Consider the following 112978-nt stretch of genomic DNA (forward strand, 5'->3'; position numbering starts at 1 on the left):
GTCGTTGTGGTCCGCGATCGCCACGTCGCCGCGGCGGAACCGCTTGCCGTGATCCTCCATCTCGCCCGACAGGATCAGCGTGGCTTCCTCGCCCTCATGGGTATGATGCCAGATCCCCGTGCCGGGCTTGACCCGCAGCAGGCTCACATGCTCGCCCTCGTAGCCGTCAAGCTCGAATTCGGACAGGCCGGGAATGCGGAACTTCCAGTTCAGGTCGCCCAGCCTTGTCCCCAGCGCGCGCCGCACCGGCATCGGCAGCGGCGTGCCGGGATCGGCGGGCAGCCGCGGCTCGGGCACACCCGCCTCGATCGCGGCCAGCGCCGCGTCGAGCGAGGGCGCCTTGATCCCCTGCGCGGCCTCCTGGTCCATCATCACCGCGGCACCCAGCGCCTCGAACCGGTCCACCTGCTTCCGGCAGGCCGGGCAATAGGTCAGGTGGGACGCGACAAGCAGGCTCATGCCCTCGCTCAGCGCGCCGCTCGCATAGGATGCGAGATGCTCTTTCGTCGGATGTCCCACCAGCATGACTTGCCTTCGTCCTGTGACTTGTGCACCTGATACGCGCGATCCGCCTGGCCGGATCACCGTGCAGCCCCCTTTATCGTGATGCGAAGGGTAATGTCGGCGCGTGGATTATCAAGCGTGGCAGGAGCAACTGTTGAGCACCCCGATATTCGTCTACGGCACCCTGCGCGACCCCGACGTCCTGGCCCTGGCCCTCGGCCCCCTGACCTGCCGCCTGGCGCCGGTTTCCGCCCATCTGCCCGACCACATCGCCCTTCGCGCGGCGGGCGGGCCGTTCCCGGCGCTCAGGCCGCGCAAGGGCGCGCGGGCCGAGGGGCTGCTGCTCGCGCCGATGGATGACGAAATCCGGGACGCGCTCGACGTCTTCGAAGGCGCGTTCGCCTTTTCTCTCGTGCCCATGCGGGTCGTCACCCATGATGGCCCTGTCGAGGCGCTGGTCTTCGAGCCCGCCGGAACCGTGGCAGACACCGGGCAGCCCTGGCTGCTCGAGGACTGGCAACGGGACGACAAGCCGCTGATGCTCGCCATGTCGCGCGAGGCGGTGCTCGGCGCGGGAATGCCGGGCGGCATGCTGCGCCGCGCCATCGCGCGCGTTAACGCCACCGCCGAAGGGCAGGGGCCGCGCCACCTGCGCAGCGATTTCGGGCCGGGCGCCATCGCCGATCACCGCGTCGCCCGCCTGTCCACCGGCTTCTTCGCCCTCGAGGAACATCACTTCCGCCACCGCCTCCATGCGGGCGGCCACAGCGAGTCGGTCCGGCGCGAGGTCTTTGTCACCGGCGATGCCGTCACCGTGCTGCCCTGGGACCCGAAGCGCGACCTGGTCCTGCTGATCGAACAGGTCCGGGCGGGGCTTCTCGGGCGGGGCGATCCGAACCCCTGGAACATCGAGGTGATCGCGGGCCTGATCGACACCCGCGAGACCCCCGAGGAAACCGCCCGCCGCGAGGCGATGGAAGAAGCCGGCCTCACGCTGGGCCGGATCGAGCGCATCGCCGGCTACTACGCCTCTCCCGGCGCGGTCAGCGAGTATCTCACCAGCTTCGTGGCCGAGGCGGATCTGGGTAGCCATGCCGCCGGCCTCCACGGTCTCGATGGCGAGCACGAGGATATCCGCACCCTGATCCTGCCCCGCGAAGAGGCGATGCAGGCCATCGCCTCGGGCGAGGCGCGCAACGCGCCGCTTCTTCTGTCGCTGATGGGGCTCGAACGTCTGCGCCCCACGCTTGGGCCGCGCTGGACCGGCGCGGTTGCAGGCGGCGCCTGCGCGGACTAGGAAGGAACAGGTTCAAACAGACGCCGGAGCGCTGCGATGCCCGTCACCCCCGATCTTGCCTCAGCCATCGGCAACACGCCCCTGATCCGGCTCAACAAGGTCTCGGACGAGACCGGCTGCGAGATCCTCGGCAAGGCGGAGTTCATGAACCCCGGCCAGTCGGTCAAGGACCGCGCGGCCCTGGGCATCATCCGCGCCGCCATGGAAGACGGCTCGCTCAAGCCCGGCGGCACCATCGTCGAGGGGACGGCCGGCAATACCGGCATCGGCCTTGCGCTGGTCGGCGCCTCGCTCGGCTTTCGCTCGGTCATCGTGATCCCCGAAACCCAGAGCCAGGAAAAGAAGGACATGATCCGCATCGCCGGCGCCCAGCTGGTGGAAGTGCCGGCCGTGCCCTACCGCGATCCCAACAACTATGTCCGCTATTCCGGCCGGCTGGCAAAGGCCATCGCCGCGGCCGACCCCAGGGGCGCGATCTGGGCCAACCAGTTCGACAACACCGCCAATCGCGACGCCCATGTCGCCACCACCGGCCCCGAGATCTGGGACCAGACCGGCGGCGCCGTGGACGGCTTCGTCTGCGCCGTGGGCTCGGGCGGCACGCTGGCGGGCGTGGCGCAGGCCCTGCGCGCGCGAAAGCCCGGCATCCGCATCGGCCTTGCCGACCCGATGGGCTCTGCGCTCTATCACTACTACGCCCATGGCGAGCTGAAGTCCGAGGGGAGTTCCCTGACCGAGGGGATCGGCCAGGGTCGCATCACCGCCAATCTCGAGGGGCTGGCGGTGGACGCGCCCTACCAGATCCCCGACGACGAGGCGCTGACCCATATCTACGACCTGCTCGCCGACGAGGGGCTCTGCCTCGGCGGCTCTTCCGGCGTGAACATCGCCGGCGCCGTGCGCATGGCCCGCGACATGGGGCCGGGCCATACCATCGTGACCATCCTGTGCGACTACGGCACCCGCTACCAGGCCAAGCTCTACAACCGCGCCTTCCTGACCGAAAAGGGCCTGCCGTTGCCGCGCTTCCTGTCGCGCGACGCGCGCGACCTGCCCGACGTGGCCGAGGGCTGAGCCATGAGTGCGACGATGCCGCTTTTCCGCGCCGATCCCTACCGGCGCGAGGCCGAGGCGACCGTGCTGTCGGCTTCGCCCGAGGGGATCGTGCTGGACGCAAGCCTCTTCTACCCCACCGGCGGCGGCCAGCAGGGCGACAGCGGCACGCTTTTCTGGGACGGCGGCGAGACCCCGATCGAGACGACGCGCAAGGATGGCGAGGCCATAGTTGCCATACCTTTGCCATACGCAAAGCTGCCACTTTCTGGCACCACCGTGCGGCAGGTCATCGACTGGGAAAACCGCCACCGGATGATGCGGATTCACACTGCGCTGCACCTCCTGTCGGTGGTGGTGCCGCTGCCCGTCACGGGGGGTCAGATCACCCCGGAAAAGGGCCGTCTAGACTTCGACATGCCCGACGCCCCCGAGGATCGCGACGCCATCGAGGCGCGGCTCAACGCGTTGATATTGCAGGACTACCCCGTGGCCGAGGACTGGATCACGGATGCCGAGCTCGAGGCGAACCCGGGGTTGGTCAAGACGATGTCCGTCAAGCCCCCCATGGGCAGCGGCCGCGTGCGCCTCGTGCGCATCGGCAGCGTGGATGCCCCCGTGGATCTCCAGCCCTGCGGCGGCACCCATGTCCGCTCCACCGCCGAGATCGGCCCTATCTCCTTGGGAAAGATAGAGAAAAAAGGCCGCCAGAACCGCCGCATCTCGCTCCACCTCGGCGCCGCCTGACCCGCCCGACCCCCCTTGCATCGCGCCCCCGCCTTCGTGTAGCAAGTCCCCGACGGAGAGGTGGCCGAGTGGTCGAAGGCGCACGCCTGGAAAGTGTGTATACGGGAGACCGTATCGAGGGTTCGAATCCCTCTCTCTCCGCCACTCGCCCCTGAGAAACCGTTCTCCCGATCCGGCTGTGGCCGGATTTTTCCGTGTTTTCAAAGGGATTTCCGGTGTGGGCTGAACACCGCCTTATCGGCATTTGCTCCAAAATCCGTTCTCTCGGCCGGTTTTTCTCCGGACCTGATGACTGCGCCGATTTAGTGAATTTCTCGCAATGCATTGTAAGTAATGGATTTTTCCGTAGGCCAGCCTAAACACCTCGACTGGAGTCGCGTTCGGCGAAATGGAACAGAAATCGAACGTTCGCCGGTCCGTATGTCTCGCGCAGTTTGCCAGTTGCTACCGTGCGGCACGCGCCAAAATTCTGCAGGATGGGCTGGAAGCGGTCGTTCAGTCGCATCGCGGTCCTAGGTCGCCAAGTGGACTGCGGCGCACGTGCCCTGAGGCAGCGGTTTCGGGAATGACGAAGCGGTCGTTGGCGGTGGCGGTCGCGTAGCCTTCGTCCCCGGTTTCATGGAGTGCTTGCTGGTAATCTCCGTCCCAGACGCCGGACAGGCGTTTGAAGAACAGCAGCGGGAAGATGTACTGCTTGTAGTCGCTGGCATCGATGAGACCGCGCAGCAGGGTTGCCGCGCCCCAGAGATAACTTTCGAGTTCGCGTTGGGTCAGCTCGCTCATTGCAGCCACCCCCCTTCGACCAGCACCTTGCGCAGGTGATCTTCGGCAGCGCGAGCGTCGGCCAGCGCTGTCTTAAACGCCTCGACGGCTTCGGGCAGCGGCGGGATGTCCTGGCCAATGGGCGGCAGGACGTAGCGCGAGATGTTCAGGGTCCAGCCTTCCTTCTTGATCTCGTCCAGCGTCGCCACCTTGGCGCGATCCTCGACATCCTCGAAGGCGCGGTACCAGTCGACGATCTGGTTGCTGTGCTCCTGATCGAGGAAGTTCTGCGCCCGGCCTTTGCGGAACAGGCTCGAGGCGCCGATGATCAGGACCTTGTTCTTGCGGGCCTCGGGCTTCTTGCGGCGCAGGATGACGACACACCCAGCCAGCTGCGTCCCGTAAAACAGGTTCGGCGCAAGGCCGATGACCGCCTCGACCATGTCCTTTTCCAGCAGGGCCTGCCGGATCGAGCCTTCGGCCGACTTCCGAAACAGCGCGCCCTGCGGCAGGACGACGGCCATGCGGCTGTTCCCGGTGGGCGCCATGGATGCGATCATGTGCTGGACAAAGGCATAGTCGCCGTAGCTTTCGGGCGGGATGCCGTACCGGGCGCGGCTCCAGGGGTCGGCCTCCCACAGGTCACGCCCCCATTCCTTGAGCGAGAATGGCGGGTTCGCGATCACGCAGTCGAAGGTGGCAAGACCGCCGGTGCTGGAATCCGTGAAGGCCGGGTTCCGCAAGGTGTCCTCACGGGCCACCTGGAAGTCCTCGATCCCGTGCAGGACAAGGTTCATCCGCGCGATCGCGGCCGTGGTCAGGTTCTTCTCCTGGCCGTAGATCTTGCCGTAGAAGGTGCGCGGATCGCCGCCCTTGCGCATCACATGCTCGATAGCCCCGAGCAGCATGCCACCCGTGCCGCAGGCGGGGTCATAGATGCTCTCGCCTTCCTGGGGATCGAGGATCATGCACGTTCTCGTCGCGGGGAAAATCGTTCACCAGCCGCCCCTGCGCACGGTCGTCACGCCTGCGCGACGGGGGTTTCTGACATTGTTGGCGTAGTGGCATGCGTTCCCGTCGTGGAATACAGTTGGGAGTTTCAGGCACGGGCAGCGGATGAATTGGCGCTGTTGCCAGATGGATCGGTGATAGTCGAGATGATGGGTGACTATGCTGTCATGCGGGACCAGACACGATTGTGTAACAATCCGCAGGCATTAATTTTCCGATGACCGCAGCATGCGGCGATTGTAGATCAGCCTGACATCTTTTTCTGATAGAAGCCGGATTTATTCGTTTCTTCACCCCAGGGCCTTCTCACAGCGTGAGACATCGCCGTTCATGATATCCACGGCGCGTTCGGTTGAAATTCAGGGGCAGTCAAGAACGATCTGGCCAGTCAGCGTCGCCCCCAGTCTTGCAACCTCGTCGATCAGGATATCCAGATCGGCGCGAGTCGTTCGATGGTTGTTGATGGCCGCGCGCAGACAATGTCGGCCGTGCACCGTCGTGTCCGACACGGCGGCGACGCCGGTCTCCTGCATCTTCACCATGATCTCCGTATTCAATGCCTTGAGCACCGGCTCCGGCAGCCCGCCCGGGTCGTATCGAAAGCAGACGATATTGATGGCAGTCGGAAAACAGATGTGGAGATCAGGGGTCGCCGAAATCCGCTCGGCCAGATAGCGGGCATGGGCGAGGTCCTGATCGATCAGTCGGCCGAACTTGGCGACGCCATGCTCCTCGATCGCCATCCAGACCTTGAGCGCGCGGAACCCGCGCGAGGTCTGCAGACCGAAATCGTGCAGCCACTCACCCGAGGCAATGCCGCGCGGCGCGGTCTTCAGATATTCCGGCGTCAGGGTAAAGCTGCCGAAATGCGACTCCGCATCCCGGACCAGGGCGCACCCCACCTCGAAGGGAGCATGCAGCCATTTGTGCGGGTCGAGCGCGATGGAATCGGCGCGCGCGATCCCGCGCACCAGCGCACCGCCTTCTGGCGCTATCGCCAGCAGCGCACCGATGCAGCCGTCCACGTGAAACCACAGACCCTCGGCGGCGCACACATCCGCGATCGCCTCCAGATCGTCGATGGCGCCGGTGTTCACCGTGCCGGCGGTTGCGATCACGCAGGCGGGCTGCAAATCTTCAGCCTTGTCGCGGGCGATCGCCGCGCGCAGGGCGGCCACGTCCATCCGGCAGGCCGCGTTCGATGCAACCCGGCACAGCGCCCGGTTGCCCAGCCCCATCGCCTCCACCGCGATCTGGTGGCACGAATGGATCTGGTCCGAACCGTAGAACCGCAGAGGTGCCTTCAGGGCGCCGACCCCCAGGTCGCGCAGGTCGATGCCGGACATCCGGTTGCGCGCCACAATCAGCGCGATCAGGTTGGCCATGGATCCGCCCGAGACCAGCGTGCCGCTGGCCGACGCGGGATAGCCCATCATCTCTTTCAGCCAGTTGACGACCTGCTTGTCGATTTCGGCAGCGGCATGGTCGCCGCCGCCGAGGTTCGAGCCAAGAACGGCGGCCAGAAAGTCGCCCAACGCCCCGGTGAAATTGCTCGTCCCCATGTACCACATCCAGAACCGCGGATGGATGTTGCCCATAGGGTAGGGCAGCATGTTGGTGACGAGATCGTCATAGACCTGTCCCAGCGGTCGTCCCTCTTGCGGCACCGGACTGCGGAACCGTGCGCGCACTTCCGGCGGCATGTCCTGCCAGAGTGGGCGTTCGCGAACGTCTCGGGTATAATCGATGGCGTTGTCGACAATGCGATGGGCGGCAGCGCGCACCCCCTCCCAATCCGCCGGGTCGAGGGTCTCGGTCCGGACGGCCTCTGCTTTCTCTATATTCGCGGTCATGGTTCGCGTTTCCGAAATGGGAGGTTTGTCATCAGGAACTGCAAGCAGGACGCGGCCTCAAGCCGCATTCGCGTTGCCTGACCGGCCCGAGAGCGAGCGGTCCTTTCCCCCCGATCGGACTAGGCGGCGGCGCCGCCGCAGATCACTGCGCCGGGTCTTGTGCCTCGATCGGCGCCATTACATGCCAGAGCGGCGTGTCGCCCCACATGACATAAGGGCCGCCCGCATAGGGATCGTGCGGCAGGTTTGCCACCATCTCCTTGGTCGGGAAAAGCAGCATGAGGTGAGGACCTTCCTCGATCCACATGCCGCCATCGTTCTGATCCGTCGCCATCGGATCGTCGTTATTGACCATCGCATCGCCGGCCAGCATGTAGGAAACCCCGATAACGTCGGTCGAAAATTCTCCGCCGGACGACATGGCTTTCATCCACTTCATCCAGACGGCGTCGTTGCACATGGGGTTGGTGTCGTCGGGGATCAGGGGGACCCCGGGGAAACAGACCCATCCATTCGTCCCTTCCCGCAGGACCGTCCCGTCGAGGTCGAGGAACGTCGCTTCTTCGGTAATATTGGTTGGCGCTGCCGTCTCCGCTCGCGCGATCTTTTCGGCGGCGGTGTCGGCATTGGCTGCTGAAGTTCCAAGAGCGACGATGGCGCCCAAGAGTGCGCCGGTCATGGCAAACTGACTTGTCTTACACATTGTCGATACTCCTTTTTGCGATGTGATCGATTGCTGTTTCACTCCGGGGCCAGTTGGTATCCAGGCGTGGACCGCGACAGCGCGGTTTCCTCCTCGGTCATGTCCTCGGGGATCGACGCGAACAGCGGCGTCGACATATACCGCTCGCCCGTGTCGGGCAGCATGCAGAGGATCACGGTCCCGGGCTCGGCCCGTTCGGCGATTTTCATGGCGACAGCGAAGGTCGATCCGCCCGAGACGCCTGTGAGGATGCCCTCCCGTTGCGCAAGTTTCTGGGCGCACGCGATGCCGTCGGCGCCGGCGACAGGCATCAACTCGTCATAGAGCCGGTCGTCGACCGCCTCCTGCAGCACATGGGGAATGAAATCAGGGGTCCAGCCCTGAATCGGGTGCGGTTCGAAGGCGGGGTGGCTTTCGGCGGGCGAGTGATCTGAATTGCGGGCCTGCACATGGCCACTGCCCAGAAGCTGCGCATTGGCCGGTTCCGACAGGACGATCTTCGTCTCCGGCCGCTCCCGGCGCAGAACCCGGCCCACGCCCGTCACCGTGCCGCCCGTGCCGTAGCCGGTGACCCAGTAATCCAGCCGTTTGCCGGCGAAATCGGCGAGGATCTCGCGCGCTGTCGTATTCTCGTGAATCCGGGCGTTGGCCTCGGTCTCGAACTGGCGCGCCAGGAACCAGCCATTCGCCTCGGCCAGTTCCACCGCCTTGCGATACATGCCAAGGCCCTTTTGATCGCGCGGCGTGAGCACCACCTTGGCGCCCATCATCCGCATCAGCTTGCGGCGCTCGACCGAAAAGCTGTCGGCCATCGTCACCACCAGCGGATAGCCCTTCGCCGCGCAAACCATGGCCAGCCCGATGCCGGTATTGCCCGACGTCGCCTCTACCACCGTCTGGCCCGGACTCAGGCTTCCGTCCTGCTCGGCCTCCTCGATGATGCTGAGCGCGAGGCGGTCCTTGACCGACCCGGCCGGGTTGAACGCCTCGACCTTCACGTAGATGTCTACCCCCGCCGGAGCGAGCGCATTGATCCTGATCGCGGGCGTGTCTCCGATTGTCTCGAGGACGCTGGCGAAAAGCCTGCCGCGTCCCTGCGTCGTGCGTCTCGTCATGGCGTCCATTGGTCTTCTCCATTCTGGTTGCGTCGAAAGTGGCGTTTCCCGCAGACGCATTCATGGTCTCAAGGTCGCTTAGGGCTCGCGCGCGCATAGGGTCTGTCATCCAGAGCACGGCGCTCTCGTCTCCGGTTATGTTGAACCGTCCGGACCCGGAAAGCTTGACGGACCTCTGAAGATTTCCTGTAGCGGTCATCTTTTTGCCCTATGCTGTGTCATGACATGGGCATTCGGAGATTTCCGGCTCGATCCGAAGCGCTTCCAGCTCAGCCGCGGCGTCGAACCGGTGCGGCTGGAGCCGCAGGTGCTGTCCATGTTGATCCATCTGGTCCGAAACCGCGATCGCCTGGTGACGAAAGACGAGATAGTGGCCGCCGTCTGGCAGGGGCATGATGTGTCGGACGCCAGCATTTCCAGCCGGATCCGCTCGGTACGTCAGGCGGTCGGCGACGACGGCGCGCGGCAGAGCGTCATCCGCACTGTTCATGGTCGGGGGTTCCGCTTCGTTGCCGAGGCGAACATCGTGCCGTCCGGGCATGCGGCTTCCGAGGGTGTTGCCCACCCGTCGCCCGATCACCCGGGCGGCCGCCCCTCCATCGCCGTGTTGCCGTTCCAGCCATTGGGCATCGCGCCCGAACTTGCGATCATGGGAGACGCGATTCCGCATGAGATCATCGAGGCGTTGTCGCGGCTGCGATGGCTAGCGGTGATCGCGCGCGGCTCATCCTTCCGCCTCCGGCAGGTCGCCACCGATCTCGATCTGGTGTCGACGGCGCTTACGGCGCGCTATGTCCTGTCCGGAATCATCGAAAGCCCCGGACGCAGCGTCGCCGTAACGCTGGAACTGGCGGATACCAGCTCACGAGAAATCATATGGGCCGACCGGCTCGTCGCCCCTGTCGATGACATCGCCGACCTGAGGGCGCGAATTGTGGCGCATGTGGTGACGGCGCTGGACACACACGTTCCACTCAATGAGGCGCGCCTCGCGCGATTTGACGACCCTGCCGACCTCGATGCCTGGGCGCACTATCACATCGGCTTGGGACATCTCTACCGCTTCACGGCGACCGACACCGCGCTTGCGCATGCCTGCTTCGAACGGGCGGTCAAGGCGGATCAGCAATTCGCGCGGGCGCATGCGGGGCTGTCTTTCACCAGCTTCCTCGACGCTTTCCTGCGCCTGACCCCTGATCCGGCGGTGGCGACCCGCAATGCACGATGCCACGCCGAGCGCGCTCTGGAACTGGACGCTCTCGACCCGTTTGCAAATTTCACCATGGGCCGTTCGTTCTGGCTGACCGATGAACCCGAAGTCGCGGCCGACTGGCTGACGCGCGCGACCACGCTGAACCCCAACTATGCGCAGGGTTTCTACGCCGCAGCCTTCACCGAGATGCTGACCGGAAATGCGTCCGCGACCTTCGAGGGTCTCGATACCTCGCTGCGTCTCAGTCCGCTGGACCCGCTGCTTTACGGCGTTCACGGCGTCCGTGCACAGATGCTGATCCAGCAGGAGGACGATCAGGGGGCCGCCCGCTGGGCAGACCGCGCCGCGACCACCGTCGGCGCACACTATCTCATCGCCATGATCGCGCTCGCTGCAAACGGGCTCGCCGGTCGACACGTTCAGGCTGCCCGCTGGCGCCAGAAGGTCCGTCAACTCAAGCCAGACGCCACGGCGGCGGATTATTTCGCCGCTTTTCCCACACGGGACGGGGCTTCCCGTACGCGCATCGCGGCGGAACTGCGGCGGCAAGGTTTCTGATCCCGATACTTCGTTGCTCTAGATCGCAGGAGCTACGGTTGCTTTCAATGAATTGGCCTCGGGTGATAAGCCAGATCAGTTCCGGCCCCCCGTTGTCAGGATAAGTCGGCTAGCATGCCTGCTGCCCGCTGCGCCCCATCCCGCGCAACTGGCAGGGCGATGCGCGGTGAGTTCAGTTCTTCCAGCATCGCCTGAAAGCCGGCGCCGTGCGGTCAACTGAGACTGGTTCGCATTGTTCCGGCCGCGCTCTCTGGGCTTCTAGCGGTTCGGCCCCCGCACCAGAAGCTCGAGTGCCTGATCGGCAAGGTTGCGGGTGAGGTCGCCTGCCGGCATCGCGCGACACAGCCCCGCGGACTGGCCCGACCAGAGCGACATGAAATCCTCTGATCCCCTGGGCTCGGAAGCCGATCGCAGCGGTGCGAGAGCGCCGCCCGCCAGCGGGAACTGCGGCGCGTCCGCGGCGATGGGGCCCACATCGCGCATGATGCGATTGACGATGCCGCGGGCCGGCCGTCCGGTGAAGACGTTCGTCATTGCCGTGTCGCGATCGGCGCCGGCAGCAAGGGCGCGGCGATGGGGCTCCGCGATGGTGGCCTCCGGCGTGAACAGGTAGGCCGTCCCGATCTGCACCGCAGAGGCGCCCAGCATGAAGGCCGCCGCGATCCCGCGCCCGTCGGCGATGCCGCCCGCCGCGATGACCGGCACGCGCACCGCGTCGACGATCTGTGGCACGAGCGAAAGCGTCCCTACCTGCGTCGCGATGTTCTCGGTGCGGAACATGCCGCGGTGCCCACCGGCCTCGGCACCCTGCGCGATGATTGCGTGGCATCCCTCCGCCTCCAGCCACCGCGCCTCGTCGACGGTGGTGGCCGAGGACAGGATCCTGGCGCCCGTCGCGCGTACCCGGTCCAGCAGGCGCTGCTCCGGCAGGCCGAAATGGAAGCTGACGACCTCCGGGCGCAGCTCCTCGACCAGCGCGCAGAACTCCTCGTCGAAAGGCGCGCGGTTCGACGCGGGAACCGGGGCGTTCGGGTCGAGACCGTACTCCCTGTAGTACGGCTCGAGCCTGTGCCGCCACTGCGCCTCGCGCGCGGCATCGGGCGTGGCCGGAAGGTGGCAGAAGAAATTCACGTTGATCGGTCGCGCGGTCCGCTGGCGAATGATGCCGAACTGGGTGCGCAACTGGTCCGGTCGGAGCAGCGCGCAAGGCAGCGAGCCGAGCCCCCCCGCCTCGGCCACCGCAACGGCCAGATCCGATAATCCGGCGCCCGCCATCGGCGCCTGGATGATTGGCAGCTCTATGCCGAACAGGTCCTGGATCCGTCGATCGGGCCACATGCCTTGTCCTCCCGTCAGTCCCTAGCGCCTGGCCAGAGTGGCCCACCGCGACCAGAAACAAAAGCACTGCCTGACGTGCCGATCCGTTCACCGTCGCCTGCACGACAAGGCGATGCCAGAAGCGTGCCGGAAAAGGCCGTTAATCTGTGCACAGGAAGCCGATGGCGTTCGCAGGCGAACTGCGCCTGGGGCGAGACGAGGAATTTGCAACCACCGTCCTGGCCTTTCGAGGAGGGGCTGCATATCCACGATCCCCTCGAAGTGCGGCTGGATCAGGCGCTTCTTCCGCTCGGCCTTAATCAAGATGGCCGACCGTTATGGATCTGTAACAGAAGCGTTGCTCAGGCTTCATGGACTCGACACCCGAATGTAGTCTCGTGCCCGTACGTCCGGATGTATTCGCCGACAACCGGAGATCCCAATGTTACAGCGTCTCAAGAATAGTCTTGCTGCAACCGCGCTATCACTTTGCATGGTGTTGCCCGCCTATGCGCAGGACAGCCGGCCCGACCTTACCGTGGCCGTCAATTCGTTGCCTGGATCCCTCGAGGGGATCGAGGAAATGGGCAACGTCGCTGTTCGGATTACCTATTCCGTCTTCGACAGCCTGATCCGTCGCGACTTTCTTGCCGATGGTTCGGGCACCGCGTCGAAGCTGGTGCCCGGCCTTGCCGAAAGCTGGACCCGCATCGACGACCGCACCCTGGAGCTCAAGCTGCGCGAGGGCGTCAAGTTCCACGATGGATCCGAGCTGACCTCGGACGACGTCGTCTTCAGCTTCAACGCCGGTCGCGGCCATGGTCACGACCCGCTGATCGGTGCCGCGAACCGCTTCATGCTGACGATCAGCCATATCGAGCCCGTGGACAAATACACCGTGCGCGTCGTTTCCAAGGAGCCCGACGTGCTGCTTGAACAGCGGCTGGCCGGATACGCCTTCTGGGTCGTCGAGAACCGGTCCTACATGCTGCAAGGCAAGGATGCCTTCGCGCGGAACCCCGTTGGTACCGGTCCGTTCAAGATGGCCGAATGGGTCGACGGCGAATACATCCGCCTCGAGGCGCATGACGACTATTTCGGCGGCCGTCCGACGGCGAAATCGGTCACCTTCGTCGAGGTTCCGGAGGTTTCGGCCCGGATCGCAGGCCTCGTGTCAGAGGAATACGACATCGCCGTGAACATCCCGCCGGACCAGGTGCCGACGATCGAATCCTACGAGGATCTCAAGGTCGAGCAGATCGTTCTCGACAACACCCACATGCTGGTCTTCTACACCGATGGCCCGACCGCGCTGAAGGAGGTCCGGCAGGCCCTGTCCCTGGCGATCGACCGCGACCTGCTGCGCGAGGCGCTTTGGGGCGGCAAGAACTATACCCCGAACGGCCACCAGCTGCCGTCCTACGAGATGTACATCGAGGACTACCCGGCCTTCGAATACAATCCCGAGAAGGCACGCGAGATCCTTGCCGCGTCGGATTACGCCGGCGAGGAGATCGTCTACAAGCTGCCGCTCAACTATTACCTGCTGAGCCTCGAGGCCGCGCAGGCCATGCAGCAGATGTGGCGGGACGTGGGGCTCAACGTGACGCTGCAGCCGGTCGAGAACTCGAGCCAGGTCAACGATCCGAACGGCACGGTGCATATCCGCGCCTGGTCGAACACTCACCGCATCCCCGATCCCCTGGGCAGCTTCGTGCCGCAATGGGGCATCGACAGCTGGGTACAGCGCAACCGCGATCTCGCGTCGCGCAGCTGGGACGCGCCGCAGGAATTCAACGACCTGTTGCAGACGATCGTCGCCTCGACCGATTGGGACGAGCGCCAGCAGGCCTATCGCGACGCGCTGGACATCTGGATGGACGAGGCGCCCGGGACGATGCTGTACAACCCGCTCGAGACCTATGCGATGCGGGCCGACATCGGCTGGAAGCCCTACGGTCTCTATTACATGGACCTGCGTCCCTACAACCTGACCTTCGGCCTGACCCAATAAGGCCCGCACCAGGCCCCGGCGCATGGCGCCGGGGCCGTTCCCCGATGATATTCGAGGACCCTGCGCCCATGTTGTTGAGCCTCAACGCCCTGAACGTCGTCATCGACCGCCCGCACAGGGATCCGGTCATTCCGGTGCGCGGCGTATCGCTGCACCTCGAGGCCGGCGAGACGCTGGCACTGGTCGGCGAGTCCGGCTGCGGCAAGTCGATGACCTGTCTCGCGATCGCCGGGCTCCTGCCGAAGCGCGGACGCGTTGCCGGCGGCGCCATCGTGCTGGATGGCAAGGACCTCTCCACCCTGTCGCCGCGCGAAGCCGGCCGCCACCGTCGTGCCATCCTGGCCAGCGTGTTCCAGGACGCGACCGGCGGGCTCAACCCGGTCCGCAGCATCGGCTGGCAGGTGGCCGAGGCCGTGCGCCTGCGTTCCGGCGCGACCCGGTCCGAGGCGCAGGCCGAGGCAGTCCGGCTGCTGGGGCGCGTTGGCCTGCCCAATCCCGAAAGGCGGGCGCGGGAATTCCCGCACCAGTTTTCCGGCGGGATGAACCAGCGCGCGATGATCGCGCTGGCTATCGCGGGGCAGCCCAGGCTTCTGATCGCCGACGAGGCGACCACCGCGCTCGATGTAACGCTGCAGGCACAAATCCTCGACCTCATCGCCGATCTGCGCACGAGCCTCGGAATGGGAGTGCTGTTCGTGACGCACGACCTCGGCCTCGTGGCTCAGCACGCGGACCGGGTCTGCGTGATGTATGCCGGCAGCATCGCGGAAACCGCCGCGACAGCGGCCCTGTTCTCGCACCCGCGGCACCCCTACACCAGGGGCTTGCTGGCGTCCTTGCCGGACCCGTCCGGCCGCCGCGCGCGGTTGCAGGGCATCGAGGGGACCGTGCCGCCCATCGACGCGCTGCCGCCGGGCTGCGCCTTTGCGCCGCGCTGCCCCCGCGCCTCGAATGTCTGTGCCGAGCTGGTGCCCGAGCCTTTCGACGGCCGTGCCTGCCATCACCCGCTGGTGTCCGAGGTCATCCGCCAGGAGGAACCCGCATGACCGCTCTGCTAAAGGCACGCGGCCTGCGCAAGACCTATGCCACGCGCCGGGGCGGGTTCATGCGCGCGCCAACCCGCTTTGCCGCGGTCGATGGTGTCGACGTTACGCTCCTGCGGGGGCGCACACTTGGAATTCTCGGTGAATCCGGTTGCGGCAAGTCCACGCTGGCACGGCTTGTGCTGGGGCTGGCAGAGCCCGACGCCGGCACGGTCAACCTGGGTGGCGCAGCGATGCCCAGACCCGATACGCCGGAGTGGCGCAAGCTGCGGACCCGGCTGCAACTCGTTCAGCAGGATGCGGCCGGCGCGCTGGACCCACGGCTCCCGATCCGGGCGCAGGTGGCCGAACCGCTGGCGATACACGGCCGGGACCAGGCTGCCGCCGATGCCGTCCTGTCCTCGGTGGGCCTGAATCGCGCCATGGGCGCGCGTTTCCCGCACGAGCTTTCGGGCGGCCAGCTTCAGCGCGTGGTGATCGCGCGGGCGCTGGCACTCGACCCGGAAATCCTCGTGCTGGACGAACCGGTCTCGGCGTTGGACGTGTCGATCCAGGCGCAGATCGTGAACCTGATCGCCGATCTTCAGGCTGCGCGCGGGCTTGCCTACCTGTTCGTCAGCCATGACGTGAACGTCGTGCGCCACGTCTCCGACCGGATCGCGGTGATGTATCTGGGCCGCGTGGTCGAGGAGGCCCCGGCCGCCGCCTTCGGCGAGCGGGCGCGCCATCCCTACACCCGGGCGCTGCTGTCATCCGTCCCGGTGCCGGACCCCGCCCACCGGCGCGCCGGCGTCCCGCGCATCGGCGACCCGCCCGACCCCTCGGCGCCTCCGGGTGGCTGTCGCTTCCACCCGCGCTGCCCCCATGCGACCGATCTCTGCCGCGCCGAGGTGCCGCCCTTGCGCAGCCTGTCGGCTGGCCACGCCGCCGCCTGCCACCGGATAGAGGAAATCACCAAATGCGCCTGATCGCCGTCAAGCTGCTGCGCGCCGCGCTGACCTTGTGGCTTGTCCTGACCTTTGTCTTCTTCGTCCTGCGGCTCTCGGGCGACCCGACGACGACGCTTCTGCCCGACGACATCGACGAGCAGACGCGCGACTTCTATCGCGCGCTTTGGGGGCTGGACCGCCCGGTGTTCGAGCAATACTGGCGCTATCTCGCGGGGCTCTTGCAGGGCGATTTCGGCATCAGCTTCCGCAACAACGTCGATGCGTTCGAGCTGGTCTGGGACCGCGTGCCCAAGACGGCGCTGCTGGGCGGCACGGCGCTGGGAATGGCGCTTGTGCTCGGCATGCCGCTTGGAGTGCTCGCGGCGCTCTACCGCGACAGCTGGCTCGACCGGGTGGTGATGAGCGTCGCGGTCTTCGGCTTCTCGATGCCGAACTTCTTCCTCGGGATCCTGCTGATCCTCGTCTTCGCCATGCAGTTGCGGGTGCTGCCCTCGTCGGGGTCGGACACGATCTGGCATCTGATCCTTCCGGCCGCCACGCTGGGAACCGGCTTCGCGGCGCAGATCGCGCGCTACACGCGTTCCTCGATGATCGACGTTCTGGGCAAGCCCTACATGCGGACGGCCCGTTCCAAGGGGGCAGGGCCGGGGCGGCGGGTCACGGCGCATGCGCTGCCCAACGCCGCGATCCCGGTGGTCACGATCCTGGGCTTCAAGGTCGGCGAGTTGCTGGGCTGGGCCGTCGTTACCGAGACCGTCTTTGCCTGGCCCGGTATCGGGCGGCTGCTGACCAGCGCCGTGGCATCGAGGGACCTGGCCGTGGTGCAGTGCATCATGATCCTGCTGGCGGTGACGATGATAGCTGCCAACATGATCGTCGACCTGATCTACGGTTGGCTCGACCCGCGCGTGCGGGTCGGCGCAAGGGCTGGGGCCAGGGCATGAGCGTCGCACAGGAGCCGCTGGTCACCGGGCGCCGCTGGCGCGTCCTGACCTTCCTTGCCCGCACCCCCACGGCCGTCACCCTTGCGCTGGCCTGGATGACCCTCATGGCCCTGGTCATGGTGTTTGCGCAGGTGATCCAGCCCTACGCCTTCGATCAGGTGAACCTGATGGCCCGCATGGCCCCGCCGCAGCCGCTGGAAGGCGCCACATGGGCGCATCCGCTGGGGACGGACACACTGGGTCGGGACCTGATGTCGCGGCTGCTGGTGGCGACGCAGACCTCGCTGCTGCTGGCGGCGCTGGGCACATGCCTCGGTGCGGTCATGGGCGTGGCTCTGGGCTTCTGGGCGGCGCACAGGGGCGGCATCTGGGACGAGATCGTGATGGGCGCGGTAGATTTCCAGGCCGCGATGCCGTGGTTCATCATCGCGCTCGCGATCCTCGCCTTCATGGGCAATTCGATGCCCGTGTTCCTGCTGATCATGGCGCTCTACGGCTGGGAGACATATGCCCGCATTACCCGGGGGCTGGTGCTGTCGGCACGCGAACAGGGCTATGCGCAGGCGGTCCGCGCGCTGGGCGCACCGCCGCGCTGGGTCTATGTCCGGCACATCCTGCCCAACATTGCCGGTCCGCTGCTGGTGCAGCTTACGATAAACTTCCCCTCGACCATCCTCTTCGAGACATCGCTGTCCTTCCTGGGGCTGGGCATCCGCCCGCCCATGACCTCGCTCGGCCAGTTGCTGGGCGAGGGGCGCGACTATCTCATCAGCGCCTGGTGGCTCGCCGTGGTGCCTGGGATGACGATCTTCTTCACCACCCTGTCCATGTCGATCCTCGGCGACTGGCTGCGCGCCCGGCTCGACCCATCACTGGAGACCTGACCATGCCCGACCGGATCATCGCCTGCGGCTTCAACACAGGCGCCGCCGAAGGCGACCTCGAACGCCTTGCGAAACGCCTTGCCCACATGGAGGCGATAGGCTGCACCGGTGCCGAAATCACCGCCGTGGGCCTCGACGCCGTGATCTCCTGCCGGATGCTGCCGGATCGCGTGGCCCGGATCCGCGAGATCATGGCACGTCACGATCTGGCCTATTCCATGCATGCGCCCATCGCGATCAACCTGATGGACGAGGCGCACGCCGACCTGATGCAGCGCGCAGCGATCGTGTCGATGGAACTTGCGGCCGAGATCGGGGCGCGCGTCGTCGTGCTGCATCCCGGGCGTTGCCACCCGAAGGACCATGTGGACCGGCTGGACATGCTGCAGGCCTTCGAGATGGCGCAGCTGGGTCCGGTTGCGGACCGCGCCGCCAGCCTCGGGGTGCAGATTGCCTATGAGAACATCTCGCCCAACCGCCGTGTCGTCGCCGGGGAAGAAACGTCCTATTCCCTCGACCCGCGCGCGCTGGCGAACTTCCTGTCGCGTCTTGACCATCCGGCCGTGATGGCCTGTCTCGACATCAGCCACGCGCAGCAGGGTGCGGGGCTGTGGGGCTTCGACATGCTAGGCGCCTGCGAGGCGCTCGCCCCCTGGATCGGCCATATCCATTTCAGCGACAGCACCGGGGTCGCGGCCACGTTCCCGTGGACCCATGATGGCGAGCGGCATTTCTTCGGCGTGGGCGACATGCACGCGCCGCAGGGCCTGGGCGCGGTGGACTTCGCGGCGCTGGGCCGTCGGCTGCGTGTCCGCCCCGGGACGCGCATCGCAATCGAGATCAAGCGCAACTTCCTTGCCCATGCCGAGCAGGAGACGCTGGTCGCGGCCCGGAACTTCGCGGAACGCGTCAACGCCCTGCCGAGCGAGGCAGCGGCATGACCGTGTCACGCGTCGTTCTGGTGGTCTTCGACGGGCTTCGGCCCGACATGATTGCAGGCCGGATGCCCGAACTCGAGCGTTTCGCGCACGAGGCCCTGGACTTCACGGCCGCACGCTCGGTCTTTCCGTCGCTGACGCGGGTCTGCACGACGTCGCTGGCCACCGGCTGCTGGCCCGGTGCGCATGGCATCGTCGGCAACGCATTCCACGCGCGCGCCGTCATGGCGGACCGGGCCTGCGACACATCGAATTTCGATCACCTGGTCAGGATGGAAAAGGCGCTCGGCCGCGTCATCACCAGCGACACCCTGGGCGCGGCCCTGGTGCGGCACGGCAAACGCATGGGCGCGGTGCATTGCGGCTCGGCCGGTGCGGCGTTCCTTCTCAATCCGCTGGTGGCGGACCAGCCGGGGCACTGGACCTTTTCAATCCACGGCGAACACAAGACGCGCACGCCCGAGGCGGTGCGCCGCGCGGTGGAGGCATGCGGCCCGCTGCCGGGCACGGAAATTCCCAAACTCGATGTGTGTCGCTACGCCGGACGGGTCGCCGGGGCGCTGGCGCTGGGGCCGGATGGGCCGGATGTCACCGTTGTGTGGCTGCCAGAACCCGACACGTCCTATCACTACCGAAAGATCGGCTCAGATGAGGCGTACCAGGCGATGCGCGTGGCCGATACGGTCTTCGGCGAGATCGTTCATGCCATAAGATCGGGCCCCATGGGAGACGAGACGGCAATTGTCGCCCTGTCCGATCACGGGCAGATCGCCACGGTCGCCGAGGTCGACATCGCGACATACCTGCGCGAAGCCGGGCTACCTGCGTCGACGGAACCGGGCGATGATACCGTGCTCGCGATGACGCGTGGCGCGGCGGGCGAATTGCGCACCCTCCGCGACGACGCCGGATTGCTGTCGGCCACCGTCGACGCGCTGAACGCGCATCCCGAGATCGGGGTCGTCTTCGCCAGGGACGATCTGCCCGGAACGCTGTCGATGGATCTTGTGCACCATGTCCACGACCGCCGCCCGGACCTGTTCTATGTCATGCGCTCCGACGACCTTCCGGATCCCGCCGGATTGCCGGGTCGCCGCGCCCATGGCGGCGGTGTCCCGCTTGGCGGCGGCATGCATGGCGGGCTTCAGGAACGCGAGATGCATGTCGTCAGTCTCTGGCAGGTACCCGGCGGGCGCACCGGAAAGGACGATGCGCCCACCGCGCTTGTCGACATCGCGCCGACGGTCGCCTCGTTGCTTGGACTGCCGTTCGAGGCGCAGGGCCGCGCCCTGCCGATCCTGGCGCCAGAGCCCGAGACGGCCGAGACCCTGCAAACCACCATTGGCCAGTCGATCCTCCTGCGCCGCCGGATCGGCGACAGGATCTATCTCGACCGATTGGCGACCTAGCGCCTCGTGCGGTGGCGAAACCCGCTAGGGTAGAACGCCAAAGGCGCAGTCGTGCTTGAAAGATGGCCAAGCTGCCGGCTGCCGTTTCGCGCTACGGCCTGAGCAGTGGTGACACAGCCTTGGCCGGTCGGACCAGACGCAGATTGGGGGCCGATGCGCCTGCGGCGGCGTTCACCCGATCCTGGGCCGGCCCGTCGCTGCGGCTTTCGGCAACGACCGGGATGCGGACAGACCGGCCCCGGACAACGGCCACGGCAGGAATGGACCCGGCTAGACGGTACAGTGCAGCGCAGCTTCAAGCCCGATGAATATGGCGGTCGCACTCGACAGTGCGACCGCAAGAAGGGGCCTGAGGTAAGGGTGCCAATCCGTTTCCCTGAACGATTTCACCGCCAGGATCATCGCCCAAACCAGAACGACGGCAATGATCGCCGAATTGGCCATTGTTCCGAAAACGCCCCCTATGCAGGCGCCATCCGAAAGAACGTCCTGGCCGGAGGAATAGACGGCGAAAACAGCGATCGCGTTTTGCAGAGCACCCACGCCAAGGGCAACTATCCAGCGCATCGGCCACTCGGTGGGTCTTGTCGGTTCATCCTTCACGGCGATGTTCCCCAACTGGCGATCTGCCGCTGGCACGCAACAAGACTGATCTTGCGTATTCCGAAAATCCTAGATGCCCGATGCGGCCACGTCCAGCGTAGTGAATGGCCATTTGCTGCGGGACGTAACGACGTCCGCTCCGACCGGGTGGCGCCAGCACCGCGTGGGCTGAAAGCCGGCACCCTGCGGCCATCCATACGCCGTGCAGGCAAGAAGGCTGCGAACCTAGGCGCGGATCCCTCGCACTCTCGCTGGCCGCGACCGAACAGGATGGCCCGCGCCATGCGCCATGCAAGACTTTGCTAAAATTGGAGGAGTTCCGGGCAAGGCTGCTAACTCGTTCTCAACATCTGGCATGAAATACAGCCCGCATACCCATTGCGCGGAGTGAACCATGCCCGACAAACACGCTGCGAAGCACGCTTCCCACTCTCCGGGAGGCTCACGCCAGGCTGTTACCGTGACTTTTGCCGAGGAGCAGACGGTGAAGTCGGCCGACGCTGCGCGCGCAGAGCTTCTGGCCGCGATCGGGGGCGATGGTCAGGTCAGGGTGGATCTGACCGATGCGACCGCGGCCGACACCGGGTTCCTGCAGGTCTTGATCGCGGCATGCCGTGCCGCCTGTCTTCGCGGTCGCCCATTGACGGTCGTGGGGATCGAAGGCGGCCCGGTCCCGGCGCTCATGGTCGGTCTCGGCCTGATCGCGTCTGAACAGCAGGCGCCCCGGTATTTCGAGGACTTGGCGACAGCGGAGAGAGCCGCATGAGCAAGGCCATCCTCTCGATCGACGACTCGCCTTCGATCCGCCAGATGATCACGCTGACACTGTCGGGGGCGGGGTATCGCGTCGACACCGCCTGCGACGGCGCAGAGGGGTACCACAAGGCCGTGGCAGGGCCCTACAGTGCGATCATCACCGACCAGAACATGCCGAACATGACCGGGATCGAGTTCATCCGGAAGTTCCGGGCACATCCCTCCAGTCGTGGCGTTCCGATCATTTTCCTGTCCACCGAATCCGACCCGGCCTCGAAGCAGGCCGCCAAGGAGGCCGGCGCGATCGGCTGGATCGTGAAACCCTTCAATCAGGACCAGTTGATCGCCGCGGTCAGGAAGGTGGCAGGCGCATGACACAGCCCGATCCCAAGGACATCTTTCGCCACGAGGCGGCCGAGGTGCTGGAAAACCTCGAGGTTTCCCTGCTCGATCTCGGCGACGCGCTCGATGACATGGAACTGGTCAACAGCGTGTTCCGCGCCCTGCATACGCTGAAGGGCTCCGGCGCGATGTTCGGCTTCACGGAAGTGGCGGATTTCGTCCACGAGTTCGAGACTGCCTTCGACAGGGTCCGCAGCAACGAGGTCGCGCCGACCCGGGCGCTGGTGCGCGTGGCGCTGGCCGCAAAGGACCATATCGCCAGGCTGATCGCCGAGCCGGAGATCCATGGCGACCATGGCGAGCCGTTGCTCGAACGTCTGCGCCAGACGGTGGGCGCGCCGGGTGCGGCGGCAGAGCCCATTGTGGACGCCGGGGCCGCAGACGCCGGATGGCGGGTGCGCTTCAGGCTGGCCGAGGACGCCCTCGTTCTTGGCGCGAACCCGGTCTTGATGCTGGACGAACTGCGGGCGCTCGGTCCCTGCGACGTGCGGGTCTCGCTTGCGGGGCTGCCCGCGCTGGAAGCGCTCGACCCCGCCATATGCCATCTTGCGTGGGACGTCGCGGTTCGGGCGGATTGCGAGCGCGGCGCGATCGAGGACGTGTTCATGTTCGTGCGCGACGGCATGGAGCTGGAGATCGCGCCGCTTGCCCCCCCCGAGGCTTCGGCGACCATCGGCGATGGCCCCGCACCGGAGATGATGGCGACCGGCCTTCCCCCGACGGACATCCCGCCCGAACGGCGGGAGCGTACCGGCACCGCGGCGGCGGGCGGCGGCTCGCTTCGGGTGCCCGCCGAGCGGCTGGACGAGTTGCTCGACCGGGTCGGCGAACTGGTGATCGCGCAGGCGCGCCTGTCGCAGATCGCCGGGCAGAGCGACGACGCTGCGCTCAAGAACGTTTCGGAAGAGATCGAGCGCCTCGCGACCGGTCTGCGCGACACCACGATGGGCATCCGCATGGTTCCCATCGGTTCGCTGTTCGGCCGGTTCCGGCGGCTGGTGCACGACCTCAAGGGGCAATTGGGCAAGGAGATGGAGTTCGTCACCTTCGGCGAGGAAACCGAACTCGACAAGACTGTGGTCGAGAAGCTGGCCGACCCGCTGGTGCATGTCATCCGCAACGCCATAGATCACGGCATCGAGACGCCGGAGCGCCGCAGCGCCGCCGGCAAGCCGCCCGTGGGCAGGATCCGCCTGTCGGCCGAGCACCAGGGCGCGGAAGTCGCCATCAGCCTCGTCGATGACGGCGCCGGGCTGAACACCGCCCGGATCCGGGCCAAGGCCGAGGAGGCCGGTCTGATCGCCCCCGGCTCGGTCCTGTCCGACAGCGAGATCCATCAGTTCATCTTTCATCCGGGCTTTTCGACCGCGCAGGAAATCAGTGCGCTGTCGGGCCGGGGCGTCGGGATGGACGTGGTCAAGCGCACCATGGAAGAGTTGCGCGGGCGCATCGAGGTGACATCGACCCCGGGCGCGGGCAGCCGTGTGACGCTGCGCCTGCCGCTTACGCTGGCCATCATCGACGGCATGCTGGTCCGGGTCGGGGGCAACCGCTATGCGATCCCCCTCTCGGCGGTCGAGGAATGCGTCGAGCTTCCGGCCGAGGTTGCGGGCGGCGGCAAGGGGCGCAATTTCCTGAACGTCCGCGATGCGCTGGTGCCGTTCCTGCGCCTGCGCGAGCTGTTCAGGACCAGCGCGCCGCCCGAGTTGCACCAGAAGTTGGTGATCGTCTCCACCGGCGAGCAGCGGGTGGGCCTCGTGGTCGACCAGATCCTCGGCAACACCCAGACGGTGATCAAGTCGCTTTCGCGGTTGCACAGCGGCATCGAGGAGTTCTCCGGCGCCACGATCATGGCCGACGGGTCGGTCGCGCTGATCCTCGACGTGGCCAACCTGGTGCGCAGCGGCCAGCGGCTGGATAGCCGCCTGCGCGAACAGCAGGACGGGAGGGCGGCATGAGCGGACCCCGCAACACCGCCGGCGCGTCGTCGATCATGAGCGCGCTGACGCTGGAACTGGGCGGCGAGATCTTTGCCATCGAGGCCAGCCGCGTCCGCGAGGTGCTTGATTGCGTGACGGTGACCGAGGTGCCGAACGCGCCGCCCTTCGTGGGCGGGCTCCTCAACGTGCGCGGCCGGGTGGTGCCACTCGCGGACCTGCGGGTGAAGTTCGCCATGAAGCAGACCCCACCCGACGAGAACACGCGCATCGTGGTGCTCGAGATCGACCTCGACGGCGCGCCGATGATCGTGGGCGTTGTGGCCGACCGGGTGCACAAGGTCGCCGACATCGATCTCTCCGACATGGAGGAGGCGCCCAGGGTCGGCATGCGCTGGCGGCCGGAATTCCTGCGTGGCGTCGCCCGGCACGAAGGACAATTCATCATCGTTCCCGACCTCGAACGGATCGTTTCGGAAACCCCATCGCAGGACGCCGCCCAGGCTCTCAAACAACTGGTGTGACATGACACTCAAACTGAAACTTGCCGCAATTTTCGCCCTGATCATCACCCTCGCCGGCGTCGGCGTGGGGATAGGCATCATGAACATGGGCACGCTCAAGTCCGACTTCGACGAGGTCGTGGAACGCAACGTCGCGCGGATCCAGATCATCGACGAGATCGTCGCCGACACCCTGCGCATCGCGCGCGACGAAAGGGCGCTGATTATCGCCCCCGATACCGAAAGCATGGACGAATTCGCAGCCGAGATGGATCGTCGTGCCGCACAGATCGACGAGGGGCTGGCAAGGCTGTATGAACTGAGCGGCCCCGAGGCGCAGGTCCAGATCGAACAGTTCGGCGCGGAATGGCAGGAATATCTGGCCGCCAACGCCGAGGCGCGCGAAGCCTCCCGGCTGCAATCGACGCTGAATGGACGCAGGCTCGTCCAGAATGAAGGCCACGACGCCATGGAAGTGGCGCTTGCCACCCTGGACGGCATGGAAGAGCGCCTGCTCACGACCGGCGGTACGGTCGGGGCGCCCGACAGCGATACGATGCGGCAATACGCCGTCCTCGCCGGGATCGAGGCGCTGATGCAGCGCGTGCGCATCAACGTGCTCAACGCCCTCGCATCGACGGACAATCCCGAGGCGGTGGAGCGCTATGTGGCCGAGACCGAGGAGCGTGTCGCGGCGTTGACGACTGCCCTCGATGAGGCCGAACGTCTGTTGCCCAACAGCTACCAGGGCGATCTCGCCCTTCTCGTCCGGCAGATCGACCCGTGGCTGGAAGTGATGCGCATGGCCAACGAGCGGGCCGTGGAGAACGGCGATCTGAGGGCTGCGCAGATCAGCTTCGGGCCGGCGACGGACGCCCGCCGCAAGGCCGATGAACGGCTCAACGACCTCATGGCGCGGATCAACGGCCAGATGGACGAGGCGACCGCAAGCGTCGCAAGCGTCTATGCGTCAAGCCGTCAACTGCTGACCGGTCTGCTGGTCGTGATGATCCTCGTCTCCATCGCGATGGCGATCTGGATCGTACGGGACATCAACCGGGGTCTTTCCAGCGCGCTCGATCTTGTCCGGGCGCTTGCGAAGGGCGACCTGACCGCCAGGTCAGCCGTCAATTCGCGGGACGAGATCGGCGAGGTCGTCAACGCGCTCAACGACATGGTCGCGCAGATCAAGATCGCCGTGACGGACGTCAACGATGCGTCGCGCAATGTGGCCAGCGGCAGCACCGAGATGTCGGCGACCGCCGAACAGCTGAGCCAGGGCGCTGTCGAACAGGCGTCCTCGACCGAGGAGACCTCGGCTTCGGTCGAGGAGATGGCGGCCAACATCAAGCAGAATGCCGACAACACCAACCAGGCCGAGACGATCGCCCGCAAGGTCGCCGTAGACGCCGAGGAAAGCGGCAAGTCCGTGGCCGAGGCGGTCAACGCGATGGAGACCATCGCCGCGAAAATCATGATCGTCCAGGAGATCGCGCGGCAGACCGATCTCCTGGCGCTCAATGCCGCGGTCGAGGCGGCGCGGGCGGGCGAACACGGGCGCGGTTTCGCGGTCGTGGCGTCGGAAGTGCGCAAGCTTGCCGAGCGTTCGCAGGATGCCGCGTCGGAAATCTCGGGCCTGTCCGGCGCGACGGTCAAGTCGGCGCAATCGGCGGGCGAGCGTCTGCAGGCGCTTGTCCCCGAGATCCAGCGCACCGCCGACCTGGTGTCCGAGATGTCGGCGGCGAACAACGAACTCAACGCGGGCGCCAGCCAGATCAGCGACGCCATCCAGCAGCTCGACACGGTGACGCAGCAGAACGCCTCGGCGGCCGAGCAGATGTCGTCGTCGGCGGCCAAGCTTTCGGCTCAGGCCGACCGGCTGATGCGGAGCATGAGCTTCTTCAGGCTCGATGAGGTCCGGGACGCCGGCGCGATGGACAGGTCAGCGCAGCCGCAGGCCCGCAGGACGACGTCCGCGGACAGCGCCCGTGCATCGACGCCCCGTTCGAAACCGGCCGCAACGATGAGACCCACGTCCCCCGCCGACCTGGGCTTCGCCTTCGACATGGAAGCGCGCGAGGACGAACTGGACGCCGCGTTCCGCCGGGCGGCGAACGGTTAGGGCGTGGGCCGCATGGCACAGATCAGCCAGTATGTGACCCTGAGCATCGCGGGCGAAGTGCTCGCGCTGCCCGTCGACCGGGTCCGCGAGATCCTCTCGCCCCAGCCGATTGCGCGCCTCCCCGGAGCCCCGTCGCGCTTTCTCGGCATGATCGAAGTGCGCGATCGGGGCGTGCCCGTGCTCGATCTGCGCCTGACGCTCGGTCTGGCGCCCGCAGAGATGGACGAGAACACCCGCATCGTGGTCGTCAACGCGACCATCGGCGACGGGGACGCGCCGGTCGGCCTGATGGTCGACCGCGTCTTCGAGGTGACGGCGCTGGACGGCGACGCGCTGGAACCGCCTCCCGAGGCGGCAGTGGGGTGGCGCGCCGAGATGATCGTCGGCCTCGGTCGGCGCAACGGCCGCTTCGTGACGGTTCTCGACTTCGACCGCCTGTTCGGGACCGGGGAACTCGGCCTGTTCGCGGCCTGACGCGGATGCTGTTCGGCCGGGGCTCGCTGGCACCATGACAATCCGGGATCCGGCAGTGCAACCGCCGGATCGCCTGCAGAGGAAATATCCGATTGGAGAGTTGCGTGAACATCGCCGGCAGAGCGCAGCTTCAAGATGGCGCCGATACCGCCGCAACCCATGCGGGCCGTCTGAGCGACAGGGATTTCTCTCGGATCTGCACCTTCATTCACGAGCGCACAGGCATCCGCCTCACACATTCGAAACGGCTCAGGATCGAGACCGGCCTGCGCCGGCGCGCGAGCGTGCTCAGGCTCAGCGGTGCCGAGGAATACTGCCGAATGGTCTTCGACGAGGGCGGGCTCGCCGAAGAAGTCGCGCATCTGATACATCTCGCGACCACCAACAAGACCGACTTCTTCCGCGAGCGCGCGCATTTCGACTTTCTCGAGACACGCATCCTGCCCGAGATTCTCGCGACGCGGCCGGCGGGCCGCATCCATCGGCTGAAAATGTGGAGCGCTGCGGCCTCGAATGGCGCCGAGGCCTATACCGCGGCGATGGTGCTTGCCGCCGCAGCGGCCCGCGGGCCACGCTTCGACTTCGCGGTGCTGGGCACCGACATCTCGGCCGAGATGGTCGCCGACGCGACCCGGGCGGTCTATCCCGCGTCCTGGATCGAGCCGGTGCCACCCGCGCTGCGCGAGCGATACTTCATGCGGTCGCAGGCGGGCGCCAGCGAACCCCTGGTCCGCATCGTGCCGGAACTCCGCCGCCACGTCCGTTTCGCACGAATGAACCTGGTCGGGGCGAGCTATCCGGTCGATCGGGACGTGGACGTCATCCTCGTGCGCAACGTTTTGATCTATTTCGACCCGCCGACACAGAAGGCGGTGGTTCAGCGGCTTGCAGGCCACCTGCGCCCCGGCGGCCATCTGATCCTCGGTCATACCGAAGCCGCCGTCGGCTCGGCCCTGGGATTGCGTCAGTGCGCGACCGGCATCTTCCGCATCGGATGAACCGGCAGCCCATCACATCCAGGACCGAAGCATGGAAAGGGACACTCCGATGAGCGACAGGATCAAGGTCATGATCGTGGACGATTCCGCTTCGGTGCGGCGCGCGATGTCCGACATCATCGCCAGCGCGCCCGACCTGGAGGTCATGGCGGTGGCCGGCGATCCCTACAAGGCCGCGGAACTCATGCGACGCGAACTTCCCGACGTCGTCTTCCTGGATATCGAGATGCCCCGCATGGACGGGCTGACCTTCCTGCGCAAGGTCATGGCGCAGCGACCGCTTCCGGTCGTGATCTGCTCAACCCTGACGCAAGAGCGATCGGCGGCCTTCCTGCAGGCGCTCGAGGCCGGCGCGGTCGAGGTCATCGCCAAGCCCAGGGTCGCGACCGCCGAGGCGCTTGCCGAGGCCCGGACACGCATCTGCGAAATCGCGCGCGCCGCGGCGCATTCCCGCATCGGCCACCGCAGGGCCCCGCTGCCGCCGGTTGCGATCGAGGACAAGCTGACCGCCGATGCCATCCTGCCGCCCGTGTCGCGCGCACGTCCTGTGCCCGCCACCGAGCCGATCGTCGTCATCGGGGCCTCCACGGGCGGGACCGAGGCGCTGGCCAGGGTGCTGGCAGCCCTGCCGGATCGCTGCCCGGGCGTCGCGATCGTGCAGCACATGCCCGAAGGCTTCACCGCCGCGTTTGCCCGGCGTCTGGACGGCATCAGCCGGATCGCCGTGCGCGAGGCGGCGCACGGCGACCCGATCCTTCCGGGACAGGCGCTGATCGCCCCGGGAAGCAGGCACATGCTGATCGAGCGGGTCGGCGGCAAGTACCGGGCGGTGATCCGGGACGGACCGCCGGTTTCGCGCCACCGGCCCTCGGTCGACGTCCTGTTCCGTTCCGCCGCGCAGGCCGCGGGCGGCAACGCGCTTGGTGTGATCATGACCGGCATGGGTGACGACGGTGCCCACGGTCTGCTGGAGATGCGGCGTTCCGGCGCGCGCACGCTCGCGCAGGACGAGGCGACCTGCGTCGTCTTCGGCATGCCCAAGGCGGCGATCTCCCTTGGCGCGGCGGAGAAAACCGTGAACTTGACCGGCATCGCGCGCGAAGTCTCTGCCTGGCAGGGGTTATCCGGGGGCACGAGCGCATGACGGCGCTGGCACATGCCCGTGACGCGAACCTCCCGGAGCGGCTGTCCGGACTTGGCTCGCGCCTCGAGCAGCCGCGCGCGACCATCGAGAAGGATTTTCTCGAAGTGGGAGAGCGGCTCATCGCCTGCGCGCAGCTCTTTTCCGAGATGTCCTCTGCCAGCGCGGCCATCCCCGGCGCCCTGGAGGGCGAGGAGTTTCAGGACCTGACAGGGTGGCTTGGAGAGATTTCGAGGAATGCCGAAAATGTCGTCACCGCCAATCGTGGCACGACAACCTTTCTGCAAGAGATGCTGGGCCCGATCCGGGATGCCCGCATGGCGGCGTCCGCGCTGCCGCATTTCGTTCGTCTGATCCGCTCGGTTACGTCCGTGGCGATGATCGTCTCTGCCGGCTTGCGAACAAGCGATGGCGATCTGGTCGGCTTCACGGGCGAGATGAAGATCTCGGTCGAAAAGATCGGAACGGTCGTGGGCAGCTTCATTTCGATTCTGTCGCGAACGCACGACACCATGGAAGACGCGGTGGCCCTGAACGCGCCGCTGGCAGAGCGCAACACGTTCCTGTTGACGCATATCAGAACCGAACTGGCCACGGCCCTCGAAGCCATGGAAAAGCAACGAAGCTGGGGCGCGGGTCAGGCATCGTCGCATGCGGCCCGCTCGACGCGGATCGGCGCGGGCATCGGCAATGCCGTCAGCGCGCTGCAGGTCGGCGACAGCACCCGTCAGCGGATCGAACATGTCGAGCAGACGATCCGCATGATCTGCCAGTCCGGGGATCGGCAAGCAATCCTGGCGGGGGCGCTGTTGTCGGCCGATCAGCTTCACGACGCGGTCGGCACCTTCGAGGCAGAGGTCGCGACCCTGGCGGGGTCGCTGGACGATCTCCTGCAAGAGGCCGTCACCATGCTCGAGGATGTGTCGCGCGATACGCAGGCGATCCTCGCGGCCGGGGGCACCGCTTTCGCCACGCTGCGGAACGGCATCGCCCGGATCCGTCAGGCCTTCGAGGATTACGAGCGGGAAAGCGCGGCCCTTGCAGGAGTGCTCGCCGATCTCGTGGCCTGCGTCCAGCAGATGCTGGGACAGCTGGGCGACCTGGAGGGTATCGGAAAGGAGGTCGAGCTGCTCAGCATCAACGCTGCCATCCAGAGCCGCATTCTCGGTGACGAGGGGCGCGCCTTCGGAAAGGTCGCCGAAGAGATGCGCAGCCTGACGAGCGGGCTGAAGCCCGTCGTCCAGCATGTGGCCAGCCGCATGAGCCGGGCGGGCGAATGTCTTCGCGACTTCCGGCAGGACGGCGCGGGATCGGGCACCCACAGGCGCGAGCCCCTGGACGCCGCCCTGCAGCGGCTCGAAGCGCTCGCGGCCCGCATCCAGGATCGCGCGTCCTCCGTCGTCGAAACCGGGCCGCGGGCGATCGCCCTTCTTGGGGAGGCCAAGGCGCGGCTTGCGGATGGCGCGGGCCATTCCGCGCCCTGGCGCGGCACAGCCGGGGAACTGGCTGCGATGGGGGCCACCCATGAAAGTGGCATCGACGTGGTGGACCCGACCGGGGCGATCTTTTCGCGGATCTTCGAGCTATACACCATGCAGGTGGAACGCGATGTCCACTGCCGCCTGTTTCCGGCGCCCCCGGGATGGACGGCCCCGCCAGCGCCGGAGCCATCGGCGGCGTCGCTCGATGACATCTTCTTCTGACATCCGCCTGGTCACGCAGCGCGACCGGTTCACGCGGATCACCAGCGGCCGCCAGCTTCGGCCCTGCGCGGGCCGCCGGAAATGCCATCGAACGACCGGGAACCAGGGCAAACGGGGACACGACCCGGGCCGAAGAAGTGGGCTCCTGCACCCGGGGGCGCCATCATCGCCACCGCCCGTTCCTCGCGCGCGCGGCATCATTCCACGGCATCCGGTTCCGCCATCGTCGCGACTGGGACGGGGAAGCGTACACCTGATATCGCCCGACTTCCTTTCGGGCAGGATCCCGCGCCCCGGGCCCGTCCGCACCTGCCGACCCGGTGCCTGCCCGGAACTTCCGGCGATGCGCCTGTCACGTCTCGGACCGTCCGGTCCGGGTCCACCTCAGGCCCCTCGATCCGATGCGCTTGCCGCCTCGAAACCCGACACGAGGTCGAGCAGTTCGCGCGTGATCGTCTCCTGCCGCCGCTGACGGAAAAGCTGTTGCAGGTCGTCGCGCCGTTCCTCGATGTTGCGCTCGGCGGCCTGCATCGCGGCCAGCCGCGACGCGTGTTCGCTGGCCAGCGCCTCGGCCAGCGCGCGGTAGATCACCACGAACAGCCGCTGCTGCACCAGCCATGACATCAGCCGGTCGGGCTCCATGCGGAACTGCGGCAGGGACCGGCCGGGCCAGTCGGCGTCCGTCAGCTTTCGCAGATAGCTGTCGGGCAGGGGCAGCAGGTGGTGCGCCCGTGGCTGGGCCGCGGCGCGGCCTTCCCTCCGGTTGTGCACCAGCCAGACCTGGCCGATGCCCTGTGCCCGCGTCCACCGGTCGATTTCCACGATCAGCTGCTGCACAAGCCGCGCCAGCCCCTCGACCGAGCCGGGCAGGTTCAGGGCAAAGGCCAGCGGCGTGCCGGCCGCCTCCAGGCGCGCCGCGACGCGCGCGCCGACGACGCCCAGTTCCACAGGCCCGTCCACCATGCGAGAGCGGGCGAACCGCGCGATCCTGTCGTTGTAGCCCCCGCACAGCCCGCGATCCGATCCGACCACGATCAGCGCGGTCGTCCCGGCGGCCCGGTCGCTGCCCGGCGGCGGAAGGCCCGCGACCCGCCGCTGCCTCAGCACCGCCATCAGCCCCAGTTCCACCGTGCGGGCATAATTGGCCATGGCTGCCTCGGCCTGCTCGTATTGCCGGATACTGACCGAGGACAGCGCCTTCATGGTGCGCACGATGGACTGGATGTCCGCCGTGGTCTCCAGCGCGTCCGACAGGCTTTCAAGCGTCTGCATCGCCATTCTCCGCCTGCATGCCCGAGAGCGCATCGCGCATGACGCGGATCAGCGTGGCGCGGTCCGTGTCCTTCAGTTTCTCGCCCGCGGCGATCCGGTCGCAGATGTCGCTTGCCGTCCGGCGCATGGCCGCGCGGACGGTCCTTTCCGCCGCGGCCACGTCGTCCGGCGCGATCTCGTCGTAAAGGCCCTCGGTTGCCGCCAGCAGTGCCGCGATCTGCTCTGGCGCATCGATGTGGTCGTGCTCGCGCTGCTTCAGCACCTCGCGCACGCGAAGGCCGCGCGCAAGCTTGCGCCGTGTTTCCGCGTCGAGCTGGGTGCCGAAGCGGGCGAAGGTCTCGAGTTCCTCGAACTGGGCGTACATCAGCCGCAGGCTGCCTGCGACGGCGCGAAAGGCGGGAAGCTGTACCTTGCCCCCCACACGGCTGACCGATGTGCCGATATCGATGGCGGGCAGGTGCCCCTTCTCGAAGAGCGAGGGCGACAGATAGATCTGCCCGTCGGTGATCGAGATCAGGTTTGTCGGAATATAGGCCGAGATGTTCTGCGCCTGCGTCTCGACCACCGGCAGGGCGGTGAGCGAGCCGCCACCCTGTTCCTCGCGCAGTTGCGTCGCACGTTCCAGCAGGCGGGAATGGATGTAGAAGATGTCGCCCGGATAGGCCTCGCGGCCTGGCGGTCGGCGCAGGAGAAGGGACAGTTCGCGGTAGGCGCGGGCGTGGCGCGTCAGGTCGTCGTAGACGATCAGCACGTCGCGCCCCCGGGCCATGAAATGCTCGGCCATCGAGGTGGCGGCATAGGGCGCCACGAATTGCAGCCCCGGAGCATCCTCGCCGCTGGCCACGACGACGATGGTGCGTTCCATCGCGCCGCCCTTCCGCAGGCTCTGGATCACGCGCGCCACGGCCGAAGCACGCTGGCCGATGGCGCAATAGATCGACAGGACGCCCGTATCGCGCTGGTTCAGGATCGCGTCGACCGCGATGGCGGTCTTGCCGGTCTGCCGGTCGCCCAGGATCAGCTCTCGCTGGCCGCGCCCGATGGGAATGGCGGCATCGACCGCCTTGATCCCCGTCTGCAAGGGGACCTGGGCGGGGCCCCGGTGCATGATGGGCGGGGCCGGCCGCTCGATGGGCAGGCGTTCCGCCGCGTCGATGGCGCCGCCGTCGTCCAGCGGCCGGCCAAGGCCGTCCACCACCCGGCCGACCAGGCCCTGACCGACGGGCACGTCCACCACCCGACCGGTCCGACGAACCGGGTCGCCGGGGCGCAGATCGTCGGTCGCCCCCAGCACGATCACGCCGGCACGATCGGTTCCGAGGTTGGACGCGATGCCCATGACACCGCCCGCGAAGGTCAGCAACTCGTCGGCGCGCAGGTCGGTGAAGCCCTCGACCTCGGCCACGCCGTTGCCGACCGACAGGATATGTGCGATCTCCGCCATCTCGAGCGCCGGCGCGACCTGCGCCAGCGCATCCTCGAGCGGCGCGAAGATGCCGTCCTCCAGGTCGTCGAAACCGTCTTGCCGCGCCATCAACCGCTTTCCGCGCTTTCCGGCCGGCGCACCGTGCGGTGAATGCCGCCGCCTTCGATGACCTCGTCGAGCGTCGTCTCGAGCCGGCCCAGAAAGCGCGCGGCGGACCATTCCACGGTCTGCTCGCCAACGCTCAGGCGCAGGCCGAGCAGCAGGCCGTCGTCTTCGCCGTAGTCCACCCCCATGTCCGGGGCGATATGCGCGTGGATCGCGCGCGTGATCTGGCTGCGCGCGGCCGGTCTGAGCGGAACGCTGCTCTCCACCCGGACGGGGCCGTCCGCCCGCGCGGCCGCGGCCTTCAGCCTGCCGCGCGCCTCGGCGTCCAGGTTGGCCAGCCGGTCCACGAAGGTGTCCGCCACCTGGCCGGCCAGGTCGCTGCCCGCGTAGTCCCGCAGGACGCGGGCGACGATATCGACCACCTGGTGTCCGGCGCGCTGCCGCAGCCTGGCGGCGAAATCGTCCCGCGCATCCTTCAGATGCGCCTCCCAGGTCCTGCGCCGGGCCTCCATCTCCTTGCGCAGATCTTCCTCCAGCTCCCGGCGCAGGTCGCTCGCACTCTGGCGGGCCTCGCGCAGCGCCTCCTCGCGGCGGGCTTCCAGGTCCTGCCGTTGCGCGCGCAGCTTCTCGGTCTCGGCCTCGACCTCCGCGCGGGCGGCCCTTGCCTCGGAAAGCCGCGTCTCGATGCGGTGCTCGCGCCGGGCCATGGCGTCGGTGATCGGCCGGTAGAGCAGTCGTTGCAGCAGCCAGACCAGCACGAGGAAGTTGACGATCTGCGCGACGACGGTCAGCCAGTCGATCTGCATGGCATCAGCCCCCGACGCCCTGCGATGCGGCCTCGATCGCACGATTTGCGAAGGGGTTCGCGAAGATCAGGATCATCGCCACCACGAAGCAGTAGATTGCCGTGGACTCGATCATGGCCAGGCTGACGAACAGCGTGCGGGTGATCGTGTTCGCGGCATCGGGCTGCTGCGCGATGGCCTGCAGCGCCTGGGCGGCGGCGCGCCCCTCGGCCAGCGCCGGGCCGATCGAACCGATGGCGATGGTCAGCCCGGCGGTAAGGATCGACACCACTGCAATCAGGGTTGCGGCATCCATGCTCAGTCTCCCGTGTCTTGGATGGATGGATCGTCGCTCGCCTGGCGGCTGCGGCTGGCCGAGCCGATGTAGACCATGGCGAGAATGGCGAAGATGTAGGCCTGGATCAGCCCGGTCAGCAGGCCCAGCACCTGCATGACGACCGGAAAGAAGAACGGCGCGACGCTGATCAGGATGCCCACGATCACCGTCCCGCTCATCACGTTGCCGTACAGGCGCACCGCCAGCGCGATGGTGCGCGATATCTCGCCCACCAGGGCGAAGGGTAGCATCAGCGGGGTCGGCTGGATGTAGCTGCGCAGATAGCCACGCAGGCCGCGCTTGCCGATCGAGAACAGCGGCACCGCGATCAGGACGCAGATTGCCAGCGCCGCCGTGGTCGAAAGCGACCCCGTGGGCGGCTGGTAGCCGGGTATCACCGCCAGGATGTTGGCCGTGGCGATGAACAGGAACAGGGTGCCGATGAAGGGCAGGTAGCGACCGGGGTCGTCCGCGCCGACCTCGGCGATCTGGTCGCGGATGGTGGTGACGATGACCTCCAGCGCGACCTGCCAGCGCGAGACGGTTTCCTCCGTGCTGAGCCGCGACGTGATCGCCCAGGACCCGAGCGCGAGAAGCGCCATCACCCCCCAGGTGAAGACGATCGTGGCGTTGAGCTGAACGCCCCGCCATTCGTGAAGAACCCAGGCGTCGGGGCTTATTTCCATGTCGTGTCCCCCGGCGTGGTGCGCCCGATCCACCTTGTCGCCGCAAAGCGCACCGCGATGAAGCCCGCCACCGCTGCCGCCAGCCCCCCGGCCGCCATCCCCAGGGCCGCCGCCGCCGCCAGCGCGCCGAGCATCAGCGCGATCCGCGCAAGCCCGAGGGCGACGAAGACACGGGCGCCGCCGCGGTCCTGCGGCAGCGATCGCACCGCCACCCAGAGCAACCCGAGATAGACCGCACCGAGCGCGGCGCCGCCCAGCGCGCTGAGGGGCAGGGCAAGGAACGACAGCGTCATCCTGCACCCCCCGGGCCTTGCGCCTGCCGGTCAGTCATCGCGCCCCTCCCGCCGGACCCAGGTCCAGGCGTTGAATGCGCCCAGCACCGCGCCCGCAAGCAGCAGGGTCAGCGTCCATGACACCTCGCCGGGCCAGCGCCGGTCGATCCATACCCCCAGCGCGACGCCCGCGACGATGGGCACCGCGACGGACCAGCCCACCAGCCCGAACATGCCCAGCCCGTACCAGGCGCTTTCCCGGCGGCGCTTGCGGGCCTGTTCCATCCGCTGCGCCTTGCGCGCGATGGTGTCCGTCTCGCTGTCGCGGCCGGTGTTCATGGCGATGCCGCCCCCAGATCGCGAAACCGGCGGACCATGCTCGCCTCCAGCCGCGCCAGCGCCGCGCGGGCATCGCGCTCCTGCTCGTCATGCTGGCGGAACTCGGCCTCCACGCGTGCGCGCAACACGGCCAGGTCGTCCCCCTCGACCGCACCGCGCACCGCCACCCGCACCTCCTCGCCGCATTTGACCAGCGTGCCCGAGTTGACGGCGACGAAACGTTCCGCGCCGGCCTCGGTCTCGTAGACAAGGATGCCCGGCACCAGCGCGCTGACGAAATCGATGTGGCCCGGCCACATGCCGAAGCGACCGTCCGGGCCCTCGGCCACGATGCGGCGCACGGGGCGGTCCAGGCAGACCGCCATGGGGGTGATGACCTCAAGCCGCATCCGGGGCCCCCGGCGGTCCGTCGAGGTCATCGATCGACCCGATCATGTAGAAATCCCCCTCGTCGCGGTCGCTGAACTCACCCGACAGGATCCGCTCGCAGCTGTCCAGCGTCGCGTCGAGCGTCACGAAGCGGCCCCTGTTCCCGGTCATCGCCTCGGTCGAGAAGAAGGGCTGGGTCAGGAACCGCTCAAGCTGGCGGGCCTGGCGCACGATGGCGCGGTCGCGCTCGGAAAGCTCCTCCAGGCCCAGCATCGCGATGATGTCCTTCAGGTCCTCGTATTCCGCCAGGGTGCTGCGCACGCCGCGCGCGATCCGGTAGTGGCGCGGGCTGACCGTGCCCGGTGTCAGCATCCGCGAAAAGGATTTCAGCGGGTCGATGGCCGGGTAAAGCCCCTCGGACGCCTTCTTGCGCGACAGCACGATCGACGCCGACAGGTGCGCGAAGGTATGCGTTGCGGCCGGATCGGTGAAATCGTCCGCCGGCACATAGACCGCCTGGATCGAGGTCATGGTTCCGCGGTCGGTCGAGCAGATCCGCTCCTCCAGGTCGGCCAGCTCCGTGCCCAGCGTCGGCTGATAGCCCACGCGGCTGGGAATGCGCCCCAGAAGGCCCGACACCTCGGACCCCGCCTGCACGAAGCGGAAGATGTTGTCGATCAGCACCAGCACGTTGCGGCGCAGGTCGTCGCGGAAATACTCTGCCATGGTCAGTGCCGCGTGACCCACGCGGAACCGCACGCCGGGGCTTTCGTTCATCTGCCCGAACATCATCACCGTGTTCTCCAGGACGCCCGCCTCGCCCATCTCGCGATACAGCTCCTCTGCCTCGCGCGAGCGTTCGCCAATGCCGCAGAACAGGCTGACGCCGTCGTATTCGGCGACCATGTTGTGGATCATCTCGGTGATCAGCACCGTCTTGCCGACACCGGCCCCCCCGAACAGCCCGGCCTTCCCGCCCCGTTCGAGCGGGCTCAGCAGGTCGATGGCCTTGATCCCTGTCTCGAAGATCGTCCCCTCCACCCGCCGCGCGACCAGCGGAACCGGCGCGCGCAGGATCGGTCGGCGGGGCAGGTCGCCCAGGGGCGGGCCTGCGTCGATCGTGTCGCCGAAGACGTTGAACATCCGCCCCAGAAGCTCTTCACCCACCGGCACCTCGATCGGCCCGCCGGTGTCGCGCACGGCCAGGCCGATGCGCAGATCGGCCGAGGGGTTCATCACCAGCCCGCGCGCCAGACCCTCGCCCGGCAAGCTCGCGACCTCGATCACGATCTCGGGGTCGGTCAGCGTGACCAGGCGCGTGCTGATCGACGGCAACGCGCCGTCGAACCGGACATCGGCGATCCCGCCGCCCAGCCGCACGATATGTCCCACGCCGGTGCTGCGCTGCTTCATTGACGGTGGTCCCCCTGCAGGTGGCGTGTCCGGCGTTGCCAGACTTTCGCCGGTCGAGGATTCACGCCCCAAGACTAGCAGCCACTCTGCCTTGGTGCATGGCAATCTTGCGACGAATTCATCATTCGGAAGCGCAAGCCGCGTCTGCCCACCCCCGGGCAGACCTGCCCCCACCGTCGCCGGCGCTGCCTGCCTCAGGTCGGCCAGGACGCCGGGCAAGCCGGCCCTCGCGGGTCCGGACGCAGCGGGCGCGGCTTGCGCCCGTACCCGCATCGAACGCGATCTCCTGCCTGCCGGGCCAGACCATCCGGGCGCCGGATTTCCCGCCGATGCGTTGTGTGCCCGCTCCGGTTCACTCGTCGAACAGGAAGCGCCCGGTCACCATGTAATGTTCCTGAAGGGCGCCCACGGCCTCCTCTGTCTTGCGCGACAGGGCCAGGTCGGTGATCTGCTCGTGCTCGCTGGCCACCGTCCGGCTGCGCTGGGACTTGCTGCGGGCCATGTGGCGATAGCGGATGTTGAGGTAATAGAGCTTGTCGCAGGTCGCGATCAGGAAGGGAGAGCCGCAGCCAGAGATCAGGCTCATGTGGAAATCCTTGTGCGCCTCTTCCCAGCCCGCGATGGCGGCGACGGGGGTCGGGTCGCCCGGCCGCTTGAGCTGGCGCAGCCGGTGATGCGACAGCAGGACCCGTTCCTCCCAGGCCGCGTCGCCCCTCTCGATCGACAGGCGCAGCGCCTCGCCCTCCATGAAGCAGCGGTTGCGCAGGATGTCGTCGAATTCCGTGCGCGAGGTGTCCGACACGAAGAAGCCCCGCTTGTCGATGCGCACGACCCAGCCATCGGTGGTAAGCTGGTTCAGCGCCTCGCGGATCGGCGACGCGCCGCAGTCGTAGCGCTCGGACAGCATCTTCAGCCGCAGCTTTTCGCCGGGCGCAAGCCGGCCGAACAGGATGTCCTGCCGGATCCGCTCGCTCAATGCGATGCCGAGGGATTGGCTCTGATTGTTCATCGAGGCGCCTGTTTCGGGTCCGCGCCGCAAACCCGGCGCCGTCTGTTTCCCTTAGCGCACCATTCGAACCGATGCCAGCAGGGAGGCGCCGCCCCGTTTCGGGCGGCGCCGGGGGTGTCAGTGATCGCCCATAACGCTGGATTTCTGCCAGAACACGAAGCGTCGCTGCGCCCAGACCACGGTCATGAAGATCGCAAGCCCGATCAGGCTGAGATAGATGATCAGCGCGAAGACGCGGGCGGTGTCCAGGTTGGTCGACGCCACGCGGATCAACTCGCCGAAGCCCTTGCCGCCGCCCAGGAACTCGCCGGTGATGGCGCCGGCCATGACGCCCACCGACCCGATCTTCAGCCCGGTGAAGAAATGCGGCATGCCCGTGGGCAGCTTCATCTTCACCAGCGTCTGCCAGCGCGTCGCCCCCATCGTCTTGAACAGCATCCGCGCATTCTCGTCGGCGGCGTGCAGCCCCGCGGCGGTGCCCACGATGATCGGAAAGGTCGCGATGAAGGTCGCCAGCGCCACCTTGGATTCGATGCCGAAGCCCAGCCACGCGATGAAGAGCGGCGCGAAGGCCACCTTGGGCATGGTGTCGATCGCCACCAGGTAGGGCATCACCGCCCGCTCGCCGAAGGTGGTCTCGCCGACCAGAACCCCCAGCGAGAAGCCCAGCGCGGTCGCCAGGATGAAGGCGTAGAACACCTCCTTCAGCGTCATCCAGAGCGGCCCCAGCATGTAGCCGCCGGTCAGCAGGTTGTTGCCCACGAACAGGATTTCCTCGGCCGTATCCATCGGCGAGGGCAGGATGATGGGCGAGACGAGACCGCTGATATGGGTCGCGTACCAGATGCCCACGAACACGATGAAGATGGTGGCCATGGATACCGCCCGCGGCAGGCGGTCGAACCAGGAGACATGCTCCACCCAGACGGTATCGGGATGATCCTCGCGCTCGTGCCCGAGGGGCGGGTTTGTGGCGGACGCGGTCACAGGAAGGCTCCTTCGTCGAGTTGCTTTCGGATCCGGTCGACCAGCGCGCCGAATTTCGGCGTCGTGATCATGTCGAGCGTGCGCGGACGTGGCAGGTCGATCTCGACGATCTCGGCGATGCGGCCGGGGCGCGGCGACATGCAATAGACGACGTCCGACAGGATCACGGCTTCCGGGATCGAGTGGGTGACCAGAAAGGCCGTGGCGTTGCGCTCCATGCAGATGCGCTGCAACTCCATGTTCATGAAGTCGCGGGTCAACTCGTCCAGCGCGCTGAACGGCTCGTCGAGCAGCAGCACCGACGGCTCGCTGACCAGCATCCGGCAGATCGCTGCGCGCTGCGCCATGCCGCCCGACAGCTCGTTCGGATAGACGCTCTCGAAGCCCTTGAGCCCGGCCATGTCCAGCAGCGCGCGCGCCTTGTCATGCGCGGCCGCGGCGGCCTTCTTGCCGTCGCGGATCTCGATCGGCAGGACGATGTTCTCGATCACCGTGCGCCACGGGAACAGCGTGGCCTGCTGGAACATCATCCCGATGTCCTCGCGGGGGCCGGTGACGGGCCGGCCCTCCAGCATGACGCTGCCGGCAGATGGCGGCACCAGCCCCGCCATGATCTTCAGCAACGTCGATTTTCCGCACCCGCTCGACCCGATCACCGAGGAGAAGCTGCCTTCCCGCAGGGTCATGCTGACAGTGTCGAGCGCGTGCACCCCACGCCGCGCATAATGCTTGGAGACATTGCGCAGCGTGTAGACCGGCCGCGCCTCCTGCGCGGCCGGGACGGTTGAGGCGAGGGGCTGGTTCAAGGCAGGGTGTTCCACTTCTCGACGAATTCGTTGGTATAGACCACCGAAAGATCGGGCAGCGGCGCTTCCAGCTCGCCCGAGGCCACCATGTTGTCATGCCAGGCCTGCCAGTGCTCGGGGTCCTGGTAGCCCCAGCCCTTCGACATGTCGTGCGGCACGCCCTTTTCCAGAACCGCTTCCAGCAGCGCGTTGGCGAATTCGCGGTCCTCGCCTTCCTGCGGGTTGCCGGCCGCCAGGTGGTCGAGCACCCGCTCGCGGTTGGCCGGGTCGCGGGTGAACAGCGTCGCCCGCACCATCGCGCGGCCGAAGCCCTCGATGATCTCGGGGTTGGCCTCGATGTATTCGGCGGTGGCGGCATAGCCGTTGCCGAACAGGGTCTGGAATTCCTCGGGCGTGATGTCGCGCATCGGCCAGCCGCGATAGGTCAGGATCGCCTTGTCCGCAAGCGACCCGACATAGGCCGATATCTCTTCGCGGATGAAGCCGGCGGTCGCGGTGCCGCCATCGCCCACCGGGATGAACTCGTAGTCGGCCGGTTCGCTCATGCCGAAGGAGTTGAGGATCGCGCGGGCAAAGCCCACCTCGGCCCCGTCCGCGGTGCCGACGCCGATGCTGGTGCCCTTCAGGTCGTCGGGGCTGTCGAATTCCGCCGCCTCGGGCACCAGGATGCCGAACGAACTGCGCGGCAGCGAGTTGTAGAGGAACTTGACCGCCACGCCACGGGCGTTGGCCTGGATCACCGGGGCCGGGCCCGGGCGGCCGATCTGCGCCTGGCCCGAGGCCAGCGCCTGCAGGATCGCGGACGAGCCGTTCACCGCCTGCGGGTCCACCTCGATCCCCTCCTCGGCGAAATAGCCCTCGCCGATGCCCACGAAGATCGGGAACGAGTTGATGGCCGACGGGCTGGGCGACACATAGGTCACCCGCGTCATCTCCTGCGCGGCCAGCGGCGACGCGAGCATCGGCACCACCGCCAGCGCCAGCGCCATCGCGCCGCGGCGCGTGAAGTTGCTCATGGAATTCATGTTGGTCTTTCCTCCCTGGTTCGTGCCGGTCCGCTTTGCCGTGGCCGGCATTGTTGCGCCCGTCGGGCGATACGGCGCCACGCGGGTCGGCGTGGCGGCGTCCGGGCACGCGGCCGCGGTCTGCGCGGTGGCGCGTGCCTTTCCGGTCAGCCGCGGCCCGGCCGCGGCGAAGCTGGTTCAGGACGCGGCGCTTGTCGCGTCCGCGTATTTCCCGCCGGTCTGCGCGGGCAGGGGTGGCAGGCCCTTTTCGGTCCGCTCCAGCCGGGTTTCGCGCGGCCAGGTGCGGTGCAGGTCGTCGCGGACCCTGATGGTCAGCCGGTCCAGCCCCTCGCATTCCAGCTCGATCGTGTCGCCGTCCTGGATGCTGCTCAGGCCGCGATGGTTCGTGCCGGTCGCCAGGACGTCACCGGGTTCCAGCGTCATGATCGAGCTGGTCCACGAGATGCACCGCGCGATGTCGTGCGCCATGTCGTCGGTGTTGAAGTTCTGCGTGAGCCGCCCGTTCACCCAGAGCCGGATACCGAGCTTCTGCGGGTCCGCGATCTCGTCCGCGGTCACGATGAAGGGGCCCATCGGCGCAAAGGTGTCGCGCGACTTGGCCTGGAAGAACACGTTCTGCGCCGGCGGCAGGCCGCGGGCCGAGCCGTCCATGAAATTCGTGTAGCCGAAGACGTGATCCATCGCGTCCTCGATCGAGACGTTCTTCGCACGCTTGCCGATGATCAGCGCGATTTCCGCCTCGCACTCGAAATTCGTGGCCGGCGCGTCCGGCAGCACCATCGTGTCGCCCGGGCCGATGACCGCGCTCGGCACCTTGTGAAAGGCGTTGATCGGCTTGGGCTCGGGCAGGGTGCCGTCCTCCATGTAGTTCACCGCCATGCACACGATGTTGCGCGGACGGGGGATCGGCGCACGCACGCGAACGGATGCGAGCGGCACGCCCGTCCCGGTTCTGGCCGCGTTTTCCACCGCCGGGCGGTAATGGTCGAAGCGCGCGATCAGCGCGGCCATCAGATCCTCGGGGGCAAGCCGGTCACGCTCTTCGATGAGCCCGGTGATATCCACGGCCATGTCGTTCGACAGAACGCACAGGCGGTAATCGTCTGCGTAAAACAGTCTCAAGGTCTTTCCTCCCTCTCGGCCACTTCTGGCGGGCCGTTGAAAACAGCATTGTCGATAAAAAATCGAAATACAACTATTTTGTCGATAATCGTGACGCGCCCTCCAACGGCCTTCCCCGGCGGACCATGTGGCCGGGCAACCGCGAGGCCGCGCCCCATTGGCTGTTGCGCTTGTCACTATGGCCGCTGTCGGGCCTGTGGTAGCCTTCCTCCGCAGATCAAAGGCCACGCCATGCCCAACGGACTTGTCGCAGCGCTCCCCGCCCTCCTGATCGGCCTGGCGCTGGCCGTGGCCCCGCCTGCGCGGGCGCAGACGCCCGACAGGCTGGATGCCTGGCTTTCCGGGGCAGAGGTGCTGGCCGGCGCGCTTGACCGCACGCAGTTCGACCTGGATGCGCTCGCGCTCGAGATGGCCCTTGCCACCCCCGAAGAGATCGCCGCCCGCGTCGATGCGCTGGTCGCGACGCAGATCTATCCCGGCGCGCTGCGCGGGGCCGAGGGCAGCCTGGCGGCGGGCAGCGGCAACAGCCTAGACCAGGCCTTGCTGACGATCCGGCTGCTGACCGATGCCGGGTACGAGACCCGCCTGGCCCGGGCGCGGCTGGGCGACGAAGATGCGGCGCGTCTGCTGGCGGCAGGCGCCGCGCCGCAGCGCCCGCCCGCGCTGGCCGATCCGGCCACCGCCGCGGCGGCCCTGGACGGGATGGGCGCGGCCATCGAAGACCCGGCGCTGACCGCCGCGGTGGGCGCCTATCTCGACGGGCCCGCGGCCCTGCCGGATGCCCCGGCCGAGGTGCGCGCGCAGGCCGATCGCCTGATCGCCGCGCTGGGCGACGCGATGCCCGGCCCCGCCGCTCTGGGCGCGTTGATGGAAGACGAGGCGCGGGACTATTTCTGGGTCCAGCACCGGCTTTTCGCGGGCGACGACTGGCAGGACCTGCACACGGCCTTCACGCCCGGGACGCCGCTGGAACCGGCGGAATTCGTGGCCTCCCCGCTGCCCGACGACCTGCTGCACCGGGTCGAGATCCGCTTCCGCCTGGTCGTGCGCGATGGCGGGCGCATCACCGAGACCGACCTCATGTCGCCCGTTTCCTTCGCCCCCGCGGCGCAGGGTCGGATGCCGCTGGTCTTCTCCATCCTGCCCGACGGCGTCCTGAAGGGAGAGCCGGACATCTTCCGGGCCGCCCCTGAAAGCACCTTCTTCTTCCCGCTTCTGAACGGCGCGCTGGGCGACCGGGCCATGGCCTTCACCCGCGAGGGCGTGACGGCCCCGGCCGCCGATGTGCTGGCGGGCGGCGCGATGAGCGACCTGATCGCCACCGTCGGCGCCCGTACCTCCCGGGCGGTGGGGCTTCTCGACAGCCTGGGCGGTGGGGCGGATGACGACCTTCCGCCGGACACCCCCGTGACCGAGGTGATGGGCCTCGTGATGAGCGTGACCCACACGCCCCCCTTCGGCGCGCCGCGCATCGAGCATGTCCGCCATCTTGCCGACCGCCGCGGTGCGGACGGGCGGGCCGAAGGCGCGGTGCTGGCGATGCCCGACGCCGCCCCGCCAGAGATCGCGGTGCTGGGCCGCTGGACGCTCCTTGGCCTGGCGGGCGGCACCGGCCCCGCCGAGGTGGTGGCGGCTCAGATCGACCGGGCGCTGGCCCTGCGCGACGCGGCCCCTGTCGCGGACGGGGTGGTGCCCGGCCAGCCGACGGCGAACCCCGCGCAGCTTCTGGTCACGGCCGAGATGCTCGACCGGGCCGCGGCCCTGGGCGCGGGGCAGGGGACCACGGTCTATCGCGCGGGCCCCGGCCTTGCGATGATCCACCAGACCGGCCGGATCGAGGGCGACCGCGTGATCCAGACCGCGGGCATCGACATCCTCGCGACCGCCCGCCGCGCGCTTGGTCCCGACGGCGCGCCCGACCCCGCCGCGGCCCTGCGCGCCGGCGTGGCCGAGACGCTGGCCGAGACCGTGCTCGGCACCTCGGTCGCACCCGGGACAGGGCCCGAGGCGCTGGCCCGCATCGGCAGCTGGGAGCCGCTGGTCGCGGCCCCCGAACTGCGCCTTGCGCGCCGCGCGGCCGAACTTGAAGACCTGCCCCCCGGCGCCCGCGCCGCGGCCGCGGCCGACCTGGCGCGCGGCGCGGTTCTGGCGCTGGCGACCGGCGGGGGCGTCGCCTGGTGGCGCGTCGATCCCGTCAGCGGCGCGACCATCGGCGTCGATGCGCTGGGCCGCGGGGCCGAGGCGGCCGATTACGTCAGCCTTGTGGATGCCATCATCACCGGCGTCTTCATCGGCTACGGCGCGTCCCAGTGCGGCGGAGAGGGGGCCGCCTATGCCTGCTGCGTCGGCACCAACTTCGCCTTCGGCATGATCGGCTTCGCGGTTCTCGACAAGGTGGCGAAGGGGATCGTCGCGCTCCAGTTCGCCGACGATGTCGGCGCGGGGCTGACCGGGCTTGCCGCCGGGACCACCGCCTCGGCCACCGGCTGGAACCCGATGTCGGCCATCTGCGAATGATCGCGCGCGCGGCCCTCGCGGCCCTGCTGGCCACGCTTGCGGCGCAGCCCGCGCCGGCCCAGTCGCGCATCCATCTCCAGGCGGTGCAGGACGCCGGCGCAACCGTCGCCGACGCGCAGCGCCTCGTGCCCGGCACCACCGACCTTGGCCCCGACCCGCCCGAGGCGACCCGCATCTTCCGCCTCGCCCCCGAGACGACCGGGCTTTACCGCATCACCCTCGACGGCCCCGGCGCGCTGTCGCTGCTGGCCTATCCCACGCCCGACGGATTGCCGGCGGACGGCGCGCGCCCCGCGGTGGTCGCGCGCTACGCCAGCGCCTACGGCCCGCCGGCGATCGGCCCCGTGCTGCTGGCGGCCGGGCGCCCCTACCTGCTGACCGCAAGCAGCCTGCAACCCGCCGCGCTGGTCCTGACCCTGGCCGAGGAACTTCCCCCGCCCGCGCCGGTCCCCGAACGCGGCGCCGGGATCGGCCCGGGCCGCTACCTGTTCGAGGCAACCGACGCGATCCGCCTGACGCTGCCGCCCGGCCCGCCGCTTCGGATCGCGGCGCAACCCGAGGCGCGGGCGGGGCTCGACGCGCGCGCCGACGGTGTCTCGATCCCGCCGGGCGGGCTCTATCCCTTCGCGACCGAACGCGCGGCGGATCTCTCGCTCGCCCCGCGCATCGGCCGGGACGAGCCGGCGCCGCTGGTTCTTCTGGACATCGCGCCCGCCCCCGAAGGCCTGGACGAGGTCGAGCCGAACGACACCACGCCGCAACCCGTCGGGATCGGCAGCGACTTCGCGGGCGTGCTGCTGCCCGGTGGCGACAGCGATGCCCTGACCTTCGGGATCGACGCCCCCGCCAGCCTGTCGCTCGATGTCCGGACCGGTGCGGTCTGGCCCGGCTTTTCCGCCACGCTGGAACGCGAGGTGGACCGGGCGCAGGTCCAGATCTGGTCGCGCCGGTCCCGGCGTGGCGCGCTCTTTGCGGGTCCGCTCGAACTTGGGCCCGGCACCTATCGCCTGACCCTGCGGCGCGAGGATGCCGACACGCAGGACGCGCCCTATACCCTGCGCCTTGCCCCGTCGCCCGCCACCCCGCCAGGCACCGAGCAGGAGCCGAACGACACGCCGCGCGCCGCCACCCCGCTCGGGCCCGCGCTTCAGGTCCGGGGGACCGCGGGCGCCAACGATACCGACCACTTCGTCTTTTCCGTCCCCGACAGCGCCGATGGACGGCTCTGGCGGGTGATGGCCGTGGGGGCGGATCGGCTGCTCGTCTCGGGCCCCTTCGGCCCGCTGGCCGATGTCACGGCCGAGGGCCGCCGCGCCATGGCCGACGCCCTGGCCCTGCCGCCGGGCGACTACATGGCCGAGATCAGGGGCGCGGGCGACTACGCGCTCAGGGTCATGGACCTTGGCCCGCACCCGCAGGGATGGGAGTCGGAACCCAACGACCGCGCCGGCGACGGGCTGCGCCTTGCCTTCGACGCGCCGGTCTCGGGCAGCTTCCACCACGCGCGGGACGCCGACAGCTACCTCTTCCAGCTTGGCGCCGAGACGGCGGTGGCGCTGGCGATCACCCCGCCCGATGACGGCGCGATGGCCGCCCGCCTGTACCTCGATGGCCAGCCCTGGGGCCGCACGCGCCTGTTCGCCCCCGCCGGGGCCGAATACGTCTACGACGCGACCCTGCCCGCGGGCGACTGGTGGCTGGAGCTTGCCCCCGCCGAGACGCGGACCCGCGGCAACTACGGCGTCGCCCTGTCCCGGCGCGCGGCATCGGCCACCGCCGAACCCGACGACCGCCCGCTCGACGCCCGGCCGATGCCGCGCAGCGGCGATATCGCCGGCAGCGTCGGCGGCTTCGACGGCATCGACCAGGTCTTCGTCGCGCTTCCGCAGGGGGCGGGCCGGGCGCTTTTCGCCTGCGACGGGCCGGGCCAGGGCGGCGGATGGACCCTGTGGGACTGGGCCGGCACCCGCCTGCCGAACCCGCAGGCGGATCTAGCGCCCGTCGATTACACCCCGGACCTGGGCGGCGCCCTCCGGCTCGAGATCCGCGGCGGCGATACCGAAGCCGACTATGCCTGCGCCATGCGCCTTGCCCCCGCGACGCTGCCCGCGCCGGTCGACGCGCCCCGGACCCTGGGTCCCGGAACGGCGGGGGTCTTCACCCTGACCGACACGCGCCCGCCCCTCGACATCCCCCTCGACCTGCCGCGGGGGGCGGTTGGCGCGCTGGGCTGCACCGGGCCCGATGGCGTGCCGATCGCACCCTCCGACCGGCTGGTGGAACTGCGTGACACCCAGGTGCCGCGCGACGCCGACCTGGACGGCCTGCGCCCCTTCCGCGCCGGGGAAAAGCCCCTGTTGCGCCTGAGCGGCCAGGCCGCGCCCGCGCTGCCCCACAGCCTGACCTGCGTCCTGCACGATCTCTCGACGCTGGCCCGGCCCCGCGACCGCGGGCCGGCCGCGCCCTTCGTGCCGCCGGAACCGCCCCAGCCCCGGGCGCAGGCCGCCGTGGCAACCGATGCGCCGCCCCCGCCGGGGATCCAGGCGCTGATGGCGCTGGCCATCCCCGAAGAGCAGCCGCGCGGCGACCTGCCCCTTGCGTTTGCCTTCGCCGACCTGCCCCCCTTCGCCGCCTATTCCGCGGCGGGGCAGGGCGCTCGCGTGACGGCGCAGATCACCAACCGCGGCCCCGAGCCGCTGGATCTGACCTTCGAGGCGACGGCGCAGGCCGAGGGCTGGCAGGTGGTTGTCGACCCCGCCCGCGCGACCCTCGCCCCCGGCGCGACCCTGCCCGTCACCCTGGCGCTGCGCCTGCCACCCTGGCAAAGCCCGGTGCTCGCGCCCCCGCTGGCGCTGATCGCCCGCGCGGGCGACCGCTTCGCCGCGGACCTGCTGGAAACCCGGATCGACGCCAACACCCCCCAGCAGTCCCCCTTCGTCTGGTGGAGCGCGCCGGACGCGCTGCGGGGTGGCCTGAACCTGCTTCACCACGGCCTGGGCGCGCGCCTGATCGCACAGGGCGACGCCCCCGTCAGCGATGCCGATGCGACGCGCGCCGCCGCCTTCCATGACGGGCTTGCCCCCCATGTCGGGGCGCCTCTTGCATCCGGCGCCCTGACCTTCCGGCTGGCCGCGCCCGGAACCCTGGCGGGGGCGATGATCCAGCTGCGCAGCACCACGCCGCGGGGCGCCTGGCCGGACAGCTACGCGGTCGACCTGTCGCGCGACGGGACCGGCTGGCGGCGCGTGGCGGCGGGCGCGCTCGACGCGCGGCACGGGCCCCAATTCGTGATCTTCGACCGCCCGCAGGAAGCAGCCTTCCTGAGGGTCGGCTTCCCCTCCTGCCGGGGCGGCTGCGACCGTGTCGCGGTGCAGGAGATCCAGGCCATAGCGCCCCCCGGCACCCATCCCGAGGGGCTTGCCCCCATCAACGCCGCCGATCCCGCGCTGGGCGGGCATGTCGTGGCCGCGCTTCCCAATCATTCCGGCAACTGGAACGAGGAACTGCTGACCGCCGACCCCGACAGGCGCAATTCCGGCTGGGCCGAGCGCAATTCCCCGCAGGCGATCGTGCTGGGCTTTCACCAGAACCGCGCGGCCCTGATCGAGCGGCTGGCCTGGGTCGGCAACCCCGCGGATGCCGCCAGGCCCGCCGGCGCAGAGGTCGCGATCTCCACCGAAAGCCCCGCCGGCCCGTGGCGGACGATCGGCACGCTTCCCGCCCCGCCGCCGGGCGCCGACCGGGCCGAGCTTGTCCCCGCCGCCCCCGTCTGGGCGCGCTATGTCCGCGTGACCGTCGACATCGCCGGGGACCAGGTCGGCCCCGACGCCATCCTCGCGCATGAGGCGCCCGGCACTTCCGTGCTGGGCCTGTGGGAGGATGACGCGCCCGCGGCCGCGTTCGAGGCGCAGGGCCATGGCGTCACCCCTGCGGTTCCCGAACCGTCCGGCGGACCCGACCGCGACCGCGCCGTGACCCTTGCGCCCGGCACGCCCGTCCGCTCCTCGGTGGTGCTGGAGCGTAACGAGGACTGGTGGCGCATCGTGGTTCCAGACGGCCCGCCGCAGGAACTCTCGCTCGCATTCGCCGGCGCGCCCCTGGAGGTGGAGGCCGAACTGGCCGACGCGACCGGCGCCGCCATCCCGCTTGCCTTCGAGCAGGACGCGCAGGGCACCACCGGCCGCGCGGTGCTTGCGCCCGGGGATCATTTCCTGCGGATGTTCGAGCCGCCCCGCTCGGTCGTGATCGCCTGGGACACCTCGGGCAGCGTCGCGCCCTATATCCCGCGCACGCTGGCCGCGGTGCGCACCTGGGGCGCCTCGCTGCAACCGGGGCGCGATGCGCTCCAGCTTCTGCCCTTCGGCAGCCCGGTGATCCTGCCCGATTTCGCCGACACACCCGAGGCGTTGGCGCCGTGGCTGCGCGAGTTGCCCTCGACCGGGTCGAGCGATGCCGAAGGCGCGATGCGGCTGGCCGCCGAGGCGCTGCGCGGCCGCCGGGGCGCGCGCGGCGTGGTCATCATCACCGATGCCGAGACCAGCGCCGACCCGCAACTCTGGCCGCAGCTTCTGGCCGCGCGGCCCAGGGTCGTGTCGCTGTCGATCGACAGCGACAGCCGCCAGAATGCCGCGATCCTGATGGACTGGGCCGCCATGAACGGCGGCCGCTTCCAGCGCGTCGTGGGGCCCTTGGGCCTGGCCGACGGGCTCGACATGGCGGCGGCGCTCTTCCGCGCGCCCAAGCCCTATGCCCTGGCCGCGACCCTGGCCCCCTACGCCGAGCCCGAGGGCATCGCCACCCTGACCCTGGCCGAGGCAGAGGCGCCCGCGGCCACGCCCACCGGCGCGATCGAGGTGATCCTCGACGCTTCGGGATCCATGCTCCAGCGGCTCGACGGGCGGCGGCGGATCGAGGTGGCCCATGACGCGCTTGCGCGCCTCGTGCGCGAGACGCTGCCGCCCGGCACCCCCTTCGCCTTCCGCGCCTTCGGCCTGCAAGAGGACAGCTGCCGCACCGAGTTGCAGCTGCCGCTCGCGCCCCTCGACCCCGCCACGGCCGAGGCGGCGATCCGGGGCGTTCCGGCCGTCAATCTCGCCCGCACCGCCATAGCCGACAGCCTGCGTGCCGCCGCCACGGATCTTGCGGGATCGACCCCGCCCCGGGTCATCGTGCTCGTCACCGACGGCGAGGAAACCTGCGAGGGCGACCCTGCCGCCGCGATCGAGACGCTGCGCGCCTCGGGGCTGGATGTCCGCGTCAACATCGTGGGCTTCGCGATCGACGATGCGGGCCTTGCCGAAAGTTTCCGCTCCTGGGCCACGGCCGGGGGCGGGGCCTATTTCGACGCCGGCAACGCCGCGGCGCTGGATGCGGCCATGACCGGCGCGCTGACGCCGCGCTTCGACATCCTGCGCCGCCATCCGGACGGGCGGATCGAAGCCGTGGGCAGCGCGGCGCTCGGCGACACGGTCGAGGTTCCCGCAGGCACCCTGATCCTGCGCCCCGCCAGCGCCGCCACCGGACCGGAGATCGAACTGCGCCTCGCCCCCGACGCTGCCGCGACCCTCGACTACCGCGCGGGCAGGGGCCTGAGTGCCCGGCCCGGCTGAACGGGCGCATCCCGGACCGCACGGCGCGCCCCGCCGCCCCTGGGCGGGCTGGTCCGGCCCCTGCCGGTCCCGCGCCAGCGCCACGAAACCCGGGGTCCGGATCGGCGGCCGCCGGGGCGATCGTCTTCCCTCCCGCAACCGGGGCATGGCCATGACAGCTCCAGGTCCGCGCGATGTTCCCGCATCCGGCCGTCTTCGATAACATCGCCCCAGGCCCGTGAAGGAAGATGCCCCGACCCAAGGTGAAGCGCCCGTGACCCGCACCACCCAACCCACGCCAGTCGAGCGGCTTGCGAAACGCCGTTCCGCCCGGCCCCGCCCCGCCGCTGTGGCGCGCGACCGCGCCCGCACCACCCCGGAGGACCCCCGATGACCGACACCGCCCGCCTGCTTGGGGACGCCCGCGACCAGATCGACTTCTTCCGCCGCAGCCTGCGCGCGGATGGCGGCTTCGACGTGCTGGGCTGGGACGGCACGTCCATTCCCGGCGTGGCGCAGGAGTTGCACGGCACCACCCGCCTGGTCCACTCCTTCGCGCTGGGCCACGCGCTGGGCCTGCCCGGCTGCACCGACATCATCGATGCGGGCATGGATTTTCTGTGGAACCACCACCGCGATGCCCGGCATGGCGGCTATGCCTGGTCGGTGCCCCGCGATGGCGCGCCGGGCGATACGACCAAGCTTGCCTATGGCCATGTCTTCGTGCTGCTCGCGGCCTCCAGCGCGCGTGCCGCGGGCCATCCCGACGCCGCGCGCCTGCACGCCGATATCTGCGAGGTGATCGACCGGCATTTCTGGGATCCCGACCACCGGCTTCTGCGCGACGAGTTCGCCGCCGACTGGACGCCGTTCTCGACCTATCGCGGGATGAACGCCAACATGCACGGCGCCGAGGCCTTTCTCGCCGCGTTCGAGGCGACCGGAGAGCGCGCCTTTCTCGACCGCGCCGGCGCCATCCTCGACTTCTTCATCGGCCAGGTGGCCCCGAGCCACGGCTGGCGCCTGCCCGAGCACTACACCGCCGACTGGCAGGTGGACCCGGATTACGCGGGCAACCCCATGTTCCGCCCCGCCGGCACCACCCCCGGCCACTCCTTCGAGATGGCCCGCCTCCAGCTTCAGCATTGGGACCTGTCGGGCCGCCCCGACACCGGCGCGCCGGACCGCGCGCGGGCGCTTGTGGACCGCGCGCTGGCCGACGCCTGGGCGTCTGATGGCGGCATCGTCTACACCCTCGACGCCAAGGGCCGCCCCGCGATCCGCGACCGCTACTGGTGGCCGGTGACAGAGGCCATCGGCGCCATCGCCTCCCTGCGCAAGCTTGGTCCCGATCCCGCGCTCATGGCATGGGAGGCCCGTCTCCGGGCCTTTGCCGAGGCGCATTTCATCGACAAGGCGCGGGGCGGCTGGTTCCCCGAGATCGACGCGCAGGGCAAGCCGGTCGAACGCCAGTTCCACGGCAAGCCCGACATCTACCACGCGCTTCAGGCCTGCCTGATCCCGGCCGTGCCGGGACTGTCGCGGCTGATCGACGGGGTGCGCGGCCTTCGCTGAGGGCGGCCCCTCAGGGGTCAGGGGTCGCTTACCCGCAGCACCAGCTTGCCCGCGACCGCGCCGGCCTCCAGCCGCGCATGCGCCTCGCGCACCTTCGAGAGCGGCAACACCTCGGCCACGACCGGCGCGATGCGCCCCTCGGCCAGCATCCCGAACAGCGCCGCCAGATCGGCGCGGAACCACTCGGGATGCCGCCGCCGCATGGCGCCGATGGAATAGAAGGCCGTCGCGTGGCCGTTGGGCAGCCAGTCCCAGATCTTCAGGCGCACGAAATCGACGGGGATCGACCCCTCCCGCCCCAGCACCTCGTTCTGGAAGCCGAAGGCGACCAGCATGCCGCCCGGCTTCAGCGCGTGCAGCGACCGCGAAAGGCTTGCGCCGCCCAGCGGATCGAACACCGCATCGACCCCGCCGCCCACAGCTTCAAGCAAGGCTCCCTCCGGCGCGTCCGCCGCGACCGGGATGCCGCCAAGCCTGCGGATCAGGCCGTGCTTTTCCGTCACGTCGCTGCCGAAGGCCGCGATCCCCGCAGCGCGCGCAAGCTGCAACATCATCGTGCCGACCGCGCCGCCCGCACCGTGGATCAACAGCCGCTGCCCCGCCTGCATCCGCGCGACCCGGTGCAGCATCTGCCAGGCCGTCACCCCCGACAGGATCACGCCCAGCGCCGCCACCTCCCCCACGCCGTCCGGCACCGCCGTCAACCGCTCCTCGGGCAGGCACAGGTATTCGCCCTGCGCGCCGATGGTCGTCAGGTCCGCCACCCGCGCCCCCGGGGGAAAGCGCGTCGCCCCCGGCCCGGTGGCGTCGACGACGCCCACCATGTCGTAGCCCGGCGTGAAGGGCGGCCTTTCCGTCACGTCCGGGTACATGCCCTTGCGGATCATCACGTCGGTAAAGGCGGCGCTGCTGACCAGAACGCGCACCCGCACCTCGCCCGGCCCCGGCGCGGGGATCGCGGCCACGGTTTCCAGTTCCAGCACCTCCGGCCCGCCAAGGCCGGTCTGCCTGACGCGGGTCCAGCTCATCGCAGGGTCTCCCTCTCTGGCATGACGCCGGCCACGCCGCGCGCGGGCGGCAGGACCTGCGTCACCGCCCCCGCGCGTCCGAACATCGCCGCCCGGTTCCACCACAGGACGATCCCCGCGACGCCGGCAAGGATCCAGCTGTCCCAGGGCTGGGCGTCGGGCCAGAACGGGTTGATCAGCTGCCAGTGAAACAGCATCGGCCACATCAGGCTGCCGCCGGTCCGGTTCAGGATCGGCGTGACCAGCACCGCAAGCGCCACGTTGCCCACCAGGAACGGCAGGAAATCCCACTCGGCAAAGACCATCCCGGCAAGGTAGAAGACCGGCAGGTGCCACAGCCCCCAGACCGCCCCGACCAGCGCCCCCGCAAGGGCCGGCGCCATGTGCCGCTGAAGGATCGGCTGCGCAAGCCCGCGCCAGCCGAATTCCTCGACCGGCCCGAGAAACAGCATCATCGCGAGCAGCCCCAGCATCGGCCCCGCGCCTTCGGGCGGCAGCGGCGCAAGCGGCGGCCCGCCCTTCAGGGCCGAGCCTGCGACGAAGACCAGCGGCAGGCCGATTGCCGTGAACGCCACCCAGCCCCATGGACAGCGCCACAGGAACAGCCGCAGGACGAAGGCACGCAGCCCCGCCACCCCCCGCAGGCCAAGAACCAGCGCAAGCGCCGCAAGCGCCGGCGACCAGGTCGCCACGAAGAATACCGGATGCCCGCCATGAAGCGGCCCCAGCCAGGCCGTGGCCGTCCCGGGGGCCACGACATAGGCGCCGATCAGCGCCCATGTGACCAGGAAGGTCAGCCCCAGGAAGGGCACCACCGCCCAGGACGGCAGGTCGGAACCCGCCCCGCGCCTTGCCTCCGCCATGCGATGCCCCCCCTTCACGCGGGGAACCATGCACGGGGCAGGGCGGCCGGGCCATGATCCCGGTCAATCCCGGCGCGCGCCGCAATCCCTCAGCCGAAGACCAGCCCGCCATCCACGATCAGGTTCTGCCCCGTCACCGCCCGCGCCCAGGGCGAGGCGAAGAACAGCACCGCATCGGCCATCTCGGCGGGCGTGGTCACACGGCCCAGCGGCGTCTGGCCGGCCACGATGTCGAACACCGCCTCGGGCGTGGCAGCACTCGCATCCGTCGTGCGCAACAGCCCTCCCGAGACCATGTTCACCGTCACCCCCAGCGGCCCCAGCTCCTTTGCCGCGGTCCGGGTCAGCGCCAGCAGCGCCCCCTTGGCGGCGGTGTAGTCGTGATAGGGCACCACCGGGTTCTGCACCAGGTTGGTGCCGATGGTGACGACGCGGCCGAAGCCCTGCGTCTCGAAATGCGGGCGGACCGCCTGGATCAGCGCCAGGGCGCCGCCCACGGCGGTGCGGGTCTGCGCCTCGATGCCGGCCCAGTCCAGCCGGTCGAGATGCGGCCGCGCATCGCCGTCGAAGCTGAAATCCGCCAGCGCGTTGTGCACCACCACGTCGGGCGGGCCCAGCCGCGCGCCGATCTCCGCCACCATCCCGGCCACTTGCGCCGCGTCCGTCACATCCGCCTGAAACGCCGCCGCGCGCGGCCCGAGCTCGCTGGCCAGCGCCTCCGCCTGCGCCCCGCTCCGGCGGTAGTTGATCGCCACCCGCGCCCCTTCTCGCGCGAAGGCGCGCGCGATGGCCGCCCCCAGCCCGCGCCCGGCGCCCGTCACCAGCACGCAAAGATCCCCGATGTCCCTGTTCATGTCCCGCTTCTCCTGTTCCGCAGTCACAGATGGAAATGATTGACCGGCCCGTGGCCGCCGCCGACCGCCAGCCGGTCCGCGCCGGCGATGGCGTCGCCCAGCCAGTCCTTCGCCCGGCGCACCGCCTCCTCCAGCCGCCGCCCGTGGCCCAGCTCGCAGGCCAGCGCCGCCGAAAGCGAGCAGCCGGTGCCGTGGGTGTTGGCCGTCGCGTGGCGCGGCCCGTCGAGGCGGATGACCCCGGATGGCGTCACCAGCAGGTCCGGGCTGCCCGCGCCTCCCAGATGCCCGCCCTTCATCAGCACCGCCCGCGGCCCCAGCGCCAGCAGCCGCCGGCCCTGGTCCGCCATCGTCTCCGGATCCGCCGCCTGACGCTCGCCCAGCAGATCCGCCGCCTCGGGCAGGTTCGGCGTGAGCAGCCCCGCCATTGGCAACAGCGTCCCGCGCAGCGCCGCCACCGCCGCCGCCTCCAGCAGCCGGTCGCCGCCCTTGGCGACCATCACCGGATCCAGCACGACGGGCGCCTCCAGCCCCGCCAGCGCACGCGCCACCGCGGCGATGATATCGGCGCTGCCCAGCATCCCGATCTTGACCGCGTCGATGCGGATATCGGCGCGGATGGACGCGATCTGCGCCTCGACCAGTGCCGGATCGACCAGCGACACCGCCTGCACGCCGCGCGTGTTCTGCGCCGTCAGCCCGGTGATCGCCGCCATCGCATAGCCGCCCCTCGCGGAAATCGCCTTGATGTCCGCCTGGATGCCCGCGCCCCCCGAGGGGTCGGACCCCGCGATGCTCAGGATGTTGGGGATCATGCCTGCCTCCATTCCGCGACCAGCGCGCGGGTTGCGTCCTCGGGCGCCGCGGCCCGCACCACGGCCGAGACGACCGCCATGCCCGCCGCCCCCGCCGCCTTCACCGCCGCCGCGTCGCCCGGGCCCAGCCCGCCGATCGCGACCGCCGGCACACCTGCGCGCGCCACGATGGCGGCCAGCCCGTCAAGGCCCGTGGGCGCGGCGTGATCGGGCTTCGTCGCCGTCGCCCGGACCGGCCCCGCGCCGACGTGATCGACGCAACCGGGCACCCGGCTTGCCTGCGCCACCGTCTCGACCGACAGGCCCAGCAGCCGGCCAGCGCCCAGCCGCGCCCGCGCGGCCACCGGGTCGCCGTCGCCCTGGCCGATGTGCAGCCCGTCCGCGCCGGCCGCCAGCGCCACCTCCAGCCGGTCGTTCACGATCAGCTTCACGCCCAGCGGGCGCAACTCGGCCACCAGCGCGCGCGCAAGCGCCACCAGCTCCGCATCGCTCGCCCCCTTGTCGCGCAACTGCACCGCCCAGGCCCCGCCGCGCGCCGCGGCGCGGGCCTGCTCGATCACCGGCAGGGGGGCGGCGGGATCGGTGATGACGTAGACCGGCCCGATCATGTCACGCTTGTCCGCGCGCCTTCGGACGCGACGCTCACCTGCGCGCCTTCGGACGCGACCCTGACCCGCGCGCCTGCATCCAACGCCTCCGGCGTCTGCGCCGCCAGCGCATCCAGGAATGCCGGCTGGAAACTGCCGGGCCCCCCGGCCGCCCGCGCCGCCACCTCGCCCGCCAGCCCGTAGCTGGCCAGCGCCGCGGCCGTCGCCTCCAGCGGCCCGGCGCCCACGCAATAGGCCGCGATCACCCCGTTCAGCGAACAGCCCATCACCGTGACCCGCGCCATCAGCGGATGGCCGTTGGCGATGCGGTAGCCGCGCGCGCCGTCGGTGACGTAATCCTCGGGCCCCGACACCGCGACCACCCCGCCCGTCTCGCGCGCAAGCGCCTGCGCGGCCTCCATCGCCGCCTCCACGCTGTCGCCCGCATCCACGCCGCGGGCCTTGCCCGACAGCCCCGCCAGCGCCAGGATCTCGGACGCGTTGCCGCGCACCACCGTGGGGCGCAGCGCCAGCAGCCGCCGCGACAGGTCCTGCCGGAACCGCGTCGCACCCACGCCCACGGGATCGAACACCCAGGGCCGCGCGTTCGCGTTCATCACCGAAGCCGCGTCCTCCATGGCCGCGCCCCAGTCGGGATCGGCGGTGCCGATGTTCACGCTCAACGCCTGCGCAAGGCCGGCGAATTCGCCCACCTCCTCGCGCGCATGCACCATGGCGGGCGACGCGCCCACCGCCAGCAGCACGTTGGCCATGACGTTCATCGCCACGAAATTCGTGATGTTGTGGACCAGCGGCGCGGTTTCCCGCATCCGGGCCAGATGACTGCCTGGGTTTTCCATCGCTCTTCCCTTTCCGCGGCGGAGAGAGAGGCGATGCAGGAGCAGGGCCAGGACGGGGCGCAGGCTCGTCGCACCGAGACTCCCTACGCCAGCATGATCTGGTTCAGGTTCGAAGGGTGCTTCTCAGCCCGCGCGGTCCGCGCGGACGCCCCTGTCCGGTGCCCGCACCAGACCGCGCCCGCGGGAAAGTGTCAAGGGTGCAGCGCCCTGCGCCGGGCATTCAGCGCGGCGAAGGCGCTCGCGCTCAACAGCATCCAGATCCCGTAAAAGGCGGCCGGCGTCAGCGCCATCGCCGGCAGGCCCAGCAGCACCGCCAGCGTCAGCGCGGTGGGCGTGCTCTGCAACCCGCATTCCAGGCTGAGCGCCCGCGCCTGCGGCGGCTCCAGCCGCGCCATCCGCGCCGCGATCAGCGCAAGCGCCATGGCCGACAGGTTCAGCGCCAGCGCCAGCAGCCCCGCATCGCGCAGCGCCCCCTCCAGTTCCGCCCGCGCATCGACCAGCGACAGCGCCAGAAGCCCGCCCAGCAGCAGCGCCGCCATGCGCAGCACCCGGCGGCCATGCCGCGCGACCAGATGCGCCAGCCGGACCCGCGCAAGCACCCCCAGCGCGACCGGCACCACCACCAGCGCGAAAAGCGTCAGCGACAGGACCGGAAAGGACAGATCGCCCGCGATCTCCAGCCCCAGCACCGCCTGGGCCAGCGCCAGGATCGTGGGCACCGTCACGAAGGCGGCCAGCGTCATCGTCGCGGTCAGCGTGATCGACAGCGCCGTGTCGCCCCCGGCAAGCCGCGTGAACAGGTTCGACGTGACCCCACCCGGCGACGCCGCGAGCAGCATCACCCCCAGGCCCAGTTCCGCGGGCAGCGGCACCGGCCACGACAGGATCAGCGCCAGGCCCAGCGCGGGCAACGCCAGCCCCTGAAGACACAGCCCCAGCACCAGCGCGCGGGGCCGCGCCAGCACGCGCCGGAAATCGCCCAGGCGCAATTCCAGCCCCAGCCAGAACATGATCCCGAACAGTCCCAGCGGCAGCCCGATGTCCAGCAATGTCCGCACGGCTTGCGATTGCCTCCCGTCACCCTCGTGCGGGAAGGAAAGGGCAGGGGGCGGGTCGCGTCAAACAGTTCTGCAACATTCCCGTGGCAAAACCGACATGTCGCCGCTGCGGGTCCGATGAGCCGGGCGGCGGCTTCTCACCAAATCCGACCCAACTCTCCGGCCCGGTCTTTCCGGGCCGGGGCTTTTTCGGGCGGGACCGGCGCTGCGCTGCGCTCGCCCCGCGCATCGCCCGGCGGAAAAGACGCGCCGCCGGGCCGGTCCGGCGGGGTCGCTGCCGGGCGCTGATGCCCGACGAAGTGCCATACGCGTGCCATACGCGTGCCATACACTTTCCAGACGCCTTCCAGGCGGCTGTCAGCGGCCCCCCCGCCAGGGTCCGGCGCCCCAGGTATCCGACAGCCGATAGCCCCCGGGCCACGGGTCCGAGGGGTCAAGCATGTGCTGATGGATGCCCGTGATCCAGCCCCGGCCCGAGATCTCGGGCAGGATCGCCGGGCTGTCGCCCACCACCGCCTCGCCCAGGATCCGCCCGGTAAACGTCGAGCCGATAAGGGAAATTGCCGTCAGGCTCTGCCCCGTCCGCATCTGCCCCCGCGCATGCAGCACCGCCATCCGCGCCGACAGGGCCGTGCCGGTGGGCGAGCGGTCGACCTTGCCCGGCTGGATCGCCACCGCCGCGCCCGCGCGCAGGTCGCCCCCGTCCTGCCGAACCGGCCCCGCGAACAGGCAGAACGAGATATGCCGCCAGTCGGGATTCTCCGGATGGACAAACCCCAGCTGCTCGTTCGCGGCATTGGTGATCGTCACCCCAAGCCCCGCGATATCGCGCGCCTCGTCGGGGGTCAGGGCAAAGCCAAGTGCTTGGGAATCCACGAAAACGAAGCTGTCCCCACCATAGGCGGTGTCCACCTTCAGCGTGCCCAGCCCCGGCACTTCCAGGTCCGCGTCAAGCCGTGCCGCGAAGCTCGGCAGGTTCTGCACGAAGATCCGCTCGGCCTTGCCGCCCCGGCATTCCGCGCGCACCCGCACCAGCCCGCCGGGTGCTTCCAGCGTGATCTCGGTAACGGGTTCCACCATCGGCAGGATGCCCGCATCCAGCAGCACGGTCGCCACGCAGATCGAGTTCGACCCCGACATCGGCGGCGTGTCCTCGGGCTCCATGATGATGAAGGCGGCATCCGCGCGCGGATCCTTGGGCGGCACCAGCAGGTTCACATGGCGGAACACGCCCCCGCGCGGCTCGTTCAGGACGAAGTTGCGCAAGGTGCCGTCGCGCGCGATCCAGCGGCTCTGCTCCCACAGGGTGTCGCCCGGCGGCGGCGTCACGCCGCCCACGATCACGTCGCCCACCTCGCCCTCGGCATGGGCGGAAATGACGTGGATGGTCTTTGACGATCGCATCGGATTATCCTTTCACGCCAACCAGTTGGGCATGTTTTCCGGTGCCCGGCCGGTGCGCGCCGTCTCGGCGCATTGGGCCAGGTTTCCGAACCGCATCCGCCGGCCCGTCAGCCCCGGGCCGTAATGGGCGTACTTGCCGGAATTGGTCATCACGACCTTGGCCGTCGGCGGGAACACCGGCTCAGAGATCGAGCACCAGCACAGATCCGGCACCACCTTCACGCCGAAGTCCATCAGCCGCGCCAGGGTTCCGTCGCGCGCCATCGCGGCCAGCGTCGCCCGGCCCACGGTCAGGATCACGTCCGTCCCGGGATTGCGCGTGCCGGTCAGCAGGTCCGCCAGCATCCGGCACTCATGGGCGGAGGCGTGGGGGCTGCCGATCGCCACCAGGTCCACCGCGTCGGGCGCCTCGTTGAACCCGGCCCAGAGGGTGCGGAAATCGGCAAGGGCCACCTCTGCCGTGTCCGCATCCTCCACCGGCGCCAGCCCCGCCTCGGGGGTGTGGCCCGCCACATGCAGCATCGGCGCGGCGGATGTCGTGCCGAAGGCCGCGCACAGCGCCTTTAGGTCGTCCTCTGTCGGCGAGAGCCCCTCGCAGCCCGCGATCAGCGGCACCCGGTCGGGCGCGGCCTGGCCCACCAGCCAGCCCAGCATCGGCCAGAAGGCGTCATCCACTTCTGCCGGGGCGGCGACCCGGATCACCCGGCGGGGGCGGCGGTTTTCCGGCAGGTAGACGCCGGAATGGGGCGCGCGGCCCGTGAGGGCTATGAAAAGATCCAGGAAATCCGGGTGCTTGACCGTGCGCGCGCCCAGCACCGAGTTGGCATAGATCACGGCATTGGACTCGGACCAGCCGATATCCTCGCCCGGCTTCGGCGCGTTCTCCAGCAGGTAGGGCGCGCAGGTGAAGCTGGGCGCGGCCCCCATCGCGACATAGGCATCCGCCAGCCGGCTGGCCGGCCCGCCGAAGCTGTCGGGCACGCCTTGGCCACGCCAGTTCTCGTGATCGACAGAGATCGCGTTGGTGGTCGTGGGCACCACCACCCGCCCGCCAAGTGCTGCCATTTCCTCGGCAAAGCGCAGGTTGGCGGGGCTTGCGTAGATGCAGCCGTCGATATGTACCCGCGTCACGTCGCACAGCCGCGCGGCGCCCTGGTTCGCGGCCATGGCGATCAGGATTTCCATGGCAAGCTGCGCTGCGCGGCCATGCGCGCCCGCAAGATAGGCGCGGTCGCTTTCGGTCAGGTCGAGCGCGGCAGCGGCGGGGGGCGCGAGGGGGATCTCCGTGCCATCCGCGATCAGCGTGTCGGCGGTGATCCGCACCCGCTCGGCCCGCGCCACCTGCGCAAAGGCGGCATGCGACAGGCGCAGCACCGGAAAGCCCCGGCCGAACAGCCGGTCGGCGACCATCGCGCCCAGTGTCAGCACGTCCTCGGCCTCGGCGAAGATCAGGGCGGCCGGGGCGCGGCCGTTCAGCGCCATGTCGAGGATCACGCCGCTTCCGGTGCACGACCCGCGGCTGGTGGGCATCATCAGCACCTTGCCCGCGACGCTGGCGCCGTGCAGCGGGTGGTGGGTGTCGATGACCCGCGCGGTGGCCGGATCGACCCCGCCCCAGAAGCTGAGCCCTTCGCCGGTGGCAAGCACCTGGCCCTCGGCCTGCCCGGGAAGAACGCTTTGCGCCGTCATGTTCATTTCACCACGAAGCCATGCGCGAAGGGGTCGCGCTCGTCTATGAAGATCGTGTTGTAGCCGGTCATACGCGCCCATCCGGCGATGGACGGGATGATCGCGTCGCGCCCGGCGACAGTGGCCGCCGCCTCGACCCGTCCCTTGAAGATCGAGCCTATGATGCTTTCGTGCCAGAACTCGTCGCCCACCTTCAGCTTGCCCCTGGCCGCAAGCTGCGCCATGCGCGCCGAGGTGCCGGTGCCGCAGGGCGAGCGGTCGATCGCCTTGTCGCCGTAGAACACCGCGTTGCGGGCATGGGCGCCGTCGACCGTGGGCGCCCCGGTCCACAGGATATGCGACAGGCCCCGGATCGCGTCATGCTCGGGGTGGACGAAGTCGTATTTCGCGTTGAGCGCCGCGCGCAGTTTCGGGGAATGGCCGATCAGCTCGGCGGCAGTGAAATCGGCCATGTCGCGGAAGTTCTGCTGCGGCTCGACGATGGCGTAGAAATTGCCGCCATAGGCCACGTCCACGGCGATCTCGCCCAGGCCTTCCACCTCGGCGGTCAGACCCTCGGCGTAAAGGAAGGCGGGGACGTTGGTCAGGCGCACTTCCTCGACGAAGCGCCCCTCCTGCCGGTAGGCGATGTCCACCTTGCCGGCGGGCGTCTCGATCGACAGGCGACCCGGTTCGCGCGGGGTGATCAGGCCGTTCTCGATCCCCATGGTGATCGTGCCGATGGTGCCATGCCCGCACATTGGCAGGCAGCCCGAGGTTTCGATGAACAGCACCGCCACGTCGCAATCGGGGCGCGTGGGCGGATAGAGGATCGCGCCCGACATCATGTCGTGCCCGCGCGGCTCGAACATCAGGCCGGTGCGGATCCAGTCGAATTCGCGCAGGAAATGTGCGCGGCGTTCCAGCATGTTGGCGCCCTGAAGGCGCGGCCCGCCGCCGGAAACGAGGCGCACGGGATTGCCGCAGGTATGCCCGTCGATGCAGGAGAACGTATGGGTGGCCATGATGGACCTCGGTCAGAAACGGTGGGGTGCGTAGGGGGTCATGTCGATGCCGGGCGCGCGCCCCGTCAAGAGGTCGGCCACGATCTCGGCGGTGCCGGCGGACTGGGTCAGGCCCAGATGGCCATGGCCGAAGGCGCATATCACGTCCGGTCTTGGCTTGAGCGGGCCGATTGCGGGCAGGCTGTCGGGCAGCGAGGGGCGGAAGCCCATCCATTGCGTGCCGCCCGTGGTCCTGAGACCGGGCAGGAAGTCTGTCGCCTTCTTCAGCATCGCGTCGGCGCGGGCGTAGTTCGGGGGCAGGTCGAGCCCGCCCAGTTCCACAGCGCCCCCCACGCGGATCCCGGTGGACAGCCGCGAGACAACGAAGCCGTGCCCGCCAAAGGTGATCTGCGTGCGCAGGTCGAACGCATCCACGGGCAGGGTGGTGTTGTAGCCGCGCTCTGTTTCCAGCGGTATCCTGACGCCGGCAGTCCGTGCCAGCCGATGCGAGAAGGCGCCGGCGGCCAGCACGATCCTTTCGGCCTGCATGACCCCGGTGGCGGTCTGCACGCCGCCCGGAACCAGCGCCGTCGCCTCGGCGACGACGATCTGGCCGCCCCGCGCGCGCACCTGTTCGGCCAGCGCCAGCGTGTAGTCGCGCGGGTCGGTGACGGACCACCAGCCCGGGGTGAAGGTCGCGTGGGTGAAGCGCGGCGCGAGGCCGGGCTGGATTTCCGCGATCTCGTCGCCCTTCAGGTGGCGGAACTCGATGCCCTCGGCCTGCCGCGCCGCCCATCCGGGAAGCGAGGCGTCGAATTCGCGCGCGCCCTCGTAGACCTGCAACTGCCCGTCGCGGCGCAGGAAATGCCCCAGCCCCTCGCGCGAGAGCATCGATTCCAGCGCGGCCCGGGAATGGCGCATCATCGCGGTCTGGGCGCGGGTGGACGCCGCCACCTGCGCGGGCCAGGATGCGCGCCAGAAGCGCAACATCCAGGGCGCGATGCGCAGCGCGTAGGCGGGCGGCACCGACAGCGGGCCCAGCGGGTCGAGCAGCCATTTGGGCGCCTGCCGGATGATCCGGGGCGAGGCCAGCGGCAGGATGTCGCTAAAGGCGAAGGCGCCCGCGTTCCCGGCCGAGGCGCCGGCGGCCGGCCCCTCGCGGTCGATCACCGTCACGCTCAGGCCCCGCGCCTGCGCGGCAAGCGCCGCGGAGAGCCCGACGACCCCCGCGCCAATCACGATCACGTCCGGTTGCACGATGTTATCTGACGCTCGAGAGGAACTTCTGCGTCTCGGGGTCCTGCGGCGCGCCGAATATCTGGTCGGGCGGGCCGATCTCGGCCATCACGCCCTGGTGGAAAAAAGCCACGCGGCGCGACACGTCGCGCGCGAAGCCCATCTCGTGGGTGACGCAGATCATCGTCATCCCCTCGTCGGCCAGCATCTTCAGCGTGTCCAGCACCTCGCCCACCAGCTGCGGGTCGAGCGCGGATGTCACCTCGTCGAACAGCATGTACTTGGGCGACATCGCCAGCGCGCGGGCGATCGCCATGCGCTGCTGCTGTCCGCCCGACAGGCGGCCGGGATAGGTGGTCAGCTTGTCGCCCAGGCCCACATGTTTCAGCTGGCGGACGGCGATCTCCTCCGCCTCGGACCGGCCCATGCCCAGCACCTTGCGGGGCGCGAGCGTGACGTTGTCGAGCACCGTCAGATGCGGAAAGGCGTTGAACTGCTGGAACACGATCCCGACCTTCTGCCGCAGCCTGTTAAGGTCGGTCTTGCGGTCGTGGACCACGGTGCCGTCGATGGTGATCCTGCCGCTGTCGATGGCTTCGAGCCCGTTGATGCAGGTCAGCAGCGTGGATTTCCCCGAACCCGATCCGCCGATGACCGACACCACCTCGCCGCGCTCGACGGTCAGGTTGATGCCCTTCAGCACCTTGAGCGCGCCAAAGGATTTGTGGACGTTCTCGATCTCAATCATTGGACCACCGTCTTTCGAGATAGCCGCCGAGGCGGGCGATGGGGAAGCTGATGGCGAAGTAGAACAGGCCGCAGATCATCAGCAGCAGAAGCGGCTCCTGCAGGCGGGTGATCAGGATCTGGGTGGAGCGCAGGAGTTCCGTCACCTGCACAACGTAGACCAGCGCCGAGTCCTTCATCACGCCGAGCGCAAGGCCGATCCAGGAGGGCAGGGCCACGCGGGTCGCAAGCGGCGCCACGATGTAGCGCATGTCCTGGAACCACGTCATGCCAAGCGACCGGGCGGCCCGCCGTGTGGTCGTCGGAACCGCCTCGATGCCGCCGCGCACGATTTCCGCGCAATAGGCGGCGGTGTAGAGCGACAGCACCATGCAGGCCACGGTGAAGCCCGAAAGCCGGATCTGGAGGACGGTGCCGATGAAGGCGTTGGCCAGCACCAGCTGGATCAGCAGCGGGATCGAGCGGAAGACGTCCAGGAAGAAGGTCAGCGGCGCGGCGAAGATCGGGCCAACCTGGTAGCGGATCACCCCGAAGAGGATGCCCAGAGCCGTGCCGATCACGACCGAGATGCCGGTCACGATCAGCGTCATCCCCGCCCCCTTGGCGAGGAAGATCATGTCGTTCGTGCTCAGCGCGGTTTCGAACATGGCCTGCCCCCGCTCAGTACTTGAACAGCCGCGACGCGATCAGGCGCGCCGACAGGGTGATGGCCTTGGTGATCAGGTAGAAGATCACCGCCGCGATGGCGAACAGTTCGAAGGTGCGGAAGGTCAGCGCGTTCAGGTCCTGGGTCACGCCGTAAAGGTCGATGTTCATGCCGACGGTCACGCCCAGCGAGGTCATAAGGATCGCCCAGACCATCTGGTTGGTCATCGGCAGGAAGGCGATGCGCAGCATCTGCGGCAGCACGACGTAGCGGAAGGCCTGCATGCCGGTCATGCCCAGCGAGCGGGCGGCCCGGGTCTGGGTGTCGGGAATGGCCTTGAGCGCGCCGCGGAAATTCTCGGCCAGGTAGCCTGCGTTGTTGAAGGTGATCCCGACCAGCAGCGATACATAGGGGCTGAGATAGAGCCCGAAGCTCGCCACCCCGAAATGGGCCATGTAGATCTGGAACAGCGCCGGCGTGTTGCGGGCGACTTCCACCCAGCTTGTCGCTACGGCGGAAAGGGCCCGGTTGCCGGAAAGGCGGAACAGCGTCAGCATCACCGCCAGCGCCACGCCGATCAGCATCGAGAGGATGGCCACTTCCATCGTGACCAGCGCCCCTTCCAGCATCTGCGGCAGCCGCGCATAGGCCTGCCGCCATTGGAAGGTGTAGTCGAACATGTCCGCCTCGCTAAATGGAGAGGGGGAAGGCGGCGCAGGGTTTGCCGCGCCGCCTTCGGCCGTTCAGGTCAGCGGTAGGCGTTCGGCACGGTCAGCTGCGCCGGCTCGCCCTCGCCGATCCACTTGGCGAAAAGCTCGGCATAGCGGCCGGTGCGGACCTGCTGGTTCACGAACAGGTTCAGGTAGTTGATCAGGCCGTATTCGTTGCGCATCGTGAAGAGCGCGACGTAGTCGGGCACCATCGGCGCCTTGGCGATGATCGAGATGCCCGGATAGTTGCCCGAGTCGACGTTGGCGTTGGCCACTTCGGTGGTCGACACGGTGGCGTCGATCTGGCCCTGGCTCAGCGCGAGGAATACGTCGGCCTGGGTCTGGTAGGGGCGGAAGGTGCCCTCGCCCCACTCGGCGATGCGCTCTTCGATCCAGATCGCCTCGTAGGTGCCGGCGGTCGCGCCGATGGTCTTGCCGCGCATGTCGTCCCAGCTGTCACCCTCGACACCCTCGGCCACCACGACCGAGTTCTCGAAGGCGTAGTAGGGGACCGAGAAGCCGACGGTCTTGGCCCGCTCCAGCGTGTCCGAGGTCGAGGCGACGCCCACGTCCACCCGGCCCGACATCAGCGCGGGAATACGCTCGGGGAAGGGGGTGTCGACGATCTCGGCGTCGACGCCCAGGGCGGCGGCCAGGTCGTTGCAGTAATCGACGTCGAAGCCGATCGGGTTGTTGTTCTCGTCACGCATCCCCATCGGCGGGAAGTCGAGCGTGACGGCGCAGCGCAGCGTGCCCGACGCGATGATGTCGTCAAGCTTGTCCGCCTGGGCCGCACCTGCAAGGCAGGCAAAGGCGATGGCGGCGCCGATCAGTGTCTTGGTGGTCATGGTTGCCCTCTCCGTTGGCTTGATTCTTCCGTGGACTATGAAACGTCGAATTCCGCGTATCAAGTGAAAATAATCTCTGTATACTTGTTGTATGGAAATCCGGAAGGCGCCGCGCCCGGCGGGGGCGCGGCGCGCTCCGATCTTCAGGCCAGATCCTCGGGCAGCAGGTCCGCGGGGATGTTCTGGTAGCATACCGGACGCAGGAAACGGCGGATCGACAGCGTGCCGACCGAGGTCGCGCCGAAATTGGTGCTGGCGGGGTAGGGGCCGCCGTGCACCATGGCGTCGCAGACCTCGACCCCGGTGGGAAAGCCGTTGGCCAGCACCCGGCCGGCCCTGCGTTCCAGCACCGGCAGAAGCCGCTGGCCCAGCGCCCGGTCGCCCGGATCGAGATGCAGGGTCGCGGTCAGCTGGCCCTTGAGGCTGTGGGCCACCGCCAGCATCTCGTCCGCGTCGCGCACGGTGACGATCAGCCCAAGGGGCCCGAACACCTCTTCGGACAGGGCATGATCCGCCAGCCAGTCCTGCGCCGTCACCCGGAACAGGAAGGGCCGCGCCTCGCGCCGGTCGCACATCTGGCTCAGCAGGTCCTGAACTCCCGCCGCCCCCGCGACGCGCGCCGCACCCGAGCGGTAGGCGTCGGCGATGCCGTCGGTCAGCATCACCTGCGGCCCGGTTTCCGAGAGTGCCGCGCGGGCCGCCTCGGCGAAGCGGTCGGCGTCGGGGCCTTCGATCACCACGCAGATGCCGGGATTGGTGCAGAACTGGCCCGCCCCCATGGCCAGGCTGCCGGCCCAGCCGCGCCCGATTTCCTCGGCGCGGGCCGACATGGCGCCGGGCAGCAGGAACATCGGGTTGACCGAGCCCAGTTCGCCGAAGAAGGGGATCGGCTCGGGCCGGGCGGCACACAGGTCGAACAGTGCGCGGCCCCCGGCCAGCGATCCGGTGAAGCCCACGGCCTTGATCCGGGGATGCTGGACCAGCGCCGCGCCAACGGCGCGATTGCCGCCCTGGATCTGGCTGAAGACGCCCGCGGGCATGTCGCAGGCGGCGATGGCGGCGGCGATGGCCTCGGCCACGATCTCGGAAGTGCCGGGATGGGCGGAATGGCCCTTGACCACCACCGGGCAGCCTGCCGCCAGCGCCGCCGCCGTGTCGCCCCCCGCGGTCGAGAAGGCGAGCGGGAAGTTCGACGCGCCGAACACCGCCACCGGGCCCACGGGGCGCTGGATCATCCGCAGATCCGGGCGCGGCAGCGGCGCGCGGTCGGGCTGCGCGGGGTCATGCCGCCGGTCGAGATAGTCCCCCTTGCGGATATGGGTCGCGAAAAGGCGCAGCTGGCCACAGGTGCGCCCGCGCTCGCCGTCGAGCCGGGCCGCGGGCAGCCCCGTCTCGGCGGTGCCGATCGCGGTGATGTCGGCGCCGCGGGCCTCGATCTCCGTGGCGATGCGGTCGAGGAAATCCGCGCGCTCGGCCCGGCTGGTCGCGGCATAGGCATCGAACGCCGCCTCGGCCGCCTCGCAGGCGCGGTCCACCAGCTCGACACTGCCCACCGAGAAGCGGTGCGCGGGGCCATGGGCGGGGGCGTTCTCGAATGTTTCTGCGGTGGCGATCCATTCGCCGGCGACAAGATGCCTGCCGTGTGGAACATGGGTCATGGCGCACTCCTTCGTGTCTGTCGGCAGCCCGGTCGGGCTTGAGATGTTGGAGACAATCAATATACAAACAGTATGCAAATGCAAAGCGCATCCTGTCGGGATGCGGATGGCAAGGGGAAGCAGGATGACCGGACCCATGCGGCTGACCGAGGGCGAACTGATCCGCCGGATCGAGGCGATCTTCACCGGGGCGGGCCTGTGCAAGACCCAGGCGGGGGCGCTGGCCCGTGTCATCGCCGCCGGAGAGCGTGACGGCTGCAAGTCGCACGGCGTCTACCGGATCGAGGGGTGCCTGCGCACGATCAAGGCGGGCAAGGTCGCGGCCGACGCGATGCCCGAACTCGCGCCCGAGGATGGCGCCATCGTCCGCGTCGACGCGCAGGGCGGCTTTGCCAATTCCGCCTTCGAGCTGGGCCTGCCCGTGCTGGAGGAAAGCGCGCGGCGGCACGGGCTGGCGGCGCTGGTCATCAACGACTGCGTGCATTTCTCGGCGCTCTGGCCCGAGGTGGAGGCCATCGCCGACCGCGGTCTGGCCGGGATCGCCATGTGCCCCAGCTATGCCAGCGTGGCACCTTCGGGCGGGCAGGCGCCGCTGCTGGGGACCAACCCCTTCGCCTTTGGCTGGCCGCGTCCGGGGCGCGATCCCTATGTCTTCGACTTCGCCACCTCGGTCGCCGCGCGGGGCGAGATCGAGTTGCACCGCAAGGCGGGCAAGCCGCTGCCCGAGGGCTGGGCCATCGACCGCGACGGGCAGCCAACGACCGACCCCGCGGCGGCGCTGGAGGGGGCGATGCTGCCCTTCGGCGGGCACAAGGGGTCCGCCATATCGACGATGATCGAGTTGCTGGCGGCGGCGATGATCGGCGATCTGACCAGCCCCGAGGCGCTGGAGGCGCTGGGCACGACCACGCTGGCGCCACGGCATGGCGAGCTGATCCTGGCCTTCGACCCCGGCCGCTTCGCGTCGCGGGCGGGCGGCAATCCGTTCCCCCGCGCCGAGGCGCTGCTCGACGCCATCGCCGGGCAGGGCGCGCGGCTTCCTTCGCAACGCCGCTACGCCGCGCGGGCCGAGGCTCAGGCGCAGGGCATCGCGCTCAGCGCCGAGGAAGTGGCGCTGATGGACCGGCTGGCGCGAGAGGGGCTGGCGGCGGTGTGACCGGTGCCTGCGCGGCTTTGCGGTCGCTAGTTCCCCAGGATGCCGTCCAGGTTCCTGATGATGCTCGTCAGCAGGACGATGCCGCAGATCAGCACGGCCAACCAGAACGCGAAATGCAGGACAAAGGCCGACGAACCGAAACCCACCGCCATGTAGGACGGGCGGTGCGGCTCGTTGCGGTAGAGCCCGATGCCGCCGAGGATCACCGCGATACCGGCCACGACCAGGGCGCCGACCGTGACGATCAGACCAAGGCTGATGCCTGCCGGCTCGGGCCCGGGTGCGGGTTCGCCGCGCATGGCGCGTTCCGCCGACTGGCGGATATCGGCGGCGATCTCTCCGATCAGGGCGCCGGTGCCCTGCTCCTGCGGCTCGAAGAAGGTGGAAATCTGGATGAGCGTCACGACCACAGCCGCGACCCCCAGAAGAAAACCCGTCATCCCGAATTTCGGTGGGTTATGCCCTTCCGTGTGGTCCATGGTCAGGCTCCGTAGCTTGCTGCGGCGAGCCTACGGAAACTGTTTGACGAAAATGCGACGCGGGGTTGCGCGGGGACCGTCCGGTCCGCGCCGGATGCCTGCGGCCCCGCCGGGGCGGGGCCGGTGATCGTGCCTCCGGGCACTCAGACCTTGTGCTTCGCCACCTCGGGCTGCTGCGACCATTCGGCGTACCAGGTGTCGAAGAGCTTGAGCTGCGCCTCGATGAAGCCCTGCTGGCTGGGGGAAAGCCGGTCGCTTTCGTTGAAGTGCAGCAGGTATTCCGGGTTCCCCTTCAGCACCATCATGTGCTTGAAGAACAGCACCAGGTCGGGGCCCGCATCCACCGCCGACAGGATGGCCAGCGCCTCGTCCAGTTCCTTCGCATGGCGCCGCGCGGCGACGTCGCCCGCGGCTGCTGCCTGGCACAGCGCGGTCAGGTGCAGGATCTCCTTCGGGAGCACGCAGCCGATGCCGGTGATAGCGCCGGTCGCGCCGCAGTTGACGAAGCCGTGGAACACGCAGGTGTCCACCCCGATCATCAACGTCACCTGGTCGTCGCGGCTGGTGATGTGCTCGGCCGCGTAGGACAGATCCTCCGGCCCGCCGAATTCCTTGAAGCCGACCAGGTTCGGATGCTCGGCGCGCAGCGCGAAGAACAGGTCGGCGCGGGTGGCGAAGCCGTAATAGGGGCTGTTGTAGATCACCGCCGGCAGGTCGGGCGCCGCGGCGAGGATCGCCTTGAAGTGATCCTTCTGGGCCGCGACCACGGGCCCGCGGGACAGCACGCGGGGAATGACCATCAGGCCGGCGGCGCCCACCTTCTGGGCGTGGGCGGCATGGGCCACGGCCATTTTCGTGTTCACGGCACCGGTGCCGACGATCACCGGGATACCGGCCTTCACCAGGCGCTCGACGCCCTCCATCCGCTCGGCGTCGGTCAGGAGCGGCCAGTCACCCATCGAGCCGCAATAGACCACGCCGCGCATGCCCGCGCCGACAAGTTCCTGCGCCTTGCGCACGAGCGCGTCGAAATCGGGGCTGCGATCCTCCCGGCAGGGGGTCATCAGGGCGGGGATGGTGCCTGAGAATATGGAGGAAGCCATCTGTATCTCCTTCGGGCGGTCTGACGGGGCCGGCACGGCACGCCGGGCTGCCCGCGATTCTGTCACTGGATACGCCGATGATATGCGTTGTATTTTATTTGTCGACATAAAATTTGGCGACAGGCCTTCCGGAACGACGAAGCCCGGCGCGGTGGCCGGGCTTCGTGACGGGCGGGTGCCGAAGGGGCGGTCAGAGCGGGATGGTCTGCCGGCGGTCGCGGGCGACAAGGGTGCGGATCTGGCGCACGATCTGGTCGGCATGGGCGCTGGCCAGCCGGTCGCAGGTGGCGATGTCGCGCGCCTCGATCGCGGCGATCATGCGGTCATGCTCGATCACGTATTCCTCTGGCAGCTGGTCGTTGAACGACTGGTAATAGAGCCGGAGCAGCCGCCGCCCCTCATCCAGCAGGCGGCAGCACAGGCCCGTGTAATAGGGGTTGCGCCCGGCCTCGGCGATGGCGGCGTGGAACTCGCGGTTGGCGGCGATCATCGCCAGCGCGTCCTGCGACTTCACCGCCTGGGCGAACTCGGCCTGGTGGGCGCGGATCGTCTTCAGATCCTCGGGCGTGTGGTTCTCGGCCGACAGCCGGGTGGTGACGCGATACATCAGCGTCAGCGCGTCGAAGAAGCTGTGCAGGTTGATGAAGTCGATGTTCGAGACCACGGTCGAGCGGTTCGGCAGCGTGGTCACCAGCCCCTCGCCGGCAAGCCGCACCAGAGCCTCGCGGATCGGCGTGCGCGACATCGACAGCCGTTCGGAAAGCTTGATCTCGTCGATCGGGCTGCCCGGCGGCAGGGCAAGGCTGAGGATCTCGTCCCGGAGCGTGTCGTAGACATACTTGACACCCGAGCCGCGCTTGCGCTCTGTCGAGGGGGGGGAAGCGTTTTCTGTCATCGGGGGCACCCTCTTGTCGACATGCAAAATACATGCCGCCGACGCCAATTCAACCTCTTTGATCGGGACGGCACGGGTTGCGGTGGGCAGCCGCCGATGGGCGTGCCTGCCGGCGCGGCGGGGCACCGGCAGGGCGGGGATCACCCGGCAGCGTCCGGCGGGCCGAAGCCGCCGCCGCCCGGGGTGCGCATGACGAAGACGTCGCCGGCTTCCATCTCTGCCCGGTCGTTGCCCGCCAGCCCGTCGCGCCGGCCGTCGGCCCGTTCGACCAGGTTCTCGCCCGGAAGCCCGGCTTCGCCGCCCGCTACGCCGAAGGCGCCGGTCTTGCGGTGCGAGGACAGCACCGTCACGGTCATCGGTTCCAGGAATTCCAGCCGCCGCACGATCCCGTCGCCGCCGCGAAAGCGCCCGTCACCGCCCGAGCCGCGCCGGATCGAGAATTCGCGCACCCGCACGGGAAAGCGCTGCTCAAGCACCTCGGGGTCGGTCATGCGGGTGTTGGTCATGTGGGAATGCACCGCCGAGCACCCGTCGAAGCCGTCGCCCGCGCCGGTGCCGCCGCAGATCGTCTCGTAGTTCTGCACCTTTTCGTTGCCATAGACGAAGTTGTTCATGGTCCCCTGGCTGCCCGCAAGCACGCCCAGCGCGCCGTAAAGCGCCTCGGCGATGGCCTGGCTCACCTCGGTGTTGCCCGAGATGACCGCCGCCGGGTAGCGCGGATTGATGAAGCTGCCCTCGGGCGCCACGATGCGGATGGGCTTGAGGCATCCCTCGTTCATCGGGATCGCGCTGCCGACCAGCGTGCGGAACACATACAGCACGACCGCATGGCAGATTGCCAGCGGCGCGTTGTAGTTCAGCGCGTCCTGCGGGCTGGTGCCGGTGAAATCCACCACCGCGCTGCGCGACGCGTGATCGAGCGAGATGGCGACCTCGATCCGGGCGCCGCTGTCCAGCACATAGCTGAAGCGGCTGTCGGGCAGCACGTCGAGCACGCGGCGCACGCATTCCTCGGCGTTGTCCTGCACATGGCCCATATAGGCCTGGACCACGTCGCGGCCGAACTGCGCCACCGCCTTGCCCAGTTCCCGCGCGCCGGTCGCGTTGGCGGCGATCTGGGCCGCAAGGTCGGCCATGTTGTCCTCGATGTTGCGGCAGGGCCAGCGGCCCGAGGCAAGCAGCGCCCGGGTTTCCGCCTCGCGCAGGCGGCCCCGCTCGACCAGGCGGAAGTTGCGGATCAGCACGCCTTCCTCGTCGATGTGGCGGCTGTCGGGAGGGGCCGATCCGGGGGTGCGGCCACCGATATCCGCGTGATGCCCGCGCGAGGCGACGACGAAGTCGATCCGGTCGCCGGCGGCGTCGAAGACCGGGGTGATCACCGTCACGTCGGGAAGATGCGTCCCGCCGTGGAACGGGTCGTTCATCATGAACACGTCGCCGGGACGGATCGCGTTCGCGTTCTCGGCCAGGATCGCCTTCACGCTTGCGCTCATGGATCCCAGGTGCACCGGGACATGGGGCGCGTTGGCGATCAGGTTGCCGCCCGCATCGAAGAGCGCACAGGAAAAGTCCAGCCTTTCGCGGATATTGACCGAAGCGGCAGTATTGGCCAGCGTCGCGCCCATCTGCTCGGCGATGGACATGAAGAGGTTGTTGAACACCTCGAGCATGACCGGATCGACCTTGGTGCCGATCGCCTCCTGCCGCTTCAGGGCGACGACGCGGCGCAGGACCAGCGCACCGCCGGGCAGGCACTCGGCACGCCAGCCGTGTTCGAGCACGGTGGTGCCGGTGGGCTCGTTGATGATGGCGGGGCCGTCGATGGCGGCCCCGGGCGCGATGCGCGTGCGGTCATGGGTGGGCACTTCCGCGAAGCCGCCCCCGGTCCACATCCGCGCGCGCCCCGTTTCGGAGGCGCCCTCGGGCGCGTCCGGCAGGCGGGCGCTTGCGCCGGTGCGCCCGATCGCCTCGACGGTCATCATCTCGGCCGCCAGCGTGTCCGCATCGGGACGGAAGCCGAACTGCGCCGCGTGGGCGTCCATGAATTCCGCCACCATCGCCGCCGTGTCGGCCAGCGTCACCGGCAGGCTGGTCTGGGCGTTGCCCGCACGGACGAAGACCTTCGTCACCAGGTCCACGTTCTCGGGGCTGACGTCCTGGGCCAGCACCTCGGCGCGGCCGGCCCGGGCCAGTTCGTCCGCCGCCGCGGCCAGCGCCGCCCCGTCCGACAGCGGCAGGTCCAGCTGGCGTTCCTTCAGCGCGACGATGTCGGCCAGCCCCATGCCCAGCGCCGAAAGCACACCGGCGAAGGGGTGCAGGTAGACCGAGGTCATGCCAAGCGCATCGGCCACCAGGCAGGCATGCTGCCCGCCCGCGCCGCCGAAGCAGTTGAGCGTGTAGCGCGTCACGTCATGGCCGCGGCTGACGCTGATTTCCTTGATGGCGTTGGCCATGTTCTCGACCGCGATGCGCAGGAAGCCCTCGGCCAGTTCCTCGACGCTGCGCGGCTCCTCGCCGGTGGCGGCGGCGATTTCCTGCGCCAGCGCCGCGAACTGCGCGCGGGGCGCGTCGGTGTCGAGCGGCTGGTCGCCGCCGGGCCCGAACACGCGTGGAAAGGTCTCGGGCTGCAACTTGCCCAGCACCGCGTTGCAGTCGGTCACCGTCAGCGGCCCGCCGCGACGGTAGCAGGCCGGGCCGGGATCGGCGCCGGCGCTTTCGGGGCCCACCTGGAGGCGTCCGTCGCGCCAGCTGAGGATCGAGCCGCCGCCGGCGGCGACCGTGTTGATATGCATCATCGGCGCGCGCATCCGAACGCCGGCCACCTCCGTCTCGAAGCTGCGCTCATAGGTGCCCGCATAGTGGCACACATCGGTCGAGGTGCCGCCCATGTCGAAGCCGATCAGCCGATCGAACCCGTCCGCGGCCGCGGTAGCGACCATGCCGACCACGCCGCCGGCGGGCCCCGACAGGATCGCGTCGCGCCCCTGGAAGGCGGCGGCGTCGGTCAGGCCGCCATTCGACTGCATGAACATCAGCCGGTCCACCCGGCCCGCATCGGCGCCCAGCGCGTCGCCGACCTGCGCGACGTAGCGGCGCAGGATCGGGGTCAGGTAGGCGTCCGCCACCGCGGTGTCGCCGCGCGCCACCAGCTTGATGAGCGGGCTTGCCTCGTGGCTCAGGCTGATCTGCCCGAACCCCTCCTGCCGCGCGATATCGCCGAGCGCGCGTTCGTGGTCGGGGTGGCGATAGCTGTGCATGAGCGCGATCGCCACGGCGCGGTAGCCCCTGGCATGGGCCGCGCGCAGCGCCGCGCGGGCGGCCTCGGTGTCGAGGGGGGCAAGGATGCTGCCGTCGGCGGCGATCCTCTCGTCGACCTCGATCACCTCGGAATAGAGCAGTTCGGGCAGGCGGATATGGAGGTCGAACAGCGCGGGGCGGTTCTGGTAGCCGATTCGCAGCAGGTCCCCGAAGCCCCGGGTGATAAGCAGGATGGTCGGCTCTCCCTTGCGTTCCAGAAGCGCGTTGGTGGCCACAGTCGTGCCCATCTTGACCGCGCCGATGCGGTTTTCGGGGATGTCCTGGTCGGGGGAAAGGCCCAGGATCTCGCGGATGCCCTGGACGGCGGCATCCTTGTAAGACTCTGGTTTTTCGGAAAGAATCTTGTGCGTCTTCAGGCTGCCGCTCGGGCTGCGCGCGACGATGTCGGTAAAGGTGCCACCCCGGTCGATCCAGAAATCCCATTTGGTCATCGTGTTGTCCCCTGCTGCTGGCGGTCCGATACAAAGCTGTTGCTTTGATCATATAACGCTGACAAAATGTCAACGTTATGAAGAGCCGGGAGTTTCGGGTTACCCTGACGGCCGGCCGGATGTGGTCTGACAGAGGAGTTCTAGAATGAAGCATATCGCGCTGAGCCTGGGCCTTGCGGTTGGGGTCTCCGGCGGTGTCGCTGCCCAGGCCTGGGACATGCCGACGCCCTATGGCGACACGACCTTCCACACCCAGAACATCATGCAGTTCGCAACCGAAGTGGCCGAGGCCACAGGCGGCGCGCTGGAGATCACGGTGCATTCCGCGGGATCGCTGTTCCCGCATGGCGAGATCAAGAACGCCGTCCGTTCCGGCCAGGTGCCGATCGGCGAATTCTTCATGTCCACGCTGGTGAACGAGGACGCGGCCTACGGGCTGGACAGCCAGCCCTTCCTTGCCACCAGCTACGAGGAGGCTGCCCGCCTTTGGGAGGCGCAGAAGCCGGTGGTGACCGAACTTCTTGCCGAGCAGGGGCTGATGCCGCTCTATTCCGTCGCCTGGCCGGCGCAGGGGCTCTACACCAACGGCGAGATCGCGACCGTGGCCGACCTGGCCGGGCTTCGGTTCCGCGCCTACAATGCCGCCCTCGAGGAGTTCGCCGCACTGGCCGGGGCGGCGCCCGTGCAGGTCGAGGCGCCGGATATCCCGCAGGCCTTTGCGACGGGCCAGGTCGAGGCGATGATCACGTCTCCCTCGACCGGGGCGACGTCCACCGCCTGGGACTTCGTCAGCCACTACACACCGATCAACGCCTGGGTGCCGAAGAACATCGTCGTGGTGAATGAGCGCGCCTTCCGCCGTCTGCCCGAGGATGTGCAGGCCGCGGTGCTTGCCGCCGCCGCCGAGGCCGAGGCCCGCGGCTGGGAGATGTCGCGCGCCGAAACCGACATGCAGACCGCCGTTCTGGCCGAGAACGGCATGACCATCGTCGAGCCCAGCGCCGAGTTGCAGGCCGGCCTGCAGGAGATCGGCGCGCAGATGCTGGAGAACTGGCGCGCCAACGCGTCCGCGCCGGCGCTTGCCGTTCTCGAGGCATATCAGCAGCAGTAAGGGCCCGGCCCCGGCCCCCCGCGCGCCGGGCGCGGGGGCCGGCGTGCCGGCAGCGTGAGGTATCCGATGCGTCAACTGCTCGACCGGGTCTATCTGGCCGCGGGCTGGATTTCGGCCGTCATCATCCTGGGGATCGCTGTGCTTGTCAGCGCGCAGGTCGCGCTGAACTTCTCGACCCGGGTACTGGGCCTGCCGCTGCCCGCGACGATCCCGTCCTATGCCGATTTCGCGGGCTTCATGCTGGCCGCGGCAACATTTCTCGCGATGCCATACACATTCCGCTCGGGCGGGCATATCCGGGTGTCGCTGGTCAACGGGCGGCTGCCCGAGCGCGTTCGCCTGCCGCTGGAGGTGGCGGTTCTGGTCATTGCAACCGGGCTGGTCGCCTTCGCGACCTGGTATGTCTTCGCGCTGATCCTCGAAAGCTGGCATTTCGGGGACAAGTCATCGGGCATGGTGCCGGTGCCGCTCTGGCTTCCGCAAAGCTTCATGGGGCTGGGCATGGCGCTGCTGCTGGTGGCCGCGATCGACACCCTGGTCCAGACCATCCGCGAGGGCCGCCTCGTGATCGACAGCGGCGAGGAGGCCTGAGCCATGTCAGATCCGGTCGTCGGCCTGATCCTTCTCGGTGTGCTCGTGGTGCTGCTGACGGCGGGGCTGTGGATCGCCCTGGCGCTGGCGGGCGTGGCCGCCGTCGCGCTGGTCTTCTTCTCGAACGCGCCGGTGGGGCTGGTGATGGCGACCACCTTCTGGGGGCACAGCCATTCCTGGTCGCTTGCGGCGCTGCCCCTGTTCATCCTGATGGGGGAGATCCTGCTCCGCTCGCGCCTGTCGGCGGACATGTTCAGCGGGCTTGCGCCATGGCTCGGGCGGCTGCCGGGGCGGCTTCTGCATGTGAACGTGATCGGGTGCGCGATCTTCGCTGCCGTGTCCGGGTCATCGGCCGCGACCGCGGCCACCATCGGCAAGATGTCGATCCCCGAACTGAAATCCCGCGGCTATCCCGAAAGCCTGATCCTGGGCACGCTGGCCGGGTCGGCCACGCTGGGGCTGCTGATCCCGCCGTCGATCATCCTGATCGTCTATGGCGTGGCGACCGAGCAGTCGATCGCGCGGCTGTTCGTCGCCGGCATCCTGCCGGGACTGATGCTTGTGGGCCTGTTCGGCGCCTATGTCGCGGCGCGCGCGCTGTTGAATCCCGGGCTGATCCCGGCATTCGACCAGCCCATGTCGCTGCGCGAGAAGCTGTGGGCGGCACGGGGGCTGATCCCGGTCGCGGTCCTGATAGCGGGGGTGATCGGCGCCATCTACACCGGCATCGCCTCGCCCACCGACGCGGCGGCGCTGGGCGTGATGTTCTCGCTTCTGCTGGCGGTGCTGTCGGGCAGCTTCAGCCGCAGGGATTTCCTGGACGCGCTTCTGTCGGCCACCCGCACCTCCTGCATGATCGCCTTCATCCTGCTTGGCGCGGCCTTTCTCGCGGTGGCCATGGGGTTCACCGGGCTGCCGCGGAACCTGGCTGCCTGGATCGGCGAGATGGGGCTGTCGCCTTATGTCCTGCTGGCGGTGCTGACGCTGTTCTTCATCGTGCTGGGGCTGTTTCTCGACGGGATCTCGGTGGTGGTGCTGACCACATCGATCATCATGCCGATGGTGCTGGCGGTGGGCATCGATCCGATCTGGTTCGGCATCTACCTGGTGCTGGTCGTGGAGATGAGCCAGATCACCCCGCCCGTGGGGTTCAACCTGTTCGTCATCCAGGGACTGACCGGCATCGACATCCTGCGCATCGCGCGGGCGGCCTTTCCGTTCTTCCTGCTGCTGCTGCTGTCGGTGCTGCTGATCACGCTGTTCCCGGGCATCGTCACCTATCTGCCCGACGCCATGTCCGGCTAGGGCAGGGCCGTTGGCCGGGCCCTACAGCGAGGAGGCGGCCCGGCTGGCCTGGTCGTACTGGCCTGAAAGCGCGCGCAGGCTGGCGGCGATGGAGCGCAGGTCCTGCCCGCTGATATCCATGCGCGCGATCCCCTCCAGAAGGCAGCGCTCGCGCACGTCGCGATAGGCTTCGCAGAGTTCGGCGCCGCGCGGTGAGGCGATGTAGAACACCTCCTTGCCCCGCTTGTCCGCGCTGACCAGCCCCGCCTTGAGCAGCTTCTTGAGCGCGTAGTTGACCGTGTGCGTATCCTCGATGTTGAGCAGGAAGCATATGTCGGCCAGCCGCTTTTCGCGGTTGCGATGGTTCACGTTGTGCAGCACGAGGATCTCGAGCGGGCTCATCTCGGTCTGACCGGCGGCGGCCATGCACTTCACCATCCAGCGCGAGAAGGCGTTGGAGGCGATGATGAGGCCGAACTCGAATTCCGACGTTTCCCAGCCCTCGCCCTCGGCCAGGTGGCGGGAGGATACGATCCGGCGTTCGGCGGCTTTCTTCATGGTTTTCTCCGAGTTCCTGCACATCTTGTCGACATGATCCCAGCGAACTCGTGCCGTGTCAAAGCCCGCGAAGCACCTGCCGGTGCGAGGCCTGCGGGTCTTGAACCCTTGATCTCGATCATCGCGCGCCCGCCTGCGAACCTGTCATGGCCCGTGGCATCGGATTGGAACGGGCGGGGTGTTCATGGAAGTCGTGGCTGTCATTCTTGCATGTCTGTCGGGGGCGGCGGTTGCCCTGGGGCTTCTTCGCCGTTCGGACGGGCGGGCCGAGCAGGCGGAACGGGCGCGGCTGGTGGCCACGCAACCGCGCGACCCGGCGCGCTTTTCCCCCGACATGCTGGTTCCCCTGCCGGAACCCGCACGGCGCTTCTTCGGCTTCGCCATCCGGCCCGGCACGCCGCTTCTGACCGTGGCCGATATTTCCATGACGGGGCGCTTCGGGATGGGGGGCAAGGCGAAGCCGGCCTACCGGCAGATGCGGGCGCGCCAGGTCCTGGCCGCGCCCGACGGGTTCGTCTGGGCCATGGCCACGCAGGGCGGACTGCCGCTTTCAGGCTCTGACACGGGGCGCTGGACGCGGTTCCGCATCCTCGGGCTGATCCCGGTCGCGCGCCGGGGCGGCGATGCGGATCATGCCCGCGCCGCCTTTGGCCGCATGATTGCCGAGGCGGTGTTCTGGACCCCTGCCGCACTTCTGCCGGGGCCGGGCGTCACATGGGAGGCGGTCGACGACGACACGGCGCGGGTGACGGTCAGCCGGGGCGGTCTTTCGCAGGCGGTCGATGTCCGGGTGGATGCCGAGGGCCGGCCACTCATGGTCTGGTTCCAGCGCTGGAGCGATGCGAACCCCGAGCGGCGCTATCGCCTGCAACCCTTCGGCGGGTACCTGTCGGATTTCCGCGAGGTGGCGGGCTTTCGCCTGCCGCACCGGGTGGAGGCGGGCAACATGTTCGGCACCGAGGACTGGTTTCCCTTCTTCCTGGCCGAAGTGACCGCGATCGCGTTTCCCGAGGGGGGCGCGCCATGATCGCGGCCGTTCAGGTCGCGCTGCCGCTTGCGCTGGTCTGCTGGGTGGCTTTCCTGCCTTCGGGAAGCCTTGTGGGGTTCGCGGTGCAGGTGCTCGGGTCCGGGGCCATTCTTCTTGCGCTGGCGCTGGTCGCGCAATGGGCCGTGCCGTTCTGGTGGCTGCCGTATCTCCATGGCGCGCTCTGGCTTGGCGCGGTCATCCGGCAGGGGGCGGGGCTCAGGCAAGGGGCGTTGCCGCTCATGCCCGAAGACGCCGGGGGCTGGGTGGCGCTTGGCGCGGCGCTTGTCCTTGCGGCGGTGGGCGGCTGGTACGGCGCGCGGGCGCTTGCGGGTCGGGTGCTGCCGCCAGTGGCGGTCGTCGACATCGCCAATCCCTTCGGGCAGGGGCGCTACTTGGTCGGGCATGGCGGGTCGAACCCGCTGGTGAACGGGCACATGCGCACGCTCGATCCCACCATCGCGCGGTTCCGGCCCTGGCGCGGGCAGTCCCATGCGGTGGACTTCTTCGGGCTGGGCCCGTGGGGCCTGCGCGCGCGGGGCTGGCGCCCGGCCGATCCCGCCGCCTATGCGATCTTCGGTGCCGCCCTGCATGCGCCTTGCGACGGGACGGTGATCGCTGCCGAAGGCGGGATGCCGGATTTCGAGGTGCCGCAGCAGGACCCCGTCAACCGGCTTGGCAACCACGTCATCCTGCGCTGCGCGGATGCCGAGATCGTCCTTGCCCACATGCGGCAGGGCAGCCTGAGGGTTGCACCGGGCGATGCTGTGCGGGTGGGTGCGGCTTTGGGGCAAGTCGGCAATTCCGGCGCCAGCACCGAGCCGCATCTGCACATCCATGCGCAACGACCCGCGGCCGAAGGGGCGCCGCCCATCTCGGGCGAGCCGCTCGCGCTCAGGATCGACGGGCGTTACCTGGTGCGCAACGACCGGATCCACGGGCGCGACTGACAGGCGGGCGGCTCAGGGCAGGTCCAGCCGCCGCCCGTCCGGGCCGAACAGCATCTCGTCGGCCTGCGCCCAGTTCACCCCCGTCTCGGCCCCCTCCTCGGGAAGGGGGATGGCGCCGTCCTGCCGCGCGGTCATCGCGGTCCCATCCCCGAGCCGCAGGTGCACCAGCGTCTCTGCGCCCAGCGGCTCGGCATACTGCACGCGGGCCGTCAGCCGGGCTGTCCCGGCATCCGCAAGCGACACATGCTCGGGCCGCACCCCCAGCTGGCTGCCCTGCGGCGCGCCCGGCATCAGCCGTGCCGTGGGCAGAAAATTCGTCGGCGGCGAGCCGATGAAGCCCGCGACAAAGGCCGTGCGCGGGTTGCGATAGACCTCCAACGGTGCGCCGATCTGGTCGGCCACGCCGCCGTTCATCACGATCATGCGGTCGGCAAGCGTCATCGCCTCGACCTGGTCGTGGGTGACGTAGAGCGCGGTCACCCCAAGCTGGCGCTGAAGCTGCCGGATCTCAAGCCGCATCTGCACCCGCAGCTTTGCGTCGAGATTGGAAAGCGGCTCGTCGAACAGGAACACCGCGGGCTTTCGCACGATGGCGCGGCCCATGGCGACGCGCTGGCGCTGGCCGCCCGACAACTCGCGCGGCTTGCGGGCCAGGTAGGGCTCGATCTGGAGCATCCTTGCGGCCTGCGTCACGCGGGCCTCGATCTCGGCCCTGGGGGTCTTCGCGATCTTCAGCCCGTAGGCCATGTTCTCGTACACGCTCATGTGCGGGTAGAGCGCGTAGTTCTGGAACACCATGGCGATGTCGCGGTCCATCGGCTCCTTGTCGTTGACGCGTGCGCCGTTGATGCGCACCTCGCCCGAGGTGACCGTCTCGAGCCCCGCGACCATGCGCAGCAGCGTGGATTTCCCGCAGCCCGAGGGGCCCACGATCACGATGAATTCGCCATCGGCGATGTCGATGTCGATGCCGTGGATCACGTCGGTCTTGCCGAAGGTCTTTTTCAGACTGTCGAGTGTGACGGTTGCCATTTCCTATTTCTCGCTCTCGACAAGGCCGCGGATGAACAGGCGCTGCATCCCGATCACGACGATCACCGGCGGCACCATCGCAAGGATCGAGGTGGCCATGATGACCGGCCAGTCGGCGACATCGTCGCCCGCGGGGAACATCTGCCGGATGCCCATGACGATGGTGTTCATCGAGGGGTCGGTGGTGATGAGAAGCGGCCAGAGATACTGGTTCCAGCCATAGATGAAGAGGATCACGAACAGCGCCGCGATGTTGGTCCGGCTCATCGGCAGCAGGATGTCGAAGAAGAAGCGCATCGGCCGCGCCCCGTCCACCCGGGCCGCTTCGGCCAGTTCGTCCGGCACGGTCATGAAGAACTGCCGGAACAGGAAGGTGGCCGTGGCCGAGGCGACCAGCGGCAGGATCAGCCCGGAATAGCTGTTGAGCATGCCGAAATTCGCCACCACCTCGTAGGTGGGGACGATGCGCACCTCCACGGGCAGCATCAGCGTGAGGAAGATCAGCCAGAAGAACACCCGCCGGCCCGGAAAGCGGAAATAGACGATGGCAAAGGCCGACAGGAGCGAGATGGCGATCTTGCCCAGCGCGATTCCGAAGGCCATCACCGCCGAGTTCAGCAGCATCGTCGCGACCGGCGTGTTCACGCCCGAGAACAGCGCCTTGCGGTAGTTCTCGAGGAACTGGTCGCCGGGCAGAAGCGGCATCGGCGGGCGGGCGATCTCGGGCTGGGTCACGGTCGAGGCGACGAAGGCCAGCCAGATCGGAAAGAAGATGAAGGCGACGCCCAGGATCAGCCCCAGATGGGTCAGGATCAGGCCCGTGCCGCGCCGTTCCACCATGCCATCGCGCCCCGCCATCAGTAGTGCACCCGCCGCTCGATATACTTGAACTGGATGATCGTCAGGATCGAGACGACCACCAGCAGGATCACCGACTGCGCCGCCGAGGAGCCGAGGTCCTGTCCCACGAAACCGTCGGAATAGACCTTGTAGACCAGGATCGTGGTTGCCTGCTGCGGCCCGCCGCTGGTGATGGTGTGGATCACGCCGAAGGTTTCGAAGAAGGCGTAGACGATGTTCACGACCAGCAGGAAGAAGGTGGTGGGCGAGAGCAGCGGAAAGACGATGGTGCGGAACCGCGTCCAGAACCGCGCCCCGTCGATCGCCGCCGCCTCGATCACGGATCGCGGGATCGCCTGAAGGCCGGCGAGGAAGAAGAGGAAGTTGTAGCTGATCCGTCCCCAGGCCGAGGCGATCACGACAAGGCCCATCGCCTCTTCCTCGTTCAGGACGTGGTTCCAGTCATAGCCGAGCTGGCCCAGGTACCAGCTCACCACGCCCACCCGGGTGTTGAACATGAAAAGCCACAGCACGCCCGCGACCGCTGGCGCCACGGCATAGGGCCAGATCAGCAGGGTCCGGTAGGTGCCGGAGCCCTTGATGAGCCGGTCCGCCAGCACCGCCAGATACAGCGCCACCCCCATCGAGACGACCGTGACGAGGACCGAGAACACCGCCGTGGTCACGAAGGACGCGCGATAGTAGGGGTCCGACAGAAGGAACTCGAAATTGCCCAGGCCCACCCATTGCATCGACAGCCCGAACGGGTCGGGGATGTAGAGCGACTGCCAGATCGCCTGCCCGGCGGGATAGAAGAAGAAGACCGCCGTGATGACGATCTGCGGCAGGACCAGAGCCAGGGGCAGCCAGAGGCCCTTGAAGGTGACGCGCTTTTCCATGGTCTTTCGTGCCACGCGTCCCGGGCCCGACCCGGGACCCCTGCCATGTATCGGCCAGAGGTCCCGGGTCAGGCCCGGGACGGGACGGTGTCAGCGGTTGGCCTGCTCGAAGCGGCGCAGCAGCTGGTTGCCGCGCTCGACCGCGCTGTCCAGAGCCGCCTGGGCGGTCTTGTCGCCCGACCACACCGCCTCCAGCTCCTCGTCGATGATGGTGCGGATCTGGTCGAACGATCCCAGGCGCACGCCCTTGGAATTGGCCGTCGGCTCGTTCGCGGTCATCTGGATCACCGCGATGTCGGTGCCGGGGTTGGCGTCATAGAAGCCCTGCTCGCGGGTCAGCTCTCCCGCGGCCAGCGTGACCGGCAGGTAGCCGGTGTCCTGGTGCCACTGGGCCTGGATCTCGGGCGAGGCGAGGAAGTTCAGGAAGGCGGCGACGCCCTTGTATTCCTCGTCGCTCTGGCCCTCCATCACCCACAGCGAGGCGCCGCCGATGATGGTGTTGAGCGGGGCCGCTTCCACGCCGTCCCAGTAGGGCAGGGGCCGCACGTCGAAGGCGAACTGGGCTTCGGACTTGATGCCCGCATAGCCGGCCGAGCTTTCGGTGAAGAGCGCGCATTCACCGGCGCGGAAATTCGCCCCGCTTTCGTTGCGGCGGCCGGCATAGATGAACTTGCCGTCCTGCGCCCACTGGCCCAGCGTCTCGATGTGCTGCACCTGGAGCGGGCCGTTGAACACCAGCTCGGCATCGAAGCCGGCAAAGCCGTTTTCCTGCGTGGCGAAGGGCACGTCGTGATAGGCCGACAACGTCTCGAGCTGGATCCAGCTCTGCCAGGCGGTGGTCATCGGGCATTCATGGCCGGCCGCCTTCAGCTGGTCCAGCACCTCGCCTACCTGCTGCCAGGTGGCCAGGTCCACATCCGGGTCGATGCCCGCGCCTTCCAGCGCGTCGCGGTTCACCCACAGCACCGGCGTCGACGAGTTGTAGGGGAAGGAGAGCATGTTGCCGTCGGTGTCGGTGTAGTAGCCCTTGACCGACCCGATATAGGCGTCGGGGTCGAAATCGGCGCCGGCATCGGCCATGACCTCGTAGACCGGCTTGATCGCGCCGCGGGCGGCCATCATGGTCGCGGTGCCGACCTCGAACACCATCAGGATGTCCGGCTGCTCGCCGGCGCGGAAGGCGGCGATGCCCGCGTTCAGCGTCTCGGAGTAGTTGCCCTTGAAGCTGGCGTTGACGACATAATCGCTCTGGCTGGCGTTGAACGCCTCGACCTGGGCGGCGGTCAGTTCGCCGAGGCGTCCGGTGAAGGCATGCCAGAACTCGACCTGGGTCTGGGCCTGGGCGGCACCCGCGGTGCCAAGGGCGGCCAGAAGGGCCACGACGGAAATGCGCGATTTCATCTTTTCCTCCGGTGGGGTGAGCGGTTTTTTATCGTTTGATAAAAAACCGTATCGACCACGACCGCGTAATTCAACACCTTGAAGCCCGTGTGACGTGTCCATGACGCTGCGATGACGGCGCGTGCCCCTTGGCGATGGGCGCGGGCAGGGGTATCACGGGCTCCCGCAACGACAGGAGCCGCCCTTGACCGCCACCGCCGACCGCATCGCCCGCACCATCGCGCAAGAGATCAACGCGAGCGCCGCCCAGGTCGCCGCCGCGGTCGGCCTGCTGGACGGCGGGGCCACCGTTCCCTTCGTCGCGCGCTACCGCAAGGAGGCGACGGGCGGGCTGGACGACACCCAGCTGCGCCAGCTGTCCGACCGGCTGACCTATCTGCGCGAACTGGAGGCGCGGCGCGAGACGATCCTCGGCTCGATCCGCGACCAGGGCAAGCTGACCGACGACCTGGCCCGCGCCATCGCAGGCGCCGACAGCAAGGCCGCGCTCGAGGATCTGTACCTGCCCTACAAGCCAAAGCGCCGGACCCGCGCGATGATCGCCCGCGAGAACGGGCTGGAGCCGCTTCTGCGCGCAATCATGGCCGACCGCGCCGCGGTGCCCGAGGTGCTGGCCGCGGACTACCTGTCCGAGGCGGTCGGGACCACGAAGGCCGCGCTGGAAGGCGCGCGCGACATCCTGGCCGAAGAACTGAGCGAGAACGCGGGCCTGCTGGGACGGCTGCGCGACTTCCTGCGCGCCGAGGCGCTGATCACCGCGCGCGTGGTCGCCGGCAAGGAAGAGGCGGGCGCCAAGTTCTCGGACTATTTCGACCATTCCGAGAAATGGGGCACCATCCCCTCGCACCGGGCGCTGGCGATCCTGCGGGCGGCCAGGGAGGACATCGTCACCGTCGAGATAGCGCCCGAGCCTGAGCAGGGGTTCCCCCGCGTGCAGGCGATGATCGCGGCCGAGATCGGGATTCCCGGCGACGGGCCGGGCGATGCCTGGCTGCGTGCCGCCGCCGCCTGGGCCTGGCGGGTCAAGCTGAGCCTGTCCATGCATCTCGACCTGATGGGAGAGTTGCGCGCCCGCGCCCACGAGGAAGCCATCGCCGTCTTTGCCCGCAACCTGCGCGACCTGCTGCTGGCCGCGCCCGCGGGCGCGCGGCCGACGCTGGGGCTTGACCCGGGCATCCGCACGGGGGTCAAGGCGGCGGTGGTCGATGCGACCGGCAAGCTGCTGGAAACCGCCACGCTTTATCCGTTCCAGCCCAAGAACGACGTGCGCGGGGCACAGGCCATGCTGGTCGACCTGATCCGCCGTCACGGGGTGGAGCTGGTTGCCATCGGCAACGGCACCGCCAGCCGCGAGACGGAGCGGCTGGTGGCCGAGACGCTGGGCCTGCTGCCCGAGGGCGTGAAGCGCCCCGTGAAGGTGATCGTGTCCGAGGCCGGCGCCTCGGTCTATTCGGCGTCCGAACTGGCCGCGCGGGAGTTTCCCGATCTCGACGTGTCCCTGCGCGGGGCGGTGTCGATCGCCCGCAGGTTGCAGGACCCGCTGGCCGAACTGGTCAAGATCGAGCCGCAGTCGATCGGCGTCGGCCAGTACCAGCACGACGTGGACCAGCGCAGGCTGGCCCGCTCGCTGGAGGCGGTGGTCGAGGACGCGGTGAACGCGGTGGGCGTGGACCTGAATACCGCCTCGGCGCCGCTGCTCGCGCATGTCGCGGGGCTGGGGCCGGCGCTGGCGCAGGCCATCGTCGCCCATCGCGATGCGCGGGGGGCCTTCGCCTCCCGGCGGGCGCTGCTGGAGGTGGGCGGCCTTGGCCCGCGCGCCTTCGAGCAGTGCGCGGGCTTCCTGCGCATCCGCGATGGGGCGGAGCCGCTCGACGCGTCCTCGGTGCACCCGGAAGCCTACGGCGTCGCGCGCCGGATCGTGCAGGCCTGCGGGCGCGACATTCGCCAGATCATGGGGGACGCCGCCGCGCTGAAGGGGCTGCGGCCAGAGGATTTCGTGGACGACGCCTTCGGTCTGCCCACGGTGCGCGACATCCTTGCCGAACTGGAAAAGCCCGGCCGCGACCCGCGCCCGAGCTTCGTGACCGCGACCTTCACCGATGGGGTGGAGGACATCAGGGACCTGCGCCCCGGCATGCTGCTTGAGGGGACGGTGACCAATGTCGCGGCCTTTGGCGCCTTCGTCGATATCGGCGTGCACCAGGACGGGCTGGTGCATGTCAGCCAGCTTGCCGACCGCTTCGTGAAGGACCCCCACGAGGTGGTCAAGGCGGGCGACGTGGTCAAGGTGCGCGTGCTCGAGGTGGACATCCCCCGCAAGCGCATCGGCCTGAGCATGCGCCGGGACGGGGCCGGATCCGGCAGGGACGCCGCGCCGAAGCCGGGGCGGAACGCGGCGAAAGGCAAGGGCGGGCCGCGTTCGGGCAGTGCCGGGCCGAAAGCGCCGCCGACGGCCCGTGGCGGCTTCGGCGATGCGCTTGTCGCCGCGATGAAGAAGGATCGCTGACGCACCATGCACCTGCGCGCGGCGATATGGCTTGCCTGATGCCGCGATGTCGTGTGGGGTGACGGCATGAGCCAGCCACCGCAAGACGGCCCCGCGCAGGGGGCAGCATCGCACGCGCCGAACCTGCGCATCCGCATCGTGTTCGGTGACGACGCGATGCTGGGGCCCGGCAAGGCGGATCTGCTGGACGGGATCCGGCGCACCGGGTCCATCGCCGCCGCCGGGCGTGCCATGTCGATGAGCTACAAGCGTGCCTGGTCCCTGGTCGAGGAGATGAACGCAGCCTTCCGCGGGCCGCTGGTCCGGTCCAGCCGCGGCGGGGCGAAGGGGGGCGGCGCGGACCTGACCGAACTGGGCGAGGCGGTGCTGCGCCATTACCGCGACCTCGAGGACGCCGCCGCCAGCGCCTGCGCCGACCGCATCGGCGCGATCCACGCGCTGCTCAGGGACGCGGAAAGCCGGGACTAGGCCCTTGCGGGCCGCGACTGCCAGGACGGGTGCAGGTCGTCGATCACCCAGGGGTGTGCGTGAAGGGCACCGCCATGGGCCATCAGATGGGGATGGTCGGGGGGCAGGTCGGGATGTGCATGCGGCACCGATCCCCCCGCGGACGCGGGCCACAGCCGCAGCGCCAGCACCAGTCCCAGCCCCGACAGCAACGCCATCACGAGGAATGCCGCGTCGAGCCCCATGCCCGCGCCCAGCCGCCCGGCCAGCGGATAGGTCACAAGCCAGCAGGCATGGCTCAGCGCGAACTGCGCGGCGAACAGCGCGGGACGGTCCGCCGCCTGGGCCGAGCGGCGCAGCAATCGCCCCGCCGGGGTCAGCACCAGCCCGTAGCCCAGCCCGAGCGCCGCCCAGAGCATAAGGAGCGGCGGCAGCGCGTCTGCCATTGGCCCGGCCAGCATCCCCAGCGTCAGCAGGATGGCCCCCGCCAGCATCGCGGGGCGGTCTCCGGTCCGCTCCAGCAGGCGCGGCAGGGCCAAGGCCGAGATCATTGACCCGGCCCCGAAGGCCGCCAGAGCCAGTGCGACCTGCGGCTCGCCCAGCCCGAGGCGCGCCTTGACCAGCACGACCGTGTTCACGATCACCATGGCGCCCGCCGCCGCCACGGCCAGGTTCAGCGCCAGAAGCCCGCGCAGCCGCGGCGTCGCGAGATAGATCCGCAGACCCCGCGTGAGCCGCGCGCCGAAGGGGCGCCGGGGGGCGGGTTCTGGCGCGGGCAGGCGGGTGGAGGCGACCAGCAGCGCCGAGGCGAGAAAGCCGAGGACGGTTCCACCGAACAGGACCGGGAAGCCGACCACCGTCAGCAGGGCCGCCGCCAGCAGGGGCGAGAGCAGGCTTTCAAGGTCGTAGGCCAGTCGCGACAGGGACAGCGCGCGGGTGTACGCGGCCTCGTCCGGCAGCACGTCGGGGATGACCGCCTGAAAGGTCGGCGTGAACCCGGCCGATGCGGCCTGAAGCAGGAAGATCAGCGCATAGACCTGCCAGACCTCGGTGACGAAGGGCAGCGCCAGGGCGACGGCGGCGCGGATCAGGTCGAGCGCGATCAGCATGGCGCGCCGCGGCACGCGCTCGGCCAGGGCGGTCGCGATCGGGGCAAGCGTGACATAGGCCACCATCTTGATGGCCAGCGCGGTGCCCAGCACCATCCCCGCATCCGCGCCAGCCAGTTGCCAGGCGAGCAGCCCCAGCGCCACGGTCGCAAGCCCGGTCCCCACGAGCGCGATCACCTGCGCCGCGAACAGGTGGCGGTAGGTGCGGTTCGCGAGAATGGCGATCATGGGGGCCTTTCTCTCCGGTTCAGTCGCGCCGGGCGCGTATCGCGCTGCCATCGGCAGCCGAGACGAGCATGAGCGCGCCCGTCTCGTCGAAATCGAAGCGGTTCGTGGCGGCGAGCGCCGCGAAGAAGCGTCGCTCCTGGTCCATCAGGGCGGGGACGCAGGCGCGCAGGGTGGCGGCAGTCGGGCCGAAGGACAGCCCCTCGCCGGTCAGGGTGAAGGGCCCGGCGAAGCGGTTGCACCCGCCCGTGCCCGCGACGCGGCCCAGCCGGTCGAAGACCAGCGTCACGCGGCCTGCATCCACCACTCCGCCGCCAGTGATGTCCTCGACCACCCATTCGGCGCCGGTCAGAAGTTCCATCGGATCGCCGCCGCAGCCCTCGAGCGTCTGCCCGTCCTGCAAGATCCGCACCGTGTCGGGGTGCGGCATGCCGGTCGCGCTGTCGCGGCAGATCCCGCGCGACAGCGCGATACGTAGCGCGGGTTCCGCCAGATCGTGGACGAAGGCGCCCCTCTCGAACCGCCGCTCCGGCAGGCGGCCGGTCAGGGGCGTGGGGGCCGACAGGGTCGAGAACGCCACCAAGCCGCCCGCGATCCGGAGGGACCAGAAGGGTTCGTTCCCGCCGGCGGCATAGGTGTCGGGGGACGTGGGCGGCACCAGGCGGCACTCGGGCAGCGACTGCCCCCGCAGGCTGATGAGGGCGTTGTCGCCCCTGCTCCAGAAATGGGTGTCCGGATCGCCTGGCTGCTCGTACCTGGCCCCCGACGCGGCCGGGACCGGGTCGAGTTGACGCCATTCCCCGTCCAGGTCGATCACCACCGACGGCCCGACAAAGCCCGCGCGGACGGGACTGTCCCCGCAGAGATAGCGGCTGTCGAAGCCCACCGGCGCGTGCGCGGTCAGTGGCATCGTGGCAAGCGCCAGGTCCTCGGCGCCGGGCTCGATCCGGACCGCCTCGCCGACCCAGGCCGTCCGCCCCTCGGTCACGATGGCGGCGCGCAGATCCGCGGGCTGGCCTTCGGGCAGGTCCAGCGCAAAGGCCAGCGGCACCTGAGCGCCATCGGTCGGCACCCGCGTCTCGGCCAGGTTGCGGCCATCGGGCCCCATCGCCGCGACGATCAGGAGGGAACTGTCGGGCAGCGCGATGCGTTCGCGGTAGAAGACCTCTCCGGTGACGCTGCGCGTGGGCTGCGCGCCCGGCGCGTCGGCCTGGGCGCGGGCGGGTTCCGCCAGCCCCGGCGCCAACAGCATCCACAGGCCCGTTCCAAGAAGCAGGGCGCGCCTGGCCGTCCGGATCCGCATGGTCATGCCCTGGCTCTCCCTTCACGCGTACAACCGCAGGTTACGCCATTGAAAGGACCGGTCAACGGTGAAGCCCGTGCCGCGCCGCCCCCCGGCCGCGCGGGGCCAAACAATTCTGCAACAATCGCCGCCGAACCTTGTCTCCAAGGAAATACCCGAAAGCCGAAGGGAGGTTGGCATGTCTGGAACCGCAAGATGGCTGGGGACGTTCCTGCTGGCTGTCGGGCTGGCGACCATGTCCCAGGCGCAGGACATGCGCCTTTTCTCGATCGGCACCGGCGGCACCGGTGCCACCTATTATCCGCTGGGCGGGACCATCGCCAACGCGATTTCCAATCCCCCCGGCTCGCGCCCCTGCGACGAAGGGGGAAGCTGCGGCGTCGACGGGCTGATCGCCATGGCGCAAAGCTCCAAGGGATCGGTGGACAATATCGAGGGGATTGTCGCGGGACGCTTCGATTCCGGCTTCTCGCAATCGGACGTCGCCTACTGGGCCTATACCGGCACCGGCCTGTTCGAGGGGTCGCCCCCCGTCGAAAGCCTTCGGGTCATCTCTGCGCTTTACCCCGAGCATATCCAGCTGATCGCCCGCAGCGCGGCCGGGATCCGCGATGTCGCGGGGCTGCGCGGCAAGCGCGTGTCGCTCGATGAGCGGGGCTCGGGAAGTTACGCGAACGCGTTGCAGATCCTGGGCTTCTTTGGCCTGAGCGAGGCGGATCTGGATGCGCGCTACCTGAAATCCGTGCCAGCCGCCGAAGCGATCATCGCCGGCGAGATTGATGCTTTCTTCATCACCGCGGGCTATCCCACGAATGCCATCATCGAACTGGCCGAGCGCGCGGAAATCACTCTGGTCCCCATCGCCGGGCCCGAAGCCGAGGCGGTGATGGCAGCCCATCCGTTCTACAGCAGCGACCGGATCCCGGCCGGCACCTATGCCGGCATCGCCGAGACCGAGACGCTGGCGGTGGGCGCGCAGTGGATCACGACCGCCGCCATGGACGAGGCGCTGGTCTACGACATCGTCAGCGCGTTGTGGAACGAGCGCAGCCGGACGCTGCTGGACGTGGGGCATGCCAAGGGCGTGTCGGTGACGCTTGAAACGGCGCTGGAGGGGGTCGCCGTGCCGCTGCATCCCGGAGCGGAGCGCTACTACCGCGAAGCCGGGCTGATCCGCTGAGCGTGATGGGCACCGGCTCGATGTCCGCGCCGCAAGTGGCGCTGCCGGATCTGACGCACTCCGGCGGGTTGCGGCGGCGGCTGATGGCGGCCTTCGTGGGGCTGAGCACGCTGGTCGTGATCGCCGCGGCAATCGCCGTCCTGTCGCTGTGGATGAACCGGCAGGAACACGGCCGCATCTCGCGCCAGTCGATCCCGATCGCGACCACCGCGCTCGATCTGACGCGCGTGGCGCAGGGCATCGTGGACACGGTGCCCGAACTGGTCGCGGCCGATACGGTTCCGGCGCAGACCGCGCTGACCGGGCAGCTGGAAAGCCGCGTGACCCGGCTGGACGCGCTGCTGGAGGAGATGCGCAACTACGAGGTCGATCCGCAGAGCGCCGCCTCGATCGAGCGGGCGGCCTCGCTGTTCGGGGGCAACATCGCGGCGATCAACCGGCTGGTCAGCGCGCGGATTGCCACGCGCACGGCCTTTGACGATCAGCTTGCTGTCGCGCTGGGCGCGATCGATGCGATCCTGGGGATCATCGAGGAAACCACCGCCGACCGGCGCGAGGGGCTTGCCCGTGCCCTTGAGGCGGATCCCACCATCATCGCGCAGCGGCTGCGGCTTCTGCATGCCCGCGCGCAGGCCCGCGAGCTGGCGCTGGTGCTTCAGTCCCTGCGCGAACGCGACGCCGCGCAGGGCATCGAGGCGGCCACCACGGCGCTGGAGGCGATCCGGGCCGTCCGCGAAGATGTGCCCGCGGCCGACCGCGAGGCGCTGGCCGGGCATCTCGAACGTCTCGAGGAGGTCGTGGTCGGCGCGCGCAGCCTGTCCCGGCAGCGCAGCTTCGAGCTTCAGCTCGATGCGGCATCGGCGCAGGCGCTGACCGAGAACGACGACCTGGCCGAGCGGTTCGCAGGCGCGGTCAACCGGATGATCCAGGCCGCGAAGGAAGATGTCGCGCTTGCCAACCAGCGCGCGGACCGGGTGCAGCTGACGGCTTTCTGGATGCTGTCGCTGGTCGTGGCCGCCACGTTGCTGTCGTCCTTCCTGATCGTGCGCTACTACGTCTATCGCAACATCCTCGCGCGGCTGACGGCGCTGACCTCGTCTATGATGGCGATTGCCGGCGGCAACCTGTCCGCCCGGATCCCGGAGCCGACGCGCGACGAGCTGGGCGCGATGGCGGCTGCCCTGCGGGTGTTTCGCGACACCGCGGTGGATGTGCGCGACTCCAACCTGCGCGAGATCCAGGAGACCCGGAGCCGGCTCTACCACGCGATCGAGAACATCCAGGAAGGATTTGCGCTGTTCGATGCCGACGACCGGCTGACCCTGTCGAACGCGCAGTTCGGACGGCTTCTGCTGGGCGAGGCGGGGCGCGCCAGGGGGGGCGAGGGGTACGACGCCATCATGGAACGGATGGTCACCTGCCTGGCGCTTCCGCGCGAGGACGGGCTGGCCTGGGGTGACGTGATCCATGCCCATCACGCCGCACCCGAGGGCACGCAGATCATAGCCCTTTCGGGCGAGCGCTGGATCGGTGCCACGGAACGCCGGACCGACGACGGCGGGACCGTCATGGTCGTGACCGACCTTACCGCGATCAAGCGCCACGAGAATGAGCTCGATACGCTGGTCGCGCAGTTGCAGAAGGCGAGCGCCGCGAAATCGAGCTTCATCGCCAATGTCAGCCACGAACTGCGCACGCCGCTGACGGCCGTGCTGGGCTTTGCGCAGATCGTGCAGAGCCGGCTCGAGAACGTGCTTCTGCCGAAGATCCCAGCCGACGACCCCGCCACGGTCCGGGCGATCGGGCAGGTGCGCGACAACATCGGCATCATGATCCAGGAAGGCCAGCGCCTGACCAAGATGATCAACGACATCCTCGACCTGGAAAAGATCGAGGCGGGGCAGATGGTCTGGGATATCGAGCCGCTCGACATGGGCTCGGTGATCCGGCAGGCGGCGGCGGCGACCAACAGCCTCTATTCCGCGAAGGGGCTGGAGTTCCATGTCAGCATCGCCCCGGACCTGCCGCCCGTGGCGGGGGATCGCGACCGGCTGGTGCAGGTGGTCATCAATCTGATTTCCAACGCGGTGAAGTTCACCGCGCGCGGGCATGTGGCCTGTTCCGCCATGCCCGGCGACGGCCCCTTCGTGTCGGTCAGCGTCAGCGACACCGGCATCGGCATCTCGCCCGCCGACCAGCTGGAGGTCTTCGACAAGTTCCGCCAGGTCGGCGACACCCTGACCGAGAAGCCCACCGGCACCGGGCTGGGCCTGCCGATCTGCCGCGAGATCGTCGAGCATCTGGGCGGCACGATCACGGTCGAAAGCATGCCCGGCTTTGGCAGCACCTTCACCTTCCAGCTGCCCGTGGCCAGGGCCGGCGCGTCAGCCATCGAAAAGGACAGGAGGATCCATGGATCGGAAAATCGTGATCGCCGAGGATGAGGCCTATCTGCGGCTTCTTATCCAGCAGTCCATCGAGGAACTGGAGGACGAGGGAGTCGAGATCTTCGTCGCCCAGGACGGGCCCGGCGCGCTTGCCCTGATCGAGCGCGAGGCGCCGCAGCTGATCCTGCTCGACGTGATGATGCCGGGGATGAACGGCTTCGAGGTCTGCGAGCGCGTGCGCGCCAATCGCGATCTGCCGCAGCCCTACATCATCCTGCTGACGGCGAAGGGCCAGGAATACGACAAGATCCGCGGCACCGAGGCCGGTGCGGACCGCTACATGACCAAGCCCTTCAACCCCGACGACCTGCTCGACGCCGCGCGCGCCGTCGTCTGTTGAGGTGCCCATGGCCGACGACCTGAACACCAGCCTTTCGGGCAATGGCCCGCGGGACCGCACGCTGCGCCGCCTGCTGCGCAAGCCGGAGCTGGAGCGCTATGTGCTGCCGCTGCTGGAGCAGGCCTTTCCGCCGCGCGCGGTGACCGACCTGGAAGGCGAGATCCTGGCCGGCCGTGCAGAGGCCCGCGACGGGCAATCGGCCCGTATCCAGGTCGGGGACGAGGTCATCGGCTATGCCTGGGGCGACCGGGCCGGGGATATCGCGCGGGCCTTCGGCGCGCTGGCCGTGCAGGACCGGGAGATCCGCGCGCTGGGCCGCGAGTCGCTGGCCAAGTATCGCGAGATCACGATGCTTTATGCGCTGGCCGAAAAGATCATCGGCGCGCCCGATCCGACCCGGATCGCGACCATCGTCTGCGAGCAGGCGCTGCGTTTCCTGCATTGCGACAGCGCGGCGCTGATGCTTCTGAGTGCCGAGACAGGCCGGCTGGAGATCGTGGCCAACCAGGGTGCGCCCTTTCACAGCCGCGCCACGCGGGAGCTTGGCAGCGACGTGATCGCCGATGTCCTGACCTCGGGCGTGGGCGAGATCGTCAACGACGTGGCCGCCGACAGCCGCACGCTGGCAGCCGACAATCACCTGTCCTCGGTCGTCCTGTCGGCCTTGCGCACCAATGACAAGACCTTCGGCGTCCTGGTCGCGGGCAGCGAGAAGGAACGGCATTTCAACGCAAGCGACCTCCAGGTGCTGAACGCCATCGGCGCCCATGCCGCGGCAGCGATCGAGGTGGACCGGCTGAACCGCGACCTGGCCGAAACCGTGCGCAAGCCCCCCGACCTGATCTACGGCGTGAACGAGGTGCCGCCCCCGGGGGTCTGCCTGCTGCTGGCGGCCCAGCACGCGTTCCTTGCCATCCTGTCGCTCGCCTATCCGATCCTGATCGTCCAGGAGGCGGGCGGCGACCGGGCGATGGCGGCGGCCGCGGTCAGCATGACGTTGATCGCCATGGCGGTCGGCACCGTCGCGCAGTCCATGGGCAGCGGCATCGTGGGTTCCGGCCAGTTTGCGCCCTATGTCTCGTCCGGCATCTACATCGCCCCGGCGCTTCAGGCCGCCCGGATGGGCGGGATCGGCATGGTGATGACCATGACCATGCTGTCGGGCCTGTTCTCGCTGCTGCTGTCGCGTTTCCTGCGGCGGTATCGCTGGCTGTTCCCGCCCGAGGTTTCGGGCGTCGTCGTGATGATGGTGGGCCTGTCCATCGTCCCGGTCGCCTTGCCGCGTTTTCTTGGCCTCGGCTCGGGCGACGAGGTCACGACCGCCCCCGAGATCGTGGTCGGCGTGTTCACCCTTGGAATGATCGTGCTGCTGAGCATCGCCCCCTTCGGGCGGATCAGGCTCTATTCCACCGCGGTCGGCTTCGTGCTCGGCTATGCGCTGGCCGCGTTCCTGGGGCTTTTCGATGCGACCATACTGTCGGCGGTGGGGGACCTGCCGCTCGTCGGGCTGAGCCTGGTGAGCTATGAGCGGCTCAGCTTCGACGTGGCGCTGCTTCTGCCCTTCGCGGTCGCGACGGTGGCCTCGAACATCAGCGATGCGGGCCTCATCATCAGCAGCCAGAAGACCAACAATGCGGGCTGGACGCGGGCCGACACGCGTTCGCTTTCGGGCGGGATCGTGGCGACCGGCGTCAGCAACGTCGTCTCGGGCGCGCTGGGCGGGGCGGGCACGAACCTTTCGGGCGGCAATATCAGCCTTGCCGCAGCCACCGGGGCCACGTCGCGGCGGATCGGGCTTTACCTGGCCGGGATCTTCCTGTTCATGGCGCTGGTGCCCAAGCTGACCGCACTGCTTGCGCTTGTCCCCTCGCCGGTGCTGGGGGCGGGGCTGCTCTATCTCGCCAGCCACCTGATTTCCTCGGGCGTGTCGCTGATCGCCTCACGGATGCTGGATGCGCGCCGCAATTTCGTGGTGGGCATCCCGCTGCTGGCGGGGGTCGGGCTGATCGCCTACAGCGACATGCTGGTCGATGCGCCGGCCTGGCTGGGCATGCTGGCCAGCAGCCCGCTTGCGCTGGCGACGCTGCTGGCGCTGGGCCTGAACATCCTGCTCAATGCGGGCGTCGCGAACCATGCCACGACCCGGCTGACGCTGGACGAGAACCTGAGCGAGCACGTCACGCGCTTCGTCTCGCGCCAGGGCGCCAGCTGGGGTGCCCGCGGAGAGGTGGTGCGCCGGGCCGCGCCCGCCATCACCGAGTGGTGCGAGGAACTGCACCAGACGCTGGGCAGCGACAAGGCGGCGCTGGACCTGCATTTCGACGATTTCCGCCTGACGGCCACGATCCGCGACCCGAAGGACCCCGAGCCGCGCCCGCGCGAGATCGACACCGAACAGGCGGCGATCGACCGCACCGCCCGTGCGATCGCGCGGCGCTATGGCTGCGGCGTGCGTCTGAACACGGTGCGGGAGATCGTCTTCGATTTCGAACATTGACGCGTCCCGGATGGGGAAAGGGGCCGGCGGCGGGATGAGGACCGCCACCGGCCCCTCGGCGCCAACTCCGGGAGAGAAGTTGACGCGTGGGTGCCATCGACACTGGGAGAGCCCGACAGCAAGTGCGAGTGTCCGCCCGGATTCTTGCAGAATTGTTGGATGGTCAGGATATTTCCGCAAACAGCCGCGGATGCGCGCTGCGGACTTCCTGCGGGATCGCGGCGGTCCCGAAGCGGCCCGCAAAGAGGCCGGAAAAGGGCCGCAACGCGTTGGCCCCCTGCGCGGGATCGCGGAACAGCCTTGCGCAGACATAGTTCAGGTTGCGCAACTGCGCCTCGGCGCGGGCGCGGGAGAACAGCAGCATGACGGCCCTTGCGCGATACGACTCCCGCCCGGGATGCGCGAAGACCGGCTCGAGCATCAGCCCCAGCACGGGACTGACGCCATACGTCTCCTTGCGGACCGATTTCAGATCGTCCCAGCGCGCCGCACCTGCAAGCGCCTGCCCCTTTATCACCAGCGCATAGGCATGCGCATGCGAACCGGGCGGCGACAGGTTCAGCGCCTGCTCGATCGCGTCGAGCGCGCTGTCCGTCTCTCCGGCGAAGGCGCGCATCTGGCCGATCACCGCCAGCGAGCCCGCCGGGGACACGCTGGTCGCATAGGCCTCCTCGCACAGGTCGCGCGCCAGATCGTCATATCCGCGTCGCAGGAAATGAAGCAGCTTTCCGGCCATGATCGCATGATCGGGCTTGTCCCGGACATAGGGAAGGGCCTCTGTCACCAGAGCCTCCATATCGTCCTCGTCCTTGCCGCGCGTGTCGATGCCCTGGACCAGCAGCCGCTGGCCACCCATGACGTATTTCGAGTGGATGGCGATGGCCAGAAGCAGCTTGGCCTCGGCATCATGGGGCGTCTCGGCAAGCATGGCCCGAAGCCGCTTCTCGTTTTCCTGCCAGGTCGCAAGCGACCGCAACTCGGCCGTTTCGGCCAGCGCGAGCATCTTGCGGTTGCTGGCCTCCGCCTCTTCCCGCAACGGGATGCTTTCGCCCATGGTCGAGCCATAGATCCCGACCGGCAGCGGCACGTCGCGCACGGGCATGGTCGCGGTCACGCGCCAGACCTGGCGGTAAAGCTGCCGGGCCAGCCGTTCGGCCGCGGCGCGTACCGGTACCGCGTTCTCGAAGCCCTGCCGTCGCGCGGCGATCAGGCGCCCGCTGCGGAAGTCGCGCACCGCCACCACGCAGCTGATGTGCCCTCGATCGACGAAGAAGGACAGCTCTGCCGCCAGCGCCGGGGCCGCGGCCCCGAATTCCGCCGCGCCCGCGCAGCCCGGCGCATAGACCACCCGCCGGTCGGCCCCCATCGCCACCTCGAAGGCGCGGGGCAGGGCGCGGGCAAAGCCTTCGCCGGTCTCTCGGGTATCACCCAGATTGTCGAGGCCGTTCACGGCGCTCACCACCATGTCCGCCCCCGCCACCGCGGGCTGGGCTATCGGCGCCTCGCCGATCCAGACATAACCCTCGCCATAGCGCGTGGCGATGTAGCGCGGGTTCCGGGCGTCGTCCGACAGCTTGCGGCGCAGCCGGTTCACCAGGAAATCGATGTTGCGGTCGTTCTTGTCCGAGCCGGGTTCGGACACCGCGTCGAGGATCTCGTCCCGGCTGAGCAGGCGATTGGGATGCGCAGTCAGGAGTTTCAGCGCCCGCCGTTCGGACCGGGTAAGGCCGATGCGCGCGCCTGCCTCGGTCTCGAGAAAGGCGAAGTCGGGGCTGATCCAGACGCCGTCGCGTTCGTCGATATCCTTCACGCAGAAAAATCCTCACTCGTGACGCGCCCCATCCTGTGCGATGGTAGCATCGTTGCCAACAAGTTCCATATTTCAATGAATAGATATGTTCACGTTGACGCTGGTCCGGTTTGCACCAAACCGTGACCTCACGAGGTGATCATGGGGTGTTCGGTCAATGCTGTCGCGCAGCTGCGTAAACCTGTCGAAATTTCTTGTGGTGTTCGGGCTTTGCGGGCAGCCGGTCATGGCGCAATCATTCTTCGCCAACCTGGGCACCGACCCGGCCACCGGCGTCGACCGGGGATCGGCGTCGCAGATCTCGCCGGTGGATCGGCCGACCGGGTTTCTTACGCTGTCGTCCGACGGGGCTGAGGCGATCGGTCCCTGGATCGGCTCTGTCAGCTACGCGGTGCCCGATCTGGCGCTCGATGGCGACCAGCTCGACGGTGTCTTCGTGCTCGGCGGCCCCTCGGCCGATGACAGGACCGAGCTTGTCGCCGGCGGGATCGGCTACCGCCTTGCGCTGGGCGACAGCGGCATCACGGTCTTTGCCAATGCCGATCACTCCGGGTACCGGCTTGGCACGGCGTCCGCGCTGCCTCTCGATATCGAGGGCACGGTGACCAACTTCGCCGTCGGCGTGCAGCGCAGCTGGGCGAGTGGCGAGGCCGCGCGATCGGTTGCCACGATCCAGTTCTCCGGGCGCAGCGACAATGCCAGCGTCATGAACAGCGATGTGGTGGACGAGGATCTGCGCATCCTGCGCGCGGCCCTGGTGCATGAACGCGGGCGGCCCTATGCCTTTCGGCAGCGCTACGCGGTTTCGGTGTCGAAGGGGATCGACGGGCTCGGCGCCTCTGATCCGGGCGGGTCTTTTCTGTCGATGCCGGGTGTTGCGACCGACTTCCTGCGGATCGCCGGCAGCATAGAGATGTCCGTGCCCCTGGGGATGCGGACGCTGGTGAATGCGGGGATGATCGGGCAGCTGACCGGCGACAGCCTGCCGGTGTCGCAGCGCTGCGGTTTCGGCACCAACAACTACGCGCGCGGCTTCGACCGAAGCTTTGTCAATGGCGATGCCTGCCTCGGCGGCCGGGTAGAGCTGGCCTACGATCTTGAGCGTCCCGCGCCGGGGGATGCGGTGTTCCGCGCGACCCAGGCGTTCCTGGGGCTGGATGGCGGCATGCTGCGCGACAATGCGAACGACATCCTGCCCCGCACGGAGGATGGCTGGGCCAGCCTGTCCACCGGGGTCCGCGCGCTTTGGGGCGAGTTCCTGGGCGAGGTGGCGCTGACCCATGTGCTGGACGAGCCGGCCGGCGCCTTTCCGCAGGACGAGACGCGGCTCTGGATCCGCACGGCGCTGCGGTTCTGAGCGGGCCGGTCTCAGCCGCCCAGCAGAAGCGGCAGGCCCAGCGTCAGCGAGGGGAAGAGGATCAGGATCGCCACCCGCACGAGTTCGGCCGCGAAGAAGGGTGACACGCCGCGGAAGGTGGTGGTCATCGGCACGTCGCGCGCCAGCGAAGAAATGACGAACACGTTCATCCCCACCGGCGGCGTGATGAGGCCGAGTTCCACCACGACAAGCGCAAGGATGCCGAACCAGATCTTCAGATCCTCGGTGGACATGCCGTAGCCCGCCCCGTCCGCAAGCTGGTAGTCGCCCCCGTTCATGGCGACGATCACCGGCCAGAAGAAGGGCAGCACCAGCAGGATCATCGAGAGCGAGTCCATCAGGCAGCCCAGCAGGATCAGCGCCAGAAGCAGGATCAGCAGGATCGCCATGGGCGACAGGCCCGAGGCAAGCGCCCAGTCGGCGGCCGCCTGCGGCACGCCCGCGCGTGACATGAAGATCTTGAGCAGTTCCGCCCCCAGCAGGATCAGGTAGATCATCGCCGTGGTGCCCGCGGTTTCCAGCACCGAGGCGCGGATCGCTTCGCGGTCGAGCTGCCCGCGCGCCAGCCCGAAGACGAGGACGACGAAAACCCCGATCGCGGCCGCCGGCGTGGGCGTGTAGAGCCCCGCATAGATGCCGCCGATCACGATGCCGAAGACGACAAGGACCGGGATCAGGCCGCGGGTCGCCTTGAGGAAATCCGCCCGGCTTTCCGCGCCGCCCGCGGGGCCCGCGCCCGGCACCAGCCGGACATAGATCGCGATGGTGAGCAGGAACATCACCACCGCCAGCAGGCCGGGGATCAGCGCCGCCATGAACATGGTGACGACATTCGCCTCGACGATGATGGCGTACACGACCAGAACCACCGAGGGCGGGATCAGGATGCCCAGCACGCCTCCGGCGGCAAGCGATCCGGTGGCCAGCGCCGGGGAATAGCCATAGCGCCTGAGCTCGGGCAGGGCGACCTTGCCCATGGTCGAGGCGGTCGCCAGCGACGAGCCGCAGACAGCGCCGAAGCCCGCGCAGGCGGCGATGGAGGCCATGGCCGTGCCGCCGCGCATCCAGCCGAGCCATGCGTTCGCGCCGCGGAACAGGTCGCGCGAAAGCCCGGTCTTGGTGGCCAGCGCGCCCATCAGGATGAACATGGGTACGACGGACAGGTCGTAGATCGAGAACTGCCCATAGCCGAGCGTCTTGAGCTGGGCGAGCAGGATCGCCGGGCCGTTCAGAAGCGTCGTGCCGACAACCCCCACCAGGATCATCGCATAGGCGATGGGCATGCGCAGGGCGATCAGCGCGATCAGGACGGCCAGTCCCGAAAGGCCCAGCAAGATAGGATCCATCAGGCGTCTCCCGCCAGGTCCTCGGACAGGGTGAGAAGCGCCGCGAGCACCAGCAGCCCCAGCGAGACCAGGATCGGCACATAAGCCCACCAGACCGGGATCTGGAGGATGGTGCTGGAATAGCCATAGGCGCGCTGGTCGAGAAAGCCGAGGAACATGCGCCACAGCAGCAGCGCCGCGAAGGACAGCGCGACGAAGGAGGCGATGCCGTCGAGCGCCCGGCGCCCGCTGTCCCCGAGGCGGGCGGTAAAGATGTCCGCCGTCACGTTCTGCCGGCTGACCTGGCAGTAGGGCAGGAACATGAAGGCAGCGACGGCGACCCCCATCTCGGTCAGTTCCACGTCGCCCGCGAAGGGCAGGCCGAGAAGCCCGCCCAGCACGGTCCAGACATTGACCAGGACGAGGGCGGCAAGCACCAGCCCGCCGAGAAGCGCCCAGACCTCGATCGCCTGTCGCGCCGCACCTGCCGCCCTCATGCGCTTATTCCGCCGCCGCGGCGATGGCCGCGCGGGCCGTCTCGACCAGGGCCGCCCCGTCGATGCCGGCGGCGGTGACTTCCGTCACCCAGCGATCGACCACCGGGCCCATCGCGTCCAGCATCGCGGCGGTCTCGTCCTCGGTCAGCCGGACATGGGTGTTGCCCGCCTCGGTCGCCATGCCGATGCCGAAATCGTCGGTGGCGCGCCAGAGCTGGCCCACCTCGCGCAGCCAGTCCTCGTCCGAGGCCTGGCGGAAGGCGTCCTGGATCTCCGCGGGCAGGCTGTCCCACTTGGCCTTGTTCATCGACACCTGGAAGACGGACGTGCCCAGTCGCTCCATGTTGGCGCCCTCGATCTGGTACTCCGTCTGTTCCTGCAGGCGCAGGGCGGGAATGATCTCCCACGGGATCAGCGCACCCGCCACCACGCCGCGCGACAGCGCCTGCGGCAGTTCCGGCACCGGCATCGCGACAGGCGTCGCCCCCAGCGCCTCGATCACCCAGGCGCCGGTGCGGGACGGCGTGCGCAGGCTGAGCCCGGCCATGTCCGCGGGCGTGCGCACCTCGCGGTCCACCATCTGGAAGGCGTTGCCGGCATGGACATGCAGGAACATCACCTCGAGCCCGGCATATTCCTCGGCCAGATGCTCGTCGAACATGCCCCGCATCGCAAGGTTCGCGGCCACGGGGTCGTTCACGAAGACGGTGGGCAGCTCGAACACCTCGGAGCGCGGGAAAAGACCGGGGGTGTAGCCGTTCAGGGTCCAGATCAGGTCGACCACCCCGTCGCGGGCCTGCTGCACCAGTTCGGGCGGGCGGCCGCCCAGGGTCATGGCGGGGAAGACCTCGATATCGACGGCGCCGCCGCTGAGTTCCTCGACCCGCTCGGCCCAGGGCACCAGCATCTGGGCATGGGCCGGGGCACGCTCGCCCAGGAAATGGTGCAGGTTCAGGCGGTATTCCTGCGCGGCCACGGGGCCCGCCAGCATGGCCGCCAGGGCTGCCGCGCCGATCGTCAGGCTATGTCTCATGGTCTTCCTCCCAGTTTCGGTCGTTGGTCTGCGGGGTCAGTAGGGCAGGCCCACATAGTTTTCCGCAAGGCTTTTCCGGGCGGTCTCGGACCGCATCAGGTAGTCGAACTCGGCCTTCTGCATCCGCTTCTCGAAATCGCCCAGTTGCGGGAAGTCGTGCAGCATGGATGTCATCCACCACGAAAACCGCTCGCATTTCCAGACCCGGGACAGGGCGGTATCGGAATATCCCTCGATGCCTGCGTTCGAGCCCGCGTTGAAATGGCGGTCAAGGGCGCGGTGCATGTAGTGCACGTCGCCGATCGCAAGGTTCAGGCCCTTGGCGCCGGTGGGCGGCACGATATGGGCGGCGTCGCCGGCAAGGAACAGCGCGCCGTGGCGCATCGGCTCGCACACGAAGGACCGGAGCGGCGCGATGGACATTTCCAGCACCTCTCCCCCGGTTACCAGCTTCGCCGCGACATCGGCGGGGATGCGCCGGGCAAGTTCTTCCCAGAACCGCGCGACGGGCCAGTCATCCAGCTTTTCTGTCAGCGGCACCTGCACATAGTAGCGGCTCACCTCGTGCGAGCGCATGGAGCAGAGCGCGAAGCCGCGCGCATGGGCGGCGTAGATCAGCTCGTCCGCCACCGGGGGCGTGCGCGACAGAAGCCCGAGCCAGCCGAACGGATATTCCCGCTGGAATTCCTGCCTGGCGCGTCCCGGGATCGCGCGCCGGGTCGGCCCGTGAAAGCCGTCGCAGCCCGCGACGAAGCGGGCTTCGAGCCGGTGTTCCCGTCCGTCCTTCGTGTAGACCACCACCGGCGCGTCGCTTTCGACGTCCTCGATCCGCAGCACCTCGGCCTCGTGGATGATCCGGCCGCCGCGCGCGTCGCGCGCGGCGTAAAGATCGCGCGTCACCTCGGTCTGGCCATAGACGGTGACGGGCCTGCCGGTCAGTCCGGTCAGGTCGATGCGCACCCGCTCGTCATGCCAGCTGAGTTCCACCCCGTCATGGGGCTGACCCTCCTGCCCGATCCTGTCGCCGACGCCGGCCTCGGTCAGGATGGATACCGAGCCCGCCTCCAGCACGCCGGCGCGGATGCGGCCGAGGACGTAGTCGCGGGATCGGCGTTCCAGCACGACGCTGTCGATGCCGCTCAGGTCCAGAAGCTGCGACAGAAGCAGCCCCGCCGGACCGCCGCCGATGATCGCGACCTGTGTCTTCATGCAGTCTGATCCGCTCTGTCGGACAGCCGGGATGGGCGCATGTCTCTTGCCTCAGATATCCAGGAAAACCGTCTCGCCCTCGCCTTGCAGGCGGATGTCGAAGCGGTATCGCCCGGGGCCGTCGGGGCGGGCGATCAGGGTCTCGACCCGGTGGCGCTGCTCGATCCGGGACAGGACCGGGTCGCGCGCCCTGTCGGCGTCGTCGAAATAGATCCGCGTGGCCAGCCCGGTATTGATGCCGCGCCCGACGATCCAGAGCGCCACATGCGGCGACAGCACGCGCCCGTCGGGCAGGCGGGTCGGGCCGGGCTTGACCGTGCGCAGGGTGAATTCGCCGGTGTCGGGATCCACCGCGAAACGGCAGAAGCCGCTCACCCCCGGATCCGCCCCCGGCTGGCCCGGATGGCGCCCGTCGGCATCGGCCTGCCAGCTTTCCAGCAGCGCGTCGCGCAGCATCCAGCCGGTGCCGTCGGCGATGCTGCCGCTGATCTCTATCCGCTCGCCCCGTGCCGCGTCGGTGATGGGGCTCAGGCCGAGCTCTTTCTCATAGGCCCCGGCATTGCCGGCCCAGGTCGGCATCAGGCCCAGATGGACATAGGGCCCGGCGGTCTGGGAGGCGGTTTCGCGCAGGCGGGTCGGTTTCTGCACCATGTCACATCCCCTCGGGGCGGTTTTCGAACAGGCTCTGGCTGCGGCCGCGCAGCACGATGTCGAAGCGGTAGGCGAGATGATCGAGCGGCCGCGCCGCCGCCATGTCGAGCGGCGCCACCAGCCGGTCGAGCTGGTCGCGGTCCTTGACCGTGGCAGCGATGGGGCAGCGCGCGATCAGGGGATCGCCCTCGAAATACATCTGGGTGATCAGCCGCTGGCCGAAGGCATGGCCGAAGACCGAGAAATGGATATGCGCGGGCCGCCAGTCGTTGCCGCGGTTGGGCCAGGGATAGGCGCCGGGCTTCACGGTAAGGAAGGCGTAATACCCCTCGGCATCGGTCAGGGTCCGGCCGCAGCCGCCGAAGGCCGGGTCGAGCGGCGCGAGATAGCCGTCCTTCACATGCCGGTAGCGCCCGCCTGCATTGGCCTGCCAGATCTCGACCAGCGTCTGCGGCACCGGGCGGCCGTTCTCGTCCAGCACGCGGCCATGGACGAGGATGCGCTCGCCGATGGCCTGCGCCTCGCCCCGCGTCCAGTTCAGCACCAGGTTGTTGTCGAGCGGGCCGATCAGCCCATGGCCGAAGGTGGGCCCGGTCTCTTCGGTCGGGGTGGATCCGAGCGACAGCAGCGGCAGCGACGGGGAACGGGCAACGGAAGTCTTGTAGTCGGGGTCGAAGGCAACGGGATGCGCGCTGCGGTCGCGCGGGATCAGGCGGCCTGTGTCACTCATGGGCGGCCTCCATTTCCGAAAGTGTCGCCTTAACGATCTTCAGCGCATGGTTCGCGCGCGGCACGCCGGCATAGATCGCGACGTGCTGAAGCGCCTCGGCGATATCCGTGGGGCTTGCCCCGGTGCGGCGCGCGGCGCGCACATGCATCGGCAATTCGTCGAAATTGCCCAGTGCGGCCAGAAGCGCGATCGTCAGCATCGTCCGCTCGCGGTCGGTGATGCGGCCCGACGACCAGACATGCCCCCAGGCGGCATCGGTGATCAGGTCCTGGAAGGGCCGGTCAAGCGCGGTGGTCGCGGCCTCGGCCCTGTCCACATGCGCGTCGCCCAGGATCCGTCGCCGCGTCTGCATGCCCTGTTCGGAGCGATCGGTCATCTTCGTTGTTCCCTGCGGTCCCCGCGAAAGACATGGCATCAAATTCCTTATGGGAAAAATCGATTTTCATGCAGTATCCATAACCATATGGATATACCACATGGGCTGAAACTGCGGCATCTGGAATGTTTCCTCGCCGTCGCCGAGGAAGGGACGATCAGTGCCGCCGCGCGGAGGCGAAACATCACGCAGCCCGCGCTGTCCAAGACCATCGCGGATCTCGAGACGCTGCTGGGCGCGCGCCTGTTCGAGCGGGTGGGCCGGCGCACCGTGCCGACGCCTGCGGGCGACAGCTTTCGCCGCCATGCGCTGAGCGCGCTTCACAGTCTGGAAACCGGGGTACGCACCATCAGCGGCGGCAGGCCCGTGGACGTGGTGTCGGTGGGCGTGCTGCCGACGGTGGCGGGCGGGCTGTTCCCGTCCATCGCGCTGGAGTTCTCGCAGCTCAGGCCCGAGGCGCGCGTCTCGGTCACGACGGGGCCGCACAACTACCTGATCGGCCGGCTCAGGGAAGGAGAGATCGACCTCATGGTCGGGCGGATGCCCACGGCGCGGGACATGCCTGGACTGCGCTTCGAATATCTCTACCAGGACCGGATCGAGCTTGTGGCGCGCGCGGGCCATCCCGGCGCCGGGCTCGACGCTGCGCGCGCGCTGCGCCGCTATCCGCTGATCCTGCCCAATCGTGGCGCGCTGATCCGCGAGACGGTGGACGAGTATCTGAACGTGATCGGGCTGCCCGATGCGCAACCCGCCTTCGAAAGCGTCTCGCTTGCCTTTGCGCTGCCCTTGCTGCTGGCGTCCGACATGCTGTGGTTCATCTCGCGCGGGGTGATCGCGCGGGATCTGGCGGCGGACAGCCTGATGGCCTTTGAGCTTGCCTCGGATTTCATGTCCGGGGCGGTTGGGATGACCAGCTCCGCCTCGGCCGTTCAGAACGACCATGTGGAACTGCTGGCGACACTTCTGCGCGCGCGGGCGGGGCCGGACTAGGGGTCAGGTCGTCTTGACGATGTCGTCGGGCACGATGCCAGAGCGCCGGACATAGTCCATCACGTCGCGCCCGGCGAACAGGCCGTGGGCCGCGACCAGCACGGTGCCGAGCCCCGCCGCCGCCCCACCGAGAATATCGGTGTGCAGCGTGTCGCCCACCATGGCGATGCGCGCCCGGGGAATGCCGCCCAGCCGCGCCACCGCGTCCTCGAAAGCGTCCGGATAGGGCTTGCCGAAGAAGGCGGGCCCTGTCCCCAGCGTATCGGCGATGTCATGGGCAAAGGCGCCGGGCTCGAGCGAGAGCCACCCCTCGCGCGGGGCGACGATATCGGGGTTCGCCACGACCAGCGGGCGCGGGCGGTTTCGCAGGGAGGCCAGCAGCCGCTGCTGATGCCCTTCGGTCCAGCGCGCGGCAGACAGGAAAAGGATCCCGTCGGCCGCGTCCAGCGCGCCGGGGGTGTCGATCAGATCCTGGCAGCGGGCCGGGATATCCGCGAGGTCGTCGCCCGCCTGGGTGATCGCGGCCCACAGGGCGCCGGGCGCAACACGGTCCAGCCGGGCCGCGGCCACCTCGCGCGAGGCGACGATCTCGGGTTCGGTGAAGTCGAAGCCCAGCCTGCGGTATTTCGCGGCCGCATCCTGCCGGCGGGCCGAGGCGCCGTTGGTCAGCACGACCAGGCGCTTGCCTGCCGCGCGCAACTCGGCCATCCGCGCGACCGCGCCGGGTATCGGCTGCTCGCCCACGTTCAGCACGCCAAAGGCATCGAGGATGAAGGCGTCGTAGCGGTCGGTCAGCTCGGCCAGGGTTGCCGCGCGACGCGGCTCTGACGGAAACGTTGCATCAGGCAGACGGTGGCGGACCTGTTCGTAGCGGGCAAAGGCCCAATCGGTGCCTGGCGCGGCCATGTGGGCCTGGGTCCGGTCCGGTTTCACGCGTAGATCCCCTGAAATCGGCCGGATCGGCCGGTGCGCGCAGATGCCCACAGTTTCCTGCGCGGATCAACCGCTTGCAGGGCGCTGGCGACTGGGGCGACTTTGCGCAAGGCTGTGCAACGGAAGACGATGCAGGGAGCAGGGATGGAACAGGACGGAGAACAGGCGCAGGCCGCGCCGGTGCTGCGCCCGGCGCGGCCGCGGGACCGGGGCGCGCTGCACGCGCTGCTGCGCGCCTCGTGGCTCGATTTCTGGGCGCCGCACCTGCCGCCAGAGGCGCGGGCGCGGTTTCTCGAAACCGATCCGGTGGCGGGGTTTCTCGATGCCGCGCTCGCGGATCTGGAGGTGGCGGCGCAGGGCGGCACCATCTTCGGCGTGATCCTGGTCGAGGGCGATTGGCTGGAGGATCTGCACGTCGCCCGCGCGGCGCAGGGGCGGGGGATCGGGCGGATGCTGCTGGACCGGGCCGTCGCGCTGGGGGCGCGCCGCCTGCATGTGAGGGCCTTCAACAGCCAGGCCATCGGCTTCTACGAGGCGCGGGGCTGGCGGCTGGCGGGCAGTTTCGAGACGACCGAGATGGGCGTTCCGTGCCGGACGCACGAATACCGGCTGGCCCAGGACTGAACCGGGGGACGGCGCGCAGGCCGTCCCCGCGTGTCAACTGCCGCCCTGGTCGGTCGGCGCATCCTCGTAGAGCGACCAGCCATGCCTGCCGCCGGTCTCGGGCACGTCCTCGGGGCGGATATTGCCCTGCATGTAGGACTTGGCGATGAACAGCGCCGTCAGCGGTGCGGTCAGGAACAGGAACAGCGTGATCATCAGCTCGTGGAACGAGAAGCTGCCCTTGATCAGCAGGAAATAGAGCATCGAGGCGATCAGCACGCCGCCAACGCCCAGCGTGGTCGCCTTGGTCGGCGCGTGCAGGCGCTGCATCGTCTCTTTCAGCTTGATCAGCCCGAAGGAGCCGACGATCCCGAAGATGCCGCTCACGACCAGGAAGAAGGAGACCAGGATTTCAGCGAAAAGGCTCATGTCGTCCCCCGTCATTCGATGATGTCGCCGCGCAGCACGAAGCGGCAATAGGCGACCGTGGACACGAAGCCGACCATCGCGACCAGCATCGAGGCCTCGTAGTAGACGGCGGTGCCATGCCAGATCCCGTAGAGGATCAGAAGCGCGATCACGTTGATGACCATGGTATCGAGCGCGAGTATCCGGTCCGCGGGGTCGGGCCCGTTGGTGATGCGCCAGAGCGTCAGCAGCAACCCGATACCATAGCAGGCGAAGGCGAAGATCAGGGCGATGGTGATCACTGGAAAATCTCCTTCAGGCGGGACTCGTAGCGGGCCTTGATGCCGTCGCGCACGCCGTCGGGGTCATCGGTGTGCAGGCAGTGGACCAGCAGGCTGCTGCCGTCCGCCGACAAGGTGGCCGAGACGGTGCCGGGGGTCATGGTGATGGTCCCGGCCAGCACGGTGATCGCCTCGGGCGATGTCAACTCCAGCGGGATGCAGACCCATTTCGAGTGGATGTCCTCGTTGCGGCGAAACACGATGATGCGCGCCACCTCGATATTCGCGATCACGATGTCCCAGAGAACGACAAGGATGTATTCGGCGATCTTCAGCGGATGGCGGATCCTGGGGCGGTTGGGCCAGTAGGGCGCGGTCAGGATCGGCACCGCGATGCCGAGGATTGCGCCCAGCAGCAGGTTGCCGGGCGTCACCGTGTTGACCAGCGCCAGCCAGACCAGGGTCAGGGTCAGGCTGAGCAGGGGATGCGGCAGGAGTTTTCTCAGCATCGATCAGCCCTCCACTTCCATGGCCGGTTCCGGCGCGTACAGCGTGCCCAGCACGGCACGGGCATAGCCGTCATGGTCGAACAGCTGCGCCGCCGTCGCCTCGAGGTAGCCCGATACGGGGTGCGCGGCGGCCGCGAGCAGCGCCAGCATCGCAAGCGCCGCGATGCCGGGCGCCAGTTCCAGCGCGCGGGCGGGTGGGGTGGGCTGCGCCTCGGGGTCCGCCGGCAAGGCGGTCGATTTCCAGAACAGGATGCTGCCTGCGCGGGCAAAGCCCACGATCGTCAGCAGCGAGCCAAGCAGGATCGCGCCCCAGGTGAGGGTGACCATGGGGCCCGGGTTCAGCGCGTCGAGCACCAGCAGCTTTCCAAGGAAGCCGCTGAGCGGCGGCATCCCCGCCATGCCGATGGCGGCCGCGAAGAAAAGCGCGGCGAAGAGCCCGTTCTGTACCGTGGCGGGCCGTGCCGCCAGCGCGTCATCCCCGTTCCGGCGCGCGACGACAAGATCGGCCAGCAGGAACAGCGCCGCCGCGGCAAAGGTCGAGTGCACCAGGTAGTAGAGCGCGGCCATGGCGGCATAGGGCGTGAAAACCGCGACGGCCAGCATCAGCGTGCCCATCGAGCCCACCACCGAAAAGGCGATCAGCGGCACCAGCCGCCGTGCGCCCAGCACGCCGAAGGCGCCGACGGCCAGGGTCACGATCGCCGCCGGAACCAGCCATGTGGTGAACAGCCCCCCCGTGGCCGCCACGTCGGGGCCGAAGACGGTCGAGTACATGCGCAGGATCGCATAGGCGCCGACCTTGGTCATGATGGCGAACAGTGCGGCCACCGGGGCAGGGGCGTTGGCATAGGTGCCGGGCAGCCAGAACTGGACCGGGAACAGCGCGGCCTTGATGGCGAAGACGATCACCAGCAGCATGCCCGCGACGCGGATCAGCGCCGCATCCTCGACCGGGATCTCGCGCACCTTCACCGCCAGGTCCGCCATGTTCAGCGTGCCGGTGGTCGCATAGATCGTGCCCAGCGCGAACAGGAACAGGGTCGAGCCGGCCAGGTTCATCACCACGTATTGCAGGCCCGCGCGCACCCGTTCGCGGCCGCCCGAATGGATCATCAGGCCGTAGGAGGCGATGAGCAGCACCTCGAAGAACACGAACAGGTTGAAGGCGTCCCCGGTCAGGAAGGCGCCGCAGATCCCCATGAGCTGGAACTGGAACAGCGCGTGGAAGTGCCGCCCCCGCGCATCCCAGCCGGTGGCGACCGCGTGCAGCAGGACGATCAGCGCAAGGATGGATGTCAGCAGCACCATCAGCGCGGACAGCCGGTCGAGCACCAGGACGATGCCGAAGGGCGCCTCCCAGTTGCCCAGCACATAGACATGCGTCTCGCCCGCCGCCGCCAGCACGGTCAGCCCGACGGCGATGGCCGCCAGCGCCAGCGTGCCCGCGAAGGAGGCCGCGCGCGCCAGCGTGATGTCGTGGCGCATGACGAAGGCGATGATCGGGGCAAGCAGCGCCGGCAGGACGACCGGCGCGATGATCCAGTGGTTCATGTGCCGGCATCCCCCTTGGCCGAGCGGCTTTCGCCTGCTTCGGTCATGTCGATCCGGTCATGGTCCGCCTCGAGATAGGCGCCGACCGCGAACATCACCAGCACCGCGGTCATCCCGAAGGAAATCACGATCGCGGTCAGCACCAGCGCCTGGGGCAGCGGGTCGGTATAGGGCACGTTCTCTGCGTAGCGTTGCAGCACCGGCGGCGCGTTCACCGCAAGCCGCCCGGTGGAGAACAGGAAGACGTTCACCGCGTAGGACAGCAGTGCAAGGCCAAGGATCACGGGAAAGGTGCGGAGGCGGAGGATCAGGTAGACCCCTCCGGCCGTCAGCACACCAACGGCACTGGCGACGAGGATTTCCATCTTCTTATCCTTTCTGCTCGACGGTGCTGGTTTTCAGGGAGGGGTCGTAGTCCATCGGTCCGATATTCGTGGTCTCGCCGGCGAAGCGGGCGATGCGCGACAGGCTGTAGAGCATCAGCATCACCGCACCGAGCACGGTGAGGAACACGCCCAGATCGAAGGCGAAGGCAGAGCCCAGGCCGAATTCCTCGATCAGGGGCAGGTCGATATACCCGTAGATGCTGGTGAGGAAGGGCGCGCCGCCCAGCCACGCGCCCGCGCCGGTCAGGCCGGCGATCAGGGCGCCCCAACCGATCAGGGTGTGATACTCGATCTTCTGCTTTTCCTGCGCCCAGGCGAAACCCGAGGCCATGTACTGCATCAGCAGCGCGATCGAGATCACGAGCCCCGCGACAAACCCCCCGCCGGGCTGGTTGTGCCCGCGCAGGAAGATGAAGATGCCGACCATCACCGCGATGGGCATCATCACGCGGGTGGCCACCACCATCATCAGCGGGTGCCGGTCGCGCGAGCGGTCCTGGCTGAAATCCATGTTGCGCAGGCGTCGCGCGGCGGGTCCGTTCAGCAGTGCCTCCATCAGGGCGAAGATGGTGAGGCCCGCGATGCCCAGCACGATGATCTCGCCATAGG

Annotated in this window: 101 protein-coding genes, 1 tRNA gene, 1 pseudogene and 1 riboswitch (2 of these 104 only partly in view); of the genes and pseudogenes, 39 read left to right on the forward strand and 64 right to left on the reverse strand. The window is 68.8% G+C overall.

Annotated elements, in window-relative coordinates; all coding sequences use genetic code 11:
• Positions 1–525, reverse strand: partial view of a ChrR family anti-sigma-E factor gene (locus tag HMH01_RS06340; protein ID WP_171323501.1) — the 5' portion only. It extends 114 nt beyond the left edge of the window; only the first 525 of its 639 coding nucleotides appear in the window; its start codon is at positions 523–525; its stop codon lies beyond the left edge, outside the window.
• Positions 526–658: 133 nt separating this feature from the next.
• On the opposite strand from HMH01_RS06340, the gene HMH01_RS06345 reads away from it, so the two are divergent.
• From HMH01_RS06345 to HMH01_RS06360, 4 genes are all read left to right on the forward strand, one after another.
• Entirely contained in the window at positions 659–1801 is a 1143-nt protein-coding gene (locus HMH01_RS06345; protein ID WP_171323502.1) for an NUDIX domain-containing protein, read from the forward strand.
• 36 nt (positions 1802–1837) lie between these two features.
• Positions 1838–2875 carry a cysteine synthase A gene (locus tag HMH01_RS06350; protein WP_171323503.1) on the forward strand — a complete coding sequence of 346 codons (1038 nt, stop codon included), beginning with the start codon at positions 1838–1840 and terminating at the stop codon, positions 2873–2875.
• Between the two features lie 3 nt (positions 2876–2878).
• Positions 2879–3601 carry an alanyl-tRNA editing protein gene (locus HMH01_RS06355; RefSeq protein WP_171323504.1) on the forward strand — a complete coding sequence of 241 codons (723 nt, stop codon included), beginning with the start codon at positions 2879–2881 and terminating at the stop codon, positions 3599–3601.
• Positions 3602–3655: 54 nt separating this feature from the next.
• Positions 3656–3745, forward strand: a tRNA-Ser gene (locus tag HMH01_RS06360).
• Between the two features lie 351 nt (positions 3746–4096).
• On the opposite strand, the gene HMH01_RS06365 is transcribed toward HMH01_RS06360, so the two are convergent.
• From HMH01_RS06365 to cysK, 5 genes are all read right to left on the reverse strand, one after another.
• Positions 4097–4384, reverse strand: coding sequence for a type I restriction-modification system subunit M N-terminal domain-containing protein (locus HMH01_RS06365; RefSeq protein WP_216366766.1), 288 nt, complete (start codon positions 4382–4384; stop codon positions 4097–4099).
• Positions 4381–5331, reverse strand: a complete 951-nt coding sequence (locus tag HMH01_RS06370; RefSeq protein ID WP_216366767.1) for an N-6 DNA methylase — start codon at positions 5329–5331, stop codon at positions 4381–4383. The genes HMH01_RS06365 and HMH01_RS06370 overlap by 4 nt, the downstream gene beginning before the upstream one ends.
• Before the next feature lie 402 nt (positions 5332–5733).
• Positions 5734–7227: a pyridoxal phosphate-dependent decarboxylase family protein gene (locus HMH01_RS06375; protein ID WP_171323505.1), complete on the reverse strand. Its 1494-nt coding sequence runs from the start codon at positions 7225–7227 to the stop codon at positions 5734–5736.
• A 142-nt stretch (positions 7228–7369) separates the two neighbouring features.
• Positions 7370–7906, reverse strand: a complete 537-nt coding sequence (locus HMH01_RS06380; protein ID WP_246237286.1) for a hypothetical protein — start codon at positions 7904–7906, stop codon at positions 7370–7372.
• 62 nt (positions 7907–7968) lie between these two features.
• Positions 7969–9054 carry a cysteine synthase A gene (gene cysK / locus HMH01_RS06385; RefSeq protein WP_171323507.1) on the reverse strand — a complete coding sequence of 362 codons (1086 nt, stop codon included), beginning with the start codon at positions 9052–9054 and terminating at the stop codon, positions 7969–7971.
• Between the two features lie 211 nt (positions 9055–9265).
• Here cysK and HMH01_RS06390 point away from each other — a divergent pair, with 211 nt between their 5' ends.
• On the forward strand, positions 9266–10816 hold the full coding sequence (locus HMH01_RS06390) for a winged helix-turn-helix domain-containing tetratricopeptide repeat protein (protein ID WP_171323509.1): 1551 nt from the start codon (positions 9266–9268) through the stop codon (positions 10814–10816).
• A gap of 258 nt (positions 10817–11074) precedes the next feature.
• Here the strand turns inward: HMH01_RS06390 and HMH01_RS06395 are convergent, their stop codons facing one another.
• Positions 11075–12154 (reverse strand): NAD(P)H-dependent flavin oxidoreductase, encoded by a 1080-nt coding sequence (locus HMH01_RS06395; RefSeq protein ID WP_171323511.1) that lies wholly within the window; start codon positions 12152–12154, stop codon positions 11075–11077.
• A gap of 472 nt (positions 12155–12626) precedes the next feature.
• Here HMH01_RS06395 and HMH01_RS06400 point away from each other — a divergent pair, with 472 nt between their 5' ends.
• The 7 genes from HMH01_RS06400 (at position 12627) to HMH01_RS06430 (ending at position 20315) form a co-directional block, all read left to right on the forward strand.
• Entirely contained in the window at positions 12627–14147 is a 1521-nt protein-coding gene (locus HMH01_RS06400; RefSeq protein ID WP_246237287.1) for an ABC transporter substrate-binding protein, read from the forward strand.
• 68 nt (positions 14148–14215) lie between these two features.
• Positions 14216–15193 (forward strand): ABC transporter ATP-binding protein, encoded by a 978-nt coding sequence (locus HMH01_RS06405; RefSeq protein WP_171323515.1) that lies wholly within the window; start codon positions 14216–14218, stop codon positions 15191–15193.
• The gene (locus HMH01_RS06410) at positions 15190–16158 is read left to right on the forward strand and encodes an ABC transporter ATP-binding protein (protein ID WP_171323517.1); all 969 of its coding nucleotides are present in this window, start codon (positions 15190–15192) and stop codon (positions 16156–16158) included. Before HMH01_RS06405 ends, HMH01_RS06410 begins: the two co-directional genes overlap by 4 nt.
• The gene (locus HMH01_RS06415) at positions 16149–17084 is read left to right on the forward strand and encodes an ABC transporter permease (RefSeq protein WP_171323519.1); all 936 of its coding nucleotides are present in this window, start codon (positions 16149–16151) and stop codon (positions 17082–17084) included. The genes HMH01_RS06410 and HMH01_RS06415 overlap by 10 nt, the downstream gene beginning before the upstream one ends.
• Entirely contained in the window at positions 17081–17968 is an 888-nt protein-coding gene (locus HMH01_RS06420; RefSeq protein ID WP_171323521.1) for an ABC transporter permease, read from the forward strand. The genes HMH01_RS06415 and HMH01_RS06420 overlap by 4 nt, the downstream gene beginning before the upstream one ends.
• 2 nt (positions 17969–17970) lie before the next feature.
• Entirely contained in the window at positions 17971–18909 is a 939-nt protein-coding gene (locus tag HMH01_RS06425; protein ID WP_171323523.1) for a sugar phosphate isomerase/epimerase family protein, read from the forward strand.
• Positions 18906–20315, forward strand: a complete 1410-nt coding sequence (locus tag HMH01_RS06430; protein WP_171323525.1) for an alkaline phosphatase family protein — start codon at positions 18906–18908, stop codon at positions 20313–20315. Before HMH01_RS06425 ends, HMH01_RS06430 begins: the two co-directional genes overlap by 4 nt.
• Before the next feature lie 270 nt (positions 20316–20585).
• On the opposite strand, the gene HMH01_RS06435 is transcribed toward HMH01_RS06430, so the two are convergent.
• Complete coding sequence (locus HMH01_RS06435; RefSeq protein WP_171323526.1) at positions 20586–20918, reverse strand: hypothetical protein; 333 nt, start codon at positions 20916–20918, stop codon at positions 20586–20588.
• Between the two features lie 394 nt (positions 20919–21312).
• Between HMH01_RS06435 and HMH01_RS06440 the strand changes: the two genes are divergently transcribed.
• The 9 genes from HMH01_RS06440 (at position 21313) to HMH01_RS06480 (ending at position 30954) form a co-directional block, all read left to right on the forward strand.
• Complete coding sequence (locus HMH01_RS06440) at positions 21313–21684, forward strand: STAS domain-containing protein (protein WP_171323528.1); 372 nt, start codon at positions 21313–21315, stop codon at positions 21682–21684.
• The gene (locus HMH01_RS06445) at positions 21681–22049 is read left to right on the forward strand and encodes a response regulator (protein WP_171323530.1); all 369 of its coding nucleotides are present in this window, start codon (positions 21681–21683) and stop codon (positions 22047–22049) included. The genes HMH01_RS06440 and HMH01_RS06445 overlap by 4 nt, the downstream gene beginning before the upstream one ends.
• A complete protein-coding gene (locus HMH01_RS06450) occupies positions 22046–24034 on the forward strand; it encodes a chemotaxis protein CheA (protein ID WP_171323532.1) in 1989 nt (662 codons plus the stop codon). Before HMH01_RS06445 ends, HMH01_RS06450 begins: the two co-directional genes overlap by 4 nt.
• Positions 24031–24537 carry a chemotaxis protein CheW gene (locus tag HMH01_RS06455; RefSeq protein WP_216366768.1) on the forward strand — a complete coding sequence of 169 codons (507 nt, stop codon included), beginning with the start codon at positions 24031–24033 and terminating at the stop codon, positions 24535–24537. Before HMH01_RS06450 ends, HMH01_RS06455 begins: the two co-directional genes overlap by 4 nt.
• A 1-nt stretch (position 24538) precedes the next feature.
• Complete coding sequence (locus HMH01_RS06460) at positions 24539–26638, forward strand: HAMP domain-containing methyl-accepting chemotaxis protein (RefSeq protein ID WP_171323534.1); 2100 nt, start codon at positions 24539–24541, stop codon at positions 26636–26638.
• 12 nt (positions 26639–26650) lie between these two features.
• Positions 26651–27112 (forward strand): chemotaxis protein CheW, encoded by a 462-nt coding sequence (locus HMH01_RS06465; protein WP_171323536.1) that lies wholly within the window; start codon positions 26651–26653, stop codon positions 27110–27112.
• 104 nt (positions 27113–27216) lie between these two features.
• The gene (locus tag HMH01_RS06470; RefSeq protein ID WP_343035159.1) at positions 27217–28110 is read left to right on the forward strand and encodes a CheR family methyltransferase; all 894 of its coding nucleotides are present in this window, start codon (positions 27217–27219) and stop codon (positions 28108–28110) included.
• 49 nt (positions 28111–28159) lie between these two features.
• The gene (locus HMH01_RS06475; RefSeq protein WP_171323538.1) at positions 28160–29254 is read left to right on the forward strand and encodes a protein-glutamate methylesterase/protein-glutamine glutaminase; all 1095 of its coding nucleotides are present in this window, start codon (positions 28160–28162) and stop codon (positions 29252–29254) included.
• Positions 29251–30954 carry a methyl-accepting chemotaxis protein gene (locus HMH01_RS06480; protein WP_171323540.1) on the forward strand — a complete coding sequence of 568 codons (1704 nt, stop codon included), beginning with the start codon at positions 29251–29253 and terminating at the stop codon, positions 30952–30954. The genes HMH01_RS06475 and HMH01_RS06480 overlap by 4 nt, the downstream gene beginning before the upstream one ends.
• Before the next feature lie 384 nt (positions 30955–31338).
• Here the strand turns inward: HMH01_RS06480 and HMH01_RS06485 are convergent, their stop codons facing one another.
• From HMH01_RS06485 to HMH01_RS06550, 14 genes are all read right to left on the reverse strand, one after another.
• Complete coding sequence (locus tag HMH01_RS06485; RefSeq protein ID WP_171323542.1) at positions 31339–32226, reverse strand: F0F1 ATP synthase subunit gamma; 888 nt, start codon at positions 32224–32226, stop codon at positions 31339–31341.
• Positions 32213–33760 carry an alternate F1F0 ATPase, F1 subunit alpha gene (locus tag HMH01_RS06490; protein WP_171323544.1) on the reverse strand — a complete coding sequence of 516 codons (1548 nt, stop codon included), beginning with the start codon at positions 33758–33760 and terminating at the stop codon, positions 32213–32215. Before HMH01_RS06490 ends, HMH01_RS06485 begins: the two co-directional genes overlap by 14 nt.
• Positions 33760–34563: a F0F1 ATP synthase subunit B family protein gene (locus HMH01_RS06495; protein WP_171323546.1), complete on the reverse strand. Its 804-nt coding sequence runs from the start codon at positions 34561–34563 to the stop codon at positions 33760–33762. The genes HMH01_RS06490 and HMH01_RS06495 overlap by 1 nt, the downstream gene beginning before the upstream one ends.
• 4 nt (positions 34564–34567) lie before the next feature.
• Positions 34568–34858: a F0F1 ATP synthase subunit C gene (locus HMH01_RS06500; RefSeq protein ID WP_171323548.1), complete on the reverse strand. Its 291-nt coding sequence runs from the start codon at positions 34856–34858 to the stop codon at positions 34568–34570.
• 2 nt (positions 34859–34860) lie between these two features.
• On the reverse strand, positions 34861–35565 hold the full coding sequence (locus HMH01_RS06505) for a F0F1 ATP synthase subunit A (RefSeq protein ID WP_171323550.1): 705 nt from the start codon (positions 35563–35565) through the stop codon (positions 34861–34863).
• Positions 35556–35858: an N-ATPase subunit AtpR gene (locus HMH01_RS06510; protein WP_171323552.1), complete on the reverse strand. Its 303-nt coding sequence runs from the start codon at positions 35856–35858 to the stop codon at positions 35556–35558. Before HMH01_RS06510 ends, HMH01_RS06505 begins: the two co-directional genes overlap by 10 nt.
• A gap of 30 nt (positions 35859–35888) precedes the next feature.
• The gene (locus tag HMH01_RS06515) at positions 35889–36176 is read right to left on the reverse strand and encodes an AtpZ/AtpI family protein (protein WP_171323554.1); all 288 of its coding nucleotides are present in this window, start codon (positions 36174–36176) and stop codon (positions 35889–35891) included.
• Positions 36173–36565 carry a F0F1 ATP synthase subunit epsilon gene (locus HMH01_RS06520; protein ID WP_171323556.1) on the reverse strand — a complete coding sequence of 131 codons (393 nt, stop codon included), beginning with the start codon at positions 36563–36565 and terminating at the stop codon, positions 36173–36175. The genes HMH01_RS06515 and HMH01_RS06520 overlap by 4 nt, the downstream gene beginning before the upstream one ends.
• A complete protein-coding gene (gene atpD, locus HMH01_RS06525) occupies positions 36555–37958 on the reverse strand; it encodes a F0F1 ATP synthase subunit beta (protein ID WP_171323558.1) in 1404 nt (467 codons plus the stop codon). Before atpD ends, HMH01_RS06520 begins: the two co-directional genes overlap by 11 nt.
• A 352-nt stretch (positions 37959–38310) precedes the next feature.
• Positions 38311–38967, reverse strand: coding sequence for a GntR family transcriptional regulator (locus HMH01_RS06530; protein ID WP_171323560.1), 657 nt, complete (start codon positions 38965–38967; stop codon positions 38311–38313).
• A gap of 117 nt (positions 38968–39084) precedes the next feature.
• Positions 39085–39954, reverse strand: coding sequence for an ABC transporter permease (locus HMH01_RS06535; protein ID WP_343035162.1), 870 nt, complete (start codon positions 39952–39954; stop codon positions 39085–39087).
• The gene (locus HMH01_RS06540; protein WP_246237288.1) at positions 39951–40760 is read right to left on the reverse strand and encodes an ABC transporter ATP-binding protein; all 810 of its coding nucleotides are present in this window, start codon (positions 40758–40760) and stop codon (positions 39951–39953) included. Before HMH01_RS06540 ends, HMH01_RS06535 begins: the two co-directional genes overlap by 4 nt.
• Positions 40757–41776, reverse strand: a complete 1020-nt coding sequence (locus HMH01_RS06545) for an ABC transporter substrate-binding protein (RefSeq protein WP_171323562.1) — start codon at positions 41774–41776, stop codon at positions 40757–40759. Before HMH01_RS06545 ends, HMH01_RS06540 begins: the two co-directional genes overlap by 4 nt.
• A gap of 186 nt (positions 41777–41962) precedes the next feature.
• On the reverse strand, positions 41963–42907 hold the full coding sequence (locus HMH01_RS06550) for a fumarylacetoacetate hydrolase family protein (protein ID WP_171323564.1): 945 nt from the start codon (positions 42905–42907) through the stop codon (positions 41963–41965).
• Positions 42908–43138: 231 nt separating this feature from the next.
• Here HMH01_RS06550 and HMH01_RS06555 point away from each other — a divergent pair, with 231 nt between their 5' ends.
• The 3 genes from HMH01_RS06555 (at position 43139) to HMH01_RS06565 (ending at position 52587) form a co-directional block, all read left to right on the forward strand.
• On the forward strand, positions 43139–45424 hold the full coding sequence (locus HMH01_RS06555; protein ID WP_171323566.1) for a hypothetical protein: 2286 nt from the start codon (positions 43139–43141) through the stop codon (positions 45422–45424).
• On the forward strand, positions 45421–51033 hold the full coding sequence (locus tag HMH01_RS06560) for a VWA domain-containing protein (protein ID WP_171323568.1): 5613 nt from the start codon (positions 45421–45423) through the stop codon (positions 51031–51033). The genes HMH01_RS06555 and HMH01_RS06560 overlap by 4 nt, the downstream gene beginning before the upstream one ends.
• 369 nt (positions 51034–51402) lie before the next feature.
• Entirely contained in the window at positions 51403–52587 is a 1185-nt protein-coding gene (locus tag HMH01_RS06565; RefSeq protein ID WP_171323570.1) for an AGE family epimerase/isomerase, read from the forward strand.
• Between the two features lie 17 nt (positions 52588–52604).
• Here the strand turns inward: HMH01_RS06565 and HMH01_RS06570 are convergent, their stop codons facing one another.
• From HMH01_RS06570 to HMH01_RS06645, 16 genes and pseudogenes are all read right to left on the reverse strand, one after another.
• Entirely contained in the window at positions 52605–53615 is a 1011-nt protein-coding gene (locus HMH01_RS06570; protein ID WP_171323572.1) for a medium chain dehydrogenase/reductase family protein, read from the reverse strand.
• Positions 53612–54478 carry a CPBP family intramembrane glutamic endopeptidase gene (locus HMH01_RS06575; RefSeq protein WP_171323574.1) on the reverse strand — a complete coding sequence of 289 codons (867 nt, stop codon included), beginning with the start codon at positions 54476–54478 and terminating at the stop codon, positions 53612–53614. Before HMH01_RS06575 ends, HMH01_RS06570 begins: the two co-directional genes overlap by 4 nt.
• 89 nt (positions 54479–54567) lie before the next feature.
• The gene (locus HMH01_RS06580; RefSeq protein WP_171323576.1) at positions 54568–55332 is read right to left on the reverse strand and encodes a 3-oxoacyl-ACP reductase; all 765 of its coding nucleotides are present in this window, start codon (positions 55330–55332) and stop codon (positions 54568–54570) included.
• Positions 55333–55355: 23 nt separating this feature from the next.
• The gene (gene thiD / locus HMH01_RS06585) at positions 55356–56144 is read right to left on the reverse strand and encodes a bifunctional hydroxymethylpyrimidine kinase/phosphomethylpyrimidine kinase (RefSeq protein WP_171323578.1); all 789 of its coding nucleotides are present in this window, start codon (positions 56142–56144) and stop codon (positions 55356–55358) included.
• A complete protein-coding gene (gene thiE, locus HMH01_RS06590) occupies positions 56141–56752 on the reverse strand; it encodes a thiamine phosphate synthase (RefSeq protein ID WP_171323579.1) in 612 nt (203 codons plus the stop codon). The genes thiD and thiE overlap by 4 nt, the downstream gene beginning before the upstream one ends.
• Positions 56749–57591: a hydroxyethylthiazole kinase gene (gene thiM / locus HMH01_RS06595; RefSeq protein WP_171323581.1), complete on the reverse strand. Its 843-nt coding sequence runs from the start codon at positions 57589–57591 to the stop codon at positions 56749–56751. The genes thiE and thiM overlap by 4 nt, the downstream gene beginning before the upstream one ends.
• 63 nt (positions 57592–57654) lie before the next feature.
• Positions 57655–57754, reverse strand: a riboswitch (TPP riboswitch).
• Positions 57755–57782: 28 nt separating this feature from the next.
• A pseudogene (locus tag HMH01_RS06600) lies at positions 57783–58676 on the reverse strand (bile acid:sodium symporter family protein); the annotation flags it as partial.
• Positions 58677–59006: 330 nt separating this feature from the next.
• Positions 59007–60053, reverse strand: coding sequence for a trans-3-hydroxy-L-proline dehydratase (locus tag HMH01_RS06605; RefSeq protein WP_171323585.1), 1047 nt, complete (start codon positions 60051–60053; stop codon positions 59007–59009).
• A 12-nt stretch (positions 60054–60065) separates the two neighbouring features.
• A complete protein-coding gene (lhpI, locus tag HMH01_RS06610) occupies positions 60066–61742 on the reverse strand; it encodes a cis-3-hydroxy-L-proline dehydratase (RefSeq protein WP_171323587.1) in 1677 nt (558 codons plus the stop codon).
• Between the two features lie 2 nt (positions 61743–61744).
• Complete coding sequence (locus HMH01_RS06615) at positions 61745–62746, reverse strand: 4-hydroxyproline epimerase (protein ID WP_171323589.1); 1002 nt, start codon at positions 62744–62746, stop codon at positions 61745–61747.
• Positions 62747–62758: 12 nt separating this feature from the next.
• Positions 62759–63982, reverse strand: coding sequence for an NAD(P)/FAD-dependent oxidoreductase (locus tag HMH01_RS06620; protein WP_343035163.1), 1224 nt, complete (start codon positions 63980–63982; stop codon positions 62759–62761).
• A gap of 4 nt (positions 63983–63986) precedes the next feature.
• Positions 63987–64709, reverse strand: a complete 723-nt coding sequence (locus tag HMH01_RS06625) for an amino acid ABC transporter ATP-binding protein (RefSeq protein ID WP_171323591.1) — start codon at positions 64707–64709, stop codon at positions 63987–63989.
• Positions 64702–65355 carry an amino acid ABC transporter permease gene (locus HMH01_RS06630; protein ID WP_171323593.1) on the reverse strand — a complete coding sequence of 218 codons (654 nt, stop codon included), beginning with the start codon at positions 65353–65355 and terminating at the stop codon, positions 64702–64704. Before HMH01_RS06630 ends, HMH01_RS06625 begins: the two co-directional genes overlap by 8 nt.
• 13 nt (positions 65356–65368) lie before the next feature.
• Entirely contained in the window at positions 65369–66034 is a 666-nt protein-coding gene (locus tag HMH01_RS06635; RefSeq protein ID WP_171323595.1) for an amino acid ABC transporter permease, read from the reverse strand.
• A gap of 68 nt (positions 66035–66102) precedes the next feature.
• The gene (locus HMH01_RS06640; protein ID WP_171323596.1) at positions 66103–66912 is read right to left on the reverse strand and encodes a transporter substrate-binding domain-containing protein; all 810 of its coding nucleotides are present in this window, start codon (positions 66910–66912) and stop codon (positions 66103–66105) included.
• 143 nt (positions 66913–67055) lie between these two features.
• Complete coding sequence (locus HMH01_RS06645) at positions 67056–68570, reverse strand: aldehyde dehydrogenase (NADP(+)) (protein WP_171323598.1); 1515 nt, start codon at positions 68568–68570, stop codon at positions 67056–67058.
• Positions 68571–68694: 124 nt separating this feature from the next.
• On the opposite strand from HMH01_RS06645, the gene HMH01_RS06650 reads away from it, so the two are divergent.
• Positions 68695–69726, forward strand: coding sequence for an Ldh family oxidoreductase (locus HMH01_RS06650; RefSeq protein WP_171323600.1), 1032 nt, complete (start codon positions 68695–68697; stop codon positions 69724–69726).
• A 26-nt stretch (positions 69727–69752) separates the two neighbouring features.
• Here HMH01_RS06650 and HMH01_RS06655 read toward each other — a convergent pair whose 3' ends face one another.
• The 4 genes from HMH01_RS06655 to HMH01_RS06670 form a co-directional block, all read right to left on the reverse strand.
• Complete coding sequence (locus HMH01_RS06655) at positions 69753–70205, reverse strand: hypothetical protein (RefSeq protein ID WP_171323602.1); 453 nt, start codon at positions 70203–70205, stop codon at positions 69753–69755.
• A gap of 143 nt (positions 70206–70348) precedes the next feature.
• Entirely contained in the window at positions 70349–71308 is a 960-nt protein-coding gene (locus HMH01_RS06660) for a dihydrodipicolinate synthase family protein (protein WP_171323603.1), read from the reverse strand.
• A 190-nt stretch (positions 71309–71498) separates the two neighbouring features.
• Entirely contained in the window at positions 71499–72203 is a 705-nt protein-coding gene (locus tag HMH01_RS06665) for a GntR family transcriptional regulator (RefSeq protein ID WP_171323605.1), read from the reverse strand.
• 140 nt (positions 72204–72343) lie between these two features.
• Entirely contained in the window at positions 72344–75952 is a 3609-nt protein-coding gene (locus tag HMH01_RS06670; RefSeq protein ID WP_171323607.1) for a hydantoinase B/oxoprolinase family protein, read from the reverse strand.
• Between the two features lie 145 nt (positions 75953–76097).
• On the opposite strand from HMH01_RS06670, the gene HMH01_RS06675 reads away from it, so the two are divergent.
• The 3 genes from HMH01_RS06675 (at position 76098) to HMH01_RS06685 (ending at position 78959) form a co-directional block, all read left to right on the forward strand.
• On the forward strand, positions 76098–77063 hold the full coding sequence (locus tag HMH01_RS06675) for a TRAP transporter substrate-binding protein (RefSeq protein WP_171323609.1): 966 nt from the start codon (positions 76098–76100) through the stop codon (positions 77061–77063).
• 66 nt (positions 77064–77129) lie between these two features.
• Positions 77130–77654 (forward strand): TRAP transporter small permease, encoded by a 525-nt coding sequence (locus HMH01_RS06680; RefSeq protein ID WP_171323611.1) that lies wholly within the window; start codon positions 77130–77132, stop codon positions 77652–77654.
• Positions 77655–77657: 3 nt separating this feature from the next.
• Positions 77658–78959 (forward strand): TRAP transporter large permease, encoded by a 1302-nt coding sequence (locus tag HMH01_RS06685; RefSeq protein WP_171323613.1) that lies wholly within the window; start codon positions 77658–77660, stop codon positions 78957–78959.
• A 21-nt stretch (positions 78960–78980) separates the two neighbouring features.
• On the opposite strand, the gene HMH01_RS06690 is transcribed toward HMH01_RS06685, so the two are convergent.
• The gene (locus tag HMH01_RS06690; RefSeq protein WP_171323615.1) at positions 78981–79496 is read right to left on the reverse strand and encodes a winged helix DNA-binding protein; all 516 of its coding nucleotides are present in this window, start codon (positions 79494–79496) and stop codon (positions 78981–78983) included.
• A 184-nt stretch (positions 79497–79680) separates the two neighbouring features.
• On the opposite strand from HMH01_RS06690, the gene HMH01_RS06695 reads away from it, so the two are divergent.
• Both HMH01_RS06695 and HMH01_RS06700 read left to right on the forward strand, forming a co-directional pair.
• On the forward strand, positions 79681–80523 hold the full coding sequence (locus HMH01_RS06695) for a DUF6544 family protein (protein WP_171323616.1): 843 nt from the start codon (positions 79681–79683) through the stop codon (positions 80521–80523).
• Positions 80520–81470 carry a peptidoglycan DD-metalloendopeptidase family protein gene (locus HMH01_RS06700; protein WP_171323618.1) on the forward strand — a complete coding sequence of 317 codons (951 nt, stop codon included), beginning with the start codon at positions 80520–80522 and terminating at the stop codon, positions 81468–81470. Before HMH01_RS06695 ends, HMH01_RS06700 begins: the two co-directional genes overlap by 4 nt.
• Before the next feature lie 12 nt (positions 81471–81482).
• Here the strand turns inward: HMH01_RS06700 and HMH01_RS06705 are convergent, their stop codons facing one another.
• The 4 genes from HMH01_RS06705 to ugpB all read right to left on the reverse strand — a co-directional run bounded on the left by HMH01_RS06705 (position 81483) and on the right by ugpB (position 85642).
• The gene (locus HMH01_RS06705) at positions 81483–82502 is read right to left on the reverse strand and encodes an ABC transporter ATP-binding protein (RefSeq protein ID WP_171323620.1); all 1020 of its coding nucleotides are present in this window, start codon (positions 82500–82502) and stop codon (positions 81483–81485) included.
• A 3-nt stretch (positions 82503–82505) separates the two neighbouring features.
• Positions 82506–83342 (reverse strand): sn-glycerol-3-phosphate ABC transporter permease UgpE, encoded by an 837-nt coding sequence (ugpE, locus tag HMH01_RS06710; protein WP_171325278.1) that lies wholly within the window; start codon positions 83340–83342, stop codon positions 82506–82508.
• A gap of 17 nt (positions 83343–83359) precedes the next feature.
• On the reverse strand, positions 83360–84241 hold the full coding sequence (gene ugpA / locus HMH01_RS06715) for a sn-glycerol-3-phosphate ABC transporter permease UgpA (protein WP_171325280.1): 882 nt from the start codon (positions 84239–84241) through the stop codon (positions 83360–83362).
• Positions 84242–84331: 90 nt separating this feature from the next.
• Positions 84332–85642, reverse strand: a complete 1311-nt coding sequence (ugpB, locus tag HMH01_RS06720) for a sn-glycerol-3-phosphate ABC transporter substrate-binding protein UgpB (protein ID WP_171323622.1) — start codon at positions 85640–85642, stop codon at positions 84332–84334.
• Positions 85643–85826: 184 nt separating this feature from the next.
• On the opposite strand from ugpB, the gene HMH01_RS06725 reads away from it, so the two are divergent.
• Together HMH01_RS06725 and HMH01_RS06730 are read left to right on the forward strand one after the other, a co-directional pair.
• Complete coding sequence (locus tag HMH01_RS06725) at positions 85827–88148, forward strand: Tex family protein (RefSeq protein ID WP_171323624.1); 2322 nt, start codon at positions 85827–85829, stop codon at positions 88146–88148.
• A gap of 66 nt (positions 88149–88214) precedes the next feature.
• Positions 88215–88616 carry a winged helix-turn-helix domain-containing protein gene (locus tag HMH01_RS06730; protein WP_246237289.1) on the forward strand — a complete coding sequence of 134 codons (402 nt, stop codon included), beginning with the start codon at positions 88215–88217 and terminating at the stop codon, positions 88614–88616.
• Here HMH01_RS06730 and HMH01_RS06735 read toward each other — a convergent pair.
• Both HMH01_RS06735 and HMH01_RS06740 read right to left on the reverse strand, forming a co-directional pair.
• Complete coding sequence (locus HMH01_RS06735) at positions 88613–89932, reverse strand: MFS transporter (RefSeq protein ID WP_171323626.1); 1320 nt, start codon at positions 89930–89932, stop codon at positions 88613–88615. The two genes, HMH01_RS06730 and HMH01_RS06735, sit on opposite strands and share 4 nt — an antisense overlap.
• A gap of 19 nt (positions 89933–89951) precedes the next feature.
• The gene (locus HMH01_RS06740; RefSeq protein WP_171323627.1) at positions 89952–91238 is read right to left on the reverse strand and encodes an META domain-containing protein; all 1287 of its coding nucleotides are present in this window, start codon (positions 91236–91238) and stop codon (positions 89952–89954) included.
• Between the two features lie 172 nt (positions 91239–91410).
• On the opposite strand from HMH01_RS06740, the gene HMH01_RS06745 reads away from it, so the two are divergent.
• The 4 genes from HMH01_RS06745 to HMH01_RS06760 are packed head-to-tail and all read left to right on the forward strand — an operon-like array spanning position 91411 to position 97696.
• The gene (locus HMH01_RS06745; RefSeq protein WP_171323629.1) at positions 91411–92412 is read left to right on the forward strand and encodes a TAXI family TRAP transporter solute-binding subunit; all 1002 of its coding nucleotides are present in this window, start codon (positions 91411–91413) and stop codon (positions 92410–92412) included.
• A gap of 20 nt (positions 92413–92432) precedes the next feature.
• The gene (locus HMH01_RS06750) at positions 92433–94856 is read left to right on the forward strand and encodes an ATP-binding protein (RefSeq protein WP_171323631.1); all 2424 of its coding nucleotides are present in this window, start codon (positions 92433–92435) and stop codon (positions 94854–94856) included.
• Positions 94825–95199: a response regulator transcription factor gene (locus tag HMH01_RS06755; RefSeq protein WP_171323633.1), complete on the forward strand. Its 375-nt coding sequence runs from the start codon at positions 94825–94827 to the stop codon at positions 95197–95199. The genes HMH01_RS06750 and HMH01_RS06755 overlap by 32 nt, the downstream gene beginning before the upstream one ends.
• 7 nt (positions 95200–95206) lie before the next feature.
• Positions 95207–97696, forward strand: coding sequence for a solute carrier family 23 protein (locus HMH01_RS06760; protein ID WP_171323635.1), 2490 nt, complete (start codon positions 95207–95209; stop codon positions 97694–97696).
• Between the two features lie 163 nt (positions 97697–97859).
• Here the strand turns inward: HMH01_RS06760 and HMH01_RS06765 are convergent, their stop codons facing one another.
• Positions 97860–99506, reverse strand: a complete 1647-nt coding sequence (locus tag HMH01_RS06765) for a winged helix-turn-helix domain-containing protein (RefSeq protein ID WP_171323637.1) — start codon at positions 99504–99506, stop codon at positions 97860–97862.
• Between the two features lie 157 nt (positions 99507–99663).
• On the opposite strand from HMH01_RS06765, the gene HMH01_RS06770 reads away from it, so the two are divergent.
• Positions 99664–100863 carry a ShlB/FhaC/HecB family hemolysin secretion/activation protein gene (locus HMH01_RS06770; RefSeq protein WP_171323639.1) on the forward strand — a complete coding sequence of 400 codons (1200 nt, stop codon included), beginning with the start codon at positions 99664–99666 and terminating at the stop codon, positions 100861–100863.
• 11 nt (positions 100864–100874) lie between these two features.
• Here HMH01_RS06770 and HMH01_RS06775 read toward each other — a convergent pair whose 3' ends face one another.
• Genes HMH01_RS06775 through pcaC form a run of 7 tightly spaced genes read right to left on the reverse strand, consistent with a single transcriptional unit; the run spans position 100875 to position 106705 of the window.
• Entirely contained in the window at positions 100875–102230 is a 1356-nt protein-coding gene (locus HMH01_RS06775) for a TRAP transporter large permease (protein ID WP_425483582.1), read from the reverse strand.
• Positions 102230–102706, reverse strand: coding sequence for a TRAP transporter small permease (locus tag HMH01_RS06780; RefSeq protein ID WP_171323641.1), 477 nt, complete (start codon positions 102704–102706; stop codon positions 102230–102232). Before HMH01_RS06780 ends, HMH01_RS06775 begins: the two co-directional genes overlap by 1 nt.
• Positions 102707–102710: 4 nt before the next feature.
• Entirely contained in the window at positions 102711–103739 is a 1029-nt protein-coding gene (locus HMH01_RS06785; RefSeq protein WP_171323643.1) for a TRAP transporter substrate-binding protein, read from the reverse strand.
• Between the two features lie 36 nt (positions 103740–103775).
• Positions 103776–104948 (reverse strand): 4-hydroxybenzoate 3-monooxygenase, encoded by a 1173-nt coding sequence (gene pobA / locus HMH01_RS06790; protein ID WP_171323645.1) that lies wholly within the window; start codon positions 104946–104948, stop codon positions 103776–103778.
• A 51-nt stretch (positions 104949–104999) separates the two neighbouring features.
• Entirely contained in the window at positions 105000–105599 is a 600-nt protein-coding gene (pcaG, locus tag HMH01_RS06795; protein ID WP_171323647.1) for a protocatechuate 3,4-dioxygenase subunit alpha, read from the reverse strand.
• Between the two features lies 1 nt (position 105600).
• Positions 105601–106329 (reverse strand): protocatechuate 3,4-dioxygenase subunit beta, encoded by a 729-nt coding sequence (gene pcaH, locus HMH01_RS06800; protein ID WP_171323649.1) that lies wholly within the window; start codon positions 106327–106329, stop codon positions 105601–105603.
• The gene (gene pcaC / locus HMH01_RS06805; protein WP_171323651.1) at positions 106322–106705 is read right to left on the reverse strand and encodes a 4-carboxymuconolactone decarboxylase; all 384 of its coding nucleotides are present in this window, start codon (positions 106703–106705) and stop codon (positions 106322–106324) included. Before pcaC ends, pcaH begins: the two co-directional genes overlap by 8 nt.
• An 87-nt stretch (positions 106706–106792) precedes the next feature.
• Here pcaC and HMH01_RS06810 point away from each other — a divergent pair, with 87 nt between their 5' ends.
• Positions 106793–107698, forward strand: a complete 906-nt coding sequence (locus HMH01_RS06810) for a LysR substrate-binding domain-containing protein (RefSeq protein ID WP_171323653.1) — start codon at positions 106793–106795, stop codon at positions 107696–107698.
• A gap of 3 nt (positions 107699–107701) precedes the next feature.
• Here HMH01_RS06810 and HMH01_RS06815 read toward each other — a convergent pair whose 3' ends face one another.
• Positions 107702–108631, reverse strand: coding sequence for a TIGR01459 family HAD-type hydrolase (locus HMH01_RS06815; protein ID WP_343035167.1), 930 nt, complete (start codon positions 108629–108631; stop codon positions 107702–107704).
• 144 nt (positions 108632–108775) lie between these two features.
• Between HMH01_RS06815 and HMH01_RS06820 the strand changes: the two genes are divergently transcribed.
• Positions 108776–109255 (forward strand): GNAT family N-acetyltransferase, encoded by a 480-nt coding sequence (locus HMH01_RS06820; RefSeq protein ID WP_171323655.1) that lies wholly within the window; start codon positions 108776–108778, stop codon positions 109253–109255.
• 33 nt (positions 109256–109288) lie between these two features.
• On the opposite strand, the gene HMH01_RS06825 is transcribed toward HMH01_RS06820, so the two are convergent.
• The 6 genes in view from HMH01_RS06825 to HMH01_RS06850 are tightly spaced (at most 11 nt apart) and all read right to left on the reverse strand, a layout consistent with a single transcriptional unit that may run on beyond the window.
• Positions 109289–109663 carry a Na+/H+ antiporter subunit G gene (locus tag HMH01_RS06825; protein ID WP_171323657.1) on the reverse strand — a complete coding sequence of 125 codons (375 nt, stop codon included), beginning with the start codon at positions 109661–109663 and terminating at the stop codon, positions 109289–109291.
• Positions 109664–109674: 11 nt separating this feature from the next.
• Complete coding sequence (locus HMH01_RS06830) at positions 109675–109944, reverse strand: K+/H+ antiporter subunit F (RefSeq protein ID WP_171323659.1); 270 nt, start codon at positions 109942–109944, stop codon at positions 109675–109677.
• Positions 109941–110432 (reverse strand): Na+/H+ antiporter subunit E, encoded by a 492-nt coding sequence (locus HMH01_RS06835; protein ID WP_171323661.1) that lies wholly within the window; start codon positions 110430–110432, stop codon positions 109941–109943. The genes HMH01_RS06830 and HMH01_RS06835 overlap by 4 nt, the downstream gene beginning before the upstream one ends.
• A gap of 3 nt (positions 110433–110435) precedes the next feature.
• On the reverse strand, positions 110436–111983 hold the full coding sequence (locus HMH01_RS06840; RefSeq protein WP_171323663.1) for a monovalent cation/H+ antiporter subunit D: 1548 nt from the start codon (positions 111981–111983) through the stop codon (positions 110436–110438).
• On the reverse strand, positions 111980–112348 hold the full coding sequence (locus HMH01_RS06845) for a Na+/H+ antiporter subunit C (RefSeq protein ID WP_171323665.1): 369 nt from the start codon (positions 112346–112348) through the stop codon (positions 111980–111982). The genes HMH01_RS06840 and HMH01_RS06845 overlap by 4 nt, the downstream gene beginning before the upstream one ends.
• Positions 112349–112352: 4 nt before the next feature.
• A protein-coding gene (locus tag HMH01_RS06850) for a monovalent cation/H+ antiporter subunit A (protein WP_171323667.1) crosses the window boundary here: on the reverse strand, positions 112353–112978 show its 3' portion. The gene runs 2242 nt beyond the window's last position; the window shows 626 of its 2868 coding nt (coding positions 2243–2868); its start codon lies off the right edge, out of view — the gene reads right to left on this strand; the stop codon is at positions 112353–112355.

The sequence above is a fragment of the Halovulum dunhuangense genome (assembly GCF_013093415.1).
Classification (GTDB): Bacteria; Pseudomonadota; Alphaproteobacteria; order Rhodobacterales; family Rhodobacteraceae; genus Halovulum; species Halovulum dunhuangense.

What these genes read in the sequence shown, in the direction of transcription:
- HMH01_RS06845 (WP_171323665.1), bottom strand. Translation starts at nt 112,348, where the DNA reads ATGGAAATCCTCGTCGCCAGTGCCGTTGGTGTGCTGACGGCCGGAGGG.
- HMH01_RS06430 (WP_171323525.1), top strand. Translation starts at nt 18,906, where the DNA reads ATGACCGTGTCACGCGTCGTTCTGGTGGTCTTCGACGGGCTTCGGCCC.
- ugpE (WP_171325278.1), bottom strand. Translation starts at nt 83,342, where the DNA reads ATGGTGGAACGGCGCGGCACGGGCCTGATCCTGACCCATCTGGGGCTG.
- HMH01_RS06370 (WP_216366767.1), bottom strand. Translation starts at nt 5,331, where the DNA reads ATGATCCTCGATCCCCAGGAAGGCGAGAGCATCTATGACCCCGCCTGC.
- ugpA (WP_171325280.1), bottom strand. Translation starts at nt 84,241, where the DNA reads ATGGAAAAGCGCGTCACCTTCAAGGGCCTCTGGCTGCCCCTGGCTCTG.
- HMH01_RS06635 (WP_171323595.1), bottom strand. Translation starts at nt 66,034, where the DNA reads ATGTTCGACTACACCTTCCAATGGCGGCAGGCCTATGCGCGGCTGCCG.
- HMH01_RS06760 (WP_171323635.1), top strand. Translation starts at nt 95,207, where the DNA reads ATGGCCGACGACCTGAACACCAGCCTTTCGGGCAATGGCCCGCGGGAC.
- HMH01_RS06460 (WP_171323534.1), top strand. Translation starts at nt 24,539, where the DNA reads ATGACACTCAAACTGAAACTTGCCGCAATTTTCGCCCTGATCATCACC.
- HMH01_RS06380 (WP_246237286.1), bottom strand. Translation starts at nt 7,906, where the DNA reads ATGACCGGCGCACTCTTGGGCGCCATCGTCGCTCTTGGAACTTCAGCA.
- HMH01_RS06680 (WP_171323611.1), top strand. Translation starts at nt 77,130, where the DNA reads ATGCGTCAACTGCTCGACCGGGTCTATCTGGCCGCGGGCTGGATTTCG.
- HMH01_RS06350 (WP_171323503.1), top strand. Translation starts at nt 1,838, where the DNA reads ATGCCCGTCACCCCCGATCTTGCCTCAGCCATCGGCAACACGCCCCTG.
- HMH01_RS06530 (WP_171323560.1), bottom strand. Translation starts at nt 38,967, where the DNA reads ATGAACAATCAGAGCCAATCCCTCGGCATCGCATTGAGCGAGCGGATC.
- pobA (WP_171323645.1), bottom strand. Translation starts at nt 104,948, where the DNA reads ATGAAGACACAGGTCGCGATCATCGGCGGCGGTCCGGCGGGGCTGCTT.
- HMH01_RS06835 (WP_171323661.1), bottom strand. Translation starts at nt 110,432, where the DNA reads ATGCTGAGAAAACTCCTGCCGCATCCCCTGCTCAGCCTGACCCTGACC.
- HMH01_RS06755 (WP_171323633.1), top strand. Translation starts at nt 94,825, where the DNA reads ATGGATCGGAAAATCGTGATCGCCGAGGATGAGGCCTATCTGCGGCTT.
- HMH01_RS06655 (WP_171323602.1), bottom strand. Translation starts at nt 70,205, where the DNA reads ATGGACCACACGGAAGGGCATAACCCACCGAAATTCGGGATGACGGGT.
- HMH01_RS06690 (WP_171323615.1), bottom strand. Translation starts at nt 79,496, where the DNA reads ATGAAGAAAGCCGCCGAACGCCGGATCGTATCCTCCCGCCACCTGGCC.
- HMH01_RS06450 (WP_171323532.1), top strand. Translation starts at nt 22,046, where the DNA reads ATGACACAGCCCGATCCCAAGGACATCTTTCGCCACGAGGCGGCCGAG.
- HMH01_RS06630 (WP_171323593.1), bottom strand. Translation starts at nt 65,355, where the DNA reads ATGTTCGAAACCGCGCTGAGCACGAACGACATGATCTTCCTCGCCAAG.
- HMH01_RS06475 (WP_171323538.1), top strand. Translation starts at nt 28,160, where the DNA reads ATGAGCGACAGGATCAAGGTCATGATCGTGGACGATTCCGCTTCGGTG.
- HMH01_RS06700 (WP_171323618.1), top strand. Translation starts at nt 80,520, where the DNA reads ATGATCGCGGCCGTTCAGGTCGCGCTGCCGCTTGCGCTGGTCTGCTGG.
- HMH01_RS06425 (WP_171323523.1), top strand. Translation starts at nt 17,971, where the DNA reads ATGCCCGACCGGATCATCGCCTGCGGCTTCAACACAGGCGCCGCCGAA.
- HMH01_RS06410 (WP_171323517.1), top strand. Translation starts at nt 15,190, where the DNA reads ATGACCGCTCTGCTAAAGGCACGCGGCCTGCGCAAGACCTATGCCACG.
- HMH01_RS06785 (WP_171323643.1), bottom strand. Translation starts at nt 103,739, where the DNA reads ATGAGACATAGCCTGACGATCGGCGCGGCAGCCCTGGCGGCCATGCTG.
- pcaG (WP_171323647.1), bottom strand. Translation starts at nt 105,599, where the DNA reads ATGGTGCAGAAACCGACCCGCCTGCGCGAAACCGCCTCCCAGACCGCC.
- HMH01_RS06820 (WP_171323655.1), top strand. Translation starts at nt 108,776, where the DNA reads ATGGAACAGGACGGAGAACAGGCGCAGGCCGCGCCGGTGCTGCGCCCG.
- HMH01_RS06495 (WP_171323546.1), bottom strand. Translation starts at nt 34,563, where the DNA reads ATGCAGATCGACTGGCTGACCGTCGTCGCGCAGATCGTCAACTTCCTC.
- HMH01_RS06580 (WP_171323576.1), bottom strand. Translation starts at nt 55,332, where the DNA reads ATGAACAGGGACATCGGGGATCTTTGCGTGCTGGTGACGGGCGCCGGG.
- HMH01_RS06445 (WP_171323530.1), top strand. Translation starts at nt 21,681, where the DNA reads ATGAGCAAGGCCATCCTCTCGATCGACGACTCGCCTTCGATCCGCCAG.
- HMH01_RS06730 (WP_246237289.1), top strand. Translation starts at nt 88,215, where the DNA reads ATGAGCCAGCCACCGCAAGACGGCCCCGCGCAGGGGGCAGCATCGCAC.
- HMH01_RS06645 (WP_171323598.1), bottom strand. Translation starts at nt 68,570, where the DNA reads ATGACCCATGTTCCACACGGCAGGCATCTTGTCGCCGGCGAATGGATC.
- HMH01_RS06390 (WP_171323509.1), top strand. Translation starts at nt 9,266, where the DNA reads ATGACATGGGCATTCGGAGATTTCCGGCTCGATCCGAAGCGCTTCCAG.
- lhpI (WP_171323587.1), bottom strand. Translation starts at nt 61,742, where the DNA reads ATGACGGCGCAAAGCGTTCTTCCCGGGCAGGCCGAGGGCCAGGTGCTT.
- atpD (WP_171323558.1), bottom strand. Translation starts at nt 37,958, where the DNA reads ATGAAGCAGCGCAGCACCGGCGTGGGACATATCGTGCGGCTGGGCGGC.
- HMH01_RS06395 (WP_171323511.1), bottom strand. Translation starts at nt 12,154, where the DNA reads ATGTGGCCCGATCGACGGATCCAGGACCTGTTCGGCATAGAGCTGCCA.
- HMH01_RS06810 (WP_171323653.1), top strand. Translation starts at nt 106,793, where the DNA reads ATGGATATACCACATGGGCTGAAACTGCGGCATCTGGAATGTTTCCTC.
- HMH01_RS06545 (WP_171323562.1), bottom strand. Translation starts at nt 41,776, where the DNA reads ATGAGCAACTTCACGCGCCGCGGCGCGATGGCGCTGGCGCTGGCGGTG.
- HMH01_RS06480 (WP_171323540.1), top strand. Translation starts at nt 29,251, where the DNA reads ATGACGGCGCTGGCACATGCCCGTGACGCGAACCTCCCGGAGCGGCTG.
- HMH01_RS06520 (WP_171323556.1), bottom strand. Translation starts at nt 36,565, where the DNA reads ATGCGGCTTGAGGTCATCACCCCCATGGCGGTCTGCCTGGACCGCCCC.
- HMH01_RS06570 (WP_171323572.1), bottom strand. Translation starts at nt 53,615, where the DNA reads ATGAGCTGGACCCGCGTCAGGCAGACCGGCCTTGGCGGGCCGGAGGTG.
- HMH01_RS06490 (WP_171323544.1), bottom strand. Translation starts at nt 33,760, where the DNA reads ATGGCGCGGCAAGACGGTTTCGACGACCTGGAGGACGGCATCTTCGCG.
- HMH01_RS06500 (WP_171323548.1), bottom strand. Translation starts at nt 34,858, where the DNA reads ATGGATGCCGCAACCCTGATTGCAGTGGTGTCGATCCTTACCGCCGGG.
- HMH01_RS06565 (WP_171323570.1), top strand. Translation starts at nt 51,403, where the DNA reads ATGACCGACACCGCCCGCCTGCTTGGGGACGCCCGCGACCAGATCGAC.
- thiE (WP_171323579.1), bottom strand. Translation starts at nt 56,752, where the DNA reads ATGATCGGGCCGGTCTACGTCATCACCGATCCCGCCGCCCCCCTGCCG.
- HMH01_RS06695 (WP_171323616.1), top strand. Translation starts at nt 79,681, where the DNA reads ATGGAAGTCGTGGCTGTCATTCTTGCATGTCTGTCGGGGGCGGCGGTT.
- HMH01_RS06625 (WP_171323591.1), bottom strand. Translation starts at nt 64,709, where the DNA reads ATGATTGAGATCGAGAACGTCCACAAATCCTTTGGCGCGCTCAAGGTG.
- HMH01_RS06400 (WP_246237287.1), top strand. Translation starts at nt 12,627, where the DNA reads ATGGTGTTGCCCGCCTATGCGCAGGACAGCCGGCCCGACCTTACCGTG.
- HMH01_RS06750 (WP_171323631.1), top strand. Translation starts at nt 92,433, where the DNA reads ATGTCCGCGCCGCAAGTGGCGCTGCCGGATCTGACGCACTCCGGCGGG.
- HMH01_RS06660 (WP_171323603.1), bottom strand. Translation starts at nt 71,308, where the DNA reads ATGGCTTCCTCCATATTCTCAGGCACCATCCCCGCCCTGATGACCCCC.
- HMH01_RS06770 (WP_171323639.1), top strand. Translation starts at nt 99,664, where the DNA reads ATGCTGTCGCGCAGCTGCGTAAACCTGTCGAAATTTCTTGTGGTGTTC.
- HMH01_RS06355 (WP_171323504.1), top strand. Translation starts at nt 2,879, where the DNA reads ATGAGTGCGACGATGCCGCTTTTCCGCGCCGATCCCTACCGGCGCGAG.
- HMH01_RS06420 (WP_171323521.1), top strand. Translation starts at nt 17,081, where the DNA reads ATGAGCGTCGCACAGGAGCCGCTGGTCACCGGGCGCCGCTGGCGCGTC.
- thiM (WP_171323581.1), bottom strand. Translation starts at nt 57,591, where the DNA reads ATGGAAAACCCAGGCAGTCATCTGGCCCGGATGCGGGAAACCGCGCCG.
- ugpB (WP_171323622.1), bottom strand. Translation starts at nt 85,642, where the DNA reads ATGAAATCGCGCATTTCCGTCGTGGCCCTTCTGGCCGCCCTTGGCACC.
- HMH01_RS06705 (WP_171323620.1), bottom strand. Translation starts at nt 82,502, where the DNA reads ATGGCAACCGTCACACTCGACAGTCTGAAAAAGACCTTCGGCAAGACC.
- HMH01_RS06615 (WP_171323589.1), bottom strand. Translation starts at nt 62,746, where the DNA reads ATGGCCACCCATACGTTCTCCTGCATCGACGGGCATACCTGCGGCAAT.
- HMH01_RS06735 (WP_171323626.1), bottom strand. Translation starts at nt 89,932, where the DNA reads ATGATCGCCATTCTCGCGAACCGCACCTACCGCCACCTGTTCGCGGCG.
- HMH01_RS06745 (WP_171323629.1), top strand. Translation starts at nt 91,411, where the DNA reads ATGTCTGGAACCGCAAGATGGCTGGGGACGTTCCTGCTGGCTGTCGGG.
- HMH01_RS06775 (WP_425483582.1), bottom strand. Translation starts at nt 102,230, where the DNA reads ATGGATCCTATCTTGCTGGGCCTTTCGGGACTGGCCGTCCTGATCGCG.
- HMH01_RS06515 (WP_171323554.1), bottom strand. Translation starts at nt 36,176, where the DNA reads ATGAACACCGGCCGCGACAGCGAGACGGACACCATCGCGCGCAAGGCG.
- HMH01_RS06740 (WP_171323627.1), bottom strand. Translation starts at nt 91,238, where the DNA reads ATGACCATGCGGATCCGGACGGCCAGGCGCGCCCTGCTTCTTGGAACG.
- HMH01_RS06640 (WP_171323596.1), bottom strand. Translation starts at nt 66,912, where the DNA reads ATGACCACCAAGACACTGATCGGCGCCGCCATCGCCTTTGCCTGCCTT.
- pcaC (WP_171323651.1), bottom strand. Translation starts at nt 106,705, where the DNA reads ATGACCGATCGCTCCGAACAGGGCATGCAGACGCGGCGACGGATCCTG.
- HMH01_RS06415 (WP_171323519.1), top strand. Translation starts at nt 16,149, where the DNA reads ATGCGCCTGATCGCCGTCAAGCTGCTGCGCGCCGCGCTGACCTTGTGG.
- HMH01_RS06440 (WP_171323528.1), top strand. Translation starts at nt 21,313, where the DNA reads ATGCCCGACAAACACGCTGCGAAGCACGCTTCCCACTCTCCGGGAGGC.
- HMH01_RS06560 (WP_171323568.1), top strand. Translation starts at nt 45,421, where the DNA reads ATGATCGCGCGCGCGGCCCTCGCGGCCCTGCTGGCCACGCTTGCGGCG.
- HMH01_RS06555 (WP_171323566.1), top strand. Translation starts at nt 43,139, where the DNA reads ATGCCCAACGGACTTGTCGCAGCGCTCCCCGCCCTCCTGATCGGCCTG.
- HMH01_RS06405 (WP_171323515.1), top strand. Translation starts at nt 14,216, where the DNA reads ATGTTGTTGAGCCTCAACGCCCTGAACGTCGTCATCGACCGCCCGCAC.
- HMH01_RS06375 (WP_171323505.1), bottom strand. Translation starts at nt 7,227, where the DNA reads ATGACCGCGAATATAGAGAAAGCAGAGGCCGTCCGGACCGAGACCCTC.
- HMH01_RS06840 (WP_171323663.1), bottom strand. Translation starts at nt 111,983, where the DNA reads ATGAACCACTGGATCATCGCGCCGGTCGTCCTGCCGGCGCTGCTTGCC.
- HMH01_RS06485 (WP_171323542.1), bottom strand. Translation starts at nt 32,226, where the DNA reads ATGCAGACGCTTGAAAGCCTGTCGGACGCGCTGGAGACCACGGCGGAC.
- thiD (WP_171323578.1), bottom strand. Translation starts at nt 56,144, where the DNA reads ATGATCCCCAACATCCTGAGCATCGCGGGGTCCGACCCCTCGGGGGGC.
- HMH01_RS06670 (WP_171323607.1), bottom strand. Translation starts at nt 75,952, where the DNA reads ATGACCAAATGGGATTTCTGGATCGACCGGGGTGGCACCTTTACCGAC.
- HMH01_RS06365 (WP_216366766.1), bottom strand. Translation starts at nt 4,384, where the DNA reads ATGAGCGAGCTGACCCAACGCGAACTCGAAAGTTATCTCTGGGGCGCG.
- HMH01_RS06510 (WP_171323552.1), bottom strand. Translation starts at nt 35,858, where the DNA reads ATGACGCTGTCGTTCCTTGCCCTGCCCCTCAGCGCGCTGGGCGGCGCC.
- HMH01_RS06780 (WP_171323641.1), bottom strand. Translation starts at nt 102,706, where the DNA reads ATGAGGGCGGCAGGTGCGGCGCGACAGGCGATCGAGGTCTGGGCGCTT.
- HMH01_RS06605 (WP_171323585.1), bottom strand. Translation starts at nt 60,053, where the DNA reads ATGCGATCGTCAAAGACCATCCACGTCATTTCCGCCCATGCCGAGGGC.
- HMH01_RS06675 (WP_171323609.1), top strand. Translation starts at nt 76,098, where the DNA reads ATGAAGCATATCGCGCTGAGCCTGGGCCTTGCGGTTGGGGTCTCCGGC.
- HMH01_RS06505 (WP_171323550.1), bottom strand. Translation starts at nt 35,565, where the DNA reads ATGGAAATAAGCCCCGACGCCTGGGTTCTTCACGAATGGCGGGGCGTT.
- HMH01_RS06465 (WP_171323536.1), top strand. Translation starts at nt 26,651, where the DNA reads ATGGCACAGATCAGCCAGTATGTGACCCTGAGCATCGCGGGCGAAGTG.
- HMH01_RS06685 (WP_171323613.1), top strand. Translation starts at nt 77,658, where the DNA reads ATGTCAGATCCGGTCGTCGGCCTGATCCTTCTCGGTGTGCTCGTGGTG.
- HMH01_RS06455 (WP_216366768.1), top strand. Translation starts at nt 24,031, where the DNA reads ATGAGCGGACCCCGCAACACCGCCGGCGCGTCGTCGATCATGAGCGCG.
- HMH01_RS06575 (WP_171323574.1), bottom strand. Translation starts at nt 54,478, where the DNA reads ATGGCGGAGGCAAGGCGCGGGGCGGGTTCCGACCTGCCGTCCTGGGCG.
- HMH01_RS06825 (WP_171323657.1), bottom strand. Translation starts at nt 109,663, where the DNA reads ATGAGCCTTTTCGCTGAAATCCTGGTCTCCTTCTTCCTGGTCGTGAGC.
- HMH01_RS06665 (WP_171323605.1), bottom strand. Translation starts at nt 72,203, where the DNA reads ATGACAGAAAACGCTTCCCCCCCCTCGACAGAGCGCAAGCGCGGCTCG.
- pcaH (WP_171323649.1), bottom strand. Translation starts at nt 106,329, where the DNA reads ATGAGTGACACAGGCCGCCTGATCCCGCGCGACCGCAGCGCGCATCCC.
- cysK (WP_171323507.1), bottom strand. Translation starts at nt 9,054, where the DNA reads ATGGACGCCATGACGAGACGCACGACGCAGGGACGCGGCAGGCTTTTC.
- HMH01_RS06650 (WP_171323600.1), top strand. Translation starts at nt 68,695, where the DNA reads ATGACCGGACCCATGCGGCTGACCGAGGGCGAACTGATCCGCCGGATC.